Annotated in this window: 97 protein-coding genes, 2 tRNA genes and 1 riboswitch (1 of these 100 running past the window's edge); of the genes, 63 read left to right on the forward strand and 36 right to left on the reverse strand. The window is 64.8% G+C overall.

Annotation, left to right across the window (positions count from 1 at the left end; genetic code table 11):
- A protein-coding gene (locus tag POF53_RS06180) for an alpha/beta fold hydrolase (protein ID WP_498966836.1) crosses the window boundary here: on the reverse strand, window positions 1-730 show its 5' portion. Its footprint begins 110 nt before the window's first position; 730 of the gene's 840 nt are visible here — the first part of the coding sequence; its start codon is at window positions 728-730; its stop codon lies off the left edge, out of view.
- 181 nt (window positions 731-911) lie between these two features.
- Between POF53_RS06180 and POF53_RS06185 the strand changes: the two genes are divergently transcribed.
- Both POF53_RS06185 and POF53_RS06190 read left to right on the forward strand, forming a co-directional pair.
- A complete protein-coding gene (locus POF53_RS06185; protein WP_028690262.1) occupies window positions 912-1796 on the forward strand; it encodes a sugar nucleotide-binding protein in 885 nt (294 codons plus the stop codon).
- A complete protein-coding gene (locus tag POF53_RS06190; RefSeq protein WP_498966839.1) occupies window positions 1789-2721 on the forward strand; it encodes an NAD-dependent epimerase/dehydratase family protein in 933 nt (310 codons plus the stop codon). The genes POF53_RS06185 and POF53_RS06190 overlap by 8 nt, the downstream gene beginning before the upstream one ends.
- Window positions 2722-2877: 156 nt before the next feature.
- On the opposite strand, the gene POF53_RS06195 is transcribed toward POF53_RS06190, so the two are convergent.
- Entirely contained in the window at window positions 2878-3318 is a 441-nt protein-coding gene (locus POF53_RS06195) for a winged helix-turn-helix transcriptional regulator (protein WP_498966841.1), read from the reverse strand.
- A gap of 104 nt (window positions 3319-3422) precedes the next feature.
- On the opposite strand from POF53_RS06195, the gene POF53_RS06200 reads away from it, so the two are divergent.
- A complete protein-coding gene (locus POF53_RS06200) occupies window positions 3423-4643 on the forward strand; it encodes an MFS transporter (protein WP_203650047.1) in 1221 nt (406 codons plus the stop codon).
- Here POF53_RS06200 and POF53_RS06205 read toward each other — a convergent pair.
- The 5 genes from POF53_RS06205 to POF53_RS06225 form a co-directional block, all read right to left on the reverse strand.
- A complete protein-coding gene (locus tag POF53_RS06205) occupies window positions 4631-5314 on the reverse strand; it encodes an OmpW/AlkL family protein (protein ID WP_028690266.1) in 684 nt (227 codons plus the stop codon). The two genes, POF53_RS06200 and POF53_RS06205, sit on opposite strands and share 13 nt — an antisense overlap.
- 109 nt (window positions 5315-5423) lie before the next feature.
- The gene (locus POF53_RS06210; protein ID WP_498966844.1) at window positions 5424-5909 is read right to left on the reverse strand and encodes a DUF3299 domain-containing protein; all 486 of its coding nucleotides are present in this window, start codon (window positions 5907-5909) and stop codon (window positions 5424-5426) included.
- Window positions 5910-6053: 144 nt separating this feature from the next.
- The gene (locus tag POF53_RS06215) at window positions 6054-7319 is read right to left on the reverse strand and encodes an ABC transporter permease (RefSeq protein ID WP_498966846.1); all 1266 of its coding nucleotides are present in this window, start codon (window positions 7317-7319) and stop codon (window positions 6054-6056) included.
- Window positions 7319-8029 carry an ABC transporter ATP-binding protein gene (locus POF53_RS06220; protein ID WP_498966848.1) on the reverse strand — a complete coding sequence of 237 codons (711 nt, stop codon included), beginning with the start codon at window positions 8027-8029 and terminating at the stop codon, window positions 7319-7321. Before POF53_RS06220 ends, POF53_RS06215 begins: the two co-directional genes overlap by 1 nt.
- A complete protein-coding gene (locus POF53_RS06225; protein ID WP_498966850.1) occupies window positions 8030-8605 on the reverse strand; it encodes a DUF2796 domain-containing protein in 576 nt (191 codons plus the stop codon).
- A gap of 133 nt (window positions 8606-8738) precedes the next feature.
- On the opposite strand from POF53_RS06225, the gene POF53_RS06230 reads away from it, so the two are divergent.
- The gene (locus POF53_RS06230) at window positions 8739-9083 is read left to right on the forward strand and encodes a hypothetical protein (protein ID WP_498966852.1); all 345 of its coding nucleotides are present in this window, start codon (window positions 8739-8741) and stop codon (window positions 9081-9083) included.
- Window positions 9084-9194: 111 nt separating this feature from the next.
- Here POF53_RS06230 and trxA read toward each other — a convergent pair whose 3' ends face one another.
- Genes trxA through POF53_RS06245 form a run of 3 tightly spaced genes read right to left on the reverse strand, consistent with a single transcriptional unit; the run spans window position 9195 to window position 11226 of the window.
- On the reverse strand, window positions 9195-10082 hold the full coding sequence (gene trxA, locus POF53_RS06235; RefSeq protein WP_232856661.1) for a thioredoxin: 888 nt from the start codon (window positions 10080-10082) through the stop codon (window positions 9195-9197).
- Window positions 10083-10113: 31 nt separating this feature from the next.
- Window positions 10114-10773 carry a class I SAM-dependent methyltransferase gene (locus tag POF53_RS06240; RefSeq protein ID WP_062575341.1) on the reverse strand — a complete coding sequence of 220 codons (660 nt, stop codon included), beginning with the start codon at window positions 10771-10773 and terminating at the stop codon, window positions 10114-10116.
- The gene (locus POF53_RS06245; RefSeq protein ID WP_028690274.1) at window positions 10774-11226 is read right to left on the reverse strand and encodes a YbaY family lipoprotein; all 453 of its coding nucleotides are present in this window, start codon (window positions 11224-11226) and stop codon (window positions 10774-10776) included. It lies immediately after the preceding gene.
- A gap of 105 nt (window positions 11227-11331) precedes the next feature.
- On the opposite strand from POF53_RS06245, the gene nrdR reads away from it, so the two are divergent.
- From nrdR to POF53_RS06305, 12 genes are all read left to right on the forward strand, one after another.
- Entirely contained in the window at window positions 11332-11796 is a 465-nt protein-coding gene (nrdR, locus tag POF53_RS06250; RefSeq protein ID WP_009685710.1) for a transcriptional regulator NrdR, read from the forward strand.
- A 2-nt stretch (window positions 11797-11798) separates the two neighbouring features.
- A complete protein-coding gene (ribD, locus tag POF53_RS06255) occupies window positions 11799-12926 on the forward strand; it encodes a bifunctional diaminohydroxyphosphoribosylaminopyrimidine deaminase/5-amino-6-(5-phosphoribosylamino)uracil reductase RibD (protein ID WP_498966855.1) in 1128 nt (375 codons plus the stop codon).
- Between the two features lie 41 nt (window positions 12927-12967).
- Window positions 12968-13633 carry a riboflavin synthase gene (locus tag POF53_RS06260; protein WP_498966857.1) on the forward strand — a complete coding sequence of 222 codons (666 nt, stop codon included), beginning with the start codon at window positions 12968-12970 and terminating at the stop codon, window positions 13631-13633.
- Between the two features lie 18 nt (window positions 13634-13651).
- Window positions 13652-14743, forward strand: a complete 1092-nt coding sequence (gene ribBA, locus POF53_RS06265) for a bifunctional 3,4-dihydroxy-2-butanone-4-phosphate synthase/GTP cyclohydrolase II (protein ID WP_050703586.1) — start codon at window positions 13652-13654, stop codon at window positions 14741-14743.
- 91 nt (window positions 14744-14834) lie between these two features.
- Window positions 14835-15311 carry a 6,7-dimethyl-8-ribityllumazine synthase gene (ribH, locus tag POF53_RS06270; RefSeq protein WP_003255395.1) on the forward strand — a complete coding sequence of 159 codons (477 nt, stop codon included), beginning with the start codon at window positions 14835-14837 and terminating at the stop codon, window positions 15309-15311.
- Window positions 15308-15808, forward strand: a complete 501-nt coding sequence (nusB, locus tag POF53_RS06275; protein WP_203650064.1) for a transcription antitermination factor NusB — start codon at window positions 15308-15310, stop codon at window positions 15806-15808. Before ribH ends, nusB begins: the two co-directional genes overlap by 4 nt.
- Window positions 15809-15826: 18 nt before the next feature.
- A complete protein-coding gene (thiL, locus tag POF53_RS06280) occupies window positions 15827-16783 on the forward strand; it encodes a thiamine-phosphate kinase (RefSeq protein ID WP_498966860.1) in 957 nt (318 codons plus the stop codon).
- Window positions 16780-17283 (forward strand): phosphatidylglycerophosphatase A family protein, encoded by a 504-nt coding sequence (locus POF53_RS06285; protein ID WP_023632630.1) that lies wholly within the window; start codon window positions 16780-16782, stop codon window positions 17281-17283. The genes thiL and POF53_RS06285 overlap by 4 nt, the downstream gene beginning before the upstream one ends.
- A 16-nt stretch (window positions 17284-17299) precedes the next feature.
- The gene (locus POF53_RS06290) at window positions 17300-18037 is read left to right on the forward strand and encodes a substrate-binding periplasmic protein (RefSeq protein WP_203650068.1); all 738 of its coding nucleotides are present in this window, start codon (window positions 17300-17302) and stop codon (window positions 18035-18037) included.
- A gap of 259 nt (window positions 18038-18296) precedes the next feature.
- Window positions 18297-18914: a GTP cyclohydrolase II gene (ribA, locus tag POF53_RS06295; RefSeq protein ID WP_011531972.1), complete on the forward strand. Its 618-nt coding sequence runs from the start codon at window positions 18297-18299 to the stop codon at window positions 18912-18914.
- Window positions 18911-19330: an MFS transporter gene (locus POF53_RS06300; RefSeq protein WP_203650070.1), complete on the forward strand. Its 420-nt coding sequence runs from the start codon at window positions 18911-18913 to the stop codon at window positions 19328-19330. Before ribA ends, POF53_RS06300 begins: the two co-directional genes overlap by 4 nt.
- Window positions 19330-20142, forward strand: a complete 813-nt coding sequence (locus tag POF53_RS06305; RefSeq protein ID WP_203650072.1) for a cobalamin-binding protein — start codon at window positions 19330-19332, stop codon at window positions 20140-20142. The genes POF53_RS06300 and POF53_RS06305 overlap by 1 nt, the downstream gene beginning before the upstream one ends.
- On the opposite strand, the gene POF53_RS06310 is transcribed toward POF53_RS06305, so the two are convergent.
- The 4 genes from POF53_RS06310 to POF53_RS06325 all read right to left on the reverse strand — a co-directional run bounded on the left by POF53_RS06310 (window position 20120) and on the right by POF53_RS06325 (window position 25433).
- Entirely contained in the window at window positions 20120-21994 is a 1875-nt protein-coding gene (locus POF53_RS06310) for a TonB-dependent receptor plug domain-containing protein (RefSeq protein ID WP_498966864.1), read from the reverse strand. The two genes, POF53_RS06305 and POF53_RS06310, sit on opposite strands and share 23 nt — an antisense overlap.
- A gap of 190 nt (window positions 21995-22184) precedes the next feature.
- Window positions 22185-24080: a 1-deoxy-D-xylulose-5-phosphate synthase gene (gene dxs, locus POF53_RS06315; protein ID WP_232856655.1), complete on the reverse strand. Its 1896-nt coding sequence runs from the start codon at window positions 24078-24080 to the stop codon at window positions 22185-22187.
- A gap of 226 nt (window positions 24081-24306) precedes the next feature.
- Entirely contained in the window at window positions 24307-25194 is an 888-nt protein-coding gene (ispA, locus tag POF53_RS06320) for a (2E,6E)-farnesyl diphosphate synthase (protein ID WP_203650076.1), read from the reverse strand.
- Window positions 25191-25433: an exodeoxyribonuclease VII small subunit gene (locus tag POF53_RS06325; protein WP_028690287.1), complete on the reverse strand. Its 243-nt coding sequence runs from the start codon at window positions 25431-25433 to the stop codon at window positions 25191-25193. Before POF53_RS06325 ends, ispA begins: the two co-directional genes overlap by 4 nt.
- A gap of 220 nt (window positions 25434-25653) precedes the next feature.
- Here POF53_RS06325 and POF53_RS06330 point away from each other — a divergent pair, with 220 nt between their 5' ends.
- From POF53_RS06330 to POF53_RS06340, 3 genes are read left to right on the forward strand one after another with little or no spacing between them, the layout of a single operon-like run.
- Window positions 25654-27069, forward strand: coding sequence for an MBOAT family O-acyltransferase (locus POF53_RS06330; RefSeq protein ID WP_203650078.1), 1416 nt, complete (start codon window positions 25654-25656; stop codon window positions 27067-27069).
- The gene (locus POF53_RS06335) at window positions 27056-28192 is read left to right on the forward strand and encodes a DUF459 domain-containing protein (RefSeq protein WP_244670950.1); all 1137 of its coding nucleotides are present in this window, start codon (window positions 27056-27058) and stop codon (window positions 28190-28192) included. The genes POF53_RS06330 and POF53_RS06335 overlap by 14 nt, the downstream gene beginning before the upstream one ends.
- 1 nt (window position 28193) lies before the next feature.
- Entirely contained in the window at window positions 28194-29387 is a 1194-nt protein-coding gene (locus tag POF53_RS06340) for an SGNH/GDSL hydrolase family protein (protein WP_267813329.1), read from the forward strand.
- Between the two features lie 160 nt (window positions 29388-29547).
- Here POF53_RS06340 and ribB read toward each other — a convergent pair whose 3' ends face one another.
- Window positions 29548-30198, reverse strand: coding sequence for a 3,4-dihydroxy-2-butanone-4-phosphate synthase (ribB, locus tag POF53_RS06345; protein WP_203650081.1), 651 nt, complete (start codon window positions 30196-30198; stop codon window positions 29548-29550).
- Between the two features lie 80 nt (window positions 30199-30278).
- Window positions 30279-30420: riboswitch (FMN riboswitch) on the reverse strand.
- Window positions 30421-30456: 36 nt separating this feature from the next.
- Window positions 30457-32040, reverse strand: coding sequence for an RNA repair transcriptional activator RtcR (gene rtcR / locus POF53_RS06350; RefSeq protein WP_232856650.1), 1584 nt, complete (start codon window positions 32038-32040; stop codon window positions 30457-30459).
- Between the two features lie 605 nt (window positions 32041-32645).
- Between rtcR and POF53_RS06355 the strand changes: the two genes are divergently transcribed.
- From POF53_RS06355 to POF53_RS06365, 3 genes are read left to right on the forward strand one after another with little or no spacing between them, the layout of a single operon-like run.
- Window positions 32646-33770: a slipin family protein gene (locus tag POF53_RS06355; protein WP_498966919.1), complete on the forward strand. Its 1125-nt coding sequence runs from the start codon at window positions 32646-32648 to the stop codon at window positions 33768-33770.
- A gap of 39 nt (window positions 33771-33809) precedes the next feature.
- Window positions 33810-35015, forward strand: a complete 1206-nt coding sequence (locus tag POF53_RS06360) for an RtcB family protein (protein ID WP_498966868.1) — start codon at window positions 33810-33812, stop codon at window positions 35013-35015.
- A gap of 39 nt (window positions 35016-35054) precedes the next feature.
- Complete coding sequence (locus tag POF53_RS06365; RefSeq protein ID WP_498966870.1) at window positions 35055-35852, forward strand: nucleotidyltransferase domain-containing protein; 798 nt, start codon at window positions 35055-35057, stop codon at window positions 35850-35852.
- 311 nt (window positions 35853-36163) lie between these two features.
- Here the strand turns inward: POF53_RS06365 and POF53_RS06370 are convergent, their stop codons facing one another.
- The 6 genes from POF53_RS06370 to POF53_RS06395 form a co-directional block, all read right to left on the reverse strand.
- The gene (locus tag POF53_RS06370; RefSeq protein WP_498966872.1) at window positions 36164-37066 is read right to left on the reverse strand and encodes an alpha/beta hydrolase; all 903 of its coding nucleotides are present in this window, start codon (window positions 37064-37066) and stop codon (window positions 36164-36166) included.
- Window positions 37067-37134: 68 nt separating this feature from the next.
- Window positions 37135-39363 carry a TonB-dependent siderophore receptor gene (locus POF53_RS06375; RefSeq protein ID WP_498966874.1) on the reverse strand — a complete coding sequence of 743 codons (2229 nt, stop codon included), beginning with the start codon at window positions 39361-39363 and terminating at the stop codon, window positions 37135-37137.
- 83 nt (window positions 39364-39446) lie between these two features.
- Window positions 39447-40784, reverse strand: coding sequence for a HAMP domain-containing sensor histidine kinase (locus POF53_RS06380; RefSeq protein ID WP_232856644.1), 1338 nt, complete (start codon window positions 40782-40784; stop codon window positions 39447-39449).
- Entirely contained in the window at window positions 40784-41476 is a 693-nt protein-coding gene (locus tag POF53_RS06385) for a response regulator transcription factor (RefSeq protein WP_232856643.1), read from the reverse strand. The genes POF53_RS06380 and POF53_RS06385 overlap by 1 nt, the downstream gene beginning before the upstream one ends.
- Before the next feature lie 289 nt (window positions 41477-41765).
- Window positions 41766-42698, reverse strand: a complete 933-nt coding sequence (locus POF53_RS06390; protein ID WP_498966877.1) for a FecR family protein — start codon at window positions 42696-42698, stop codon at window positions 41766-41768.
- Window positions 42691-43230, reverse strand: a complete 540-nt coding sequence (locus tag POF53_RS06395; RefSeq protein ID WP_232856641.1) for a sigma-70 family RNA polymerase sigma factor — start codon at window positions 43228-43230, stop codon at window positions 42691-42693. The genes POF53_RS06390 and POF53_RS06395 overlap by 8 nt, the downstream gene beginning before the upstream one ends.
- A 170-nt stretch (window positions 43231-43400) precedes the next feature.
- On the opposite strand from POF53_RS06395, the gene POF53_RS06400 reads away from it, so the two are divergent.
- From POF53_RS06400 to POF53_RS06475, 16 genes are all read left to right on the forward strand, one after another.
- Complete coding sequence (locus POF53_RS06400) at window positions 43401-46331, forward strand: TonB-dependent receptor (RefSeq protein ID WP_269806775.1); 2931 nt, start codon at window positions 43401-43403, stop codon at window positions 46329-46331.
- 969 nt (window positions 46332-47300) lie between these two features.
- Window positions 47301-48107, forward strand: coding sequence for a ThiF family adenylyltransferase (locus POF53_RS06405; RefSeq protein WP_254465167.1), 807 nt, complete (start codon window positions 47301-47303; stop codon window positions 48105-48107).
- On the forward strand, window positions 48104-49357 hold the full coding sequence (locus POF53_RS06410) for a beta-eliminating lyase-related protein (protein WP_232856638.1): 1254 nt from the start codon (window positions 48104-48106) through the stop codon (window positions 49355-49357). The genes POF53_RS06405 and POF53_RS06410 overlap by 4 nt, the downstream gene beginning before the upstream one ends.
- Complete coding sequence (locus POF53_RS06415; RefSeq protein WP_203650124.1) at window positions 49354-50193, forward strand: outer membrane lipoprotein-sorting protein; 840 nt, start codon at window positions 49354-49356, stop codon at window positions 50191-50193. The genes POF53_RS06410 and POF53_RS06415 overlap by 4 nt, the downstream gene beginning before the upstream one ends.
- 56 nt (window positions 50194-50249) lie before the next feature.
- Window positions 50250-51521, forward strand: a complete 1272-nt coding sequence (locus tag POF53_RS06420; RefSeq protein ID WP_203650126.1) for a DUF1302 family protein — start codon at window positions 50250-50252, stop codon at window positions 51519-51521.
- 158 nt (window positions 51522-51679) lie between these two features.
- A complete protein-coding gene (locus POF53_RS06425) occupies window positions 51680-52456 on the forward strand; it encodes a hypothetical protein (RefSeq protein WP_203650128.1) in 777 nt (258 codons plus the stop codon).
- 53 nt (window positions 52457-52509) lie between these two features.
- Entirely contained in the window at window positions 52510-53619 is a 1110-nt protein-coding gene (locus POF53_RS06430) for an adenine nucleotide alpha hydrolase family protein (RefSeq protein ID WP_232856637.1), read from the forward strand.
- Window positions 53620-53734: 115 nt separating this feature from the next.
- A complete protein-coding gene (locus tag POF53_RS06435) occupies window positions 53735-54574 on the forward strand; it encodes a dienelactone hydrolase family protein (RefSeq protein WP_232856636.1) in 840 nt (279 codons plus the stop codon).
- Window positions 54562-55518, forward strand: a complete 957-nt coding sequence (locus tag POF53_RS06440) for a bile acid:sodium symporter family protein (RefSeq protein ID WP_203650135.1) — start codon at window positions 54562-54564, stop codon at window positions 55516-55518. The genes POF53_RS06435 and POF53_RS06440 overlap by 13 nt, the downstream gene beginning before the upstream one ends.
- Before the next feature lie 6 nt (window positions 55519-55524).
- Entirely contained in the window at window positions 55525-56808 is a 1284-nt protein-coding gene (locus tag POF53_RS06445) for a cation:proton antiporter (protein WP_232856635.1), read from the forward strand.
- 113 nt (window positions 56809-56921) lie between these two features.
- Window positions 56922-58052: an N-acyl amino acid synthase FeeM domain-containing protein gene (locus POF53_RS06450; RefSeq protein WP_498966883.1), complete on the forward strand. Its 1131-nt coding sequence runs from the start codon at window positions 56922-56924 to the stop codon at window positions 58050-58052.
- A 22-nt stretch (window positions 58053-58074) separates the two neighbouring features.
- Window positions 58075-59217: a cupin-like domain-containing protein gene (locus POF53_RS06455; RefSeq protein ID WP_139668245.1), complete on the forward strand. Its 1143-nt coding sequence runs from the start codon at window positions 58075-58077 to the stop codon at window positions 59215-59217.
- A 102-nt stretch (window positions 59218-59319) separates the two neighbouring features.
- On the forward strand, window positions 59320-59754 hold the full coding sequence (locus POF53_RS06460; protein WP_028690310.1) for an MAPEG family protein: 435 nt from the start codon (window positions 59320-59322) through the stop codon (window positions 59752-59754).
- Between the two features lie 51 nt (window positions 59755-59805).
- Window positions 59806-62097, forward strand: coding sequence for an efflux RND transporter permease subunit (locus tag POF53_RS06465; RefSeq protein WP_203650152.1), 2292 nt, complete (start codon window positions 59806-59808; stop codon window positions 62095-62097).
- Between the two features lie 33 nt (window positions 62098-62130).
- Window positions 62131-62823 (forward strand): glutathione S-transferase family protein, encoded by a 693-nt coding sequence (locus POF53_RS06470; RefSeq protein WP_203650154.1) that lies wholly within the window; start codon window positions 62131-62133, stop codon window positions 62821-62823.
- Window positions 62824-63004: 181 nt separating this feature from the next.
- Complete coding sequence (locus POF53_RS06475; RefSeq protein ID WP_498966887.1) at window positions 63005-63799, forward strand: TetR/AcrR family transcriptional regulator; 795 nt, start codon at window positions 63005-63007, stop codon at window positions 63797-63799.
- Between the two features lie 219 nt (window positions 63800-64018).
- On the opposite strand, the gene POF53_RS06480 is transcribed toward POF53_RS06475, so the two are convergent.
- The 5 genes from POF53_RS06480 to POF53_RS06500 form a co-directional block, all read right to left on the reverse strand.
- Entirely contained in the window at window positions 64019-64717 is a 699-nt protein-coding gene (locus tag POF53_RS06480; RefSeq protein WP_203650156.1) for a LexA family transcriptional regulator, read from the reverse strand.
- Between the two features lie 190 nt (window positions 64718-64907).
- Window positions 64908-66473: an ABC transporter permease gene (locus POF53_RS06485; protein WP_498966889.1), complete on the reverse strand. Its 1566-nt coding sequence runs from the start codon at window positions 66471-66473 to the stop codon at window positions 64908-64910.
- Complete coding sequence (locus POF53_RS06490) at window positions 66473-67486, reverse strand: extracellular solute-binding protein (protein WP_203650167.1); 1014 nt, start codon at window positions 67484-67486, stop codon at window positions 66473-66475. Before POF53_RS06490 ends, POF53_RS06485 begins: the two co-directional genes overlap by 1 nt.
- A gap of 282 nt (window positions 67487-67768) precedes the next feature.
- Window positions 67769-67855, reverse strand: a tRNA-Leu gene (locus POF53_RS06495).
- Window positions 67856-67943: 88 nt separating this feature from the next.
- Window positions 67944-68030, reverse strand: a tRNA-Leu gene (locus tag POF53_RS06500).
- Between the two features lie 271 nt (window positions 68031-68301).
- Between POF53_RS06500 and rnr the strand changes: the two genes are divergently transcribed.
- From rnr to POF53_RS06540, 8 genes are all read left to right on the forward strand, one after another.
- Window positions 68302-70878 carry a ribonuclease R gene (gene rnr / locus POF53_RS06505; RefSeq protein WP_498966892.1) on the forward strand — a complete coding sequence of 859 codons (2577 nt, stop codon included), beginning with the start codon at window positions 68302-68304 and terminating at the stop codon, window positions 70876-70878.
- Window positions 70875-71621 (forward strand): 23S rRNA (guanosine(2251)-2'-O)-methyltransferase RlmB, encoded by a 747-nt coding sequence (gene rlmB / locus POF53_RS06510; RefSeq protein WP_203650176.1) that lies wholly within the window; start codon window positions 70875-70877, stop codon window positions 71619-71621. The genes rnr and rlmB overlap by 4 nt, the downstream gene beginning before the upstream one ends.
- 292 nt (window positions 71622-71913) lie before the next feature.
- The gene (rpsF, locus tag POF53_RS06515) at window positions 71914-72339 is read left to right on the forward strand and encodes a 30S ribosomal protein S6 (protein ID WP_011535936.1); all 426 of its coding nucleotides are present in this window, start codon (window positions 71914-71916) and stop codon (window positions 72337-72339) included.
- Window positions 72340-72367: 28 nt separating this feature from the next.
- Window positions 72368-72598 (forward strand): 30S ribosomal protein S18, encoded by a 231-nt coding sequence (rpsR, locus tag POF53_RS06520; protein ID WP_003249563.1) that lies wholly within the window; start codon window positions 72368-72370, stop codon window positions 72596-72598.
- Between the two features lie 35 nt (window positions 72599-72633).
- Entirely contained in the window at window positions 72634-73500 is an 867-nt protein-coding gene (locus POF53_RS06525; protein WP_203650179.1) for a YybS family protein, read from the forward strand.
- Between the two features lie 20 nt (window positions 73501-73520).
- Entirely contained in the window at window positions 73521-73967 is a 447-nt protein-coding gene (rplI, locus tag POF53_RS06530; protein ID WP_011535934.1) for a 50S ribosomal protein L9, read from the forward strand.
- A gap of 113 nt (window positions 73968-74080) precedes the next feature.
- Window positions 74081-75478 (forward strand): replicative DNA helicase, encoded by a 1398-nt coding sequence (gene dnaB / locus POF53_RS06535; protein WP_110735182.1) that lies wholly within the window; start codon window positions 74081-74083, stop codon window positions 75476-75478.
- 252 nt (window positions 75479-75730) lie between these two features.
- Entirely contained in the window at window positions 75731-78028 is a 2298-nt protein-coding gene (locus POF53_RS06540) for a YgiQ family radical SAM protein (protein WP_498966895.1), read from the forward strand.
- Window positions 78029-78157: 129 nt separating this feature from the next.
- On the opposite strand, the gene POF53_RS06545 is transcribed toward POF53_RS06540, so the two are convergent.
- Complete coding sequence (locus tag POF53_RS06545) at window positions 78158-78745, reverse strand: cytokinin riboside 5'-monophosphate phosphoribohydrolase (protein ID WP_498966897.1); 588 nt, start codon at window positions 78743-78745, stop codon at window positions 78158-78160.
- Window positions 78746-79091: 346 nt separating this feature from the next.
- Between POF53_RS06545 and azu the strand changes: the two genes are divergently transcribed.
- Complete coding sequence (azu, locus tag POF53_RS06550; RefSeq protein ID WP_498966899.1) at window positions 79092-79541, forward strand: azurin; 450 nt, start codon at window positions 79092-79094, stop codon at window positions 79539-79541.
- A 128-nt stretch (window positions 79542-79669) separates the two neighbouring features.
- Here azu and nadE read toward each other — a convergent pair whose 3' ends face one another.
- On the reverse strand, window positions 79670-80497 hold the full coding sequence (nadE, locus tag POF53_RS06555) for an NAD(+) synthase (protein WP_232856632.1): 828 nt from the start codon (window positions 80495-80497) through the stop codon (window positions 79670-79672).
- Window positions 80498-80500: 3 nt separating this feature from the next.
- The gene (gene pncB, locus POF53_RS06560) at window positions 80501-81706 is read right to left on the reverse strand and encodes a nicotinate phosphoribosyltransferase (RefSeq protein ID WP_203650205.1); all 1206 of its coding nucleotides are present in this window, start codon (window positions 81704-81706) and stop codon (window positions 80501-80503) included.
- A gap of 575 nt (window positions 81707-82281) precedes the next feature.
- On the opposite strand from pncB, the gene POF53_RS06565 reads away from it, so the two are divergent.
- The 7 genes from POF53_RS06565 (at window position 82282) to POF53_RS06595 (ending at window position 89390) form a co-directional block, all read left to right on the forward strand.
- The gene (locus POF53_RS06565) at window positions 82282-83418 is read left to right on the forward strand and encodes a branched-chain amino acid ABC transporter substrate-binding protein (RefSeq protein ID WP_110734931.1); all 1137 of its coding nucleotides are present in this window, start codon (window positions 82282-82284) and stop codon (window positions 83416-83418) included.
- A gap of 156 nt (window positions 83419-83574) precedes the next feature.
- Window positions 83575-84489 carry an ABC transporter permease subunit gene (locus tag POF53_RS06570; RefSeq protein ID WP_102683954.1) on the forward strand — a complete coding sequence of 305 codons (915 nt, stop codon included), beginning with the start codon at window positions 83575-83577 and terminating at the stop codon, window positions 84487-84489.
- Window positions 84490-84491: 2 nt separating this feature from the next.
- A complete protein-coding gene (gene livM / locus POF53_RS06575; protein WP_203650209.1) occupies window positions 84492-85793 on the forward strand; it encodes a high-affinity branched-chain amino acid ABC transporter permease LivM in 1302 nt (433 codons plus the stop codon).
- The gene (locus POF53_RS06580; protein WP_050707124.1) at window positions 85790-86665 is read left to right on the forward strand and encodes an ATP-binding cassette domain-containing protein; all 876 of its coding nucleotides are present in this window, start codon (window positions 85790-85792) and stop codon (window positions 86663-86665) included. The genes livM and POF53_RS06580 overlap by 4 nt, the downstream gene beginning before the upstream one ends.
- Before the next feature lie 8 nt (window positions 86666-86673).
- Window positions 86674-87378, forward strand: coding sequence for an ABC transporter ATP-binding protein (locus POF53_RS06585; protein ID WP_498966920.1), 705 nt, complete (start codon window positions 86674-86676; stop codon window positions 87376-87378).
- Window positions 87379-88092: 714 nt separating this feature from the next.
- Window positions 88093-88860: an SDR family oxidoreductase gene (locus POF53_RS06590; RefSeq protein ID WP_203650211.1), complete on the forward strand. Its 768-nt coding sequence runs from the start codon at window positions 88093-88095 to the stop codon at window positions 88858-88860.
- Between the two features lie 50 nt (window positions 88861-88910).
- Window positions 88911-89390 carry an NYN domain-containing protein gene (locus POF53_RS06595; protein WP_186734492.1) on the forward strand — a complete coding sequence of 160 codons (480 nt, stop codon included), beginning with the start codon at window positions 88911-88913 and terminating at the stop codon, window positions 89388-89390.
- Between the two features lie 131 nt (window positions 89391-89521).
- Here the strand turns inward: POF53_RS06595 and POF53_RS06600 are convergent, their stop codons facing one another.
- The gene (locus POF53_RS06600) at window positions 89522-89980 is read right to left on the reverse strand and encodes an Lrp/AsnC family transcriptional regulator (RefSeq protein ID WP_110737865.1); all 459 of its coding nucleotides are present in this window, start codon (window positions 89978-89980) and stop codon (window positions 89522-89524) included.
- Window positions 89981-90133: 153 nt separating this feature from the next.
- On the opposite strand from POF53_RS06600, the gene yedA reads away from it, so the two are divergent.
- Both yedA and rhlE1 read left to right on the forward strand, forming a co-directional pair.
- A complete protein-coding gene (yedA, locus tag POF53_RS06605; RefSeq protein WP_232856630.1) occupies window positions 90134-91054 on the forward strand; it encodes a drug/metabolite exporter YedA in 921 nt (306 codons plus the stop codon).
- 150 nt (window positions 91055-91204) lie between these two features.
- A complete protein-coding gene (gene rhlE1, locus POF53_RS06610; RefSeq protein ID WP_498966905.1) occupies window positions 91205-92536 on the forward strand; it encodes an RNA helicase RhlE1 in 1332 nt (443 codons plus the stop codon).
- 133 nt (window positions 92537-92669) lie between these two features.
- On the opposite strand, the gene POF53_RS06615 is transcribed toward rhlE1, so the two are convergent.
- The 3 genes from POF53_RS06615 to pmrG form a co-directional block, all read right to left on the reverse strand.
- Window positions 92670-93914, reverse strand: a complete 1245-nt coding sequence (locus POF53_RS06615; protein WP_498966907.1) for a TIGR03862 family flavoprotein — start codon at window positions 93912-93914, stop codon at window positions 92670-92672.
- 149 nt (window positions 93915-94063) lie between these two features.
- Window positions 94064-94978, reverse strand: a complete 915-nt coding sequence (locus POF53_RS06620; protein WP_232856628.1) for a histone deacetylase family protein — start codon at window positions 94976-94978, stop codon at window positions 94064-94066.
- 162 nt (window positions 94979-95140) lie between these two features.
- Window positions 95141-95827, reverse strand: a complete 687-nt coding sequence (pmrG, locus tag POF53_RS06625) for a lipopolysaccharide core heptose(II)-phosphate phosphatase PmrG (RefSeq protein ID WP_234563007.1) — start codon at window positions 95825-95827, stop codon at window positions 95141-95143.
- A gap of 166 nt (window positions 95828-95993) precedes the next feature.
- Between pmrG and POF53_RS06630 the strand changes: the two genes are divergently transcribed.
- From POF53_RS06630 to POF53_RS06645, 4 genes are all read left to right on the forward strand, one after another.
- The gene (locus tag POF53_RS06630; RefSeq protein WP_234563008.1) at window positions 95994-96563 is read left to right on the forward strand and encodes a GNAT family N-acetyltransferase; all 570 of its coding nucleotides are present in this window, start codon (window positions 95994-95996) and stop codon (window positions 96561-96563) included.
- A gap of 91 nt (window positions 96564-96654) precedes the next feature.
- Window positions 96655-97524 (forward strand): acyl-CoA thioesterase II, encoded by an 870-nt coding sequence (tesB, locus tag POF53_RS06635; RefSeq protein ID WP_050707021.1) that lies wholly within the window; start codon window positions 96655-96657, stop codon window positions 97522-97524.
- Window positions 97521-98111 carry an HAD family hydrolase gene (locus POF53_RS06640; protein ID WP_232856625.1) on the forward strand — a complete coding sequence of 197 codons (591 nt, stop codon included), beginning with the start codon at window positions 97521-97523 and terminating at the stop codon, window positions 98109-98111. Before tesB ends, POF53_RS06640 begins: the two co-directional genes overlap by 4 nt.
- 232 nt (window positions 98112-98343) lie before the next feature.
- A complete protein-coding gene (locus POF53_RS06645; protein ID WP_203650232.1) occupies window positions 98344-99354 on the forward strand; it encodes a zinc-dependent alcohol dehydrogenase family protein in 1011 nt (336 codons plus the stop codon).
- 25 nt (window positions 99355-99379) lie between these two features.
- Here the strand turns inward: POF53_RS06645 and POF53_RS06650 are convergent, their stop codons facing one another.
- Both POF53_RS06650 and POF53_RS06655 read right to left on the reverse strand, forming a co-directional pair.
- Window positions 99380-100273 (reverse strand): GNAT family N-acetyltransferase, encoded by an 894-nt coding sequence (locus POF53_RS06650; protein WP_498966910.1) that lies wholly within the window; start codon window positions 100271-100273, stop codon window positions 99380-99382.
- Window positions 100274-100410: 137 nt separating this feature from the next.
- Complete coding sequence (locus tag POF53_RS06655) at window positions 100411-101517, reverse strand: peptidase C39 family protein (RefSeq protein WP_498966912.1); 1107 nt, start codon at window positions 101515-101517, stop codon at window positions 100411-100413.
- Window positions 101518-101726: 209 nt separating this feature from the next.
- Here POF53_RS06655 and POF53_RS06660 point away from each other — a divergent pair, with 209 nt between their 5' ends.
- The 3 genes from POF53_RS06660 to gabP all read left to right on the forward strand — a co-directional run bounded on the left by POF53_RS06660 (window position 101727) and on the right by gabP (window position 106011).
- The gene (locus POF53_RS06660) at window positions 101727-103196 is read left to right on the forward strand and encodes a RimK family ATP-grasp domain-containing protein (RefSeq protein ID WP_498966914.1); all 1470 of its coding nucleotides are present in this window, start codon (window positions 101727-101729) and stop codon (window positions 103194-103196) included.
- Between the two features lie 12 nt (window positions 103197-103208).
- Window positions 103209-104264, forward strand: a complete 1056-nt coding sequence (locus POF53_RS06665; protein WP_475859775.1) for a magnesium transporter CorA family protein — start codon at window positions 103209-103211, stop codon at window positions 104262-104264.
- A gap of 352 nt (window positions 104265-104616) precedes the next feature.
- Window positions 104617-106011 carry a GABA permease gene (gabP, locus tag POF53_RS06670; protein ID WP_234563014.1) on the forward strand — a complete coding sequence of 465 codons (1395 nt, stop codon included), beginning with the start codon at window positions 104617-104619 and terminating at the stop codon, window positions 106009-106011.
- The last annotated feature ends 537 nt before the right edge of the window (window positions 106012-106548 follow it).

A 106548-nucleotide genomic window follows, 5' to 3' on the forward strand; every position in this document is an offset into this window, starting at 1 on the left:
CCACATGGGGCGCCGGCACCGAGCGCAGCAAGGCGTGGGTGACCTCCTCGGGAATCGGGCTGTAGCGCTCGACGCCCGCCAGCCGCCGGGTACCGGCCGAGGTGCCGGGCCCCTGGCCGTGGACCCTGGAGTTGAGCCCGTCGTACTCGCCGATCACCAGCAGCACTCGGCCCTGGAACTGGCGCAGAAAGGCATAGCTGTCGCAGTCGAGGAAGGCAAAAGGCTTGCGGATGGCCTCGCTGAAGGCCGGCCCGAAGGGCGCGGCATGGGCCGCGTCGGGGTAGACCGCCGGGCAGATCAGCACCAGCTTGCGCACGCTGGGGCGCAGGGCGGCCAGCTTCAGGGCGATGGCGGCGCCCAGGCTATGGCCGACCAGGGTGTCGCTGCGCGCGTCCAGATGCCGGTGAAAGCGTAGGGCCTCCTGCAGGTTGCTGGCCAGCGAGGCGTCCTTCGCCCCGGGCTCGCTGGCCAGGCTATGGCCGGAGAGGTTGCCGGTCAGCGAGCCGATGCCCTGCTGCTGGAGACGGTAGAGCAACGGGTTGAGGCGGGTGAAGTCGGAGCGTGCGCCGCCGACCACGAAGACCGTGGGGGCACGTTCGGCGTCTGGCAGCAGCAGGCGCGCCTGCTGGCGATAGTCGGCAAAATTTTCGTCGATGAACCGCTCCGGGCCGGGCGCGGGCTCGTCGAATTGCCAGCTGGCGCGTTGTGCAGAGTTCAGTTCGGCATCCATGTTGATCTCCTTGAACAGGCCTGGCGCAGTATAAGTAGCTGTCGGCAAAGGCGGAATACCGCCCCGACCGGTGCCAATCGGTATGCGGCGCGCGCCAGGCCTTGCCTGGGTTGGACTTCCTCTGCCGGAAACAGCAAAATGAACCCTTTCCTCCATCGACCAGACCGGACCTGTTGACTCTATGCGTATGCGCCTGATGCTGTTGGGTGGTGGCAATGCCCTCGGGCAAGCGCTGATTCGTCTCGGGGCCGAGGAAGACATCGCCTTCCTGGCGCCTCGCCCGCCGGAAAACGGCTGGGATCCGGCCAGCCTGACCCTGCTGCTCGACGAGCAACGTCCGCACGCCGTGGTCAACCTGGCCTATTATTTCGACTGGTTCCAGGCCGAGTCCGTCAGCGAGCAACGCCTGGCCCAGCAGGAGCGGGCGGTGGAGCGACTCGCCGAGCTGTGCCAGCACCACGAGATGATCCTTGTGCAACCGTCCAGCTACCGTGTGTTTGACGGCTCGCGCGCCACTGCCTACAGCGAGAAGGACGAGCCGGTGCCGCTCGGCCTGCGCGGCCAGGCGCTCTGGCGCATCGAGCAGAGCGTGCGCGCCACCTGTCCACAGCATGTGCTGCTGCGCTTCGGTTGGCTGCTTGACGAAAGCATCGACGGCGCGCTCGGGCGCTTCCTGACCCGCGCCGAACAGCCCCAGGAACTGCTGCTGGCCGATGACCGGCGCGGCAACCCGACGCCGGTGGATGATGCCGCGCGGGTGATCCTCTCGGTGCTCAAGCAGCTCGATTGCCAGGCGCCGCTGTGGGGCACCTACCACTATGCTGGCAACGAGGCCACCACGCCGCTGGTGCTGGGCCAGGCGATCCTCACCGAGGCCACCCAGTGGCGCAAGCTGGCCGTGCAGGCGCCGACCGCCCAGGCCCACGCCGCCCGCCCGGATGCCAGCGAGGAGCCGCAGCACGCGGTGCTGGCCTGCAAGAAGATCCTTCACACCTTCGGCATCAAGCCCCGCGCCTGGCGCGCCGGCTTGCCGCCCCTACTGGACCGATTCTACCGACATGGCTGACGCCCCCATCCTGATCACCGGCGGTGCCGGCTTTATTGGCTCCCACCTGTGCGATGCGTTGCTGGAGAAAGGCTACGCGGTGCGTATCCTCGACGACCTGTCGACCGGCAAGCGCAGCAACCTGCAGCTCGGCCATCCGCGCCTGGAGCTGCTCGAAGGCGATGTCGCCGACGCCGCCCTGGTGGCCCGTGCCGCCAATGGTTGCCAGGCAGTGGTGCACCTGGCTGCGGTGGCCTCGGTGCAGGCCTCGGTGGAAAACCCGGTGAAGACCCACCAGAGCAATTTCATCGGCACGCTCAACGTCTGCGAGGCGATGCGCCTGAATGGCATCCGTCGCGTATTGTTCGCCTCCAGTGCGGCGGTGTACGGCAACAATGGCGAGGGCCAGTCGATTGCCGAGGACACGCCCAAGGCACCGTTGACCCCCTATGCGGTGGACAAGCTGGCCAGCGAGCAGTACCTGGACTTCTACCGCCGCCAGCATGGGCTGGAGCCGGTGGTGTTCCGCTTCTTCAATATCTTCGGGCCGCGCCAGGATCCTTCCTCGCCGTATTCGGGGGTGATCAGCATCTTCTGCGAGCGCGCCACCCGGGGTGCGCCGATCACCGTGTTCGGTGATGGCGAGCAGACCCGCGACTTCCTGTTCGTCGGCGATCTGGTTCAGGTGATGGTGCAGGCGCTTGAACAGCCGGTGGTGGAGGAGGGCGCGGTGAATATCGGCCTGAACCAGGCGACTTCGCTGAACCAGCTGCTCAGGGCGCTGGAGCAGGTGGTGGGCGGTTTGCCGGCGGTCAGCTACGCTCAGGCCCGCTCGGGCGATATCCGCCATTCGCGGGCGGACAATGCGCGCTTGCTGGCGCGTTTCGCGTTCCCTGAGCCGACGCCGTTCGTCGAGGGGCTGGCGCGGTTGCTCGGCAAGGCCTGAATCTCTATTGCATGTAGGAGCGGCCTTGTGCCGCGAAAGGGCTGCAAAGCAGCCCCCAGCGATATCGAATGATGCTGGGATCCCGAGGCCGCTACGCGCCCTTTCGCGGCACAAGGCCGCTCCTACAGGGATCGTGCATGGCAGGTGGAGCAGGCATCACGAATGCCGGACCACCTGCCGCCGGCAATCCTCCGGCGCCACCTCCCGCCCATCCCGGGCCCGTACCTGCAGCGTCTCCAGCCCTTGGCCACGATCATCGACCAGCTGCGAGCGTGACTCCCCCGCTGTGAACAGGTAGCGCTCCCCCCACTGGCGCAAGCCGATCACGATCGGAAACACCGAGCGCCCCCGTTCGGTCAGCACATATTCCTTGTAGGCGCTGCCATCCGAAGCCGGCTGCTGCACCAGCAGTTCCGCCTCCACCAGCAGCTTCAAGCGCGAAGCGAGGATGTTCTTCGCCAGCCCCAGGTTTTTCTGGAACTCGCTGAAACGGCGCAGGCCATCGAAGGCATCGCGCAGGATCATCAGCGCCCAGCGGTCGCCGAGCACCTCCAAGGCGCGGGCCACGGGGCATTGCTGGTTGTTCTCGTCGAGCATGGCGCGATCCTTGAGTGTCTGTCTGGTTGCAGAATAAAACCACATTTGCTAGAAATCCAGTCAGATGGTTTTAAATTGAAACCAGAATTGAAAGGGAGTCTTCGATGTCGACGCTCACCCGTGGATTGACGTTGTTGTTGGCCGCTGCCTGCGCCCTGGCCGTGGCCACGGTGTATCTCGCCCAGCCGCTGCTGGAGTCGATGGCGGCGAGCCTTGGGGTGAGCAGCGCCCGCTCCGGCCTGGTAGTGGGGATGACCCAGGCCGGCTATGCCTTGGGGCTGGTGCTGATCGTGCCACTCGGGGACCTGGTCGATCGCAAGCGGCTGATCCTCGGCCAGTTGCTGGTCTCGTCCGGCGCCTTGCTGGCCGTAGCCTTTACCGTGGACTGGGCCGTGCTGCTGGCCGCAATGGCCCTGGTCGGCCTAGCCGCGGTGGTGGTGCAGGTGATGGTGGCGCATGCCGCCACATTGGCCTCGCCCGCCGAACAAGGGCAGGCGGTGGGCACGGTGACCAGCGGCGTGGTGCTGGGCATCCTCTCGGCGCGTCTGATATCGGGCGCAGTGGCTGACCTGTTCGGCTGGCAGGGTGTCTATGCGGTGGCGGCGGGACTGGCGCTGGCAATGGCGGGGCTGCTCGCCTGGCGCTTGCCTGCCGCCAGGCCGCAGGGGCCAGGGCAGCGCTATGGGGCGTTACTGGCATCGGTGCTGCGGCTGTATCGACATGACCGCCTGCTGCGCCAGCGCGGCCTGTTCGCGGTGCTGGTGTTCGCGGCGTTCAGCGTGCTGTGGAGCGCGATGGTGCTACCCTTGAGCGCCGCGCCACTGGCGCTGGACCATACGCAGGTCGGGTTGTTCGGCCTGGCCGGTGTGGCGGGAGCGCTGGCGGCAGCACGTGCCGGACGCCTGGCCGATCAGGGGCATGCGCGGCGGGTGAGCGGCTGGGCACTGGGCCTGCTGACGCTGTCGTGGCTACCCATCGCCTACCTCGAGCAGTCATTGCTGGCATTGGTGATCGGGATACTGATGCTGGACCTGGCTGTGCAGGCGGTGCACGTGACCAACCAGAGTGTGCTGCTGGCGGGGCGCGGCGAGATGGCCAGCCGGCTGGTCGGCGCCTACATGTGCTGTTATTCGCTCGGCAGCGGGGTGGGAGCGGTCGTGGCGACCTGGGTGTACGGGCAGTGGGGCTGGGTGGCGGTGTGCGGCTTGGGGGCGGGGATAAGCGCGCTAGCCTGGGGCTATTGGGGGTATCTCTGGAGCATCGAGACGATGCGCGGCGCGCCCGCTCCAGTCGGAGCAGGCGCGCCTGCGGATCAGAACTTGTAGCCGATACCGACCATGTAGACCCACGGATCGACATCGACGTCGACCTTGGTCTTGCCCACGCCCAAGGCGCTCGGGCCGTCGATGCTGGCCTTGGTGTCGATGTCGACGTACCAGACCGCGGCGTTGAGCAGCAGGTTGTCGGTGAGCATGTAGTCCATGCCCAGCTGGCCGGCGATGCCGACCGAGTCCTTCAGCTTCATGTTGCTGAAGCCCTGGGCCTTGCGGTCGCTGGTCAGGTCTTCATCGAAGAACATCGTGTAGTTGATGCCCACGCCGGCGTACGGCTGGAACTTCGAGGACGGCGCCATCGGGTAGTACTGCAGCGACAGGGTCGGCGGCAGTTGCTTGATGTCGGCCAGCTTGCCGTCCAGGCCAGGGCCGAGGCCCTTGACGCCGACTTTGTGCTGGAACGGGGTGGCGGCCAGCAGCTCGAGACCAATGTGGTCGGTGAGCATGTAGGCGAAGGCCAGGCCCAGCTGGGTGTCGCTGTCCAGGGTCGCCTTGGTGCCCGAGACCTTGGCGCCGTCGAGCTTGATGTCGCCGCTGTTCTCGTTGGGCGCGGTGGTGATGGCGCCGGCGCGGAGGATGAAATCCCCCGCCTGGTGGGCGTGGGCGACAGGGGCTGCAAGCGCCAACGCGACGAGCGAGGCACCGAGCAAGGACTTGTTCATGGAAGCTCCCAGAGGACGTGAGTAATCGAGTAGTCCAATGGTACGAAGCTGACTAAACAGAAAGTTTGACCCAGCTCAAAGAAGCCGTGCTATCGGGGTGACGCAGTGCTCACTTGAGCTCATACGCGTAGATTTTCTCTGCTTCCATCTGGTAACCGGCATCCGCCAGCTCGCTGCTGCTGGCCTTGACCTGCATCGTCCCCTCGATCCAGTAGGGCTGGTACAGGTCTTCGATGCGCACGCCCATCTCGCTGACGATATGCACGATCTGGTTCGACGGCGGTGGCGGCACATGGATGCAGGCGCCGTAGTAGGGCACCAGGAGGAACTCGGTGGTGCGGCCTTCGTCGCTGACTTCCAGCGGCACGATGTAGCCGGGGATCTTCACCTGCTGGCCGTCCAGGGTTTTCACCACCGGTGCGTTGGGAGCCTGCTGGCGGGCGGCGGGGGCCGCCTCGGCGGACAGCGCGTCGCTGATCTGCGACAGGTCGTGCAGGGGCGTCAGTTGTGGCGGGATGACCGGCGCGCCCTCGGGGATCAGGGCGGGCCAGTCCAGTTCGCGCGGGTCGGCGGCCCACAGGGGCAGCGAAGTCATCAGCATGATCGTGAGCAGCAAGTACTGAATGATCGGTGTTGCCTTCTTCGCGGGTAAACCCGCTCCCACAGGAGGTGAGGCGATCCCTGTGGGAGCGGGTTTACCCGCGAAGAGGGCGGTGAAGTCTAGAGTCATGTCTGTCTCTTAAAGATGAATCGACAAACCATCGGCCAACGACTGCCGATAGGCGCGCCAGGCCGGCACGCTGCCCATCAGCAGCGCCGCGCCTAGGATGATGGCCAGCAACGTCCACTCGTGGGCGCTCGGCCAGGCCAGTGGCAGGTATAGCCCATAGTTGGCCTGTACATAGCCTTGAGCCAGGGCGATGCCCGCATACAGCAACCCCAGCCCGGCGGCGATGCCCGCCAGCGCCAGGGCCAGTGCCTCGAGCACCAGTAGCCCGGCGATGTGCCAGGGACGGGCACCCACCGAACGCAGGATGGCCATCTCCCGGCGGCGTTCGTTGAGGCTGGTGAGAATGGCCGTGAGCATGCCGATCAGGCCGGTGAGCACGACGAACAGCGACACCACGAACAAGGCCTGCTCCGCCGTGCCCATCAGGCTCCACAGCTCCTGCAGGGCCACGCCAGGCAGGATCGCCAGCAGCGGTTCGGCACGGTACTCGTTGATCTCGCGCTGCAGGCTGAAGGTGGCGATCTTGCTGTTCAGTCCGAGCATGAAGGCGGTGATGGCCGCAGGCTGCAGGTCCATGGTGCGGGCCTGCTCGGCACTGATGCGCCCGGCGCCACGGGCCGGCACGCCGTTGTGCCAGTCGATGTGGATCGCCTCCATGCCGGCCAGGCTGATGTGCAGGGTGCGGTCAACCGGGGTGCCGGTGCGCTCGAGCACGCCGACCACGGTGAACGGCTTGTCGTCGTGCTTGACCAGGCTGATGGCGGCTACACCATGCGCCAGCACCAGCTTGTCGCCGAGCTTGTAGTGCAATGCCTCGGCCACTTCGGCGCCAAGCACCACCTCGAACGGATCGTCGGCGAACGCCCGGCCCTGGTCGAGTGCCAGGTGCTGGCGGCGGCCGAATTGGTAATGGCTGAAGTAGTCGGCGCTGGTGCCCATCACCCGGTAGCCACGGTGCGAGTCGCCCAGGGAGATAGGGATCGCCCATTTCACCCGCGGGTCGCTGGCGTAGTGCTGGTAGCTGTCCCAGCGGATGTTGTTGGTGGCGTTGCCGATGCGGAACACCGAATACAGCAGCAGGTTCACCGACCCCGAGCGGGCGCCGACGATCAGGTCGGTGCCGCTGATGGTGCTGGCGAAGCTGGCGCGGGCCTCGGTGCGCACCCGCTCGACGGCCAGCAGCAGGCACACCGACAAGGCGATGGCGAACGCGGTGAGCAGGGCGGTGAAGCGGCGGTTGGCCAGGCTGGCCAAGGCAAGGCGAAGCAGGTACATCAGGCCTCCCGGGGCTTGGCGGCGCGGTTGAGCTCGGCCAGGGACAGGTGCCGGTCGAACAGCGGCGCCAGGCTCTGGTCATGGCTGACGAACAGCAGGCTGGCGCCGGCGTCGCGGCATTCGTCGAACAGCAGGCGGATGAAGGCCTCGCGGGTGTCGGCGTCGAGGGCCGAGGTGGGCTCGTCGGCGATCACCAATTCGGGCTGGCCGATCAGCGCCCGTGCCGCGGCGACCCGCTGCTGCTGGCCGATCGACAGGCTGTCGGCGCGGCGGGCGAGCAGGGCCGGGTCGTCCAGGCCCAGATGGGTGAGCAGTTGGGCAGCGGCCTGGTCGATGCTGCCATGGCGCTGGGCGGCGCGGGCCGCGCGGCTTTTCGAGAAGCGGCAGGGCAGCTCGACATTCTCCCGCACCGACAGGAACGGCAGCAGGTTGAACTGCTGAAAGATGTAGCCGGTGTGATCGACCCGGAAACGGTCGCGCGCGCCCTGGCCCAGGGTTGCGAGGTCTTGGCCAAGCAGACGGATGCTGCCTTGCCCGGGGCGGTTGACGCCACCCAGCAGGCCGAGCAGGGTGGTCTTGCCGCTGCCGCTGGGGCCCTTGAGGAACAGCGCCTCGCCGGGCTCCAGGCGAAATGCAGGGATTTCCAGCAGCGGCGCCTGGCCGGGCCAGGCGAACACCAGATCATGCAGTTCGATCAGCGGCTGGTTCATTCAGAACGCGACCACGGCCTTGGCGGGGGTGGCCTCGACGCCTTTCTGGCCGTTGGGGCCGATCAGTTGCACGTTGATTTTCTGGGTCTGCGGGAAGGTCTTGAACAGCGGGCCGAGGTCGATCTGGGTGAGTTTGCCCGGGGTGGCGCAGGTCAGCTGATAGTGGGCGTTGACGTCGGCGTGCGCGTGACCGTGCTCATGGCTGTCGCCATCCTCGTCGGCCTGGGCGGCGTCACCGAACAGCGGGCTTTCCAGCTCCTGGGCGTCTTCCTTGCAGTCGGCGGCCTGGGCAACGCCGAACAGTTTCAGGGGCTGTTCGAGCTGCTGGCGGGCGGCGGCGACCTTGGCCTTGTCGGCATCGCTGCTGGCCACGTGCTCGAAACCGACCAGGTTCATCGCCGGGCTGTCCAGTTCCAGTTCGAGGGTGTTGCCGTCGAGCACCGCGTTGAGCTTGGCCACGCCATGCTCGTGGGTGCCTAGGGTGCCATGGGCGTGGTCATGATCATGGTCGTCGTGGGCATGGGCCACGGCCAGGGGCAGCAGGGCGAAGGGCAGGGCGAGCAACAGACGACGCATGGACGGCTCCACAGGCGGCTTGGGATGATTTGTGATGTTATAACAATTGTTCTTTGCCCCGCCAGCCTGTCTGGCACAGGTTTCATGTTCGTGGGAGCATGACGGCATCGAGCCTGAAAGCAAGGAACCTATCGTGAGAATTCGTGGACAGATCGGTGACTGGCCGGTGGACCTGACCGTTGAGCTGGCGCCGGAGGAGTGGGCACAGTTGGGGCGTCGACTGGAGGTGCCGGCCTCTGTCGAGGCAGTACCGGTCACCACCAGCCCGGCACCTCGGCAGGATGACGGGCAGTGGGCGGCCGCGCGAGAAGTGCTGCGCCAGGCGGGCCAGATGGGTGGGCCGGAGCTGCTGGAGCGCCTGGAGGGGCTGGCCGGGAGCGTGGCGGCGGGCAAGCGCCTGCTGGTGCGCTTGCGCCACAGCAGTGAGGTGAAGGTGGAAAGCGGCGTGGATGCGCCGGTGTATCGCTGGGTAGGATGAGGGGTCGCTTTGCGACCCTTTCGCGGCACAAGGCCGCTCCTACAGGGGCGCGCGCTCGTCTGTAGGAGCGGCCTGGTGCCGCGAAAGGGCTGCAAAGCAGCCCCAACAAACTCAGAACAGCGCAGCGGACAGCTTGCGGCGATACACACTGACCAGCGGGTGAGCGTTGCCCAGCAATTCGAACACCTGCAACAGCGCCTTCTGCGGCAAGCCGTTCTCGTAGGCGCGGTTGCGCTGGAACAGCTTCAGCAGCCCGTCCATCGCCGCCTCGTACTGCTGGCGCGCCAACTGCTGGATGCACAGCTGATAGGCTGCTTCGTCGTCCTGCGGATTCTGCGCCAGGCGACTCTTCAGCTCGGCGGCTTCCGGCAGGCTGGCGGCCTGGCGCAGGAAGGTCAGCTGGGCCTTGGCGCCGGCCAGGGCGGCCTTGTGCTCGTCGGTCTTGACCGCGTCGAGCACCACCTGGGCCTCGCCCAGCTCGCCGCGCTCGGCCAGGCAGCGGGCGTAGAGGATCAGTGCCTCGGCATTGCTGTTGTCTTCACCCAGCAGTACCTGCAGCAGGGCCTCGGCTTCGCTGAAGCGGCTTTCGGCGAACAGCGTCTTGGCCTGCTCCAGCGGCGCGGCGGCGGGCGGCGCGGGCATCTGCACATGGGGTTCGAGCATGGCGCGGATGGCCGACTCGGGCTGGGCGCCGGCGAAACCGTCGACCGGCTGGCCGTCCTTGAACAGCACCACGGTCGGCAGGCTGCGGATGCCGAACTGGGCGACGACCTGCTGCTCGACGTCACAGTTGATCTTGGCCAGCAGCAGTTCGCCCTGATAACCCTCGGTGATCTTTGCCAGCAACGGCATCAGCGCCTTGCACGGCGCGCACCACTCGGCCCAGAAGTCGACCAGCACCGGCTTGTGGAAGGAGTTCTCGATGACCAGTTGCTGGAAGGTGGCATCGGTGGCATCGAAGATGTACGGCACATCTTTGTTATCAGGAGCTTGGCTCATCGCAACTCTCGCAAATCCGTGAATACCCCCACTATAAGGGCTCGCGGCTGGCATGGTACAGGCTGACCCGGCGGAATTCGTGCGGCTCGGCCAGATCCGGCAGGGTCAGCGCCTCGAGCACGCCGAGCGGGCGGTACAGCGGGTGGCTGAAGTCGCGCACCCGCGAATCGGCGACCAGCGCCTGGCGGCCACGGCTGAGGAACTCGTCCAGCAGCGGCAGGTTGGCGCGGTCGTAGAGCACATCGGCGACCAGGATCAGGTCGAAGCGGTCGGCTTCGGCGAAGAAGTCGCTGCTGTAGCTCAGCGTCACACCGTTCAGCGCGGCGTTGGCACGGCAGGCGTCCAGGGCCAGCGGATCGAGGTCGCAGGCCACCACCTCCAGGGCGCCGGCCCGGGCGGCGGCGATCCCGGCAATGCCGGAGCCGGCGCCGAAATCCAGCACGCGCTTGCCGCGCACCCACTGCGGGCGCTCGGCCAGGTAGCGCGCCATGGCCAGGCCGCTGGCCCAGCAGAAGCTCCAGTAGGGCGGCTCCTCGAGAATACGCCGGGTTTCCTCGCGGGTGAATTCGCGGTCCATGTTCTGGTCGTCGATCAACCAGAGTTTCAGGTCGCACCCGGGCAGTTCGCTGACGATCAGCCGCGCTTCGCCGATCAGGCCGCTCAGGGCCTGTTGCAGGATTGCCGGGGCCATCTAGGGTGCCTTTTCGAAACGCAGCGGGCCGGTGGCCTGGGTCTGGGCCTGGGCGATGCGTACCGGCGGCAGGTGCAGGATCAGCTGGCCGGAGCGGCTGGCGCGACCGCGCAGTTCGACGCGGGCTCCGGCGGGGAAGGCTTCGGGGTTGAAGCGCAGGCGGTAGGGCAGGGCCTGGCCAGTGCCGCTCAGGGTGCTGCTGGCCAGCAGTTGCTGTGGTCGGCCGCGCTCGTCGATCACCAGCAGGGCCAGCTCCACGTCGGCGCCCGCCGGGATTTCCAGCAGGGTGCCGCTCAGCTCGCGCTGGTAGGCCGGCAGCGGGCCCAGGGGTTCGGTTTTCTTGGCCACCTTGGCCGGCACAGGGGCAGGGGCCTGTTCCGGCTTGGGGCGGTCGCTGCCGCAGGCGGCGAGCAGGGCGGCGCAACACAGCACGACGAGCGCTCGAGGGTGCATGGGGTAGTCCTTCACGGGCAGATTTGCATGGATGGTAAACCCTTTGGCTTGTCTTGCCAGTGCAATGCGCTACCATGGCCCTCCCTTTTTTTGTTGCCTGCCACCATGCACTGTCCGTTTTGCGGTGCCAACGACACCAAGGTCATCGACTCGCGTCTGGTCGCCGAGGGCGAACAGGTGCGTCGTCGGCGCGAATGCGTCGCCTGCGGCGAGCGCTTCACCACCTTCGAAACCGCCGAGCTGGTCCTGCCCCGGCTGATCAAGCAGGACGGCACGCGCCAGCCCTTCGACGAAGACAAGCTGCGCGCCGGCATGCAGCGCGCGCTGGAGAAGCGCCCGGTCAGCGTCGAGCGTCTGGAAGCGGCGCTGGCGCATATCAAGAGCCGCCTGCGCGCCACTGGCGAGCGCGAAGTGAAGTCACTGGTGGTCGGCGAGATGGTGATGGCCGAGCTGCGCAAGCTCGACGAAGTGGCCTACATCCGTTTCGCCTCGGTCTACCGGCGTTTCCAGGACCTCGACGAATTCCGCGAAGAAATCGACCGCCTGGCCCGCGAGCCGGCTAAAGAGTAAGCATGTCCAGCCAAGCCATTCTCGACGCCCACTACATGGCCCGGGCCGTGGAACTGGCCCGCAAGGGCCTGTACAGCACCCACCCCAACCCCCGCGTGGGTTGCGTGATCGTGCGTGACGGCGAGGTGGTCGGCGAAGGCTGGCATGCGCGCGCCGGCGAGCCGCACGCCGAGGTCCATGCCCTGCGCCAGGCCGGTGAGCGCGCCCGCGGCGCCTGCGCCTATGTCACCCTCGAGCCCTGCAGCCACCATGGCCGCACGCCGCCGTGCGCCGAGGCGCTGGTCAAGGCCGGGGTGGCGCGGGTGGTGGCGGCCATGCAGGACCCCAATCCGCAAGTGGCCGGCAATGGCCTGCAGCGGCTGCGCGAGGCCAGCATCGAAGTCGCCAGCGGTGTGCTCGAGGCCGAGGCTCGCGCGCTCAACCCGGGCTTTCTCAAGCGCATGGAGCAGGGCCTGCCGTTCGTGCGCGCCAAGCTGGCCATGAGCCTGGACGGCCGCACCGCAATGGCCAGCGGCGAAAGCCAATGGATCACCGGCCCTGCGGCGCGTGCCGCGGTGCAGCGCTTGCGCGCCTGCTCCAGCGTGGTGCTGACCAGCGCCGAGAGCGTGCTGTTCGACAACGCCCGCATGACCGTGCGTGGCGAGGAGCTGGGCCTGGATGACGCGCTCACCGCCCTGGCCCTGTCGCGCCCGCCGTTGCGCGTGCTGATCGACGGGCGCCTGCGTCTGCCGCTGGACGCGCCGTTCTTCCAGGCCGGCCCGGCACTGGTGGTGACCGCCGCCGGTGAAGACCCACGCTATGCGGCCGCCGGCCATGAACTGATCAACCTGCCCGGCAGCGAGGGGCGTGTCGACCTGCCGGCACTGCTGCGCACCCTGGCTGGGCGCGGGGTCAACGAAATCCTGCTGGAGGCCGGCGCCGGCCTGGTCGGCGCTTTCGCCCGCCAGGGCCTGGTCGACGAGTACCAGCTGTTCGTCGCCGGCACCTTCCTCGGCTCCGAAGCGCGCCCGTTGCTGGACTGGCCGCTGTCGAAAATGAGCGAGGCGCCGCGGCTGAAGATCACCGAAATGCGCGCGGTCGGCGATGACTGGCGAGTCACTGCCATCCCCCTGCCGCCCCCCGGCGTATAATGCCAGGCTTGCCTCGCGCAGCCCGTATCTAGGAGAACACCATGTTCACCGGCATCATCGAATCCATCGGCACCATCCGCAGCCTCACCCCCAAGGGCGGTGACGTGCGCGTCTACGTAGAGACCGGCAAGCTCGACCTGGGCGACGTCAAGCTTGGCGACAGCATCGCGGTCAACGGCGTGTGCCTGACCGCCGTCGAGCTGCCCGGCGACGGCTTCTGGGCCGACGTCAGCGTCGAGACCCTCAAGCGCACTGCCATGGTCGATCTCAAGAGCGGCAGCCGGGTCAACCTGGAAAAGGCCCTGACCCCCACCACCCGCCTGGGCGGCCACCTGGTCAGTGGCCACGTCGACGGCGTCGGCGAGATCGTCTCGCGCGCCGATAGCGCCCGCGCCATCCAGTTCCGCGTGCGCGCGCCCAAGGAGCTGGCCAAGTACATCGCCCACAAGGGCTCGATCACCGTCGACGGCACCAGCCTGACGGTCAACGAAGTCGATGGCGCCGAGTTCGAGCTGACCATCGTCCCGCACACCCTGTCCGAAACCATCATGGCCGACTACCGCGCAGGGCGTCGGGTGAACCTTGAGGTCGACCTGCTGGCCCGTTACCTGGAGCGTCTGCTGCTGGGCGACAAGGCCGCCGAGCCGAGCAACGGCAGTGGCATCACCGAAAGCTTCCTGGCCGCCAACGGCTTCTTGAAATCCTGATTGAGAAGGGGGTGCCGCGTGGCGCTCAACAGCATCGAAGAACTGGTCGAAGACATCCGCCAGGGCAAAATGGTCATCCTCATGGATGACGAAGACCGCGAGAACGAAGGCGACATCATCATGGCGGCCGAGTGCTGCCTGCCCGAGCACATCAACTTCATGGCCAAGCACGCCCGCGGCCTGATCTGCATGCCGATGACCCGCGAGCGCTGCGAAACGCTCAAGCTGCCGCTGATGGCGCCGCGCAACGGCTCGGGCTTCGGCACCAAGTTCACCGTGTCGATCGAAGCCGCCGAAGGCGTCACCACCGGCATTTCCGCCGCCGACCGCGCCCGCACCGTGCAGGCCGCCGCCGCCAAGGACGCCAAGGCCGAGGACATCGTCAGCCCCGGTCATATCTTCCCGCTGATGGCCCAGCCCGGCGGCACCCTGGCCCGCGCCGGTCACACCGAGGCCGCCTGCGACCTGGCGCGTATGGCCGGCTTCGAGCCAAGCGGGGTGATCTGCGAAGTGATGAACGACGACGGCACCATGTCGCGCCGCGCCGAGCTGGAAGTGTTCGCCGCCGAGCACGGCCTGAAGATCGGCACCATCGCCGACCTGATCCACTACCGCATGATCCATGAGCGCACCGTGCAGCGCGTCTCCGAGCAACCGATCGAGAGCGAGCTGGGCCAGTTCAACCTGGTCACCTACCGCGACGCGGTGGAAGGCGATGTGCACATGGCCCTGACCCTCGGCAAGATCTGCGCCGAGGAGCCGACCCTGGTGCGCGTGCACAACATGGACCCGCTGCGCGACCTGCTGATGGTCAAGCAACCGGGCCGCTGGAGCCTGCGCGCGGCCATGAGCGCCGTGGCCGAGGCCGGCAGCGGCGTGGTGCTGCTGCTGGGCCACCCGCTGGACGGCGACGTGCTGCTGGCGCATATCCGCGAGAGCGCGGGCGATGCCCCGGCGAAAGCGCCGACCACCTACAGCACCGTCGGTGCCGGTTCGCAGATCCTGCGCGACCTCGGCGTGCGCAAGATGCGCCTGATGAGTTCGCCGATGAAGTTCAATGCGATATCCGGATTCGATCTGGAAGTTGTAGAATACGTGCCCTCCGAGTGACTTGAGGCGGCATTTTCGCCCCTGGACTCGAGTCCAAACCCTCCCGAGGCCGCCACAGCGCGGCCTCGCTCTTGAAGATGAGAACTCCGGAATGACCCTGAAGACCATCGAAGGTACCTTCATCGCCCCCAAAGGTCGCTATGCTTTGGTGGTTGGCCGCTTCAACAGCTTCGTCGTCGAAAGCCTGGTAAGCGGTGCAGTCGATGCCCTGGTACGCCACGGCGTCAGTGAAAGCGACATCACCATCATTCGTGCCCCGGGCGCGTTCGAAATCCCGCTGGTAGCGCAGAAAGTCGCCCAGCAGGGTGCTTATGACGCGATCATCGCCCTGGGCGCAGTAATCCGTGGCGGTACCCCGCACTTCGAATACGTGGCGGGCGAGTGCACCAAGGGCCTGGCCCAGGTGTCCATGGAGTTCGGTGTTCCGGTGGCCTTCGGCGTCCTGACCGTCGACTCCATCGAGCAGGCCATCGAGCGTTCCGGCACCAAGGCCGGCAACAAAGGTGCCGAAGCTGCCCTGTCGGCCCTGGAAATGGTCAGTCTGCTGGCGCAGTTGGAGGCCAAGTGATTAGCGACGAAAGCGATCGTTTCAACCCGCGCGATCCAAAACCTGCGGATGCCGGCAAGCCCTCGAAGAGCGCCAAGCGTCGCGAAGCCCGCAAGCTCGCCACGCAAGCGCTCTACCAGTGGCACATGGCCAAGCACTCGCTGAACGAAGTGGAAGCGCAGTTCCGGGTCGATAACGATTTCACCGATGTCGACGGCGCCTACTTCCGCGAGATCCTGCACGGGGTCCCGGCGAAGAAGGCCGAGATCGACGAGGCGCTCAAGCCTTGCCTGGACACGCCGCTGGAAGAGCTCGACCCGGTCGAGCTGGCCGTGCTGCGCCTGTCCACCTGGGAGTTCATGATGCGCGTCGACGTGCCGTACCGCGTCGTCATCAACGAAGGCGTGGAACTGGCGAAGGTCTTCGGCGCCACCGACGGCCACAAGTTCGTCAATGGCGTGCTGGACAAGCTGGCTCCGCGTCTGCGTGAGGCGGAAGTCAAGGCGAACAAGCGCTGATCGCGGCGCTGACCAGCCATGGGTGAGTTCGAGCTGATCCGTCACTACTTCGCCGCCGCGCCTTGTGCGCAGGGCGGCGAGGGCGTGGCCCTGGGGATCGGCGACGACTGCGCCCTGCTGGACCTGCCCGCCGGCGAGCAACTGGCGATCTCCACCGACACGCTGGTGGCCGCTGTGCATTTCCCCGCCGTCTGCGACCCGCTGCTGCTGGGCCAGCGCTCGCTCGCCGTGGCGGCCAGCGACCTGGCGGCCATGGGCGCCACGCCCATCGGCTTCACCCTCGCCCTGACCCTGCCCGAAGTCGGCCCGGACTGGCTTGAAGCCTTCGCCGATGGCCTCGGCCGCATGGCCCACCGTTGCCGCATGACCCTGATCGGCGGTGACACCACCCGTGGACCGCTGAGTATCACCGTGACCGTGTTCGGCCGGGTACCGGCGGGCCAGGCCCTGCGTCGCAGCGGCGCGCAGCCGGGCGACCTGCTGTGCGTCGGCGGTTTCCTGGGCAATGCGGCGGGGGCCTTGCCGGTGGTGCTGGGCGAGCGCGAGGCGGCTGCCGAGGTGGCCGGCCCGCTGCTGGAGCACTACTGGTCGCCCTTGCCCCAACTGCAACTGGGCGAGCGCCTGCGTGGCCTGGCCACGGCGGCACTGGATATCTCCGACGGCCTGCTGGCCGACTGCGGGCATATCGCCAAGGCGTCCGGCGTCGCGCTTGAGGTGAACCTGGCGCAGGTCCCCGTGTCTGCTCCTTTACAGGCTTTCCTGGGGCGCGAGGCGGCGGTGCAGGCGGCGCTCACTGGCGGCGACGACTACGTGCTGGCCTTCACCCTGCCGGAAAGCGCACTGACCTCCCTGGCCCGCGAGGTGCACGTCATCGGGCGTGTGCTGCAAGGCCAGGGTGTGACCCTGCGTGACCCGCAGGGCCAGGACATCACCCCCGTGCAGCGGGGCTATCAACATTTCAGGGAGACACCGTGACCGACCACCCCAACCAGGTGCCTGCGGAGTTCGTTCCGCCTTCGGTCTGGCGCAACCCGTGGCACTTCATCGCCTTCGGCTTCGGCTCCGGCACCCTGCCCAAGGCCCCCGGTACCTGGGGGTCGCTGGTGGCGCTGCCGTTCATCCCGCTGTGGCAGATGCTGCCCGACTGGGGCTACTGGCTGCTGCTGGGCATCAGCATGCTGTTCGGCGTGTGGCTGTGCGGCAAGGTGGCCAACGACTTGCGCGTGCACGACCACGAGGGCATTGTCTGGGACGAGATCGTCGGCATGTGGATCACCCTGTGGCTGGTGCCGGAAGGCTGGCAGTGGCTGCTGGCGGGGTTCCTGATGTTCCGCTTCTTCGACATCCTCAAGCCGTGGCCGATCCGCTGGGTCGACCGCCATGTGCATGGTGGGTTCGGGATCATGCTCGACGATATCCTGGCCGGCGTGTTCGCCTGGCTGGGCATGCAGGTTCTGGTGTGGGCGGTGGCCTGATACAGGGAGCGTTGCAATGGCCTTGAGGAGTGTGTTGCTGGCGTGGGTGCTGCTTTGCGCGGTGCCCGGCGTCATGGCGCAGGAACAGCAGGTGCGCCTGGTCAGCGAGGAGTGGCTCGACTACACCAACGCCGATGGCAGCGGGCTGGCCTGGGACGTGCTGCGCCAGGTGTTCGAGCCGGCCGGGGTCAAGGTCAAGGTGCTGAGCGCGCCGTACAGCCGTTCGGTCGGTTTGGTGAAACGGGGCGAGGCGGATGCCTGGGTCGGCTCGTACAAGGAAGAGAACGACGACAACCTCTATCCGCGCTGGCATTTCGACCTGGACCATATCTATGCCCTGGGCCTGGCCGGCAAGCCGCAGCCCACGCTGGACACCATCGGCCAGTACCGCCTGGCCTGGGTGCGTGGCTATGACTACGCCAGTTACCTGCCCAACGTCCACAATTTCCGCGAGGTACAGCGTCGCGAAGGGATCCTGCCCATGCTCGAGCATGACCGGGTGGATTTCTACATCGATGCACAGACCGAGGTCGAGTACGTACTCGGGCAGGCGCCCGAGCCCAAGCGCTTTCGCAGCACCCACGTCGCCGAGCTGCCGTTGTACCTGGCGTTCACCCGCAGTGCGCAGGGCGAGGCCTTGCGTGACCTGTTCGACCGGCGCATGGCGCAACTGGTGCGCAGCGGTGAGTTGAAGCCGATCTTCGAGCGCTGGAAGCAGCCGTATCCGTTCACTGCGGATAGCCAGCCGCATTAGGCTCATGTCGCTGTTCTTGTAGGAGCGGCCTTGTGTCGCGATGGGCTGCGTAGCGGCCCCAGCAATTTTGATGGTGGCTCGGAATCTGGGGCCGCTGCGCGCCCCTTTCGCGGCACAAGGCCGCTCCTACAGGATTTGGTCCTTGTTCCATAAGCATCGAACATTTCGATCTTAAGCCACCATATTCCTCCTGCGCACCTGCGCCGGGCTGCTGATACAATCGGCCGATCTGAAAAATCCTACTATCCAGGAGCACAACGTGCCCGTCGTCTTTGTTGCCGCCTCTAAACTCCCGACGCCCTTTGCGATCTTCACCATGCATGGCTTCCTCGACGAAGCTACTGGCCGCGAGCACGTGGTGCTCAGCCTGGGTGACATCGCGGACGGCGAGCCGGTGCTGGGGCGCCTGCACTCCGAGTGCCTGACTGGCGATGCCCTGTTCAGCCAGCGCTGCGACTGCGGCTCGCAACTTGAAGCCGCGCTGCAGGCCATCGCCCGTGAAGGCCGTGGCGTGCTGCTGTACCTGCGCCAGGAGGGCCGTGGCATTGGCCTGCTGAACAAGATCCGCGCCTACGAGCTGCAGGATGGCGGCGCCGACACTGTCGAGGCCAACGAGCGCCTGGGCTTCGCCGCCGACCAGCGTGACTACGCCATGTGCCTGCCGATGCTCGAACACCTGGGCGTGAAATCGCTGCGTCTGATGACCAACAACCCGCGCAAGGTCAAGGCCCTGACCGACATGAGCATCAAGGTTGCCGAGCGCGTGCCGCTGCACACCGGTCACAACCCGCACAACCGCCTGTACCTGGCCACCAAGGCCGACAAGCTTGGCCACATGATGGGCAACAAGCACCAGGGCGAGGTGCCACAGGCGTGACCCGCGGCGAGGTGAAGCGGCGGCTGGCCCTGGCCTGGTGGCAGTACCTGGCCATGGGGTTGTTGCCGTTGCCGATAATGGCCTGGGCGTTCGGCGGCGGTGAGCCGCTGATCCCGGTGCTGGCCATGCCCTTGTTCATCGCCGGGGCCGCGACCATGTTCCTCAGCCTGCCGCGCTTCGGCGCCTACAAGCGGGCATTGATCGCCACCGACAAGCAGCTGGGCACGCCGGACGAACCCGCTGCCTGGATCGAGTTGGCGCGGGTTCGACGCCTGGCCATGCTGTTCGCCTGCTTCCCGGCCTGGGTCGCTGCACTGTCGGTGTTGGTCGGGCTGGAGGCCGTGCCGCAGATCCTCCTCGCCCTGTCTACTGTGGTGCTGCTGTACCTCTACCGTATTCCGCGCCAGCTCGGCTGATGCGGGCGCTTCTCGCCTCCTTCGCATTGCTGTGCCTCGGTACCCTGGCCGAGGCCGGGCCACGGGTGGTCAGCCTGGCGCCGTCGATGACCGAGATCGTCCTCGAGCTGGATGCTGATGACCTGCTGGTGGGCCTGCTGGATGCAGGCGAGCGTCCGCCCGGCCTTCAGGCCCTGCCCTCGGTCGGGCGCCATGGCCAGCTGGATATGGAGCGCTTGCTCAGCCTCAAGCCTGACCTTCTGCTGCTCTGGCCCGGCAGTGTCGCGCCAGCCCAGCGTGACCAGCTCAAGCGCCTGGGTATCGCCACGTTCAGTGGCGAGCCCGGCGACCTCGACCAGTTGATCGAGCAGATCGAAGCCATCGCCCGGCGCCTCGGGCGGGACGAGCAGGGTCGCGCCTATGCCGCCGGCCTGCGTGATCGACTGCAGGCGCTGCGCGAGCGCTACCGGCGCGACACGCCGCTGCGGGTGTTCTATCAGGTCTGGGACAAGCCGCTGTACACCTTGGGTGGACGCCAGGTGGTCAGCGATGCCTTGCGCGTCTGCGGGGCGCGCAATGTGTTCGACGACCTGACCCAGCCTGCGCCGCAGGTCAGCGTGGAGTCGGTGCTGTTGCGCGATCCCGAGGTGATCCTGGCGGGTGACGCGGCGCAGCTGGCCAGCTGGCGTAGCTGGCCGCAGTTGAGCGCCGTGAAGGGGGAGCGCTTGCTGGTGGTGCCGGACAAGGGACTGGAGCGGCCCAGCGGGCAGATGATCGAGGCTACCGCCCGGTTGTGCGCGCTGCTGGAGGCTAGAGGGTCGGTGTCCAGGTAAGGCTCAGCAGCCAGGTGCGGCCTTCTTCGCGATAGCCGTACTGGCTGCCATCGAAGCTGTAAAGGGCACGGCTGTAGTGCTTGTCCAGCAAGTTGTCCAGCTTCAGCTCCAGCCTCACCTCGTCGGTCAGGGCCATGCCGCCGCGCAGACCGAGTAGTCCGTAGCCACCGATGCGATTGTTGTTGGATGGATCGTCGTAGCTGCCGCTGACGGCTTGCCAGCTCGCACCCACGTTGAAGCGTTCGAACTGTCGATCCAGGTCCAGGCTCAACGTGCGTCGAGCGCGCCGTTGCAGGGTATGGCCGCTTTCACGGTCGCGGGGATCGATCATGCTCAGGCCCAGCTGAGAGGTCCAGCCAGCCCACTCCTGCATTAGCGACAACTCCAGGCCGTTGATGCGTGCGTTGTCGACATTGCCGGGGCGCCTGCGCGTGGGGTCGTAGTTGATCGCGTCGCGCAGGTCGGTGCGATACAGCGAGGCTTCCAGGCGTGTATGGCTGGCCAGTTGGCTGCGCCATTGCAGCTCGTAACTCTTCGAGTGCTCGGGACGCAGGTCCGGATTGCCGTACTGCACGTCATACAGGTCGTTGAAGGTCGGGGCGCGGAATCCTTCGCTATAGGACACCAGCACATCATTGCGTGGATTCAAGGGGACGGTGAGGCTGGCGTTCCAGGTGGTCTGCTCGCCGTACTGCTGGTTGCGATCGTGACGCACGCCAAGCTCGCTGGAAAAGCGTTCCCCCGCGAAACGGTACTGGGCGAAGATCGCGCGGTTCCAGCGGCTGTCCTCGCTGAAGTTCGCCGTGCCGTGGAAGCGGTCCTGATACCAGTCGCCACCGAGCATCAGCTGGTTGCGCTCGTCCAGGGCAAGCTCGTTCTGCCAGGTGACCTGATCACGATAGGTGTTGTAGATGAAGCGCTGGTCGCTGAGCTTGTCGCGCTTGTCGTCGCGGTTTTCGCTGTGGCCCAACTCCAGCCTGGAGTGCCAGGTGTCATTAAGCTGGGCGTCGAACCATGAGCCCAGGCTGCTGACGCTGAAGTCAGTGTAGGGCTGCTGTGGATAACTCAGCCAGGTGACATCATCCAGCCGTCCGTACGGATTGTCGTATTCACTGCGCCCGCGGCTGTCGAGCAGGTTCAGCCCGGCTTCGAAACGCTCGTTGAAGGTGTGGCTCAGGTTCAGGTTGAGCGAGCGGTTGCGATAGGCGTCATGGTCGCCATCGCTGGCATACGACGGCCCGGTCGAATCGATGCCGGCGGTTTCGTCCAGGCTGGCGCCGAGGTTGAAGCGGGTCGCGCCATCACCGCCCGACAGCCCCAGGCTGCGTTGCCAGGTCTGATTGCTGCCGCCGGCCAGGTGCAGGCGCGGTTGCAGGCCCTGGCCGTCACCACGGCGGGTGAAGATCTGGATCACCCCGCCAATGGCGTCGCTGCCGTAGATCGCTGAGCGCGAGCCGCGCAGCACTTCCACACGTTCGATCTGGTCGATGCCGAGGAACTGCAGGGCGCTGTCGCCGGAGGTGGCATTGGCAATGCGCACGCCGTCGACCAGCACCAGGGTCTGGGCGGCCTTGGTACCGCGGATGAAGATGCCGGGCAGGCTGCCGCGACCGCCGGTGGGCGCCACCTGCACGCCGGGGACGCGGGCGAGCAGGTCGGTGACGCCGCTGGGTTGCAGGCGATCGATATCGGCACGGGTGAACACCGTGTTGGCGGCGCTGGTGGCGGTGCGTGACTCGACCTGGCGGCTGGCGCTGATCAGTACGTCGGGGAGTTTCAGGGCGTCATCGCGCTCGGCGGCCAGCAGGAATGTAGGGGCGCAGAGGAGTGCGGCACAGGCGGATTTTTTCATGGGCAGTTCCATCGCATTCGCGGGTAAACCCGCTCCCACAGGATCTCCACAGACCTTGAATACTGTGCAGTCCCGCTCCCACAGGATCTCCACAGACCTTGAATACTGTGCAGTCCTGCTCCCACAGGATCTCCACAGACCTTGAATACTGTGCAGTCCCTGTGGGAGCGGGTTTACCCGCGAAAGGGCCCTAGAGGCCGAGCTTGGCCATCCGGGCTTTGACGGAGGCTTCGATCCCCGCGACATCCAGCCCACATTCAGCCAACATCTGCGCAGGCTTGGCATGCTCGACATAGATGTCCGGCAGACCCAGGTGCAGCAGTGGCTTGACCACGCCCTCGCGGGCCAGGAACTCGCCGACGGCAGCGCCGGCGCCGCCCATGATGGCGTTTTCCTCGATGGTCACCAGCAGCTCATGGCTGGCGGCCATCTCCAGCACCAGGGCCTCGTCCAGCGGCTTGACGAAACGCATGTCGACCACGCTGGCGTCGATCTGCTCGGCCACCTGCAAGGCTTCGGTCAGTTGCACGCCGAACACCAGCAGGGCGACCTTGCCGCCCTGGCGGCGGATCACGCCCTTGCCGATCTCCAGTGGTTCCAGATCGCCGCTGATCGGCGCGTTGGGGCCGGTGCCGCGCGGGTAGCGCACGGCGGCCGGGCCCTTGTAGTGGTGGCCGGTGCTAAGCATCTTGCGCAGCTCGTTCTCGTCGCTGGGGGTCATCACCAGCATGCCGGGGATGCAGCGCAGGTACGAGAGGTCGTAGGCGCCGGCGTGGGTCGGGCCGTCCTCGCCGACCAGGCCGGCGCGGTCGATGGCGAACAGCACATCGAGGTCCTGCACCGCCACGTCGTGGATCAGCTGGTCATAGGCGCGCTGCAGGAAGGTCGAGTAGATCGCCACCACCGGCTTGGCGCCCTCGCAGGCCATGCCCGCGGCAAAGGTCACCGCGTGCTGTTCAGCGATGGCGACGTCGAAGTAGCGCTCGGGATAGCGTTCGCTGAAGTCGATCAGGTCCGAGCCTTCCTTCATTGCCGGGGTGATGCCCACCAGGCGGTTGTCGGCGGCGGCCATGTCGCACAGCCACTGGCCGAACACCGAGGCGTATTTTGGCCCGCTGGCTTTTTTCGGCGCGACCGGCTTGTCGGCCGGCTCCAGCTTGGTGATCGCGTGGTAGCCGATCGGATCGACCTCGGCCGGGGCGAAGCCCTTGCCCTTCTTGGTCACCACATGCAGGAACTGCGGGCCCTTGAGGTCGCGCATGTTGCGCAGGGTGGCGATCAGGGTCGGCAGGTCGTGGCCGTCGATCGGGCCGATGTAGTTCCAGCCCAGTTCCTCGAACAGGGTGCCGGGCACCAGCATGCCCTTGGCGTACTCTTCGGTGCGACGGGCGATCTCCCAGGCCCCGGGCAGGCGTGACAGCACTTTCTTGCTGCCCTCGCGCATGCTGGCGTAGGTGCGGCTGGAGAGGATCTTGGCCAGGTAGTTGGACAGGCCGCCGACGTTGCGCGAGATCGACATGTCGTTGTCGTTGAGGATGACCAGCATGTTGGCATCCACTTCCTGCGCGTGGTTCAGCGCCTCGAAGGCCATGCCGGCAGTCAGCGCGCCGTCGCCGATCACGGCGATCGACTTGCGCGGATCGTTCTGCAGGCGGGCGGCGATGGCCATGCCCAGCGCGGCGCTGATCGAGGTGCTGGAATGACCGACGCCGAAGGTGTCGTACTCGCTCTCGCTGCGGCGCGGGAAGGCGGCGATGCCGTCCTTCTGGCGCAGGCTGAGCATGCGCTCGCGGCGGCCGGTGAGGATCTTGTGCGGATAGGCCTGGTGGCCGACGTCCCACACCAGCCGGTCGTCCGGGGTGTCGAAGACGTAGTGCAGGGCGATCGTCAGTTCGATGACGCCCAGGCCCGCACCAAAATGCCCACCGGTCTGCCCCACGGTATAGAGCAGGTCCTGGCGCAGCTCGTCGGCCAGGGTCTCCAGGTCGGCTTCGGCCAGCCGGCGCAGGCCGGCGGGCGTGTCGGCGCGGTCCAGCAAAGGCGTGACCGGGCGTTCGCGGGGGATCTCTTGAAACGTCGTGGGCATCAGGCGTGTCGTTATAGGTGTGAAGACGCGGCAGTTTACCCCATTGTAGGAAAAGCTGCCCATTCGGACGGGTGTGCAGGAAGCTCAATGCAACACGGATCCTGTAGGAGCGGCCTTGTGCCGCGAAAGGGCTGCGTAGCGGCCCCAGGATTTCAGCGTTGACGCAAAGATTGCCGGGGCCGCTTTGCGGCCCTTTCGCGGCACGAGGCCGCTCCTACAGGGGGACTTAGTGACGGCGTTCGACGATGTAGCGGGCCAGCGCCCGCAACGGCTCGGCGTTGTCGCCAAAGCCTTGCAGCGCGGCCAGCGCCTGGTCGCGCAGCTCCACGGCATAGGCCTTGGCCGCCTCCAGCCCGAGCAGCGCCGGGTAGGTCGGCTTGTCGCGGGCGATGTCGGCGCCCTGGCGTTTGCCCAGGGTGGCGGTGTCGCTCTCCACGTCGAGGATGTCGTCCTGCACCTGGAACGCCAGGCCGATGGCCTGTGCATAAGTCTGCAGGGCATCGAGCTGGGCCTGATCGGCGCGGGCGCTGGCCAGGGCGCCGAGGCGCACGCTGGCTTCGATCAGCGCGCCGGTCTTGTGCCGGTGCATGTATTCCAGGGCTTGCTGGTCCAGCTTGACGCCCACCGAGCCGAGGTCGATGGCCTGGCCGCCGACCATGCCGGCGGGACCGGCGGCCTTGGCCAGGGTCTGGACCATCTGCAGGCGGATAGCGTCGGACTGCGGGCTCAGGCGTGGCTCGAGCAGAGCACTGAAGGCCAGGCTCTGCAGGCCGTCGCCGGCGAGGATCGCGCAGGCTTCGTCGAACGCCTTGTGGGTGGTGGGCTGGCCGCGACGCAGGTCATCGTCGTCCATCGCCGGCAGGTCGTCATGCACCAGCGAGTAGGCGTGGATCAGCTCCACCGCGCAGGCCGCGCCGTTGGCTTGCTCGGGCGGCACGCCGAAGGCTTCGCAGGCGGCATAGGCCAGCAATGGGCGCACGCGCTTGCCGCCGTTCATCACGCTGTAGCGCATCGCGGCATAGAGGCGTTCAAGCTCCTTCGACGGCGCCTGGAACAGCGGTTCGAGGGCGGCATCGACCCGTGCCTGGGCGCTTTGCTGGTACTGGGCGATCATGCCTCGGGCTCCGCGTCGAACGGCTGGGCAGCCAGCTCGCCGTCACGCTCCAGCAGGATCTGCACCTTCTGCTCGGCCTGGGCCAGGGCGCCCTGGCAATCGCGGGTCAGGGCGATGCCCTGTTCGAAGGCGGCCAGCGACTCTTCCAGCGACAGTTCGCCGTTCTCCAGGCGCTCGACCAGGGCTTGCAGGTCGGCGAGGGATTGTTCGAAATCGATGGAGGTTTTTTTGCGGGCCATGGCGACTGTCTCGGTGGCGTTCAGAACGGCGCGACACTAGCAGAGCGGGGCAGGGGGAGCAAATTGCGTGGGCCTATCGTTCGTCGCATTTTGTTGCACTTGTCTGGCGCAAGCCATCTTGCAATCCGTCATGCAATCGAATTGTGGGGGTGGCGGCCCTCTGCCATAATCCGCGCGCTCTGGCCTGCGGGTCAAAGACCTTCCTCCCCGACGTCATGTAATGGACTACGTTGTGAGCTTCCTCTCGATCGAATTCGGCCTCTGTTTCACGCTGTTCTTCCTGCTCTATTGGAGCCTGTGCTGGAGCGTGCGGTTGCAGAACCTGCTGCTCCTGACCGCCAGCTACGGCCTGGTGGCGAGCTTCAGCCTGCAGTCGCTGTACATCCTGCTGGGCTACAGCACGCTGGTGTACCTGCTCGGCCAGCTGGCGGGGCGCTATCCCGGGCGCTGGTTCAGCCGCGTGCTGCTGCTGACGCTGGTGCTGGGCTGCTTCTACCTGTTCAAGTACCAGGCGTTCTTCGTCGAAGGCGCGCAGGCCGCGCTGGCCACTGCCGGGTTCGACGTGGCGCTGCCGCTGCTGGAAGTGCTGGTGCCGATCGGGCTGTCGTTCTACACCTTCCATTCGGTCAGCTACCTGGTGTCGATCAACCGCCGCGAGCTGGCGCCGGTGCCGCCGCTGGACCTGGCCTTGTACCTGGCGTTCTTCCCCAGCCTGGTGGCCGGGCCGGTCAACCGTGCCCTGCACATGCTGCCGCAGATCCGCCCGCCGGCCATGCGCCAGGTGCTGGAACCGCAGCGGGCGCTGGGGCTGATCGCCATGGCGGTGGTCAAGCTGTTCTTCCTCAGCGCCTGGCTGGGCAGCGAGTGGGTCGACCCGGTGTTCGACACCCCGGGCAGCGCCAGCCCCGAGCAGGTGCTGCTGAGCGTGTACGGCTACAGCTTGCTGATCTACTTCAACTTCAGCGGCTACACCAACCTGGTCACCGGCATCGCCCTGTTGCTGGGCTTCCGTCTGCCGGACAACTTCGACGCGCCGTACGCCGCGCACAACCTCAAGGAATTCTGGGGGCGCTGGCACATCAGCCTGTCGCGCTTCATCCGCGACTATGTGTACATCCCGCTGGGCGGCAACCGCAAGGGCGTATGGCGCGGCAACCTGAACATGCTGCTGGCGATGCTGGTGTCCGGCCTGTGGCACGGGGCGAGCGTGAACTTCATCATCTGGGGCGCCCTGCATGGCGTCGGCCTGGCCATTTCCAAGCTGTTCAGCCAGTGGTTTCCGGGTTTCGCGCGGCTGCCGGGTTCGGGCCTGATGGCGCGGTTGATGACTTTCCACTACGTGGCCTTCGCCTGGATCTTCTTCCGCAGCCCGACGCTTGAGGGCGCGATGGAGATGCTCGGCAACATCGCCCAGCTGAGCCTGGCGGGCCTGAACAGCGCCACGGGCCTGATGCTGCTGGCCTGTGTGTTGTTCGTGGCCAGTTATCCCCAGTGGCTGGCGCTGTTGCGCCAGAGTGGCGCGCTGTTCCAGCGCCTGCCGTGGCAGTTGTACCCGATCCCGCTCGGGGTCGGTGTGTCGCTGGTGATTTTCGCTTCGCAGTCGGGCGTGCCGGGGTTCATCTATGCAAGCTTCTGATAGCAAACAGCTGTTCCAGGTGCAGATGGGCGCCGCCCGTGGCTTGTATGCGATCGTGGTCACCACCGCGTTGCTGTTCTGGCTGAACCAGGACTCGATCAAGCTCTATTGCCAGCAGAAATACCACCAGAGCTGCGAGATACCGCTGCTGGGCCAGCTGCCGGCCTGGCGCTTGGGTGCGCAGTTGACGGCGATGCTGGAGGCGCAGCGCGATGACCTGCTCGAGCAACTGCTGCCCGCGCCGCAACTGGCCGAGGGGCCGGCGATCGAGGTGATGCCTGCGCCGATGCCGGTGGTCACGGTCGATCTGCAAACCCCGGCGGTCCTGGCCAAACCGCTGCCACCGGTATCGACGCCCGCGCATGCACAGCCGACGCCTGCGCCGGTTCATGCGCCAGCCCCGGTCGCTGTCGCCCAGCCTGTGCCGCCTACACCTGCACCGGCATTGTTGCAGCCGGGGACTGTGGCCTCGCTGGTCGCTGGTGACGAAGTGTTCCTGGTCGGCGACTCGCTGATGCAGGGCGTGGCGCCGCACCTGGCCAACAGCCTGCGCAAGCGTTACCAGATCCGCACCGTCAACCTCAGCAAGCAGAGCACCGGCCTTGCCTATCCGGGCTTCTTCAACTGGCCGAAGACCGTGGCCGACACCCTCGATCACGAACCGAACGTGCGCTTGATGGTGGTGTTCCTAGGCCCCAACGACCCCTGGGACATGCCCCAGGGCAAGGGCAAGCCATTCCTGCGCTTCAAGTCGCCGGAGTGGGAGGTCGCCTACCGTGCCCGTATCGATTCGATCCTCGAACAGGCGCGCACGCACAACGTGCAGGTGATCTGGGTCGGGCCGCCGAACATGGAGAAGGCGCGACTGTCCACGGCCATGGGCTACCTCAGCGGGCTCTACCAGGAGCAGACCGCGCTGTTCGGCCAGCATTACATCTCGGCCAACCCGATCCTCGGCTACACCGACGCCAACTTCTCGTATACGGTGCAGACACCGCAGGGCAAGCGGGTCAAGGTGCGGGTCGACGACGGCATTCATTTCACCATCACAGGCCAGAAGATGATCGCCGAACAGGTTCTGTCGCTGATCAGCTTTCCGGGCCTGACCGTTACAGGACATTGAGATGCGCCAATGGCATCACCTGCTGGGCCTGGCCCTGCTGATCAGCGCCGCGCCGGGTTGCAGTACCGGCGCCAACAGCGTGAGCGCCCAGCCCACGGCCCGGCCCGCCGCCGCGCCTGCCGCCCGTCAGGACGGCAACCTCGCCTTGCTCGCCGGCAAGCTGCGCAATGCCGGCCGGGCGCCGGTTGCCATCGTCCAGCTGGGTGACTCGCACACCGCCGCCGACCTGTTCAGCGGCGAGCTGCGCAAGCTGTTGCAGACGCGCTACGGCGACGGCGGCATCGGCCTGGTGCCGGCTTCGCCGGTGCCGGGGATCCGCAACGACCGGGTGATCATCAAGAGCGAGAGGCGCCAGTGGGAGCTGGTGTCGGCGCGCAACCAGCAAAGCCCGCAGTTCCCGTTGGGGGGCTACCTGTCGCTGCCGTTGGCCAATCGCGCCAGTGTTGTGTTGCAGGCGCGTGATGAGGACCGCCAGCGCTACAAGGTCTCGGCGTTGTACCAGTCGACCACCAGTGCCAGCCTCTTCGTCAATGGTGGCCAGCGCCGCGTGCTGCCGGCGAGCAATGGCCAGTGGCGCTTCAGCCCGGCCTACGCCAATGTCGGCCTGCCGGTGCAATTGAGTGTCGAGGGTGGCCGGGGTGTCGCGCTGGGGGGCTGGTACATCCAGGGGCAGAAGAATGCCGGGGTGACCTACTCGGCGCTGGGCATCAACGGTGCGCGCCTGGACGTGGTGGACAAGTGGCAGCCGGGTTGGCGTGACAGCCTCAAGGCCGTGCGGCCTGACCTGGTGATCCTGGCCTACGGCACCAATGAAGCGTTTGACGACAAGCTCGACCTGGCGCTGTACCAGACGCAACTGGAGGCGACCCTCGTCGGCCTGCGCAAGGACCTGCCCCAGGCGGCAATCCTGCTGGTCGGGCCGCCGGACTCGATCAAGCAGCGCAAGGCGCGCAGCTGTGCGGCGCGCCAGCCTCAACCGTTGGCCTCGGTGATCCGTATCCAGAAGCAGATGGCGCAGAAGTACAAGGCGCTGTTCTGGGATTGGCAGGGGTTCATGGGCGGGCCGTGCTCGATTGCCGGCTGGCAGGCGGGCGGGCTGGCGCGGCCGGATCTGGTGCACCTGACGGCTGATGGCTATCGCAAGAGTGCGGCGGGGTTGTATGAGTTTTTGAAGGGGCCGTTGGGGTTGCGTTGACGGCAGCTTGATCGGCATTGGGCTTTAGATTGTTGGGGCTGCTTTGCAGCCCTTTCCGGCCGGTCCGACGCCTCGGCGAGGCCGCTCCTACAGGGGATCGTAATTTCCTGTAGGAGCGGCCTTGTGCCGCGAATGGGCCGCACAGCGGCCCCAAGATGATTCAGGCGATCTCTGCTTCCAGCTCGACCATCGCCTCGCGATAGCGCGCCAGTTCCTCGATGGTCAGCACCGGCAGGTTGTACTGGCGGGCATACACCGCCACCTGCTCGCCGCGGGCCATGCTGCCGTCGGGGTTCATCAGTTCGCACAGCACCGCCGCCGGGCGCAGGCCGGCCAGGCGGGCCAGGTCCACCGAGCCTTCGGTGTGGCCGCGACGGGTCAGCACGCCGCCATCGCGGGCGCGCAGCGGGAACACGTGGCCTGGGCTGACGATATGACGTTCCTGCGCGGTCGAGCGCAGCGCGGCTTCGATGGTGGTGATGCGGTCCTGTGCCGACACACCGGTGCTGACCCCTTCGGCGGCTTCGATGGTGACGGTGAAGCCGGTGCCATGGCGGGCCTGGTTATTCTGCACCATCGGCGCCAGCTGCAGGGCGTCGACGGTGGCTTCGTCAAGGCACAGGCAGACGATGCCGCTGCAGTCGCGGATCATCATGGCCATGGTCTGCAGCGAAAGGTTCTCGGCGGCGGCGACGATATCGGCTTCGTCCTCGCGGTCGTCGTCGTCGAGCAGCAGCACGGGTCGCCCGGCCTGGAAGGCGGCGATGGCGGCGCTGACATTGGGGAATTGCTTGTTGAGCATGGTGGACATGAAACGCTCCTCGTGAATGATCGATGAACGTCTCGGGGCGAACAAAATGCGCGCGCAGGGGTGCCCGGACGGCCCCTGCCAAACGCCTTCTTTCATCCGGACTATGACCGTCGGCCCTGGAATCTCACCAGGTCTGCTGACCCCCGGCATGGCCGGAGCGCTCGCGGGCTCATCTTTCGATTTACCGCCGGTGGGGACTTTCACCCCGCCCTGAAGACCGGCCAAGCATACCCCACTGTGCCAGCGGGCTGGCAAGCCCTACGACTTTAGTTGCTGCCAGTCCAGTCCGAAGCGCGCCAGGTACTTGCGCAGGCGGTCGGCATCGTTGGGGTTGGCCTTCTCCTGGCGCGATACCGCGAACAGCTGGCGTCCGGCTTCTGACAGGCTCGGCGCGCGGCGGCAGACGTCGATCACCGCCTGCAACTGCACCTGGTCGAACAGGTCCAGCTCGCGACCTGTGAGCAGTGGTTCGGTGTTCGGTTCCAGGCCCCAGGCGTAACGCAATCGACCGATCTCCTCCTCGACCAATGCCTCGTCGATACGCCCGCTGTCGGCCAGGGTCGCCATGCGCGTGATCGACGCCGACAGCTCGCGGAAGTTGCCGGCCCAGCGTGCCTCGCCGGAATGGGCGAAGGCCAGGTAGCGGCGCTTGGCCTCGAGGTTGAAGCGCACCTGGCGGCCTTGTTCGCGGGCATGGCGCTGCAACTCGAAATCAAGGTTCGGCTCGATGTCCTCGCGGCGTTCGGCCAGGCCCGGGAGGGCGAAGGTCCACAGGTTGATGCGGGCGAACAGGTCCTCGCGGAACGAGCCGTCGGCGACCTTGGCGCGCAGGTCGCGGTGGGTGCCGGCGATCAGCTGGAAGTCGCTTTCCACTTCGCGGTCGGCGCCCAGCGGGAAGAAGCGTTTTTCCTCGATGGCCTTGAGCAGCATGGCCTGTTCGTCAGCGCCCAGTTCACCGATCTCGTCGAGGAACAGCATGCCGCCGTCGGCGGCGCGCAGCAGACCGTCGCGGGCGTTCTGGGCGCCGGTGAAGGCGCCCTTGGCGTGACCGAACAGGGTCGACATGGCGCCGTCGCCGCGCAGGGTGGCGCAGTTCACCTCGATGAAACGCCCGCCCAGTTGGTGGCGGCCGCGCTTGAGTTCATGGACGCGGCGGGCCAGGAACGACTTGCCGGCGCCGGTCGGGCCGACCAGCAGCATGGGCGCCTTGGAGCGCAGGGCGACCCGCTCGATCTGCTCGATGGTGCGGTTGAAATCCGGGTTGCGCGTGGCGATGCCGGACTTGAGCAGCGACTGCCCCTCGACCTGCTCGCGGCGAAAGCGCGAGGCGATCGGGTCGTAGCGCGACAGGTCGAGGTCGATCAGCGTGGCGATGCCGGCCGGGTCGCTGTTTTCATCCTGCTTGCGCGAGGGCGAGGTCTGCACCAGGCGCGCCGGCAGGTAGCGGGCTTCGGTGAGCAGGAACCAGCAGATCTGCGCGACGTGGGTACCGGTGGTGATATGCACCAGGTAGTCCTCGCGCTCGGTGTCGAAGGTATAGCCGCTGGCGAAGTCGTGCAGGGCGCCGTAGACCTCCTCGAAGTCCCAAGGGTTGCGCAGCGCCAGCGGGTGCAGGCGCACTTCGGTGTCGGGCGAGACCAGCTGGATGTCGGCGCGAATCCGCTCGGCCAGGCCGAGGTCGCGGGCGCCGGGGCCGTGGATAAGTTCCAGGCGGTCCAGGGGCAGGTCGGCTTGCTGGCACAGGCCGATGGTTGGCCGCCAGCGGTTCCAGCGTGCGGCGCCCTTGCCGTTGCGGTCGAGGGTGGTGCCGAGGAAACCGATGGCGACGAGGGGCTTGGTCATCCGTGATTATCCAAAAAGATAAGTATGTATCTCAGGATATACGAAAAATGAAATCGGCATGACGCGTTGCAATACACAGGCTAACGCGCAACAAAAAATAAATACTTATAAATCAAATAGTTAAAAGATTTTTCAAGAGCGAATGAAAACCTGGCACGCCGCTCGCTATATCCCTCTCGACCGCATCGCCAGGCAGGCCCTCGGGTCAGGGGATCAACCCCCGCCGGTGCACGTACCCACCTTCAGGTGTCGGTGTCGTGCATGCCGCCGCCGCAACGACCGGTCATTGCGGCGCAAGCCTGTGAACAGGCTTGCGAGGCGCTCGCCGGGCCACGTCTCGGCAATACCCTCCACGGTAGCTACACCCGCAACACCCGCAGGTGGGGCACAGGCAACGCAACCAGGGCCAGGACGGCCCGCCACTGCGAAGGAAGCCTGAGCCACCGCTGGTTCACCCGGCCCGCCGGCCGGACCAGGCGCAACGATGGCGGCCGCCGGAGCAATCGCTCCCAGCCCCGGACTCCGCCAGGTTTCGCCCACGGCGCTCGGTGAGTCGGCGACCACCCGCAGCCAAGGACATTGATAAAAGGATGAGCAAGATGAAACTGTTGAAACGCTTTGTGGTGAAGAAAAACGAACGCGGCCTGTTGATGAGCGAAGGCGACTTCGTGTCGATCCTCGAGCCTGGCCAGTACCAGCGTTTCGACTGGCAAGACCGGCTGACAGTGACCACCTTCAGCCTCCAATCCCCGCTGTTTGACCACCCGCTGGCGCAATACCTGCGTGGGCATGAGTCGGCACTGGTCGAGCAGTATTTCGAAGCCATGGACCTGGCGCCGCACGAGGCCGGGCTGCGCTTCGAGGACGGCCGCCTGGTTGAGTTGCTGGCCCCCGACAGCCGCCGCCTGTACTGGAAAGGTCAGGTCGAACATGGCTTGCAGCGCATCGACCTTGATCAGGGACGGCGCCTGGACGACGAACTGGTGGTTCGCCTGAACCGCCCCGGCGTGGCCGGCACGGACCTGGTCCTGCTGGCGCTGGTGCCGGCCTTCCATGTCGGCGTGCTGAAGATTGATGGCGTGGTGGCCGGGTTGCTCGAGCCAGGCCGGCATGGCTACTGGCGCTGCGGCAGCCAGGTAGCGGTGGAGATGGTCGACACCCGCCTGCAGGCGTTGGAGGTCAACGGCCAGGAGATCCTCACCCGCGACAAGGTCAGCCTGCGCTTGAGCCTGGTGGCCAACTGGCGCTACACCGATGTGCTTGGCGCCCACGGACAGATGAGCAAGCCGGTGGAGCACCTGTACCGCGAGCTGCAGTTCGGCTTGCGTGCGGCAGTGGGTACCCGCACCCTCGACGAGCTGCTGGAAGACAAGCAGTCCATCGACGGTAGCGTCACCGAGCACCTGCTGGCGCACCTGCAAGGCAGTGGCCTGGAGGTGAGCAGCCTGGGGGTGCGCGACATCATCCTGCCGGGCGAAATGAAGACCCTGCTGGCACAGGTGGTGGAGGCGGAAAAGGCCGCCCAGGCCAACGTGATCCGGCGCCGCGAGGAAACCCAGGCGACCCGTTCGCTGCTCAACACCGCCAAGGTGATGGAAGGCAACCCGACGGCCCTGCGCCTGAAGGAGCTGGAAACCCTGGAGCGGGTGGCCGAGCGCATCGACCGGATTTCGGTGTTCGGTGGCCTGGATCAGGTATTGAATGGAATGGTCAGCCTCAAGGCGGGTTGACCCTTTGCGACACGACGTAGCGCAACAAGGAACAAGGCAATGAACATACTCGAAGTGGCGGGCGGCAAGCCGATCAAACTGTGGACCGACGGTGTACCGGTCGAGGACGACGCCCGCAAGCAACTGATGAACACGGCGAAGATGCCGTTCATCTTCAAGCACCTGGCGGTGATGCCGGATGTGCACCTGGGCAAGGGCTCGACCATCGGCAGCGTGATCCCCACCGTGGGCGCGATCATTCCGGCGGCGGTGGGGGTGGACATCGGCTGCGGCATGATCGCCGCGCGCACCTCGCTGCACGCCCGCGACCTGCCGGACAACCTGCACGGCCTGCGCACGGCCATCGAGAAGGCCGTGCCCCATGGCAAGACCTTCGGCCGTCGCGACCAGGGCGCCTGGGACACTGTGCCGGACCAGGCCGACCAGGTGTGGAGCGGCCTGGCCGGACGCTTCAAGGCGATCACCAACAAGCACCCGCGGCTGGAGAAGACCAACAACCGCCAGCACCTGGGGACACTGGGTGGCGGCAACCACTTCATCGAAGTCTGCCTGGACGAGGCCGACCGCGTCTGGTTCATGCTGCACAGCGGCTCGCGTGGTGTCGGTAACGCCATCGGCAACCTGTTCATCGAACTGGCCCAGGCCGACATGCGCCAGCACATGGTCAACCTGCCGGACCGGGACCTTGCGTATTTCGAGGAGGGCAGCCGGCACTTCGCCGACTATGTCGAGGCGGTCGAGTGGGCGCAGGACTTCGCCCGGCACAACCGCGAGCTGATGATGCAGGCGGTGGTTGCCGCCACCCGCAAGGTGCTGGGCAAACCGTTCGAGGCCAGCCTCGAGGCGGTCAACTGCCACCATAACTATGTGCAGAAGGAACAGCACTTCGGCCGTGAGGTGCTGGTGACCCGCAAGGGCGCGGTGTCGGCGCAGAAGGGCCAGCTGGGCATCATTCCCGGTTCCATGGGTGCCAAGAGCTTCATCGTCCGGGGCCTGGGTAACGAGGAATCGTTCTGCTCGTGCAGTCACGGCGCAGGCCGGGTGATGAGCCGCACCAAGGCCAAGAGCCGCTTCACCGTCGAGGACCAGCAGCGCGCCACCGCCCATGTGGAGTGCCGCAAGGACAAGGATGTGATCGACGAGATCCCGATGGCCTACAAGGACATCGATGCGGTGATGCAGGCCCAGCGGGAGTTGGTCGAGGTGGTGCACACCCTGCGCCAGGTGGTGTGCGTGAAAGGTTGAAACGGGCGCCGCGTGGCGCCCTGTACAAGGAACGAAGACATGTATCAGGACGACTCCCACCCATTGCCCGAGGCCATGCGCGCCCGGGTGCTCGATGAGCTGCAACGTATCGAGCGCGAGCACGAGGTGACCGTGCTTTATGCCTGCGAGTCCGGCAGCCGTGCCTGGGGTTTCGCTTCGCCGGACAGCGACTACGACGTACGCTTCGTCTACGTGCCGCGCAACGACTGGTACCTGCGGGTGGACGAGCCTCGCGATGTGATCGAGCGGCCGCTCTGCGACGAGCTGGACATCAGCGGCTGGGAGCTGCGCAAGACCCTGCGCCTGATGCGCGGCGCCAATCCGAGCCTGCTCGAGTGGCTGGGCTCGCCGCTGGTGTACCGCGCCGACGCCGAAGCCGCCGGTCGCCTGCGCGAGCTGGGCGAGGCGTTCTACTCGCCGCGCGCCGTGCGCCACCACTACCTGTCGATGGCACGCAAGAACCTGCGTGGCTACCTGATGGGCGAGACGGTGCGCTTCAAGAAGTACCTGTATGTGCTGCGGCCGTTGCTGGCGGTGCGCTGGATCGACCAGGGGCTGGGCATGCCGCCGACGGCGTTCGCCGCGTTGATGGCGCGTACTGTCGATGATCCGCGACTGCAGGCGGCGATCGACGCACTGCTGGCTGTGAAACGACGCAGCGGCGAGGCCGAGCACGGACCTCGGGACGAGGTGCTGCATGGGTTCATCGAGGCCGAGCTGGCGCGAGCCGATGAGGTGCGGGAGGTGCCGGTGACGCGTGGTGACAGCGGGTTACTGGATGAGTTTCTGCGGGACACCGTGCGCCAAGCTGGATAAGGGGGCACGGCATCTATAGGAGCGGCTTCAGCCGCGATTACCCGCGAAGCGGGTGCCAGACACCGCACAGCTTGCATCGCGGCTAAAGCCGCTCCTACAACAAGCCCTTTCAAGGTTTTTGCGATTTTTTGGGTATGACCGCTCAATTCGAGATTGCCGGGGCTGCTTTGCAGCCCTTTCGCGGCACAAGGCCGCTCCTACAGGCGACCGCGCGCCCTGTAGGAGCGGCCTTGTGCCGCGAAAGGGTCGCAAAGCGACCCCGGCAACGCCAAGCCGAGCGCCAATTCTCAACACCTTGAAAGGAATGGCTCTTACAACGGATTACGGCTCACTGAGCTGGACATCCTGTCCATCACGAACCGCAGCGAGGCCGGCAGCATTGGCCCGTGGTCCAGGCCATCGAATGGCTGGAAGGCTACTGACAATCCCTTCACCCCGGCCAGACTGGCCACCAGCTCCTGGGCCGCTCGTTGTACATCACCCGACACCGGCCCACGCGGATTGGCCGGTTCTTGCGTGCCGCGCATCAGCAGCAGGCTTGTTCGGTGGCTGCCCAGCCGCCCCTGCAACCCGTGCACCTCGGCCACGATGGCGCCGTCGTTCCACCACAACGATGGGCTGGCCGCCGCATAGTCGCTGAACAGCCATGGGCGGGTGAATAGCGTATGCAGCACCGCCAGCCCGCCATAGGAGTGACCCCAGAGCGTCTGCCGTTGCGGGTCGACGGGCGCGACAGCGGCGACCATCGGGCGCATGCGCTGTTCCAGCAGGTCGAGGAACTCATCGGCACCACCGCTGGCCTGGCCAGTCAGGGGGTCGCGTTGCTCGGCCAGCCCGGGCACTACGGGGGTGTAGTCGTAGGTGCGAGCCGCACGCTCGATGCGTTGGTCTGTCTGGTAGCCGATGGCGACCAGCAGCGGTGCCTGGCCGCCGGCGAGCGCCTGCAGTTGCGGTGGCTCAAGGGCGCTGATGGCGGCGTTGCCGTCGAGCATCCACAGCACCGGGTAACCGCTGGCGGGGGCCGGGCGTCGGGGCTGGCCGATCCACAGGCGGTAATGGCGCTGGCCGTCGCGCGAATCCAGGTCGAGGTGGCTGAAGCGATAGGCCAGGTCCTGGCGCTGCAGCAAGGTGTGGTCCATCTTCTGCTCGGGATGCGGCTGGGCCAGGGCCGAACTGCTCAGCAGCAGTGCCAGGACAAGGGAAAGGATCTTCATCGGGCGTTCTCGTGAGGTCTTCCATGACAAGCCGCCGCGGCATCGTCGAGTGCAGCGGCGGCACGGGTTCAGAAGGAGGCGGTCAGGCTGGTGTAGAGGGTGCGCCCGGGTTCGTTGTAGGTGGCTGCGCCCGCGCCCTCGATACCGTTCACTGCCTGGGCGTTGCCGGCCCGGTACAGGCGTTTGTCGAACAGGTTGTCGATGCCGGCGGTCACGCTCAGGTTTTTAGTGAGCGCATAGGTGCCGCTGGCGCCGACCAGCGCGTAAGGGGCCACCTGGTCGTTGGCGGTGCCGGTGACCCGCTTGCCCTGGTAGTCGTACTTCTTCGGCGTCTGCTTGCCGTACCAGGCCACGCTCAGCTGCAGTGACAGGTCGTCGGAGGCTTGCCAGTCGAGCATCGAATTGAGCGTGTAGGCCGGGGTCACCGACAGGGTCTCGCCGGTGGTCTTGTTCTTCGACTGCAGCATGTAGGTGAAGTTGTTGCTCCACTTCAGCTGTTCGCTCAGCGGGATGGTCAGGGTGCCCTCGAGTCCCTCTACCAGTGCCTTGGGGATGTTCTCCCACTGGTAGAGGGTGGCATTGGCGTTGAGGCCTGCGCCACCGGATGCCTGGCCGATGCCGCTCAGGCCCGAGTCGATCTTGTTCTTGTAGTCGTTGCGAAAGTACGTCAGGCCGGCGACCCAGCCGTTGTCCTGGAACTCGATGCCCAGTTCCTTGTTGACGCTGGTCTCGGCCTCCAGATGCGCGTTGCCCTGCAGGTAGCAGCTGGTGCTCTGCCCGTAGCAGCCCTGGCCACGGCTGTAGAGCAGGTAGTCGGGGTTGAGCTGGTACAGGTTCGGCGCCTTGTAGGCGCGGGCGATGCCGGCCTTGAGCGTCAGGGTGTCGGTCAGCGCGTGGGACAGGTTGAGCGACGGGCTCCAGTTGTCGCCGACGATGCTGTGGTGATCGAAGCGCAGCGCCGGAGTGAGCATGGTGCCGGGCAGCAGTTCGATGTTGTCCTCGGCGAACAGCGAGAAGATCTGCGCCTGGCTGCTGGTGCTGCGGCCGTTGCTGGCCAGGCCGGGCACGCTGCCGCCTTCGCTGGTGGTCTGGGTATTGGCGCTGGGGTCGTCCAGTTTCTGCTGGCTCCACTCGCTGCCCAGGGTCAGGGTCTGGTCGCGCCAGGCGTGCAGTGGCAGGTTGAGCTCACCGTGGGCGGTCAGGTCGCGCAGCGTCGAGGTGTAGAAGTCGGTGTTGCTGAAGATGCCTTCGGTGCCGCCGGCCAGGCCTTCGTTGATGCGCTGGTTGCGGGTCTTCTCGTATTGCAGGAAGGCCATGCTGCTGCCGAAGTCCCAATCGCCACGGTGGGTGATGGCGAAGTTCTCGCGGTAGAGAATGTTGGTCTCCTTGCCGAGCATGCTTTTGACGTTGGCATTGGAGTTGGTGTTCTGCGTATCGCCCGCGTACAGGTTGCCCTGGCGGCTGAAGCCGGCTTCGAGCTCCAGGGTCTGCTCCGGGGTCAGGCGCCAGCTCAGCAGGCCGTTGAGGTCCTTGTTGCGCACGCCTTCGCGGCCGGCGGGCAGGGTGCCGGCCTGGGTGCCGGTGCGCGCGGACTGGTGGCCAGCGTTGATGTCCCAGTCGTCCGCGTCGGTCTTGGCCACGTTGCCGTAGACCCGGTAGCTGAGGGTGTCGGTCAGTGGGCCGTTGAGGCCGAAGCTCACGCGCTTGGTGGCGCCTTCGTCACCGTGCTGCGGGAAGTTCTGGTACACGGTCATGTTGCCGTGGGTCTCTCCCGCCGGTTGCTTGGTGATGATGTTGATCACCCCGCCCATGGCCCCGGAACCGTAGCGCGCCGCCGCCGGGCCGCGGATCACCTCGATGCGCTCGACCTGGTCGGCCGGCACCCAGTTGGTGTCGCCGCGCGAGTCACGTTCGCCGCGCCAGCCGTAGCGCACCGAGCTGCGGCTGCTGACCGGCTTGCCGTCGACCAGGATCAGGGTGTTTTCCGGGCCCATGCCGCGGATGTCGATCTGCCGGTTGTTGCCGCGCTGGCCGCTGGTGGAGTTGCCGGTCAGGTTGACCCCCGGCATGGTGCGGATGATCTGCGACAGGTCATTGGCCGGTGGTCGTTTCTGGATGTCCTCGGCGGTGATGACCGACACCCCCGGCGCCTGCTTGGTCTCCTCCAGGGCGGTGGCCACCACGTTCTGGCTTTCCAGCACGATCGGTTCTGGCTGGTTGGCGGCCTGCACGGCGCTGCTCAGCAGGCAGCTGGACAGCAGCAGGAAGGGGGCGAAAGGAAGCGGGCGGGGCGACATGTGTGATCTCCGGCACGGCGGGCTGAATTCAAGAGATCACAAATAGTAATAACTCCTATTTGAGAGTAAAGCGCATTAACTTTCTAAACACTTTCGCTGGCCGGCAGCAGCAGGTGCAGGCATAGCCCGGGATGGCCATTGCTTGCCCACAGGCGTCCGCCCTGCAACTCAATGGCGCGCCGGGCAATGGCCAGGCCCAGGCCGAAGCCGGCGCCGCTGCCGGGCAGGCGGTGGTAGGGCTGGAAGATCTGCTCGAGTTCGTCCTCCGCTACCCCAGGTCCTTGGTCGCGCAGGCACAAGTGCCAGAAGGCACCCTCGCGCCAACCGTCCAGGCTGACCCGGCCGGTGGCGGGCGAGTGGCGGATGGCATTGCGCAGCAGGTTTTCCAGGGCCTGGGCCAGGCTGTCCAGGTGCGCCTGGACCTGGCAGTCGAGCCCGAGCAAGCAGGGCAGCCGTTCGACCGGCCAGCCGCTTTCGAAGCAGCTGTCCTGGACCAGCGCCTCCCAGACCGAGAGCACCAGTACCGGTTCGGTCGCCAGTTGCGGCCGCTCGGTGTCCAGCCAGGCCAGGTCGAGGGTGTTCTCCAGCAGTTTCTGCATGTCGTCCACTTCGCGGTCCAGGCGCTGGCGTAGCAGTTCCGCCGGTAGTTCGCTGTCGTGGGCGATGCGCAGGCGCGCCAGCGGGGTGCGCAGTTCGTGGGACAGGGTACGCAGCAGCAGGCGTTGCTGGTCGAGGCTTTTGCGCAGGCGCACGGCCATGTGCTCGAAGGCCTGGGCCAGCTCGCCCAGCTCGTCGCGACGTTCCTGCAGGGGCAGGCCGGGGCTGTCCAGATCGTCGGCGCGCAGGGCGTCGGCACGGTCACGCAGGCGGTTGAGCGGCACGACCAGGTGGCGGTAAAGCGCCAGGCCCAGCAGCAGGGCGAGCAGGGCGGGGGCCACGCCGTGGGTGATCACGTGGGTCCAGGGTGTCAGGCCGGTGGGCAGCAGGTGTTCGGGGAGCTGGATGACCAGGCGGCCGTCCTCGGGGTGTTCGGGGAAGGCGATGCTCACGTATGGCAGCTCGTCCTGCAGGCGCCGGCTCATCGGCCAGTCGAGCTTGCGCATGAAGGTAAGGCGGCTGGCTTCATCGGCGTTCAGCGGGGTAGTGCCGAGACTCTGCAGATGGGGGCCGATGATGGCGACCCAGGTGTCCTCCTCGGTTTCGAGCCGACGGCGCAGGCGTTCCACGCCATCGGCTCCCTCCGCGTGCCAGGCCTGCTCGGCCTGTTCGGCGAAGCCGGCGAGGAACACCCGGTCGGCGGGGGCGAGGAAGTAGGTGCTGCGTTCGACCGACAGGCCCCAGGTCCAGATCAGCCAGGTCAGCAGCAGGCAGAAGCACACCTGCAGCAGCGCCAGCTTCCACAGCAGCGGATGACGGCGCATCAGCTGCTGCCCGCATCGACCAGGATATAGCCCTGGCCGCGCACGGCCTGGATCTCCAGGTGTCCGGCGCCGATGGCGCCGAGCTTGCGGCGCAGGTTGCACACATGCACGTCCAGGCCACGGTCGAGGCGGGTGTAGGCCCGGTGCAGGACGCTCTGGTACAGGAAGGCCTTGCTCAGTGCCTCGCCGGGATGGGCCTGCAGGGTCAGCAGCAATCGGTATTCGGAACCGGTCAGCCCGGCACTCTGGCCATGCTGGGCGACATCATGGTTGGCGGTATCGAAGGTCAGCGTGCAGGCGTTGCGTGGCGTGGGCGGGCGTCGGTCCAGCGCCACCCGGCGCAGCAGGGCATCGACCCGGGCATCCAGCTCGGCCAGGCTGAAGGGCTTGGGCAGGTAGTCGTCGGCGCCGCGGGTGAAGCCGCTGATGCGGTCCTGCTCGGCGCCCAGGGCCGACATCAGCATCACCGGTACCGCCTGGTGCCGGCGCAGTTCGTCGAGCAGGCTGAGGCCATCGATGCCGGGGAGCATGATGTCCAGCAGCAGCAGGTCGAAGGGCGCCTGGTGCATCGCGTTCAATGCCTGGGTGCCGTTCTCGCAGGCCTGGACGCTGAAGCCGCGACGCAGGAAGTGCTGTTCCAGGTCCTGGCGCAATCGGGGGTCGTCTTCGGCGAGGAGGAGTTTGGGGGGCACGGGGTGACCTTGATGAGAATTCATTGCAAATACGAATCATCCCATTGGCGATGGTGCCGGGGCAATGGCCGGATGCTGGCATTGCGTCGAGTGGTTCGTCACATAGCTCCCGTGGGCGCGGGCTTCACATGAATTATCGACCTGGAAGGGACCTGTGGGAGCGGCTTCAGCCGCGAACACCGGCGAAGCCGGTGCCATCCATCGAGTTGCTTGCTTCGCGGCTAAAGCCGCTCCCACAGGGTACGCGTTGGCCGCATAGTCGTAGGTTCCCTGCATGACAGCTGGGGGATCAGCGACTTATGAACATCCCACCAGCTTCGCTCCGCACTCGCAGGCCATGGCTCTCGCTCAGCATGGCCAGGGCCAGTGGCAGGTCATCGACCGGGAAGCTGCCGGAGACCCGCAGCTCGGCCACGGCCGGGTCGCAGACCAGGCGCTGGTCGGCGTAGCGCATCAGCTCCTGGGCCCACTGCAATAGCGGCATGTCGTCGACCACCAGCAAACCCCTGCGCCAGGCCAGCTGGGTGTCGCGGGCGGTTTCCACCAGGCCGAGCCGGTCGCGGTCGAAGCGTACCTGCGAGCCTGCGTGGATGACGCTGCCACGGCCAGCTTCGGGGGTGACGCGCACGGCGCCTTCATAAACCGCGAGCTGGGTCTCGTGAAGGAGCTGGCGCACGCTGAAGCGGGTGCCCAGCGCCTGCATCAGGCCGTGATCGGAGCGCACCCGCAACGGCCGCGACGGGTCCGTCGCGGTGACGATGTACACCTCGCCACGGCGCAGGTACAGCAGGCGCTCCTCGGCCGAATACAGCACACGCAGCTCGCTGTGACTGTTGAGCGTGACCTGGGTGCCATCGCTCAGCAGCAACTCGCGCCGTTCGCCCACTGCGGTCTGGTAGTCGACACCCTCCCGGGCCTGACGCCATGCCCACCAGCCCAGCGGGGCCGCGCCGATCAGCCCCAGCAGGCCACGCAGTACGGTGCGCCGGCTGCTGTCCTTCGGGCGAGCGAGGGTTTGCCGGGCGAGGGTCGGCGGCAGGGTGCCGAGGCGGGTCAGCAGGCGCTGGGCACGCTTCCAGGCGCGTTCGTGGTCCGGGTCGCGGCGCCGCCAACACTCCAGTTCGAGCTGCTGCGCCGGGGTCAGCGGGCCTTCCTGCATCAGCAGCAACCAGGCGGCGGCCTCGGCGAGCACGGCCTGGGCAATGGCGGGCTGGTTAGTCATCGGGCATCTGGCTCAGACAGGCCATGTAGCCCTCGTGGATGTACTTCTTCACCGTCGGCAGGGCGATGTTCAGCGCCTGCGCGATGTCTTTCTGCTTCATGCCGTCCAGGGTGGCCATCAGGAATGCCTGCCTGACCCGTGGGCGCAGGCCGTCGAGCACTGCGTCGATCTCGTGCAGGGTCTCGAGGATGACGCTCTGCTGCTCGGGCGACGGCTGCAGCGCTTCGGGCACCAGCGCCAGCGCTTCGAGCCAGGCCTGCTCCAGCGAATGACGGCGGCGCCAGCTGACCAGCACGCAGTTGGCGATACGGGTCAGGTAGGCGCGTGGCTGGCGCAGGGTATCGGGCTGGTTACTGTCGCGGCTGGCGAGCACGCGCACGAAGATGTCCTGGGCCAGGTCGTCGGCCACGCCACGCCCCCAGGAGCGCAGTCGATACGCCAGCCAGCCGCGCAACCAGGCGTGGTGCTCGATGTACAGCGTGGTCACGGCGCAGCGCTCGGCGGGCTGGGGCGGAGTATTGAAAAGGGTCATGGCGGGGAGGTGTCAGAGTGTAAATGCAAACAATTATCACTAGATTTGGCTAAATCACAAGATCAAGTGAAAATGCGAATCGCACGCATATACCTTTTTCGCCGTCATGCGACAGAAGGGGTGCAAGCCCGCATCGAGTGCCGGGCACTGACCTCACGAGCGAGAAAAGCATGCCCGCAATCCGTCGGCTTTCCCCTGTTTCGCGTCCTTCGCAACGCTTGTCCCCGATCAGCTTCGCCGTGCGTTGTGCGATGCTCGGCTGCCTGATGGGCACGGCTTCGAGCCTGGCTCAGGCCGCCGATGCCCCGGCCATGGCTTCTACCCGGCCCGACGATGCCACGCTGCGCGACTACGACATCGCCAAGGGCCCGCTGGGCACCGCGTTAAGCGTGTTCGCCAGCCAGTCGGGGCTGCTGCTGTCCTATGATCCCGAGCTGACCCGCGGCCGCGCCGCGCCGGCACTCAAGGGCCGCTACACCGTGCAGGAGGGGGCCCGGCGCCTGCTGGCCAACAGCGGCCTGCAACTGCTGTCGAACTCCCGGGGGGCCTATATCCTCATCCCGCAGGCCCAGGCATCGGCGATGGCGACGGAACTGACGCCGACCATGGTCGCGGCCAGCGAGTTGCTGGACCCACAGCGCGACACCTATCGCGCGCCACGCTCGACGGTGCACCTGTCGCGTGAGGACCTCGACCGCTTCAGCACCGTCTCGGTGGGCGACATGCTCAAGGGCGTGGCCGGCGTGCAGGTCGGCGACAGCCGCAACGGCGGAGCGCTGGACGTCAACATCCGCGGCATCCAGGGGCAGAGCCGGGTGGCGGTCAGGGTCGATGGCTCGGAGCAGGCGGTGGATGTCTACCGGGGCTACGGCGGCACCCAGCAGCGCAGCTACATCGACCCCGACCTGATCAGCAGTGTCACCGTGAACAAAGGCCCCAGCACTCGCTCGGGAGCGATCGGTGGCTCGGTGGAGATGAAGACCATCGGTGTCGATGACATCCTGGTCGATGGCAAGGATGTCGGCGTGCGCCTGACCGGCAACCTGTGGAACAACGGCGTGGAGCCCGAGCACCGCAACCGTAACTCCAGGGACGAGGACCTGAGCGCGGTGCCGCGTGACGAACGCGGTAGCCTGTTCGGCTCCAAGGCCGAGTCCGGCAGCGCCGCCTTCGGCTACTCCCACGAACGCTTCGACCTGGTGGCGGCCTATGCGCACCGTAACCAGGGCAACTACTTTTCCGGCAAGAAGGGCCAGGACCGCTACCGGCTCTACGACCGCGACGGTGACGAACAGCCGAGCGTCGCCAACACCTACAACGCCGGCGAGGAGGTGCTCAACTCGTCGTTCGAGACCGACTCCTACCTGCTCAAGACCACCTGGCGGCTGGCCGACGACCATACCCTGGACCTGAGCTACCGCCGCTTCGACGGGCACATGGGCGAGATCATGCCCTCGGACATCTTCCGCTACGGCACCGCCGGCATCTACCAGTACCCCACCAGCGAAATCCAGATCGACACCTACACTGCCCGCTACCACTACCTGCCCGAGGGCAATCCGTGGGTGGACCTCACCAGCAGGCTGTGGATGACCGACTCGAAGACCAGCACCCTCAGCGCGGCCTGGATGGCGCCCAAGTCGCAGCTGTACCGTACCGACCGCGCCTGGTCCCGCCAGGACAACCGCCGCATCGGCGGCGACCTGAACAACGTGTCGCGCTTCACCACAGCCCATGGTGATTTCAAACTCGACCTGGGCGGCGCCTTCCAGCTCGAGGACCTCCAGCCGCAAAGCAACGTGGTCTCCACCCAGCACGACATCAACGCCAACCGCATGTTGCGCGATGCCTCGCGTCAGGAGTTCAGCTTCAACGGCAACCTGGAATACAAACCCACTGAAACACTGACGCTGTGGGGCGGCGGCCGCTATGCCCACTACCAGACCAAGGACAACACCGTGCTGGCCGAGGCGCGCCGCGAAGAGCGGGAAATGCGCTGGATCACCGCCAGCAGCCCGGGGCACTGGGGCAGCATGACGTGGTTCCCCGACCAGAACGGCCAGTACACCGACGCCACCGACCCACGCCTGAACAACGGCATCGTCTTCGAGAACAGCAACGAGCCGTTCAATGGCGTGCCGTTCAACGAGTCCGGCGCGACCAACGTAGTGGTCCATCCCGAAAGTGTCAGCAACGTGGTCACCGGCTACGACTACACCCCGCAGGGCAAGAGCCGCGGCGGTGGCTTCGCGCCGGCCTTCGGTATCAATTTCGAGTTCCTGCCGGATACCTTCGTCTATGCCTCCTATACCGAGGGACTGCGCCTGCCGTCGCTGTTCGAGACCAGCCAGGGCACCCAGCAGGTCACCCCGGGCAAGCACCTCAAGCCCGAGCGCTCGCGCAGTTGGGAAGTGGGCGTGAGTGCCTTGCGCAGCGACCTGCTGACCGCCGGCGACGAGGCGTCGGCCAAGCTGGCCTGGTTCGACAACGACATCAAGAACTACATCACCCGCTACTACGACCCGAGCCCGGGCCTGTGGGGGCAGATGACCTTCAGCAACACCGACAGCTTCCACACCCGTGGGCTGGAACTGCAGTCGCACTACGATGCCGGGCGCGTGTTCGCCGACCTTTCGGCCACCTACTACCTGATGACCGAGACCTGCGACGCGGCCTTCGCCGCCAAGCTGCGCGCCAGCGCCAATCGCTACCAGCGCACCCAGGACACCCCGGACTGCACGTCGGGCAGCTACATGGGCTCGTACACCAACACCCAGAACCCGCCACGCTTCTCGGCCAACCTGCTCGGCGGGATGCGCTTCTTCGACGAGGCACTGACCGTGGGCGGGCGCATGACCTACAGCTCGGGACCCACCGCGCAGATGGACAAACCCTGGCAGACCGGCGCGACCACGCCGCAGATCGACTACCGCTCGGTGGCGTTGTTCGACCTGTTCCTCAAGTACAAGCTGCTGGAGCACACCGAGCTGAATGTGTCGGTGCAGAACCTGACCGACCGCTACTACCTGGACCCGCTGGCGCAGAGCTTCATGCCGGCGCCGGGACGTACCTGGCGGGTGGGGATGGTGGCGCGCTTCTGAGAGCGCCTGCCTTGTCCAGCGCCTTGGCCCGATAGTCGGGGTGGCTGGAGCCCGCCGCAACCCTTGCAGCCGAGCGCCGCCCGCGCGGCGTTCGATCTCAAGTGCGCTGCAACGCTAACCCCTGATACCCCGCATCGCCGCTAGCCAATTGCAATGCCGAGCAGGTCCCGACTGCTGCTCGGGCAATGGCCAGGGTGCGAGCGTTGCCCCCCCTGATATCGAGCAGCGCTGCCATATGTTTCGGCGGGCCTGCTGAATACAGGCGTGCCGGATAATAGATTGTGCTTTATCTCGCGCATCTGCTGCGTGCGATAGTCGCCTCGTTGCGCAGGGCTATCGATAATGGCTAAAGAGTGGCTTGTATTGTCTTGGCGCTCCGTTTAGTATCCGCGAATATTCTAAGTTAATAACTATTTCTTCTGTTGGCGTTCGTCCGGATTGGCCACGCCAAAACGCTTGGCGAGTACTGTGCACGCGGCTGCAATTCTCGGGTGTTATTGTGCGCTGCAGCGTCTATCCAGCCTGAGTTGGCATTTTCAAGTCATTGATTTTAAGTGTTTTTATGCTTGTTTTTGAGCCGGGCTTGTTGGTTCTGCTTTCAAGGTTGCTTTGGCTTGCTGCGCTCGGTTGCCTGGCAATTAAACTTACGAGTTTAGTTTGTTCGCGCCAGCGACTGACAAATTAAACTTTGCGGTTTAAAAGTGCCAATAGTGTACTGAGGGTTTTATTAATTGGCGGTGTTGCGCAACTACTGCGTGGTGTCTCGTTGTGCCTGCGATTTGCCGTTGTTTATTTACTCGTCGGTTTAATTAGTTGGCCGGTGCGATAGGGCCGGCTTGAAATTGTTTGTGACATTTTGCCGAAGGAAGTATTGGCAACGTGTCCTTCCTGCGCCTCGCAGGAGGCATGGCGGCCTCTGGCAGCATTGCCAAGGCAAGGATCCACACACGTGAGAAAAGGAGTTTCAGGATGAGCAACGACGATATGCTGAACCGCTCGCTACCTCTGTTGACCGAGGCGGGCATCGACAAGCTTGCGTCCAGCCGGGTGGTGATCGCCGGTTGTGGCGGCGTGGGTGGCGCCATGGCACTCACCCTGTGCCGGATGGGCGTACAGTCATTCAAGCTGGCTGACCCGGGCGCTTTCGATCCGCCCGACATGAACCGCCAATGGGCCGCGACGGGTGCTTCGCTGGGCCGAAACAAGGCCCTGGTGTATCGCGAGCTGATTCTCGACCTCAATCCCCGGGCCAAGGTCGAGATCTTTGTCGAAGGTATCACCGACCACAACCAGGACGAGTTTCTGTCGGGCGCTGACATCCTGGTCGACTGCCTGGATGCCAACGTGCCCCACTCGCTGCGTGAGTCCATCCACCGCAAGGCACACGAGCGTGGGGTGTTCAGCGTTGTCGGGCCGATCATGGGCTTCGGCTGCTTTGCCTTGTGCTCCTCACCGCAAGGGTTGGGAATGGAGTACTGGACGCAGACGCTCAAGGTGGCCAAGGAGCAGGGCTCCCTGCCGCGGATCTTCGACGAAATCTTCGTGCCCCAGCACATGCAGGCGATCGTCCGCAGCCTCGAGGTTGGCAAGGTGCCAACGGTAGCTGTGGGGCCTCTGATCGCGACATCGCTGTTGGCCACTGAGTGTGTGAACCACCTGCTGCATGACCTGGTGCCGGGTTTCCGTGAACCGATCGTGCTGCCAAAGGTGATGTTCTTCGACCTCAATCGCATGAACCACAGGATCATCGACGTGTCCGAGGGAGCCTTGGCATGACGTTGCTGGCCGACACCGTCGAGGCCCGCGCGCGGGTCCTGGCTCAACATGGGTTCAACCTCGACCTGATACCGTCGCGGCTGGTCCTGGACGACTACCAGACCGACAGCCTGATGCACCGCGACTACCCGAGCGTTCCTCTATTGCGCCAGGACGGCGACGGTGAGCTGGACGAGCGACTGGCTGCGGCGTTCCAGGCCTTGTTCGGCCTGCCCCAGGTGCTGGCGTTGGCCCAGGGGCGGCTGGCGGAGGCGTTGCTGGTCAACGCCCTGGTCACGGCGGGCGACTGCGTGCTTGGCAGCGCGCCATTTCCCACGCTGCAGGCGCACCTGCAGCTCAGGGGCGCCACATACTGCACGGTGTCGACGGCAGATGCCGGTGGCCAATTTCGCGCTGACCTGGACTGCGTGGCCCTGGAGCAGGCGATCAAGCGTGTGGGCCGCCAGCGCATACCTTTCCTGCTGGTCGAAGCCTGCACCAATGCCATTGGCGGCGTGCCCGTTTCGCTGGACAACCTGCGTGCAGTGAAGGCAGTGGCTGATCGTTACGGCATCCCGCTGCTACTCGACGCGACGCGGATCCTCAGCAATGCCTGTCTGATCCGCGAGTACGCCTGCGACTGGCGTGACCATGACGAACTGAGCATCGTTCAGGCCCTGTGCGCACTGGCAGACGGTGTGTTGCTGAGCGCGACGAAGGAGATGCCGACGACCATCGGTGGTTTCCTCGCGCTACGTGACCGCACCCTGTTCGAGCGTTGTCGCGACCAGGCGCTGATCTTCGGCACGGGCCTTGACCTGCTGGGCAAGCGTCGTTTGCTGGCGGCAATGCGCGAGCCGCATGGGTTGGTGAAGCAAGTTCGTTCGCGCATTGACCAGGTACGCCGTTTCCACGGCCTGTTGCAGTTGGGCGACGAGTCACAGGTGGGTGTCCATGGCGTGTTCCTCATGGCTGGCGCGCAGTTCACGGCCATGCATGCTCGCGCCTTCCTCAATCATCTGTATGTGGGCTACGGTGTGCGTGGCGCGCTCAATCCAGGGGGCTCGGCCGGCCCTGGCGATGCCCTGGTGCGTTTCGCTCTTGGCGTTCCAGGCAAGGACGAGCGTGTCCTGGACACGGCTGCGATCTGCATCCGCGAGGCGCTGCGCGAAACCGACCAGCACCTCGCCCTGGAGGAGGTCCACCGCCCTGCAGGCCTCGCCGGCGGCATGCTCGCCACTTATCGCCAGGCCGGGAGCGTGCAGCCATGAAGCGTTTGCTGATGATCATCGGCGTGCTCTGTCCGCTGCTGGCCTTCGCTGGCATGCCGGCGGGCAACCTGGTGCCAAGGGATATCATCGAGCGTTCCGAGGACCGCCCAACCGGCAAGGATTCGGTCTCGATGTTGTTGGTCACCCTGACCGACAAGGCTGGAACCAAGCGGCAGCGCGGGTTGCTTTGGTATCACCTGGCAGGCGAGCAGGGTGACCTCGACCTGCAGAAGTTCTTCTATCCCCGCAGCATTCGCAACATCGCCACCTTCAACGAGGAGGTGCGTGGCGCCGAGGACCTGCAATACCTGTACCTGCCGGCCGCCAGCCGGGTTCGGCGGGTATCTTCCAAGCACCAGACCTGGGTCGGGTCCGACTTGATCTACGAGGATCTGCAGAAGATCAACCTCGAGGACTGGACATTCAGCTATGTGGAGCAGGCCAGCGAGGAAGGTTTCGCAGTGCATGTGGTGGATTGCCAGGCCAAGCCGTCGTCGAACTCGGCGTATGCCAAGCGCCGCTACTACATCCGCGCCGACGGCAGTTACTTCCCCAGTCGGATCGACTTTTTCGATGCTGCCGGCCAGTTGATCAAGCAGGTTCGGCGCACCGAAGTGCAGGCATACGGCTCTGCCCTGTACGAGCGTTTCGTGCAGGTGAATGATCTGCGCAACGGGCATCAGACGCTGATGGAGCGACGTTGGGTTCGCGTCGATACCGGGCTGCCTGCGTCGCTGGTGACGGTGCGGCAGATGGAGAAGGGCATCGAGCACTTTGCCGAACCTGCGGACGTGCAACGCCTGGTCAGTGACGAAACCAGCAGGATGGTGGAGTGATGGTCGGGATTGTCCGAACACTTGCAGCCGTCTTGTCGCTGGCTGGCGCGCCTTGCGTGAGCGCCCAGGCGCTGGCGGCCCTGGGTGGCCAGAACACGGTGACGGGGTTTCTCGACCTGCGCTCGGCGGTTGGCCTGGGCAGCGGTGGCGAGGTGGGCTCGAGCGCCTTGAAGTCGAGCCTGGACAATGGCCTGCGAGGTCGCGGCCGGGTCGAGCTGGATCACCAGGCCGACGGCCTGCGCACGCTGGTTTCGGCGGACCTGGAGCTGGAGCACAAGCGCATGCGTTCGGCAGCCGACGAAAACGAAAGCACTGCCAGGTTGTGGGAAGGGTACGTCGAATGGGAAGGCGAGACGACCAGCTGGCGCATCGGGCGGCAGGTGATCCAGTGGGGGGTGGCGGACGAGGTCAGTGTGATCGACAGCTTCACACCCCAGGATTTTCGCAGCTTCCTGATCCATACCCGCTTCGAACGCAAGTGGCCGGTGACCGCGGTGAGCGGTCGCTACTTTCTTGATGGCGGCGATTTCTTCGAGGTGCTTTGGCAGCCGCAGTTCCGTCAGGACCTGCTGGCCCAGCCAGGCGAGGAATGGAGCCTGTTCGTGGAGAACAACTACGTGCGCGGACTGGGGTTAAGCGAGCGCTCGACCAAGGTTGAAGGTGGTCCGCTGGGCGACAGCGTGTTTGCCGCTCGGCGAGTGCTGCGGCGCGACAATTATGACCTGTCGTTCAACTATGCCTACCAGTTCGAGCAGATGGCGGCATTTCGCGCCGATATCCAGGGCTTCGACGCCAGCGGCAGGGCAGTCGGTACCGTGCAGCCTTATCACGCCCGCCAGCACACCACGTCGATGGCGTTCGAGTCGGGGCGTGACGGGATCGGTGTGCGTGGCGAACTGGCTTACGTCACCGATGCCGGTTATGTCAGCTACGACATGGCTGTGCCGGGTCTGGTCGAGCGCCGTGACACGCTCAGGGGAGTGGCCGGCATGGACTACACCTTCGCCTCGCGGACCTACATCAACCTGCAGTACACCCTCGACTACATCCGTAACCACAACGGCAACATGCAGCCGGACAAGTACCGGCCAAGCGTGACATGGCGGGTGAACGTGCCGCTCAAGGGCGAGGACCTGTGGCTGGAGTTCCAGGGGCGCGAGTTCATGAACATGACCGACCGTTTCTGGCGCCTGCAATTGCGCTGGCGGGTCACCGACGACTGGGAACTGCGCACTGGCGGAATGCATTTTGCCGGGCATGACGAAGGTATCTTCGGCCAGTTCAGGGATAACGATCAATTGTACGCAGGGGTTCACTATTACTTCTGATTGACAGGGCAATGTAGTTGCGCGCGCATGTTCATGCGGGCCATTTGCAGTAAATGCGATCGTTTGAAACGGGAGGATATGACTGTCCGTCCCTTGGCCGCGATCGCCTGTTTCATGGACTTTAAAGGTTTTATTCATCCTACAAAGGAGCGTGAAAAATGAATGTTGGCAATGATCCGATCATGATGAACGAGTACCAGATTCGTATCGCGGCGGCACGTGAGAAGTTTGCCGCCCGTGACGATGTCCAGGCGTTGTTCAACGCGCCGATGGACGCGCCGTTGGTGAACCTCTTCATGATCTACTGGAGCGCCATGAGCGCGGCACTGACTACGCCTATTCCGGAGTACCTGGCCACGGCCGGCGTGCGCTGCGAGGCCCTGGGCCTGAACAGGCTGGCCGAGTTCTTCAAGGAGCACACCGAAGAAGAAGACGGTCACCACGAGTGGGCGGCGGCGGATGTCCACAAGTTGGTGAACCTGTGGAATGCGAAGTATCCGGGAATGCCGATCAATACCGACGACTTGCTGGTTTCCAATCTGACGCCTTCGGTGCGCCGTTATCACCAGTTGCACAAGGACGTGGTGGCCGGAGATGCACCGTGGGCCGAACTTGCCATTGATGTGGAGATTGAACTGATCACCACCCAATACGGCCCAGCACTGTTGAAAGCCTGTGCCGCAGCGCTGTGTGAAGAAGGCCAGCAAAGTATTTCCTTCCTGGCCGAGCATGTGAGATTCGACTTTGGCCATACCGATACCAACTTCCGCGTGGTCGCCGAGTTGCTCGAAGCCAAGCCTGAATACACCCAGCACCTGGTCGCCATCGGCGAGCAGGCACTGACCGCCTATGGCGATTTCCTTGGGGAGGCCCTGCAACTGGCCCGGCAAGCATACGCCCGCCTGCCACACGCCCAGGTCGCCGTGAACGCGTGACCTGACACGGACCGTTATCGGAGCACGACAAGGATAGAAAGGAGCTGGTCGGTATGTTCAAGAAAGTATGTGTCAGCTGCCTGCTGACCGACGACGTCGAAGGCGTGGCGCTGGATTCGGACGGCACCTGCAACCTGTGCCGCATCTCGCAGGCGGGGGGGCGGTTGCGCCAGGACGCGCAGCGCATGCGCTTCCAGCAGGACCTGGAGGCGACTTTGCGCGCCGCCAAGGGCAGTGGCAGGAAGTACGACTGCATTGTCTCCTTCAGTGGTGGCAAGGACAGTTGCTACCTGCTGCACCGGCTGGTGGTGGACTACGGCCTGAAGGTGCTGGCGTATACCAGCGATTTCGACATACCGGCCAGGACCTGGGACAACATCCGGCGGACGGTCAAGGCACTCGGGGTGGACCATCACGTGCACCGTCCGGTCCAGAGCGTCTACCGGCGTTTCATCCGCCATCTGCTGATGAACCAGGGCCCGAAGGGGGCAGTGCACACGGTTTGCTATTTCTGGCTGGACATCCGCGAAGGGGACCTGCTGCGTTTTGCCGTGGAGAAGGACATCCCGTTGATCTTCACCGGCTATTCACCCGGCCAGCCGGAGCCCGAGCGCATGCTCTACGAGATGCCGGCGGAGCGTATCGCCCAGGATTGGACGCCCCATGAACTGTTTGCCAACGGCGTGTTCAAGGAACACGAGCGGGCGCTGTTCTGGAACCCGCAACGCCATGGCGAGGGCATCAAGCTGCCGCGCATCCTCGCGCCGTTCCATGCCTGGGACTACGACCAGGCGCGCGTCACCAACACAGTCATCGAACTGGGCCTGGTGCAGAACAAAGTGCATGCCAACCCGGTGTTGAGCAACTTCACCCTGAATTGGCTGCTGATGTATTCGGATCTCAAGCTGCTTGGCTACAACCCGTACAAGCCCGAGTTCGCCAAGCTGGTTCGCGAAGGCAAGGCGGGGCGGCGCAAGTGGCTGCTGATCTTCGCACTCATGGACTTCATGGTCCGTCGGCGGATCTTCATGGGGCGGCACATCGACCGCTCGCTGCGCGAGCTTGACCTGCGTCTGGAGGATCTGAAGATGGCGCCGCTCGAAGCGCCACCCCCGTCCAGGGCGGTGAGGCGCGTTGCTGACCAGGCACGAGACTGCGCCTGAAGGCTTGACCGACGCCGCCACGCGCCTTGGTCAGCAAGGCGCGGGCGGCATGCACGAGCGGGTGGCCGGCTGTTGGCCGAGCACCTGCCGCGGATGGCTTACCACGGATGGTTGAATGAACGATCTAGCGCTCGCTGGCGACCTTTTCGCAGGTTGCTCGGATTTCCAGTTTTCCCATGAGGGCGTGACTCGCCAGGTCTTTCGCCTGGGCGAGGGGCCCGCGGTGGTGCTCATGCACGAAGTCCCCGGACTGCACGATGGCGTGGTGCGCCTGGCCCGGCGGCTTGCCGATGCGGGCCTTGGCGTGTGGATGCCGGTGTTGTTCGGCAAGCCAGGGGTGCGGGTCTCGGCGTTGTCGGTGGCCGGTTGCATGGGCCAGGTCTGCATCTCGCGGGAGTTCCGGGTCCTGGCCAGCCGGCGCAGCAGCCCGATTACCGACTGGCTGCGGGCCTTGGCCCGAGCGGCGCACGCGGCCAGTCCAGGCCCAGGAGTGGGGGTGATCGGCATGTGCCTGACCGGTGGCTTTGGCTTGGCCATGATGGCGGACCCTGCAGTCATCGCCCCTGTGTTGGCAAACCCCTCGCTGCCCTTCGCCCTGTCCGCTGCCAAGGCCGGTGCGCTGGGTATCGAGCAGGACACGCTGGACGCTGTCGTACGGCGCTCGACCGAACAGGCCATTCCTGTACTCGGCCTGCGCTTCACCGGTGACCCGGCGGTCCCAGACGCCCGTTTCGAAAGCCTGAAGCAGGCTTTCGGCGAGCGTTTCGTCGCTTGCGAAATCGACTCGTCGGCGGACAACCCCCATGGCATCGGGCGTTGGGCCCATTCGGTGCTGGGCGTGAGTTATGTCGACGAACAGGACCACCCCACTTACCTGGCCCAAGAGGCGGTGGTGGCATTTCTCCAGGCCCAGTTGGGCCTGGGCCAGCCAGGAGAACACGTATGCAAACCATAGAACTGGCCAGGCTGATCGCCCCGGTGCTGTTGTTCGTGATGATGATCGGCATGGGGCTGGGCCTGCGCCGCAAGGACTTCGTCGACCTGCTGCAGGCGCCAACCGGGGTCGCCATCGGCACCTTGGGGCAGGTGCTGCTGCTGCCATTGATGGGGCTCTGGGTGAACTGGGTGTTTGCGCTCGACGGCACCCTGGCCCTGGGGGTGATCGTGCTGTGCCTGTGTCCGGGCGGGGTGGCCTCAAACACCATCACCTACCTGCTCAAGGGCGACGTGGCGCTGTCGATCTCGCTGACCGTGATTTCCAGTTGTATCGCCTTCATCAGCGTGCCGCTGCTGGTGGCGCTGGCGCTGGCCCACTACGGCGTTCTCGGCCAGACCGTGCAACTGCCGATGGCCGACACCGTCGTGCGCCTGTTCCTCCTCACCTTGTTGCCCTTGGCCTTGGGCATGGGGCTGGCGCGGCTCTGGCCGACTGCTTGCAAACGTCTGGAACCGCTGCTGCGGATACTCGGCTTCGCGTTCCTCATGCTGATGATCCTGGTGGTGGTGGTGAAGGAATTCCCGCTGCTGCAGGCCTATGCCGCGCGCCTGGGCTTCAGCCTGGTGGCGCTGTTCGGCAGCACCATGGGCCTTGCCTGGCTGGCAGCCAGGATGGCGGGGCTCGGCAGTGCCCAGACCCGTTCGATCACCGTCGAGATCGGCATCCAGAACAGTGCCCTGGCGCTGGTCATCGCCAGCTTGCTGGGCAGTGTCGACATGGCGATCCCGGCGATTCTCTACAGCGTCCTCGTCTGCCTGGCCGCGTTGCTGGTGGTCACGTTGCACGCCGTTGCTGCTCGCTGGCGCGTGCACCCGACCAACCCCGGGCAGCGGCCGGTCGAACCCTTCGGCGATGGACGACTCATCGGACAGCACTCAGGCGCCGCGGCGCGCAAGGATTGATCGACCATGAACTCGGCAAACATCTTCATGCAATTGCTGGTGATCCTCGGGGTCTCCCACTGTCTGGGCCGCGTCAGTTTCTGGTTGGGTCAGCCCGCAGTCATCGGGTATCTGTTGACCGGCGTGATCGTCGGGCCGATGGTACTGGGCGCGATCGATCCCGGCCTGACCGGCGCGTTGTTCGCCAACGTCACCGGCCTGATGGCGCTGGGCAAGATCGGCCTGATCTTCATCATGTTTGGCCTGGGGCTGGAAACCGGCTCGGGGAGCCATGGTGGATCGCAGGCCAAGGCTGGTGGGGCGTTGCCGATCGCGGTGTTCGGTTTCATCGGCGCGGGACTGGCTGGGGTGCTGCTTGGCTATGCCAGCCACGGCGTGTTCTCCGGCCATGTCGATCGGCTGCCCTACATGCTGTTCTTTGGCGTCGCGATGGCGGCCACCGCTGTCCCGGTGCTGGCCGGCATCCTCGCCGATCCGCGTTTTCTCCACCACCGGCTGGCGCCGCTGGTGATGAACGCAGCGGTGATCACCGACATCCTCGCCTGGTTCGCCCTGTCCCTGGTGCTGGTGCTGCTATCGAGCACGGGCTCGGCGAGCATTCTGTATTCCGGCATCACCCTGATCGTGCTGGTGGCGGTGGCCGAGTTCGTGGTCAGCCGCCGCCTGGTCGCGCCTTCGTCCGCGACCGCCGGCAGTGATCCGTCACGGCCACTGGTCGCGGCGCTGATCGTGCTGTTCACCTTCTGTGTCATCACCGACCTGGCCAACGCCCACGTGACCATCGGCGCCTTCATCGCCGGGATCGCCTTCCGCCGTCACCAGGGCCTTCGCGAGTTCTGGGAAAAGGGACCGCAGGCCTTGGTCAACCTGTTCTTCGCACCCCTGTTCTTTGGCACGGCGGCGATGAACGTGAACATCGAGGCAGGTAGCTGGTCGGGCCTGCTGGCATGGGGCGGTTTGTTCCTGCTGGTCGGCGCGCTGGGCAAGGCTGGGGTTTCGTACCTGGTGGCGCGCTGCACGGGGCTTTGCCGTCCCGACGCATTCGTCGTGGCGACGCTGATGCACACCAAGGGGGTGATGGAAATCATCCTGCTGACGGTCGGGCTGGAGATCGGCGTCATCACGACCGACCTCTACGCGATTCTCATGGTTGTCGCACTCGCGGCGACGGTCATCACCTTGCCGATCGTCCGGCTGATCCGGCCGCGCGAGCCTGCGCCCACCGCCTCAAGCGCACGGGTCGTGGCAACGCGCGAAGGTCGAGAGCGGCCAGTGCTGGAAAACCCTTGAGCAATGACGCAACTGGCAGGGAGGAGCACGACACGCATGGATCTGGGCTTCGAAAGGTAGCGATAGGGATGTTCTCGTTCAATCGATAGGAAGTGAAGCTGATGAGACCTTTGTTGAGTACAGACGTAGAAAAACGATGTGTTGACGAGGCAGGGGGGACCTGGATCCTGAGCGTCGACGATGTCCGGGGCACGGCGCGGCTATGTTCGCTGAGCGAGTCGGCACTGGTGCTGGAGACGACCCTGGCAGTACGCGTGGGCCAGGTGCTGACACTGCAGGGCCGCGACGACATCGCTCGGCGCGACCTGACCTTCGAGGCGCAGGTCGTGCAGGTGGAGGCCATCGGCGCGGTCGTGCGTTTGCATTGCCTGCCTTGCGAAACCTGCAATGGCGGGCAATGGCCGCGCGAGGTGAAGCACCTGTGCCAGCGCCTGAGGGTTGACCAGGCGATCGCCGAGGCTGGCGAACAGCCGGATCACCAACCGCGTTGCCCGGCCAGCGAACTGCACTCCAGCGCACCGGTGTTGCTGGGGCAGGCCAAATCGATCGACGACCGCGAGGCCGCCTATCGCCTGGTCTATGGCGCCTACTTCCGCAAGGGCCTGGCAGCGCCCGCGCAGAATGGGCTGTACACCAACAGCTTCCTGCTCAACCCGCAGACCGTGACCTTCGTCGGCAAGGTGGAGGGGGAGGTGGCGATGACCCTGACCTCGATTCCCGACTCGGTGGCAGCCTTGCCGATGGACGCGGTGTTCGAGGATTGCCTGGCGCCCTTGCGCAAACAAGGTCGCCGTCTGGTCGAGTTCGGCATGCTGGCGGTGAGCACCGAGCACTTCGGGGCGATGAACTACAGCATCCATGACCCCGAGCGCATGTTGTGCGTGTACTCGCTGTTCCGCATCGCCCTGCAACACGCCAAGTTCACCCGCGGCTGTACCGACGTGGTGTTCGCCGTACCGCCCAAGCACCAGGCCTTGTACCGCTTCATGGGGGTGAGCGCGATCTCCGAGGTGCGCTACTACAGCAACTACAACACCCCGGCCGTGGCGATTCGCATCGACCTGCTGTCGCTCGAACTGCGCCCGCATGTGCGCCAGTTCCTGTTCGGCAACCCCATGGCGCAGCTCCAGGATATCGGCTTGACCGAGTGGTCCGTCCAGGCCCTGGCTCGGCTGTTCGGCAGCGGTGCGGTGCAAGGTGCGCCGCAGGACGTCGCAGCGCATTTCAACAGTGAAACCCAATAAGACAACAGGGAGAGTGATAGCAATGGACAAAGTGATGAATTCCGGCAGTTTCGCCCACGTGGATTTCCCGACCATCGACCTGACCCACGACCCGAAGATCGACTGGCTGACCCGTAGCCAGTACTGGGCGGATTTCCTCCGCCGCTACTATTTCGTCGGGCGCAAGGAACATGGCCCCTATGGCTCGCAGGCATGCATCGAGCGCACCCGGCGCATCGAGGCGCGCATCCAGGAGCAGTCCCGGGCCTACGGCGACGCTCCGACGCTGCCGGTGCCGGAGGTCGAGCTCAAGGACCTGTCGCCGGAAAACTTCCACAAGATCTACCTGGAACCCAACACCCCGGTGGTGTTCCGCGGCGCTGCCAAGGACTGGGAGTCAGTGCGCAAATGGACCCCGCAATACCTTGCCGAGCACTACGGCGATGTCAAGGTGGCGACCCGCGTGCGGGGCAACGAACTGAACGAGAAGGCGCTGCAGTACATCGACCTGCCGATCTCCGAAGTGGTGGAGAACATCCTTGGCGGAGGTACCTACTACCCGGGCCACACCGAGGACCTGTTCAACAAGCACCCCGAGCTGCGCCAGGAACTCGACCTGCCGACCCTGGGGCGCTACCTGAGCACCCGCGACAAGCGGATCATGTCGACGCAGATGTTCCTGTCTGCCGGCGGGGTGATTTCGGGCTGGCACTGCACCGGGGGACCGAACCTTTTCACCATGATCAGCGGCGTCAAGAAGTGGACCTTCGTGCATCCCAAGCACTCGATGTGGATGCACCCGATTACCCGCAAGGACATGTTTTACGCCGCAACCATGCTCGACTGGCGCAAGAGCCACGACGAGATCGAGGCCGACGGCTATCCGCTGTATCGCTACATTCCCAAGTACACCACCACCCTGGAGGCGGGTGACGTGCTGTTCTCGCCACACTGGTGGTGGCACTGCGTCGAGACCCCGGTGCCTTCGCTGGCCATTGCCTCGCGGGCGATCAACAAGATGATCATGGGCAACAAGATGTTCTCGCTGATGTGGGTGACCTCGCCACGCTTCCGCCAGACCGTGATGACCGTGCTCAAGGAAGGCTGGGGCTCGGACAAGGCGACCGGCGCAAAGCTTGCGTTCGAGTTCGACACCGAGGAATTCGTGCGGCGCGTATCGCTTTAAGCTCCGGTTGAAAAGAGCCCGGCTGTTACACTGGAGTTGCCCCGGAGGCCTGAACCGCCGGGGCATCGACCAAAACACCGGAAGTTATCTAAAGGAGTAGATATGAGCGTTGTTCTGTACAGCTACACCCTGTGTGTCCTGGTGCTGTTCGCCAAGATGTTCGCGATCTCGCTCTACCAGGGCGCATACCGGATTGGCCGCCTGACCTTCAAGAATGCCGAAGATGCCGGGTTCGTCGGCCGCCCCGCCAGTGCCGAGGAATTGCCGCAGGTCTCCCGCGCCTCCCAGGCGTGGATGAACGACCTGGAGAACATTCCATTGTTCTTCGTGCTCGGTGGCATCTACGTGCTGCTCGAGGGACCGGCAGGGCCTGCGGTATGGCTGTTCTCGCTGTTCACCGCTGCACGCATCGTGCACACCGTGACCTACCTGGCGCGCTGGCAGCCATGGCGGACCCTGGCCTATGCCGTGGGTGTCGTCTGCCTGTTTGGTATTGCCGGGTTAATCATCGCTCAGCTGGCCGCCAGGGCCGGCTGATGCACCGACGACAATGAAAGGATCGCCATCGCGCGAGGTACACCCATGGGCATGGATGCAATCATTCGATTTCTGATCAACTGGCGCAGGTTGAATGCGCTGTGGGTATTGATTGCCGTGCTGGCAATCGCGCCCGGTGCGCTGGGACTGCGGTTCGATGCGTCAATCGACTCCTTCCTGCCTGAAGGCAACACCGAGCGCCAGCAGTACGAAGCGTTCAAGCAGCGCTTCGGTGAAGACCGCATGGTGGTGATTGCCCTGCCACCCCAGGCGTTGTTCAGCGACCAGGCGATGGCCAGGCTCGAGGCGGTCACCGAGCGCTTCAAGCAGTTGCCCGACGTGGCCAAGGCGACCAGCATCGCCTCGGTCAACATCATTCATGGCCAGGAGCAGGCGCTGGATATCCTGCCGGTGGCCGAGGCGCTGGCCCAGCCGACGCAGTACGATCGCCAACGGGTGCTCGACAAGCTGCGCGCCAGCCCCTTGTACCAGCGTGACCTGATCTCGCCGGACGGGCAGGTGGCGGCGATCCTCATCGAGGTCCGCTCGGCGGCTGGCGAAGGCAAGTTCGAGCGGATCCTGGCGAGCGTGGCGCCGATCATGCAAGGCAGCGGCTTCACCCTGTACCACGTCGCCGGCGAGCCGGTGGTCGAGCAACAGGTGACCAGCGACATGTGGAAGGATCTCAAGGTCTTCATTCCTCTGACTTCGCTGGTGCTGCTGGTGTTGCTGCTGGCGTTCCTGCGCAACCTGGGCGATGTCTGGGTGGTGATGGCCGTCGTGACCCTGTGCACGGCGCTGCTGCTGGGCAGCATGGGACGCCTGGGGTTGCCGATGAACGCGGTCACGGTCGGCCTGCCGTCGATCATGATGTGCGTCGCCGTGCTGGATTGCCTGCACCTGCTGGATACCCACCGGCAGGGCCTCAACGACGGCCTGCCGGTGCTCGAGGCCGCACGTCGCTCGCTGCGGCAGAACTTCGTGCCGTGTTTCCTCACCTCCTTCACCACGGCCATCGGCTTTCTCACCCTGGCGGTCAGCGAGGTGGCGCCCATCCGCTCGTTCGGCGTGATCGCCGCGCTGGCGGCAATCCTTGCCTATGTGCTGTCCTACCTGGTGATGCCGTTCCTGCTTGAGTGCGCGCCGGCCAGGCGCGTGCGACGGTCCGAGCACAAGCACCATGCCAGGTGGGTGGAGCGCCTCGCGCCGTTGTATCGTTCGCCGCGCACGCTGCCGTTGCTGACGGTCGCGGTGGTGGCCCTGGCGCTGCTGCCGATCGGTCGCCTGCATGTGGAAGCCTCGTTCCTCAACTTCATCGATCGGTCAGCACCGGTGAAGGTGTCCACGGACTTCGTCGAGCGTGAGCTCGGTGGCGTGTCCAACCTTGAGGTCAGCCTGCGGACCCAGGACAAGGGCGGGGTACTCGAACCCGCTGCGTTGCGCGAGATCGCCGCGCTGCAGGATTACCTCGGGCGAATCCCTGGGGTGGACAAGACCTTGTCGGTGGTCGACTTCCTGCGCGATATCCATCGCGAGATGAATGGAGGCGACCCGCGCTTCCAGGTATTGCCTGACAGTCGGGAGGCGGCCGAGCAATACGTCTTCACCTACTCGCTGGCGGGGCCGGACCACGAACTGACGCGTTTCATCGACTACGACAACCAGTCCACCCGAGTGCGCGTGCGCCTGCAGCAAATGCCTCACGCCCAGCTGCAGCAGGTGCTTGACCAGGTGAACGATTACCTCGACCGGCAGCCGAGTGTGTTCGAGCACAGCCTGACATCGTACTCGGTGATGCAGTCGGCGATGGTCAAGTTGCTGCTCGACGGCATGCTGTGGAGCATCCTGTTCGCGGTCGCCTGCATGCTGGTCGCGTTTTACCTGCTCATTCGTTCGTGGAAGATCGCCGCCGTCGCAGTAGTCGTCAACATCATGCCGCTGGTGGCGGTGTTCGGTGTGATGGGGGCCTTGGGCCTGTCGATCAATGTGGGTACCTCGATGATCGGCTGCATCATGTTCGGCCTGGTGGTGGACGCAACCCTGCATTGCTTCTACCACGCGCGGCACGCCCCGGCGCACCTGTCGGCCCAGCAACTGGTGGTGATGATCTTCGAGGACATTGGCGAGGCGCTGTGGACCGGCGCGCTGGTGCTGTGTGCGGGGTTCCTCGTGCTCGGACTGGGCGAATCCTATTTCACCCGCCTGTTCGGGGTGTTCTGCGCCTTGGCGATCTTCGTCTCGCTGTTCTGCAACGCCGTGGGCATACCCTACCTCATCCACCATTTCGCCAGGCGCACCGAACCCAGCGCTGATGTGTCCGGCATTGCGCTTTCCGAACGCTGATTCAGTCAGACGATCTGTTCGAGGAATTAACCGATGATTGACTTGTATACCTATGCTACGCCAAACGGTTGGAAGGTCTCGGTGATGCTGGAAGAGCTCGCCACGCCCTACCGGGCCATTCTGGTGGACCTTGCCGCGCGGGAGCAGGAAAGCGAAGCCTTCAGGGCGTTGAACCCCAACAGCCGCATTCCAGTGATCGTCGATCGTGATTCAGAGGACTTTTGCGTCTTCGAGTCCGGCGCCATCCTGGTCTATCTGGCCCAGAAGCACGGCGCACTTCTGCCCGAGGAGACCAAGGCGCGTTCGACGGTGATGCAGTGGCTGATGTTCCAGATGGGCGGTGTCGGCCCGATGATGGGCCAGGCCAACGTCTTCAACCGTTACTTTCCAGAACGCATTCCAAGTGTGATCGCTCGCTATCAGGCCGAAAGCAAGCGCCTGTTGGCTGTGCTCGACAGGCGTCTGGCCGAGCATGAGTTCCTGGCCGGGGACTACAGCATCGCCGATATCGCCAACTGGTGCTGGGCCCGCGGCCACGAGTGGTCGGGTGTCGATGTGCAGGACCTGCCGAACCTGCGGCGCTGGCTGGCGGTTATCGAGCAGCGCCCCGCAGCGCAACGTGGCGTGAAGGTGCCGTTCGATATCAGTGATGTCTTCGGTGCCGGCCGCACGGCCGAGGCTAGCGAAACCTATGCACAGCAAGGGCAGCGATTGTTCGTGCCCTAGGGTCTGTACGAACGCAGTATGGGCGAGTGCAGATACATTTCGTACGGAGCCTGAGCCTTGCCGGCTGCCTGGTCGCCGACCGGGCCGTCTTAGCCTGCAACACTTGACTGGCCGGCTCGCAGCAATGCGGGCTGGAGGGGTCAGTCATCTAAAAATTAAACAAGAATGGTATGGAAATCAGATGTCCAAACAACCGGTGATGGTGAGTAGATCGGGTCGTCCCAAGGATCAAGCGAAGCGCAAGGCAGTCCTTGAAGCGGCTAAGAGCCTCTTTCTGAGCAAAGGCTACGAGGGGAGCAGCATGGATGCGATCGCCGCCGAGGCGGGGGTCTCGAAGCTGACTGTGTACAACCACTACAGTGACAAGGCGACGTTGTTCTCGGCAGCCATCACAGCCAAGTGCGACGAGCAGCTGCCAGAGCGGCTGTTCGAGTTTTCGCCGCATGCCAGTATCGAGTCGGTTCTGCTCAAGATCGGTGGCAAGTACCTGGACCTGATCTGCAGCAGCGAGGCGGTCGCGCTGCAACGCATCATCGTGGCGATGGCCCGTCAGGAGCCGAAGCTGGCCTGCATGTTCTACGAGGCGGGTGCACAGCACATGCTCAAGGAGATGACCAAGTTGCTGATGCGTGCTTCGCTTGCAGGTCGTCTGCGCGTCGAGGATGCGCAGACGTCGGCGAAACGCTTCTTCTGCCTGCTCAAGGGTGATGACTATTTTCGCGTACTGATCGGCCTGTGTGCACCGCTGCAGGGGGAGCACGCCGAAGCGCACGTGCGTGAGGTCGTGTCGATGTTCATGGCTTTGCATGGCGGCGCGGTGCCGAGTGCCGAAGGCATGGTCGAACGCAGTCTGGGGGGCGGGTACCGATCGCGCATGCTGTTCAGGCCGGTGTTGAGCAGCCTGCCGCAGCAGATAGCCGGCGTCGGCAGGAGCGACGTCGGGGCAGGCCATCTTGGAGAAATCGACAGGAATTAAAAAGCCGGCTTGTGGCCGGCTTCTCGGGGACGGTCTTGGCTCATTTTTGATAAGCCGCAACCGCCTTAAACGGTTGGCAACATGGCCTGAAAAAGATGGCGGACGGCTGTGTGAGACGTCGCCAGGCCCTCTGGAATGCGGCTTGCACCATCAGGGGGCATGATGTGCGGCGTAGCATACCCGTGTGTGTGGCACATGCCCAGCAAAAAGTGAGGTGCTTCAGCCGGGGCGTGCCGGGCGCAGGCTCGACCACCAGAACACCCAGCCGAGGATTTCCACGTTCTGCACCCGGCGCTGATAGGCCGTATAGCGTTCACTGGGATGGTTGAGGCGGTCATGGCTGTGCAGGCACAGCGTGCCATTGTGGCCAAGGGTGAGGTGTTGCACCCGCAGGCGACCGTTGTGCAGCAGGGCGTAGCATTCGCCTTCGACCACCCGGGTGCAGCCGCGCTCGATGGCCAGCAGGGCGCCCTGGGGCAGCAGCGGGGCCATGTTGTTACCTGGCATGCCGAGGCAGATGGCCTTTTCTGCGTTGACCTGCAGGCACTCCAGGGCTCGCCGGGGTATCGGCTGATAATGCCCTGGTAGCGCCTGCAGGCTGCCATCGCGCACCTGGTGCAGTGGCAGGTGGATCAGGTCCGTGTCCAGGGCCTGCAGCGGCGGCGGCAACGCCAGGGCCGGTGCCGTTGGTGTCGCGGGAGCCAGAGGCGTCGGATGCTTCGGTCCCTCGCCACTGCGCAGCCAGCGCCTGCGTACGCAGAACAGGTCGGCGATTTCATCGAGCCGGGCCTGGGGCACGCCGCGCTTGAACCAGTTGTTGACGTGCTGCGACGAGACCTTGCGCTGGGCGGCAAAGTCGGAAGGGGTCAGGTGGCACTCCAGCAGGAGGGCTTTGAGACGGTCACCGGATGTTTTCATGGTGTCGAGTCTATAGGCCCTCGTACGGTGTGGAAATCAACCCGATGTAGAGGAATTTTGTAGGAAATGTGCTGGTTTGTAGGTATGCGCGTAGGAGTGGGTAGGAAGTTTCGTTTTGCGCGTTATCGCAGGGCAAGCCCGCCACGTGTCCGGTACACGAATACGTGCGGGCCTGTCTCGCGATGACGTCTCAGGCTTTGTTCAGATACATCCGCGTGGTCAGCAGATACACCGGCAATCCCGACACGACGATCAGCAATGCCGCATAAGGTGCCGCCGCCGCAAACTCGACGTTGGCAGTGTGCGCCCATACCTCGGTGGCCAGTGTGGTCATGCCGGTCGGGCTGAGCAGCAGGGTCGCGGTCAACTCCTTCATCGCATCCAGGAATACCAGGGCGAACGCCGCCGCCATCGCCGGGAAGATGATCGGCAGGGTGACCCGGCAGAACGCCGCGAAACTGCTAGCACCCAGGGTGCGCGCGGCTTCTTCCAGCGTCGGCGAGGCCTTGTTCAGCGCGGTGCGCACCGGCGACTGCGCCAAGGGCAGGAACAGCAAGGCATAGGCCAGGATCAGCAGCGCGGTGGTCTGGTACAGCGCCGGCACATAGTGCAGGGCGAAGAACACCAGGGTCAGGGCGATCACCAGCCCGGGCAGGGCGTGCAGCAGGTACGGCAGGCGCTCGGCCCAGATCGCCAGGCGCCCCTTGTAGCGCACCACCAGGAAGCTGATCGGCAGCGCCAGCAGCACGCAGAAACCGGCGCCGCCCAGGGATACCGACAGCGAGGTGGCCAGGGCCTTGCCGATGGCCGCGACCGGGAAGGCCGCCGACGAACCGACGCTGAGCCAGTAGCCGAGCATCGCCAGCGGAATGCCGCTGCCCAACACTGCCAGGGCCAGGCAGAACAATTGCCCCAGTGGCATCCAGCCGCGCAGGCGCAGCGGCTGCGCGCGACGAGCGACACCCTGGCCAATGCGCACATGGCGGGCCTTGCCGCGTACCCGCAGTTCCAGCCACAGCATCGCCAGGCACAGCACCAACAGCACCGCCGAGAGCATGGCCGCGTTGGCGTTGCTGAATTCCAGCTCGAACTGCTGGTAGATCGCCGTGGTGAAGGTCTGCAGGCCGAGGATCGACAGGGCGCCGAACTCCACCAGCATGTGCAGGGCGATCAGCAGCGCGCCGCCCAGCATCGATGGCCACAGCAGCGGCAGGGTGATCTTGTGGAAAACGCCCCAGCGGCCGCAGCCCAGCGTGCGCGCCGATTCCTCCAGCGAGGTGTCGAGGTTGCGCAGGGTGGCGGCCACCGGCAGGAACACCAACGGGTATTTCGACAGCGCCATCACCAGAATGGCCCCACCCAAGCCCTCGAAGTCCGAACTCAGCGACACCCAGGTGAAGCTGCTGACAAACGACGGCACGGCGAACGGCAGGCACAGCACCACGCCCCACAGGCGCCGCCCCGGCAGGTCGCTGCGCTCCAGCAGCCAGGCCAGGGCCACGCCAACCAGCAGACACAGCACGGTGACGCCGACCATCAGCATCAGGGTGTTGCGCAGCAGACCCCAGACAAACGGGCGCCAGAGCAGGCGCAGGGCTTCGTGCCAGCCGGCTTCCCAGGCCTTGAGCCCGACATAAAGCAATGGCAACAGGCTCATCGTCACCAGGAACAACACGGGCAACACCACCCAGACGGAGGGTCGCTTGCGCTTCGGTACGAAGCGCGACAAGGCGGGCGAGGGCAGGGTGGCGGTCATCAGAGCAGGCCAACCTCACGTTCAAGCTCGATCGCTTCCTCGGCATTGCCAAGGTCGGCCGGCGAGATCTTCGGCGGGCGCAGCTCATCGAACGGCTTCAGGCCACGGTCCGAGACCATGCCTTTGTGCAGCGGGTATTCGGCGGTGGTCTGGGTGATCACCCGCTGGCCTTCTTCACTGGCCATCCAGTTGAGCAGGGCCTGGGCTTCCTTGGGGTGCTTGCTGGCCTTGACCACCGCGGCGCCGGAAATGGTCACCAGGTTGCCAGCATCGCCATCGGCCAGGTAGTAAAGCTTGGAGTCCAGCTTGCCGCGCTCGCGCTCGAGGGCATACCAGTAGTAGTTGTTCACCAGTACCGCGGCCACTTCGCCTTTTTCCACGGCCTTGAGGGCCACCATGTTGTTGGTGTAGGTCTTGCCGAAGGCTTTCAGGCCGGTCAGCCATTCTTCGGTGGCTTCGCGGCCATGCATCTTCAGGATGGCCACGGCCTGTTCCTGGAAGGCGCCGCTGGTGGGGACGTAGCCGACACGCCCTTCCCATTCGGGATTGGCGAAGTCCATGACCGTGGTCGGCAGGTCTTTCTCGTCGATCTTCTTCGGGTTGAACACCACGATACGGGTGCGCGCGGTGATGCCCATCCAGGTGCCGTTGGCGCCCACATATTCCTTGGGCATCATGTTCGCGGTGACGTCGTCGATCTTCGCCAGCAGGCCCAGTTCGCCCAGGTTGTTCAGGGGCGGGGATTCCTCGGTGTAGATGATGTCGGCCGGCGAGCGTGCGCCTTCCTCGATGATCTGGCTGGCCAGCTGGTTGCTGCTGCCCTTGCGGATATTGATGTGGATGCCGGTCTTGGCCTCGTAGGCCTTGGCGATGGCGTCACCGATTTCCTTGTGCTGGCCGTTGTACATCGTCAGCGTGACCGGTTCGTCTGCCAGGGCGGCCGGAGCGCCGATCACCAGGCTCAGAACTGCGGCGGCCAGGGTGCGCATCAGCGGTTGCGGGCGGATCGTCATGCGGGTATTTCCTCGCTTACGGCTACATATTTGGAAACAATGGTAAACGAAATTGTTTCTCAAATGGGCGCATGACGGGAAATTCATGGGATCTGTGTAGGAGCGGCCTTGTGCCGCGAAAGGGTCGCGCAGCGGCCCTAGGTTTCAGCGTTCACGTCAAGATCGCCGGGGTCGCTGTGCGACCCTTTCGCGGCACAAGGCCGCTCCTACAGGGGGCGCGTCGGGTGGCTGCAAAAATCGCAGGCAAGAAAAAACCCACTAGCAAGCTAGTGGGTTTTTGTATGGTGCCCAGGAGAAGACTCGAACTTCCACGACCGTTAAGTCACTGATACCTGAAACCAGCGCGTCTACCAATTCCGCCACCTGGGCAAAGCTTTGCATCATCTGATGAAGGCGACTATCGTTCGCTTTCACACAGTAGTAACAGATCCTTGGTCATCTGTTACTTGAAAAATTTTGGTGCCCAGGAGAAGACTCGAACTTCCACGACCGTTAAGTCACTGATACCTGAAACCAGCGCGTCTACCAATTCCGCCACCTGGGCACACATTCGAGATTACAAGATGCTTTACAGCGTCGTTCATCTCTACTACAACTTCGGGGTTGTCCGTCGTTGTGGTGCGCACTATACGGACGCTCCTGATGCCTGTAAACCCCTCGAACGAAAAAAAATTCAAAAAATTCAACTTGTTGATTCCGCAGGCCTATTGCTGCACGACGGACGCACTGCCGGGGCTGTCCAAGGCTGACATTTCCGGTTTCAATACGCCTATGCCAGAATTCATATCTATATACCCCAAGGTGAACCCCTTCTGATGGCCGATTGGCAATCCCTCGATCCCGAGGCCGCTCGCGAAGCGGAAAAATACGACAACCCCATCCCCAGCCGTGAGCTGATCCTGCAGCGCCTGGCCGACCGTGGCGAACCGGCTGCCCGTGAACAGCTGGCTGAAGAGTTCGGTCTTTACGAAGAAGACCAGATCGAAGCCCTGCGTCGCCGCTTGCGTGCCATGGAACGCGATGGCCAGCTTATCTATACCCGGCGCGGCACTTATGCCCCGGTAGACAAGCTCGACCTGATCTGCGGCCGTGTTTCCGGCCACCGTGACGGCTTCGGTTTCCTGATCCCCGACGACGGCAGCGAGGACCTGTTCCTCAGCCCGGCACAGATGCGCCTGGTGTTCGACGGCGACCGCGGCCTGGCCCGGGTGTCCGGTGTCGACCGCCGTGGCCGCCGCGAAGGCGTGCTGGTCGAAGTCATCTCCCGCGCCCATGAAAGCGTGGTCGGCCGCTACTTCGAAGAGGGCGGCATCGGCTACGTGACCCCGGACAACCCGAAGATCCAGCAGGAAGTGCTGGTCACCGCCGGGCGTAACGGCGGCGCCAAGATCGGCCAGTTCGTGTCGATCAAGATCACCCACTGGCCAACCCCGCGCTTCCAGCCCCAGGGCGACGTGATCGAAGTGATCGGCAACTACATGGCGCCGGGCATGGAGATCGACATCGCCCTGCGCAGCTATGACATCCCGCATGTCTGGCCGCAGGACGTGATCAAGGAAGCGCGCAAGTTCCGCTCCGAAGTCGAGGAGAAGGACAAGGAGAAGCGCATCGACCTGCGCCATCTGCCGTTCGTCACCATCGACGGCGAGGATGCCCGCGACTTCGACGACGCCGTCTATTGCGAACCCCTGGGCAAGCTGCGCCTGTTCTCCGGCGGCTGGCGCCTGTATGTGGCGATCGCCGACGTGTCCAGCTACGTGCGCCTGGGCTCGGCCCTGGACGTCGAAGCCCAGCAGCGTGGCAACTCGGTGTACTTCCCCGAGCGCGTGATCCCCATGCTGCCCGAGGAACTGTCCAACGGCCTGTGCTCGCTGAACCCGCACGTCGATCGCCTGGCCATGGTCTGCGAAATGACCATGAACAAGGCCGGCCAGATGGTCGACTACCAGTTCTACGAAGGGGTGATCCACTCCCACGCCCGCCTGACCTACAACAAGGTCAGCAGCATGCTCGAGCATGCCCGTACCCGTGAAGGCAAGGCGCTGCGTGAGGAATACAAGGAAGTCCTGCCGGACCTGAAGAACCTGTACAACCTGTACAAGGTGCTGGTCGACGCCCGTCACACCCGTGGCGCGATCGATTTCGAAACCCAGGAAACCCGCATCATCTTCGGCGAAGACCGCAAGATCGACGAAATTCGTCCGACCGTGCGCAACGACGCCCACAAGCTGATCGAGGAGTGCATGCTGGCGGCCAACGTCGCCACCGCCGAATTCCTGCAGAAGCACAACGTGCCTTCGCTGTACCGCGTGCACGACGGTCCGCCACCAGAGCGCCTGGAAAAACTGCGCGCCTTCCTCGGTGAACTGGGCCTGAGCCTGCACAAGGGCAAGGACCCGTCGCCGAAGGACTACCAGGCACTATTGGCGAGCATCGCCGGGCGCCCGGACTTCCACCTGATCCAGACCGTCATGCTGCGCTCGCTGAGCCAGGCGGTGTACAGCGTCGAGAACAACGGCCACTTCGGCCTGAACTACGAGGCCTACACCCACTTCACCTCGCCGATCCGCCGCTACCCGGACCTGCTGGTGCACCGTGCCATCCGCAGCGTGATCCGCTCCAAGGTCGATACCCCGCACGTCAAGCGGGCCGGCGCCATGAGCATCCCCAAGGCGCGCATCTATCCGTACGACGAGAACAGCCTCGAGCAGATGGGCGAGCAGTGCTCGATGACCGAGCGCCGCGCCGACGAGGCCACCCGCGATGTGGTCAACTGGCTCAAGTGCGAGTACATGCGTGATCGCGTGGGCGAGACCTTCCCGGGCGTGATCACTGCGGTGACCGGTTTCGGCCTGTTCATCGAGTTGACCGACATCTATGTCGAAGGCCTGGTGCATGTCAGTGCCCTGCCGGGCGACTACTACCACTTCGACCCGGTGCACCACCGCCTGTCGGGCGAGCGCAGCGGTCGCAGCTTCCGCCTGGGCGATACGGTGGAAGTCAAGGTCATGCGCGTCGACCTCGAACAGCGCAAGATCGACTTCGAGATGTCCGAGAAGACCGTTACCGCACCGGTTGGCCGCAAGCCGCGCAGTGCCGCAGCGCAGCCTGAAACCGAAAAGGCTCCCGCCGCCGAAGCGAAGATTTCGCCCAAGCCGCGTAGCCGCAAGAGCGAAAGCGTCGACGCCTACTTCCCGAAGGACGCCGTGCAGCGCAACGCCGAGGTGCGCAAGAGTCGCGAGATGAAGAAGGCGCTGATGGGCGAGGCGCGCGCCAGCGGCCATGCCGGCAGCAAGTCGGAGAAGGGTGGCAAGTCTTCCGGCAAGCCGACCAAGCATCGCAAGGGGCCGCCCAAGTCCGGCGCGCCACGTAAAGGCAAGAACAAGTCATGAGTCAGCTGGAAAAGATCTACGGTGTACATGCGGTGCAGGCACTGCTGCAGCACCACCCCAAGCGCGTCAAGCAGATCTGGCTGTCCGAAGGGCGCAGCGAACCGCGCATCCAGGCCTTGCTGGCCCTGGCCGCGGAAAACCGCGTCCAGGTCGGCCAGGCCGAGCGCCGTGAGCTCGACACCTGGGTCGAGGGCGTGCACCAGGGCGTGGTCGCTGAGGTGAGTCCGAGCCAGGTGTGGGGCGAGTTGATGCTCGAGGAGTTGCTCGAGCGCACCGAAACGCCGCCGCTGATCCTGGTGCTCGATGGTGTCACCGATCCGCACAATCTCGGTGCCTGCCTGCGCACCGCCGATGCTGCCGGCGCCACCGCCGTGGTGATCCCCAAGGACAAGTCCGCGAGCCTGACCGCCGTGGTGCGCAAGGTGGCCTGCGGCGCCGCGGAAGTGATTCCGCTGGTGGCCGTGACCAACCTGTCCCGCACCCTGGAAAAACTCCAGCAGCGTGGCCTGTGGGTGGTCGGCACTGCCGGCGAGGCCGAGCAGGAGATCTACCAGCAGGACCTGACCGGCCCACTGGTGATGATCATGGGCGCCGAAGGCAAGGGCATGCGCCGCCTGACCCGCGAGCACTGCGATTTCCTGGTCAAGCTGCCGATGGCGGGCAGCGTCAGCAGCCTCAACGTCTCGGTGGCGACCGGGGTGTGCCTGTTCGAGGCCGTGCGTCAGCGCCAGATCAAACGCTGATGGCTTGATATCGGGCGGCGTGGGAGCGGCCTTGCCCCGCGATGGTGGTGGACTCGACATCGCATCGCGGGGCAAGCCCGCTCCCACGCTCCATGATTGCCCGCGAAATATGTTTCCGGCTGTTCAAATATTCGCCAATCACCTTGCTTGTCCCCCCGGCCTTCTCTACAATTGCGCCCCTTGCCAGCTGGCCGGTGCGCATGCGCCTACACGCCGGGGCAAGACTTACAGTGTCATTCACTCCTTGTCTGACCAGATTCGCTGGCAGACTACTAACCCGTAAGGAGCATTCATGCGTCATTACGAAATCATCTTCCTGGTTCACCCGGACCAGAGCGAGCAAGTCGGCGGCATGGTTGAGCGTTACACCAAGCTGATCGAAGAAGACGGCGGCAAGATCCACCGTCTGGAAGACTGGGGCCGTCGTCAACTGGCCTATGCAATCAACAATGTTCACAAGGCTCACTACGTGATGCTGAACGTTGAGTGCACCGGCAAGGCCCTGGCCGAGCTGGAAGACAACTTCCGCTACAACGATGCCGTGATCCGTAACCTGGTCATCCGTCGTGACGAAGCCGTTACCGGCCCGTCCGAGATGCTCAAGGCAGAAGAGAACCGCAGCGAGCGCCGTGAGCGTCGCGAACGTCCTGAGCATGCTGATGGCGCCGAAGGCGACGACAGCAATGACAGCGACAACAGCGATAACGCTGACGAGTAATCCACGGACCTTTTGAGGAGCCTATTACATGGCACGTTTCTTCCGTCGTCGTAAATTCTGCCGCTTCACTGCTGAAGACGTGAAAGAGATCGACTTCAAAGATCTCAACACCCTGAAAGCTTACGTATCCGAAACCGGCAAGATCGTTCCAAGCCGCATCACCGGTACCAAAGCTCGTTATCAGCGTCAGCTGGCTACCGCTATCAAGCGCGCCCGCTTCCTGGCCCTGCTGCCCTACACCGACAGCCACGGCCGCTGAGACCGGGTCGTCGACTTAAGTAGCAAGGGATAAGCATGCGAGCGTTAGCTGGTTTCATCATGCGCGGTCGTGTGCAGGCCACCCTCGTGGTGGTCATCAGCGCGGTACTGCCGCTGCTGTTCTGGTTGAGTGCCGCCGCCGGGAGCCTGGTGCTCCTGCGGCGCGGGTTCAAGGACGCGTCATCGGTCATCGCCTGGGGCCTTTTGCCAGCGTTGATCATCGCGTTCTTCGGCGAACCAAGCACCTTGCTGGTGCTGTTGGGAACGCTGGGTCTGGCCGCCTTGTTGCGGGCCGGGCATTCCTGGACCCGGGTGCTGCTGTCCAGTGTCGCATTAGGCTTGCTGTACAGCCTGATCCTGGACGCGGTGATGCGCGAGACCTTCGAGGTGCTGGCCAAGGCGCTTGAAAAAGCCCTGCCGCAGATCGAGGGCCAGCCGGTACTACCTGGTGAGCTGATCGGCCCTTTGCTGGTCGCTTCCAGTGCGGTAATGCTGCAGCTGTTCAGCCTGCTGGCTTTGATGCTGGCGCGCTATTGGCAGGCGGCGTTGTACAACCCTGGTGGTTTCGCCCGCGAGTTTCGCGAGCTGAGGCTGCCGCTGGTACCAATGCTGGTGCTGGTGTCATTGATGGTGCTGGGCCCGTTCCTCGGGTCGTCGTTCATCGTCCTGGCCTCCGCCTCCAGCCTGGTGCTGCTGCTTGCTGGCATCGCCCTGGTTCATGGGCTGGTGGCACAGCGGCGACTGGCCGGTTTCTGGCTGGTGGGGATGTACGTGACGCTGCCGCTGCTCATGCAGCTGATGTATCCGTTGCTCGTGGTTTTGGCCATTGTCGACAGCCTGATTGATTTTCGCGGTCGCAAGTCCCCTTCACAGGGTGACGACTCCGCGAACGGTGAAGGTTAAAAGTTAAGAGGTTTTACCAAATGGAACTGATCCTGCTGGAAAAAGTCGCCAACCTGGGCAACCTGGGCGACAAAGTAAACGTTAAGGCTGGTTACGGCCGTAACTTCCTGCTGCCATTCGGCAAGGCCACCGTTGCCAACGCCGCCAACCTGGCCGCGTTCGAAGAACGCCGCGCCGAGCTGGAAAAAGCCGCAGCAGACAAGAAAGCTTCGGCTGAAAGCCGCGCTGCCCAACTGGCCGAGCTGGAAGTGACCATCACTGCCACCGCTGGCGACGAAGGCAAGCTGTTCGGTTCGATCGGCACCCACGACATCGCTGACGCCCTGACCGCCTCCGGCGTTGAAGTGGCCAAGGCTGAAGTTCGTCTGCCGAACGGCACCATCCGTCAGGTTGGCGAATACGACGTAGCCGTGCACCTGCACAGCGACGTTGAAGCCACCGTACGCGTGGTTGTCGTAGCTGCCTAAGCTGCCTTAATCGACTGGCTCCTCGTGGGTCAGGCGGTTAACATCGGGCACGGTCCTGTTTTGTGCAGGCCGTGCCCTTTGTCTTTTTCATCTTCCAGAATTCTTTCGTGGCCATGAACGAGATCACCACCCCCGAACAACTCGACCTGCAAACCGCTGCCCTGAAGGTGCCGCCGCATTCCATCGAGGCCGAACAGGCCGTGCTCGGTGGCCTGATGCTGGACAACAACGCCTGGGAGCGGGTGCTCGACCAAGTTTCGGACGGCGACTTCTACCGGCATGACCACCGCCTGATCTTCCGTGCCATCCACAAGCTGGTGGATGCTAACCAGCCGTTCGACGTGGTGACCCTGCACGAGCAGTTGGACAAGGAAGGCGTGTCCACCCAGGTCGGTGGCCTGGCCTATCTGGCCGAGCTGGCCAAGAACACCCCGTCGGTGGCCAACATCAAGGCCTACGCCGCGATCATCCGCGAGCGGGCCACGTTGCGTCAGCTGATCAGCATCAGCACCGACATCGCCGACAACGCCTTCAACCCCCAGGGGCGCAACGCCGAAGAGATCCTCGACGACGCCGAGCGGCAGATCTTCCAGATCGCCGAGGCGCGACCGAAGACCGGTGGCCCGGTGGGGGTCAACGAGCTGTTGACCATGGCCATCGACCGCATCGACACGCTGTTCAACTCCGACAGCGACATCACCGGCGTGTCCACCGGTTACACCGACCTGGACGAGAAAACCAGTGGCCTGCAGGCGGCCGACCTGATCATCGTCGCCGGCCGTCCCTCGATGGGCAAGACCACCTTCGCCATGAACCTGGTGGAAAACGCTGTGTTGCGCAGCGAGAAGGTAGTGCTGGTGTTCTCCCTCGAGATGCCCGGTGAGTCGCTGATCATGCGTATGCTTTCGTCCCTGGGCCGGATCGACCAGACCAAGGTGCGTTCCGGTCAGCTGGACGACGACGATTGGCCACGGCTCACTTCGGCGGTCAACCTGCTCAACGACCGCAAACTGTTCATCGACGACACTGCCGGCATCAGCCCTTCGGAGATGCGCGCACGGACCCGCCGACTGGCGCGTGAGCATGGCGAGATCGGCATGATCATGGTCGACTACCTGCAGTTGATGCAGATCCCGGGTTCGGCCGGCGACAACCGCACCAACGAGATTTCCGAGATCTCCCGCTCGCTCAAGGCGCTGGCCAAGGAATTCAACTGCCCGGTGATCGCCCTGTCGCAGCTCAACCGCTCCCTGGAGCAGCGCCCCAACAAGCGCCCGGTCAACTCCGACCTTCGTGAATCGGGTGCGATCGAGCAGGACGCCGACGTGATCATGTTCGTCTACCGCGACGAGGTGTATCACCCCGAGACCGAGCACAAGGGCGTGGCCGAGATCATCATCGGCAAGCAGCGTAACGGCCCCATCGGCTTCGTGCGCCTGGCGTTCATCGGCAAATACACCCGCTTCGAGAACCTCGCGCCGGGCATGTACAATTTCGACGACGACGAATAAAGGCTGCCCAGGAACCCTGTAGGAGCGGCCTTGTGCCGCGAAAGGGCCGCAAGGCCCCAGCATTTTGCACTACTGCTGAATTGCTGGGGCCGCCATGCGGCCCTTTCGCGGCGCAAGGCCGCTCCTACAAAGACCGTGCCCACCACGTTATTCGTCTGCCCCATGAATCCGACCACTACCGTCGGATTTGGTCAAAATTTGTGCTATATTCCGCGCCCGCGATTTTCCTGCACATTAGAACCGGTCACTGACATGCAAGCAGCCAAACCACTCTACGACTATCCCAAGTACTGGGCCGAATGCTTCGGGCCAGCGCCTTTCCTGCCGATGAGCAGGGAGGAGATGGATCAGCTCGGCTGGGATTCCTGCGACATCATCATCGTGACCGGTGACGCCTACGTCGACCATGCGTCGTTCGGCATGGCCATCATTGGCCGCCTGTTGGAAGCCCAGGGTTTCCGCGTGGGCATCATCGCCCAGCCGAACTGGCAGTCGAAAGACGACTTCATGAAGCTCGGCGAGCCGAACCTGTTCTTCGGTGTGGCTGCGGGCAACATGGACTCGATGATCAACCGCTACACCGCGGACAAGAAGATCCGTTCCGATGACGCCTACACTCCCGGCGGCATGGCCGGCAAGCGTCCGGACCGCGCCAGCCTGGTGTACAGCCAGCGCTGCAAGGAAGCCTACAAGCACGTGCCGATCGTGCTCGGCGGCATCGAGGCCTCGCTGCGCCGCATCGCCCACTACGATTACTGGCAGGACAAGGTCCGCCACTCGATCCTGGTCGACGCCAGCGCCGACATCCTGCTGTACGGCAACGCCGAGCGGGCGATCGTCGAGGTCGCCCAGCGCCTGTCCCAGGGTGAAAGCATCGAGCACATCACCGACGTGCGCGGCACCGCGTTCATTCGCCGCGACACGCCGCAGGGCTGGTTCGAGATCGACTCCACCCGCATCGACCGTCCGGGCCGGGTCGACAAGATCATCAACCCGTACGTGAACACCCAGGACACCCAGGCCTGCGCCATCGAGCAGGCCAAGGGCGAGCAGGAAGACCCGAACGAAGCCAAGGTCGTGCAGATCCTCGACAGCCCGAGCGTCACCCGCGAGAAGTCGGTGATCCGCCTGCCGTCGTTCGAGAAGGTACGCAACGACCCGGTGCTCTATGCCCACGCCAACCGCGTGCTGCACCTGGAGACCAACCCGGGCAACGCCCGCGCCCTGGTGCAGAAGCATGGCGACGTGGATGTGTGGTTCAACCCGCCACCCATCCCCATGACCACCGAGGAAATGGACTACGTGTTCGGCATGCCCTACGCGCGTATCCCGCACCCGGCCTATGGCAAGGAGCGCATCCCGGCCTACGAGATGATCCGCTTCTCGGTGAACATCATGCGTGGCTGCTTCGGTGGCTGCACCTTCTGCTCGATCACCGAGCACGAAGGCCGGATCATCCAGAACCGCTCCCACGAGTCGATCCTGCACGAGATCGAGGAGATGCGCGACAAGGTGCCGGGCTTCACCGGCGTGGTCTCCGACCTCGGCGGCCCGACCGCCAACATGTACCGCATCGCCTGCAAGAGCCACGACATCGAGAAGCATTGCCGCAAGCCGTCGTGCGTGTTCCCGGGCATCTGCGAGAACCTCAACACCGACCACAGCTCGCTGATCGAGCTGTACCGCAAGGCCCGTGCCTTGCCGGGGGTGAAGAAGATCCTGATCGCCTCGGGCCTGCGCTACGACCTGGCGGTCGAGTCGCCGGAATACGTGCGCGAGCTGGTCACCCACCACGTCGGCGGCTACCTGAAGATTGCCCCGGAGCACACCGAGCGTGGCCCGCTGGACAAGATGATGAAGCCGGGCATCGGCACCTACGACCGCTTCAAGCGCATGTTCGAGAAGTTCTCGAAAGAGGCGGGCAAGGAGCAGTACCTGATCCCGTACTTCATCGCCGCGCACCCGGGCACCACCGACGAAGACATGATGAACCTGGCCTTGTGGCTCAAGGGCAACGGTTTCCGCGCCGACCAGGTGCAGGCGTTCTACCCCTCGCCGATGGCCTCGGCCACGGCCATGTACCACTCGGGCAAGAACCCGCTGCGCAAGGTCACCTACAAGAGCGAAGGGGTGGAGATCGTCAAGAGCGAGGAGCAGCGCCGGTTGCACAAGGCGTTCCTGCGCTACCACGATCCGAAGGGCTGGCCGATGCTGCGTGAAGCGCTGCAGCGCATGGGCCGCGCCGACCTGATCGGGCCGGGCAAGCACCAGCTGATCCCGCTGCACCAGCCAGCCACTGATACCTACCAGAGCGCCCGGCGCAAGAACTCGACGCCGGCCGGCAGCCACAAGGTGGGCAAGGACCAGAAGATTCTCACCCAGCACACCGGCCTGCCACCGCGCGCCAGTGACGGCAGCAATCCGTGGGACAAGCGCGAGAAGGCCAAGGCCGAGGCGTTCGCCCGCAACCAGCAGGCGGCCAAGGAACGCAAAGAGGCAGCCAAGGGCGGCAAGGGCAAGAAGCCGCGTCAGCCGGTTATTCCGCGCTAACTGGTCCATTTTTGGGCTGCTGCGCAGCCCATTCGCGGCACAAGGCCGCTCCTACAGGGAATCGCATTCACCTGTAGGAGCGGCCTTGTGCCGCGAAAGGACCGCAAAGCGGTCCCAGGATTTCAGCCTTCAATCCGGCTGTTTGTCGACCCACTTCGGCAACACCGGCGACTCGAACCGCTCCATCCCCTCCAGCAGCTCATCCGGCAGCTGCCCCAGCAACAGCATCGCCCGGTGCTGCGGCCGCACGAAGCCCTCTTCGACGATTTGGTCGAGGAACCCGCCCAGCTTTTCATAGAACCCGTTCACATCCAGCAGCCCCAACGGCTTGGCGTGATAGCCCAACTGCCCCCAGGTCCACACCTCGAACAGTTCCTCCAGCGTGCCCAGACCACCCGGCAGGGCGATGAAGGCATCGCTGAGCTCGGCCATGCGCGCCTTGCGCGCATGCATGCCATCCACCACTTCCAGGCGAGTCAGGCCCTTGTGGCCGATCTCGGCGTTCATCAGGCTCTGGGGAATGATGCCGATGACTTCGCCACCGGCGGCCAGGGCGGCATCGGCGACGGTGCCCATCAGGCCGACCGCGCCACCGCCGTAGACCAGGGTCAGACCACGGCGGGCGATGGCCTGGCCAAGGGCGATGGCAGCTTCGCGATAGGCGGGGTTGGCACCGATGCTGGCGCCACAGAAGACACAAACGGAACGTACAGGCATTGCTTATCTCCCTTTACATGCGCGCACAGGGTAAGGCGCATGCCTGTCGCTTCCAAGGGGGGAGATCACTCGGGGCGGGCGAATTCGCAGATGGCGCCACTGGCTCCGTGGGCGTAGGCGGCGAGCAGACTGTTCATGAAGCTGGAAAGGGACATTTCATTCAACTCCTAAATGAGAGGTTGTCCCATCGTCTATCAAGAGGGCATGATGTGCACTTTGATTGGTTGTATACAATCCATTGAACAAATCTACTGCCTGGCCACTTGACACCCCTTGACCCACATCAGGTACGGGCGTCCTGTTTTCAGGCAATCTCGCAATTGATAAAACCCTGCCAAGGAGATTCATGATGTTTGCGAAAGCTGTAGCGGTATCCCTGCTGACCCTCGCCAGCGCCTCTGTCTTTGCCGCCGACTGCAAGGTGACTGTCGACTCGACCGACCAGATGTCGTTCAACACCAAGGAATTCACCATCGACAAGAGCTGCAAGACCGTCGAGATCGAACTGACCCACGGTGGCAGCCTGCCGAAGAACGTCATGGGCCATAACCTGGTCATCAGCAAGACCGCCGACATGCAGGCCATCGCCACCGAAGGCATGTCGCAAGGCCTGGACAAGGACTACATCAAAGCCGACAACGCCGCGATCATCGGCCACACCAAGATGATCGGTGCCGGCGAGAAAGACACCATCAAGCTCGACACCTCGAAGCTGGAAGCCGGTGGCGACTACAGCTTCTTCTGCACCTTCCCGGGCCACATCTCGATGATGAAGGGCAAGGTTGTCGTCAAGTAATGACGATTTGAAACTTGGGAGGGCTTTGCCCTCCTTTCGCGGCACAAGGCCGCTCCTACAGGAGAGTGCGTATCCTCTGTAGGAGCGGCCTTGTGCCGCGATGGGCCGCAAAGCGGCCCCGCCAGGCCTCACGGCGCGAACGGCAGCTCGCGCTTGTGCTGGGTCTTGCGGTAGGTGGCGACGATGATGTCGAACGCTGCCTGGTCGACCGGCTGCCCATGCAGGAACGCATCGATCTGCTGGTAGGTCACGCCGTGTGACGCCTCGTCCGGCTTGCCCGGTTCGAGGTCTTCCAGGTCCGCGGTCGGCACTTTCTCCACCAGCGACTCTGGCGCGCCGAAGCTGCGGGCGATGGCCCGCACCTGGTTCTTCACCAGCCCGCTCAGCGGCGCCAGGTCGCACGCCCCGTCACCGAACTTGGTAAAGAATCCCATCACCGCCTCGGCGGCGTGATCGGTGCCGATCACCAAACCCGCGCGGGCACCGGCGACGGTGTACTGGGCGACCATGCGGGTACGCGCCTTGACGTTGCCGACAACGAAGTCCACCAGGGTCGGCGAGCCGTTCTTCAGCTCCTGAACTTCCGCCGCCAGGGCTTTCACCGCCGGGGCGATGTCGATGGTGTGCACCTCGTTGGCCTTGATCACGTCCAGGCAAGCCTGGGCGTCGTGCTCGTCGTGCTGCACCTGGTACGGCAGGCGCACGGCGATGAAGGTGTAGGCCTGGTCGCCGGTCTCGCTGCGCAGCTCGTTGATGGCGCGCTGGGCGAGCAGGGCGGCGGTCAGCGAGTCGACGCCGCCGCTGATGCCCAGTACCAGGGTCTTGAGCCGGGCATTGGCCAGGCAGTCCTTGATGAAGGCCACGCGCCGGGCGACTTCCCGCTCGAGGGCGGCGGCGTCTGCGAACGGCGGCTGCACCTTGAGCGCCCGGGCAATCTCTTGCTGAACGGCTTGCATGGGTTACTCCTTGCTGGGGACTTTGAATACGTGACGCAGGTAAGTGACGAAGTTCTCGTCGCGGCACTGGGTCTTGGCGGCTTCGTCGGAGATCTTCGCCACTGGCGAGCCGTTGCAGTCGGTCATTTTAAGCACGATGTTCATTGGCGCCACGCCGGGGATGTCGCAGGTCAGGTTGGTGCCGATACCGAAGCTGACATTGATGCGCCCGCGCAGGGCGCGGAAGATCTCCAGCGAGCGGGTCAGGTTCAGGCCGTCGGAGAACACCAGGGTCTTGGTCATCGGGTCGATCCCCAGTTTCTGGTAGTGGGCGATGGCCTTCTCGGCCCAGGCCACCGGCTCGCCCGAGTCGTGGCGCAGGCCGTCGAACAGCTTGGCGAAGTACAGGTCGAAGTCCTGGAGGAAGGCATCCATGGTGATGCAGTCGGTCAGGGCGATGCCGAGCAATCCACGGTATTCGCGGACCCAGCAGTCCAGCGCGGCGATCTGGCTGTCGATCAGCCGCGGGCCGAGCTGCTGGTGGGCCATGATCCACTCGTGGGCCATGGTGCCCAGGGGCTTGATATCCAGTTTCCATGCCAGGTCGACGTTGCTGGTGCCGACGAAGCGGCCCGGGAACTCATCGCGCAGCACCCGCACCACTTCCTCCTGCACACGGCTGGAGAAACGCCGGCGGGTGCCGAAGTCGGCCACCTGCAGGTGGGCCAGTTCGTCGTCGCTGGCGTGGGCGCGCAGCCAGTCGAACTTGCGGTGCAGCTGGTCGCGGGCTTCGGCCAGGCGCATGCGCGGGTGCAGGTGGCGGTTGCGCACCTCGCTGATGATGGCCAGCAACGGCACCTCGAAGAGGATCACATGCAGCCAGGGGCCGCGCAGGCGCAGGAACAGCTGATCGTTTTCGATACCGATGCGCACATAGCGCAGGTTGAAGCGGAACAGGCGCAGGAAGCGCAGGAAGTCCGGCTTGAGGAAGCTGATGCGCTCGAGGAAGGCCAGTTGGTCATCGTCCAGGGTCAGCTCGCTGAGCAGTTCGAGCTGGTTGCGGATCTCGCCCAGGTAGGGCCGCAGGTCTTCGCCATTGCGGCAGCGGAATTCCCATTCGACGTCGGCGTCCGGGTAGTTGTGCAGGACGGCCTGCATCATCGTCAGTTTGTAGAAGTCGGTGTCGAGCAGGTTGTGCACGATGCGCTCGGCGAATGCGCTCTCGCTCATCAGGGGGAAGCTCCAAGGCGGGCAATGGCGGCTATTGTGCCAGCCTTTGGGGTGATATTGCGCCTGTACCGGCCTCTTCGCGGGTAAACCCGCTCCCACAGGTAGAGTGCCATCCTGTGACAGCAACTGTCTTTTGTGGAAGCTGACTCCTCCATGTGAGGCTCAGGCGTCGCGCGGTCCATGTGGGAGCGGGTTTACCCGCGAAGAGGCCAGCTCAGTCAAAGCAGGTGTTTTTCCGTGCACCGACTAGCCTTCTAACGGTGCCGCCTGTAGCAGTCACGCACCAGTGGTGTGCAGTTCGGTGACGTCCGCTGTTACAGGTCGGTTGCACGTTAACACTCGCAAGGGTTGCAATGATGGCGCTCGAAGGTTGCTCCTTGTCTAGGCATGTCGGTAGCGCTCGCTCCGCAATAGACGGTTGCACGCTCAATAAAGAAAAGGCCGCCGGTCGCCACTGTTCACCCCCTGTCGTGTGTTTTCCCGGAAGACAAAACCACTGGCACGGCCCTTGCTCGGAGCACAGGGCTGAGAAGTTGTAGTGCCAACCAAAAAAAATATTCTAGGAGCACCACCTCATGTCGCAGACGTTTTACAAGAAAGGTTTCCTGGCACTGGCCGTAGCCACGGCACTGGGTGTTTCTTCGTATGTTCAGGCCGACATCAAGATCGGCGTCGCGGGTCCCATGACCGGGGCCAACGCAGCGTTTGGCGAGCAGTACATGAAAGGTGCGCAGGCAGCGGCCGATGTGATCAACAAGGCCGGTGGCGTGAACGGCGAGAAGATCGTCCTGGTCAAGGGCGATGACGCCTGCGAGCCGAAGCAGGCCGTGGCCGTGGCCAACCGCCTGGTCGACCAGGACAAGGTGGCGGGCGTGGTCGGTCACTTCTGCTCCTCCAACACCATCCCCGCTTCCGAGGTCTACGACGAGGCCGGCGTGATCGCCATCACCCCAGGCTCGACCAACCCGCAGGTCACTGAACGCGGCCTGTCCGCGATGTTCCGCATGTGCGGCCGTGACGACCAGCAGGGCATCGTCGCCGGCAACTACATCGTCGATGTGCTCAAGGGCAAGAAGGTCGTCGTGCTGCACGACAAGGACACCTACGGCCAGGGCCTGGCCGACGCGACCAAGGCGCAGTTGATCAAGCGCGGCGTCACGCCGGTGCTGTACGAAGGCCTGACCCGTGGCGAGAAGGACTTCAGCGCCGTGGTCACCAAGATCCGCGCCGCCGGTGCCGATGTCGTCTACTTCGGCGGCCTGCACCCCGAGGCCGGCCCGCTGGTACGCCAGTTGCGCGAGCAGGGCCTGAAGGATGTGGCGTTCATGTCCGACGACGGCATCGTCACCGACGAACTGGTGGCCACCGCCGGCGGCGCCCAGTACACCAACGGTGTGTACATGACCTTCGGCGCCGACCCGCGCCTGCTGCCCGACAGCAAGACCGTGGTCGAGGAGTTCCGCAAGAACGGCACCGAGCCAGAGGGCTACACCCTGTACGCCTACGCTTCGGTTCAGGCCCTGGCCGCCGCCTTCAACGGCGCCAAGTCGAACAAGGGCGAGGACGCCGCCAAGTGGCTGAAGGCCAACCCGGTCAAGACCGTCATGGGCGAGAAGAAGTGGGACAGCAAGGGCGACCTGACCGTCTCCGACTACGTGGTCTACCAGTGGGATGCCAACGGCAAGTACCACCAGCTGGAAAAACAAAAATAAAAATGGCCAACGGCCCGCGTGCGTTTCGCACCGGGCCGTAGCCCCGCGGTACCTGTCATTGTCAGTAGATCTGCACAGTTCTGCGCTGCGAGGGCCGTTGCATCCGGATCCTGCGTGGTCGGCGCTCGTGCAATCTCAATCAGGTGAGATTGCGTTATGGATGGTATTTTCCTGCAGCAACTGGTCAACGGCCTGACCCTCGGGTCGGTCTACGGCCTGATCGCCATCGGCTACACAATGGTCTATGGCATCATCGGCATGATCAACTTCGCGCACGGCGAGGTGTACATGATCTCCGCGTACCTCGCGGCGATCAGCCTGGCATTGCTGGCCTACTTCGGTATCGAGTCGTTTCCGCTGCTGATGCTGGGCACCCTGTTGTTCACCATCGTCGTCACCGGCGTCTATGGCTTCACCATCGAACGCATCGCCTACAAACCCCTGCGCAACTCCACCCGCCTGGCCCCGCTGATCAGCGCCATCGGCATCTCGCTGATCCTGCAGAACTACGCGCAGATCAGCCAGGGCGCCCGCCAGCAAGGCGTGCCGACCCTGCTCGAAGGCGCCATGCGCGTCGAGGTGGGTACAGGCTTCGTGCAACTGACCTACACCAAGATCTTCATCCTGGTGGCCGCCTTCGTCGGCATGGCGCTGCTCACCTATGTCATCAAGTACACCAAGCTCGGGCGCATGTGCCGGGCCACGCAGCAGGATCGCAAGATGGCCTCGATCCTGGGCATCAACACCGACCGGGTGATCTCCTACGTGTTCGTCATCGGTGCGGTGATGGCCGCGCTGGCCGGTGTGCTGATCACCATGAACTACGGCACCTTCGACTTCTACGCCGGCTTCATCATCGGCATCAAGGCGTTCACCGCCGCGGTGCTCGGCGGCATCGGCTCGCTGCCGGGGGCGATGCTCGGTGGCATCATCCTGGGGATCTCCGAATCGTTGTTCTCCGGCCTGATCAACTCCGACTACAAGGACGTGTTCAGCTTCTCGCTGCTGGTGATGATCCTCATCTTCCGTCCCCAAGGCCTGCTGGGTCGCCCGCTCGTGGCTAAGGTGTGAACATGTCCGCTGCCAATTCTGCCTCTGTTGCCCAATCCAAGGGTTTCGACCTCAAACGCAGCCTGCTGGAGACGATCGTCGCCGGCCTGCTGGCGCTCATCGTCTTCGGTCCGGTCGTCGGCGTGGTGCTCGACGGCTACAGCTTCAACGCCGAGCCGGCCCGCGTGGCCTGGCTGGTCGGCGGTGTGATGATCGGGCGTTTCATCCTCAGTGTGTTCCTGCAGACACCGACCGGCCAGCGCATGCTCCAGGGCTTCGACAGCGGTGGTTCGGGCGTGCATGTACTGGCGCCGGACTACAAGTCGCGGCTGCGCTACATCATCCCGGCGCTGATCGTCATCGCCATCGTGTTCCCGGTGTTCGCCAACAAGTACCTGCTGACCGTGGTCATCCTCGGCCTGATCTACGTGCTGCTGGGCCTTGGCCTGAACATCGTGGTGGGCCTGGCGGGCCTGCTCGACCTGGGTTACGTGGCGTTCTACGCCATCGGCGCCTACGGCCTGGCCCTCGGCTACCAGTACCTGGGCCTGGGCTTCTGGAGCGTGCTGCCACTGGCGGCGATCGCTGCGGCGCTGGCCGGGTGCATCCTTGGCTTCCCGGTGTTGCGGATGCACGGCGACTACCTGGCCATCGTCACCCTGGGCTTCGGCGAGATCATTCGGCTGGTGCTGAACAACTGGCTGTCGTTCACCGGCGGCCCGAACGGCATGCCGGCGCCGTCGCCGACCTTCCTGGGGCTGGAGTTCGGCCGTCGGGCGAAGGACGGCGGAGTGCCGATCCATGAGTTCTTCGGCTTCGATTACAACCCTAACCTTAAGTTCGTGTTCATCTATGCCGTGCTGTTCCTGGTGGTACTGGCGGTGCTGTACATCAAGCACCGGTTGACCCGCATGCCGGTCGGGCGCGCCTGGGAGGCCCTGCGCGAGGACGAGATCGCCTGCCGCTCCATGGGCCTGAACCATGTACTGGTCAAGCTCTCGGCGTTCACCCTGGGCGCTTCCACCGCCGGCCTGGCCGGGGTGTTCTTCGCCACCTACCAGGGCTTCGTCAACCCGTCGTCGTTCACCTTCTTCGAGTCGGCGCTGATCCTGGCCATCGTCGTGCTTGGCGGCATGGGCTCGACCGTGGGCGTGGTGATCGCGGCGTTCGTGCTGACCGTGGCCCCGGAGCTGCTGCGCAGCTTCTCCGAGTACCGGGTGCTGCTGTTCGGCGTGTTGATGGTGCTGATGATGATCTGGCGACCGCGGGGGCTGATCCGCATCAGCCGCACCGGTGTGGTCCCGCGTAAAGGAGTGGCGCCATGAGCGACGAAATCATTCTGTCGGTCGACAACCTGATGATGCAGTTCGGCGGGATCAAGGCGCTCAGCGATGTCAGCCTGAAGGTCAAGCGTAACCAGATCTTCGCCCTGATCGGTCCCAACGGCGCCGGCAAGACCACTGTGTTCAACTGCCTCACCGGCTTCTACAAGGCCAGCGGCGGGCGTATCGAGCTGAACGTGCGAGGCAGCCACACCAACGTCATCCAGCTGCTCGGCGAGCGCTTCCAGGCGGCGGACTTCGTCTCGCCGGCGCGCTTCGCCAACCGCCTGTACTACAAGATGTTCGGCGGGACCCACCTGGTCAACCGCGCAGGTCTTGCGCGCACCTTCCAGAACATTCGCCTGTTCAAGGAAATGTCGGTGGTGGAGAACCTGCTGGTGGCCCAGCACATGTGGGTCAACCGCAACCTGCTGGCCGGCGTGCTCAACACCCCGGGTTACCGCAAGGCCGAGAGCGACGCGCTGGACCATGCGTTCTATTGGCTGGAGGTGGTCGACCTGGTCGATTGCGCCAACCGCCTGGCTGGCGAGCTGTCGTACGGCCAGCAGCGCCGTCTGGAAATCGCCCGGGCCATGTGCACGCGGCCGAAGATCATCTGCCTGGACGAGCCGGCCGCCGGCCTCAACCCGCAGGAGACCGAGGCCCTCAGCCGCATGATCCGCGTGCTGCGTGACGAGCACGACATCACCGTGGTGCTGATCGAGCACGACATGGGCATGGTCATGAGCATCTCCGATCATATTGTCGTGCTCGACCACGGCAACGTGATCGCCGAGGGCACGCCGCAGGACATCCGCCACAACCCGACGGTGATCGCCGCCTACCTGGGCGCAGACGAAGAGGAGCTGATATGAGCGCGCCCATTCTCGAGTTGAAGGACCTGGATGTGTTCTACGGGCCGATCCAGGCCCTGAAGAAAGTCTCGATGCACATCAACGAAGGCGAGACGGTGAGCCTGATCGGCGCCAACGGCGCGGGCAAGTCGACGTTGCTGATGTCGATCTTCGGCCAGCCGCGGGCGGCCTCCGGGCAGATCGTCTATCGCGGCACCGACATCACCCGCAAGTCGTCGCACTACATTGCCTCCAACGGCATCGCCCAGTCTCCGGAAGGGCGCCGGGTGTTCCCCGACATGACCGTCGAGGAGAACCTGATGATGGGCACCATTCCGATTGGCGACAAACATGCCGGTGAGGACATGCAGCGCATGTTCGAGCTGTTCCCGAGGCTCAAGGAGCGGCGCAACCAGCGCGCCATGACCATGTCCGGCGGCGAGCAGCAGATGCTCGCCATCGCCCGCGCGCTGATGAGCCGACCCAAGCTGTTGCTGCTCGACGAGCCCTCGCTGGGGCTGGCGCCGATCGTGGTCAAGCAGATCTTCTCCACCTTGCGCGAGTTGGCGCAGACCGGCATGACCATCTTCCTCGTGGAGCAGAACGCCAACCACGCGCTGAAGCTGTCTGATCGAGCCTATGTGATGGTCAACGGGCAGATTCGCATGACCGGGACGGGCCAGGAACTGTTGGTCAACGAGGAGGTGCGTAACGCCTATCTGGGCGGGCACTGAGGATTTAGCACGCTCTTTGTAGGAGCGGCCTTGTGCCGCGAAAGGGCCGCGAAGCGGCCCCAAGATCTCAGCATCATGTGAAATCGCCGGGGCCGCTTCGCGGCCCTTTCGCGGCACAAGGCCGCTCCTACAGGGGATCGCAGCGCTTGGCGATGCTTTCACCGCATGTGGACAACTTGTCGCATATCTTTCTTGAAACACTCCACAACCCCACTGCAAACCCTTGTTTCCACAAGTGGAAAACTTTCCACGGATTGTGTGGAACCGCCTGTGGAAAACATGGTGGCACCTCGCTCCAGCCCAGATAAACCAGCGCCTCCAAGTATTTGATCGTTTTTTGATCAAGTGCTGCTTGTGCATGATTTTGCATGGGTTTTGCGCAGCAGATCGGTTTGCCCAGAGTACGTTATTTTCTGTGGATAACTCTGTGAAAAAACCTTGGACAGACCGCCACAGGCAGCATGGTTGAAAGCGTTGCGCCATCATGCAGCGATGTCCACAACCTACAGAGGTTCCCTTGACCCGACGAGTTGCCCCCAATCCGTGGGGAAAGCCTTGTGGATAAGATGCGCATAGCCCGGCGCAGCCCTTCTATCACGGGCATCAGCGGGGTTAGTACGTTTTTTGACCAGTGGCGATGACGGTTGTGGTCGGGCCCTGCGCCGGGCATGCTGCGAGGCCAGTCGACGACAATCCCACGCTGAGGAGAAGAGCATGACATCCACCGTATTCATCACTGGCGCGACGTCCGGTTTTGGCGAGGCCACCGCCCGCCGTTTCGCCGACGCCGGCTGGAAGCTGGTGCTCACTGGTCGGCGCAAGGAGCGCCTGGATGCGTTGTGCCAGGAACTGTCGGCCAAGACCGAGGTGCACAGCCTGGTGGTCGACGTGCGTGACCGCAAGGCGATGGAGGCAGCCATCGCCAGCCTGCCGCCGACCTTCGACAAGCTCCAGGGCCTGGTCAACAACGCCGGCCTGGCGTTGGGTGTCGACGCCGCGCAGAACTGCAGCCTGGACGACTGGGAAACCATGGTCGACACCAACATCAAGGGGCTGATGTACACCACTCGCTTGCTGTTGCCTCGGTTGATTGCCCATGGCCGCGGCGCGTCGATCCTCAACGTCGGTTCGGTGGCGGGCAACTACCCGTACCCGGGCGCGAACGTGTATGGCGGCACCAAGGCCTTCGTCGGCCAGTTCTCGCTGAGCCTGCGCTGCGACCTGCGAGGGACCGGCGTGCGGGTGAGCAATATCGAGCCGGGGCTGTGCGAGAGCGAATTCTCGCTGGTGCGTTTCGGTGGGGACCAGGCGAAGTATGATGCGACCTACGCCGGTGCCGATCCGATCCAGCCCCAGGATATCGCCGAGACCATCTTCTGGATCCTCAACCAGCCGGCGCATATCAACATCAACAGCCTGGAGCTGATGCCGGTGAGCCAGGACTGGGCTGGCTTCTCGATCGACCGATCGGCCAAGGGTTGAATCATGGTGCGGGGTTGCCAGGCAGCCCCGCAGACACGAGGTGTCCACGCTTGAAGAAAATCGCCCTGTTCGCCGATGTGCAGAACCTCTACTACACGGTTCGCCAAGGCCATGGCTGCCATTTCAACTACGCCGCGCTGTGGGCCGAGGTCAGCCGCGAAGGGCAGATCGTCGAGGCGGTGGCCTATGCCATCGACCGTGGCGACAGCAAGCAGCAGCAATTCCAGCAGATCCTGCGCAACCTCGGGTTCGAGGTGCGCCTCAAACCCTTCATCCAGCGCGCCGATGGTTCCGCCAAGGGCGATTGGGACGTGGGCATTACCCTCGATGTCATCGAGGCGGCGGCGCGGGTCGACCAGGTGGTGCTGGCCTCGGGCGACGGTGATTTCGACCTGTTGCTGGAGCGTGCTATGCAACGCCATGGCGTCGAAACGGTGGTCTACGGTGTACCCGGGTTGACAGCCCTGGCACTGATCCGCGCGGCCAGCCGTTATGTGCCCATCGAAGGCAAGTTACTGTTGCGCCACTGACCTGTACACAGGTTCCGGGCTGGAGTGGTGCGTGGGAGCCGTGCGTGGGAGCGGGCTTGCCGCGCGATCGCAATGCCGGCTCTATCGCGGGCCAAGTCGCAACGGCGAACCGCCGCTTCCGCGCTGCTGTTTCAGCTCTTTTTGCCGTTGCCCTCCAGGTGCCCCAGCGGCACCCGTCGCGCCACTGCGCTCGACAGGATGATCGAGGTCTTGGTGAAGCCCAGCTGCGATACGCGGTTGATCAGCGCCTCCAACTCGCCCATCGACGTGACGGCCGCCTGCATGATCACGCACGGGTCGCCGGTCACCCGGTGGCATTCGGTGAGTTCGGGGATTTTCTCCAGGGCCTCGTAGGCCTGCTGGTTGCCATGGCTGGCCAGGCGCAGTTCCATCACGCACTGGATCGGCAGGCCGATCTTCTCCAGATCGACCTTGGCCGTGTAGCCGCTGATTACCCCGCTGGCTTCCAGCTTGGCCACCCGTTCGGCCACCGCCGGGGCCGACAGATTGACCTGGCGCGCCAGCTGCGCGTAGGTGGCCCGGCCATTTTCCAGCAGGGCGGCGAGGAGCATGCGGTCATACTTGTCCATGGTGATTCCTGTTGGCTTTGCAATCGACGGCAAGGTGGCCGAACAACCATCCATTACAAAGTGTTTTGGTGTTTTAAACGTGTTTTATAACTTAAGTTTGCGCCTGGGCCTTTCTAAACTAATCCACCCGTAAACGGATTTCGAGCCCTTGCCATGTCCTCCTCCCGTCGCTTCCCGTTGTTGCTTGTTGGCGCCTTTCTTGCCCTGTACCTGGTCTGGGGCTCGACCTACCTGTTTATCCGCATCGGCGTGGAGTCCTGGCCGCCGATGCTGATGGCCGGGGTGCGTTTCGTGATTGCCGGCAGCCTGCTCTATGGCTTCCTGCGCTGGCGTGGTGTGCCGGCGCCGACCTGGCCCCAGTGGCGCGCGGCCGGGGCGATCGGTTTCCTGTTGCTTAGTTGCGGCAACGGCGGGGTGACCCTGGCCGAGCATGCCGGGGTCGCCTCGGGCGTGGCGGCGTTGGCGGTGGCCACGGTGCCGCTGTTCACCTTGGTGTTCGGCCTGTTCTTCGGCCATCGCAACTCGCGCCTGGAGTGGGCGGGGATCGCTCTCGGGCTGGTCGGCATCGGCATGCTCAACATGGGCTCGAACCTGCAGGCCAGCCCCATGGGCGCGGCGCTGATCCTGTTCGCCGCGGCAGCCTGGGCCTTCGGTTCGGTGTGGAGCAAGAGCCTGCCGCTGCCCCAGGGCGCGATGGCCAGTGCCGCAGAAATGCTGGTGGGCGGCGCCGCGTTGCTGATCGGCAGTGCCGTCAGCGGCGAGCGCCTGACCCAGATGCCCACCGCCGCCGGTTGGGGCGCGTTGGCCTACCTGGTGTTCTTCGGCTCGATCCTGGCATTCAGTTCCTACATGTACCTGCTCAAGCACGTGCGCCCGGCGGCGGCCACCAGCTATGCCTACGTCAACCCGGCGGTGGCGGTGTTGCTGGGGATCGTCTTCGCCGGCGAGCAGATCGGCGCCGAGGAGTGCGTGGCCATGGCGGTGATCATCGGCGCGGTGGTGCTGATCGGCCTGCCGCAGTGGCGCAAGGCGCCGGAGTCGCCAGTGCCGCTCAAAGAAGGGGTGTGCAAATAAGGTAGCGGACTTCTGACCCTGTGGGAGCAACTGTCTTGCTCAATTTCTAGAATCTGGCGCGATCCGTGTGGGAGCGGGCCCTTTGTTCTTTGGGCCACCGTGGTGCTGGGGTAAACTTGCCGCCTTCGCTGAACCCCTGACGGTATTGCCATGAATTTCGCCCAACTCGGCCTGATCGAACCGCTGCTGCGCACCCTGCAGACGCTGGACTACACCACGCCCACCCCGGTCCAGGCCAAGGCCATCCCCGCCGTGCTCGCCGGCCGCGACCTGATGGCCGCCGCCCAGACCGGCACCGGCAAGACCGCCGGCTTCGCCCTGCCGGTACTGCAACGCCTGGCGCTGGAAGGGGAGAAGGTCGCCAGCAACTCGGTGCGCGCGCTGGTGCTGGTGCCGACCCGCGAACTGGCCGAGCAGGTCCACGCCAATGTGCGTGAGTATGCCGAGAACCTGCCGCTGTCCACCTACGCGGTGTACGGCGGCGTCAGCATCAACCCGCAGATGATGCGTCTGCGCCGTGGCGTCGACCTGCTGGTGGCCACCCCGGGCCGTCTGCTCGACCTGTTCCGCCAGAACGCCATCAAGTTCGGCCAGGTGCAGACCCTGGTGCTCGACGAAGCCGACCGCATGCTCGACCTGGGCTTTGCCGAAGAGCTGCAGGCGGTGTATGCGGCGTTGCCGCGCAAGCGCCAGACGCTGCTGTTCTCCGCGACCTTCTCCGACCAGATCCGTATGCTCGCGGGCCTGGCGCTGAACGACCCGCTGAGCATCGAAGTCAGCCCGCGAAATGCCGCTGCCAACACGGTCAAGCAATGGCTGGTACCGGTGGACAAGAAGCGCAAGGCCGACCTGTTCTGCCACCTGCTGCGCAAGCAGCGCTGGAAGCAGGTGCTGGTGTTCGCCAAGACCCGCAATGGCGTGGACCAACTGGTCGAGCGTCTGCTGGCCGAGGGCGTGAACGCCGACGGTATCCACGGCGACCGCCCGCAGGCCACCCGCCAGCGCGCCCTGGACACCTTCAAGGCGCGTGAAGTCCAGGTGCTGGTGGCCACCGATGTGGCTGCCCGCGGCCTGGATATCGACGACCTGCCGCTGGTGGTCAACCTCGACCTGCCGATCGTCGCCGAGGACTATGTGCACCGTATCGGTCGGACCGGCCGCGCGGGCAACAAGGGTGAGGCGATCTCGCTGGTGTGCGCCGACGAGGTGCAACTGCTGGCGTCGATCGAGACGCTGATCCGCCAGGTGCTGCCGCGCCATGAGGAGCCGGACTTCATCCCCGAGCACCGGGTGCCGGTGACCGATGCCAGTGGCCAGGTGCTGAAAAAGCCGAAGAAGCCCAAGAAACCGAAAGAGAACAGTGCCAAGCGTGGTCTGGGGCGCTGGATGGACAGCGAGGAGGCGGGGGCTTCGGCGCCGGCGGTCAAGGCGGTGCGCAAGGTGCCGAGCTTTGGTGGCAAACCGGGCAAGCGTAAGCCTTGAGATTTTGGGGGCCGCTTTGCCGCCCTTTCCGGCCGGTCCGACGCCTCGGCAAGGCCGCTCCTACAGAGGACCGCGCATCACCCTGTAGGAGCGGCCTTGTGCCGCGAAAGGGCTGCGTAGCAGCCCCGGCAATCTACCTGACCTGACGCATTAACCAATCCGCCGCAGCATTTCCTGCCCGCAAACCACTGGCAAAACACGCCGTCAGCAGGTACCCCCCAGTCGGCGCCTCCCAATCCAGCATCTCCCCCGCGCAGAACACCCCGGGCAGGTTGCGCGCCATCAGCCCCTCATCCAATCCTTCGAACCTTACGCCACCAGCACTGCTGATCGCCTCGTCCAGCGGCCGGGTCCGCACCAGCGTGATCGGCAATGCCTTGATCGCCGCCGCCAGGCGCTCGGGGTCGGCAAAGGTCGCCTGGTCGGTCAACTCGCGCAACAAGGCCGCCTTCACCCCGTCGATCCCGAGCTGGCCGTGCAGGTGCTTGGCCATCGAGCGCGATCCCCTGGGCTTGGCCAGGGCCTGGGCAATCTTGTCCACAGGCCGGTCCGGCAGCAGGTCGAGCAGCAGCGTCGCCCGTCCGTCGCAGTCGATCGCCTCCCGCAGCGCCGCCGACCAGGCATACACCAGGCTGCCCTCCACCCCTTGGGCGGTGAGGATGAATTCGCCCTTGCGCGACGCGGCGCCGGGCATGGCAAGGGCGATGTTCTTCAGCGGGGCGCCGGCGAACTTGTCCTTGAGCAGATCACTCCAGCCCTCGACCTCGAAACCGCAGTTGCTCGCCCGCAGCGCAGAGATATCCACACCGCGTTCGGCCAGCAGCGGCACCCAGGCACCGTCCGAGCCCAGGCGTGCCCAGCTGCCGCCACCCAGGGCCAGCACCACGGCGTCGGCCCGTACCTGCAGCTCGCCTTGTGGATAACTGATCCGCAGGGCACCTTCGGCTGTCCAGCCCAACCAGCGGTGCCGGGTGTGGATAACCACGCCGGACTCGCGCAGGCGCTTGAGCCAGGCGCGCAGCAGCGGCGCGGCCTTCATGTCGCGAGGGAACACGCGGCCCGAGGTACCGACGAAGGTTTCGATGCCCAGGCCGTGAATCCACTGGCGCAGGGCCTCGCCATCGAAGTCGCGCAGCAGCGTGTCGATCTCGCCCTGGCGTGCGCCGTAACGGCCGACGAAGGCGGGGTAGGGCTCGGAATGGGTGATGTTCATGCCGCCGACGCCGGCCAGCAGAAACTTGCGGCCCACCGAGGGCATGGCGTCGAACACTTCTACCGCCATCCCGCGCCGGGCCAGGGTCTCGGCGGCCATCAGGCCGGCGGGGCCGCCGCCGATCACGGCGACTAGGGGGCGGGAGGCGGGGCGGGGATCGTTCATGGCGGGCGACAGGCTGTGGAAAAGACCGCGCATTCTACCTCAGCGGGGCCTGTCACGACACTGCTCAAAAAACGATCAATTCTTTGCAGCTCAGGCAGTTAAAGGGCTGGAGCGGCTTTCCCGCAGGTTATCCACAAGCGGTTCCACAGTCATTGTGAACAACCGAGCACCCGCGCTGCGCTGTGGTGGAGGATGCCGTGGCGCCGGGCCAGGGCTTCGCGGTCCTTGCTGTAGCCGCCGCCGATCACGCCCATCACCGGGATGTCGCGGCCCAGGCACTGGCGCAACACATGCTCGTCGCGGGCGGCCAGGCCTGCGTCGGTCAGTTGCAGGTAACCCAGGGCGTCGTCCTTGTGCACATCGACGCCGGCGTCGTACAGCACCAGGTCGGGCTGGTACAGCGGCAGCAGGTAGTTCAGCGCATCTTCGACCACCTTGAGGTAGGCGCTGTCGTGCATGCCGCGGGGCAGGGGGATGTCCCAGTCGCTCTGGGCCTTGCGCGCCGGGAAGTTCTGCTCGCAGTGCAGCGACACGGTGATCGCCTCCGGCGTGTCCTGGAGCATGCGCGCGGTGCCATCACCCTGGTGCACGTCGCAGTCGAAGATCAGCACCCGGTGCACACGGCCGGCCTCCAGCAGGTAACGGCTGATCACCGCCAGGTCGTTGAAGATGCAGAAGCCGGCCGGGTGGTCGTAGTGGGCGTGATGGGTGCCGCCGGCCAGGTGGCAGGCGATGCCATGTTGCAGCGCCTGCTCGGCGGTCAACAGCGAGCCACCCACGGCGCGCACGGTGCGCCGGGCCAGGGCCTCGCTCCAGGGCAGGCCGAGGCGGCGCTGGTCCTCGCGGGACAGTTCGCCGTTCATATAGCGCTCGATGTAGTCGCGGTCATGGGCCAGGGCGAGGATGTCGTTGGGACAGATCTCCGGGCGCAGCAGGGCGGCGTCGGTGGTCAGGCCACTGTCCACCAGGTGATCGCGCAACAAGCGGAACTTGTCCATCGGGAAGCGATGGTCCGGCGGGAACTCGGGGCTGTAGTCGTCGTGGTAGATCAGCGGCAGGGGCATGGTGTCGGTGCGGTGGGGGCGAGCACCGATCTTGCCAGCTTTGCTGGCTTCTGTGGGAGCGGGTTCACCCGCGATCACCCGCATAGCGGGTGCCAGAGACCGCGCTGGCTGCTTCGCGGGTAAACCCGCTCCCACAGGGGATGGCGAATTGCTGGTAGCCGATCACTTGTCGGCCGACGCCAGCACCCTTTGCCAGTCCGGCTCGTTCATCCGCCCAAGAATCCGCGCCTTGCCGTTGCCATCCACCGACACGAACAGCGCGCTGGCATAACCGCTCTCGCGTTCACCGCCCGGCACATGCTGCTGGCGCGCGAAGTGATCGATGCAACCGTTGTGGGTCACCAGCACCAGGTTGTGCCCGGGCCGCTTGCGGGCCATGGCCTCGGCCGGGAACGGGCGGTCGCAGCGCTCCAGCCAGTCTTCGCTGGTCACGGCCTGGCCGAGGATGAAGTGCGCGGTCTGGCGGGTGCGCAGCTTCGGGCTGCTGAGCAGGTCGGCGCCGGCCAGCCCCAGTTGCTGCAAGCCCTGGCCTACCCGTTGCGCCGCCTGGCTGCCGGACAGGGTGATGCCGGTTGGATCGTCCAGGCACGGCCCCGGGGCACTGTCGCAGCGTTCGGCATGGCGAATCATCACGATCACCGCGCCTTCCTTCCAGTCCTGCAGCAGGCCGCTGTCGCTCAACTGTTGCTCATTGCCAAGGTTCACGATGTGCGTCCTCGTCGCTAGCCAGGTGCTGGCCCCGGCCAGTGTCAGGAGCAGGCCGATGACGGCGCCGACCACGGTGCGCGAGCGGCGGCGTTTGCGGGGGGCCAGCAGGGCCGGGTTGTGCAGGGTGTTGCTGGGGTGCATGCGTCACTCCGATGGCAGTGCGGCGTCGACGAAGGCCGCGATAGTGGCGGCATTGTGCGAAGCGGCCTGTCGGGGGGCGGTGAAGCCGATGTGAAAAAAGCATCGGCTGGCTGATGCGCGCGGCCTACGCTGTACACTGCCAGACCGTGATTTCGGAGCCGTGCCGATGACCCCCATTCTCGAACTGGAAAGCCCGCGCCTGGTGTTGCGCCAATGGCAGGACGACGACCTGCGCGAGTTCGCCGCCCTGTGCGCCGACCCGCAGGTTATGCGCTATTTCCCCGCGCCGATGACCCGGGTCGAGGCGGCGGCGCTGATCGGCCGGATCCGTGGTCATTTCAACGAGTACGGCTTCGGCCTCTGGGCCCTGGAGCGCAAGGACAGCGGCGCCTTCATCGGCATGACCGGCCTGCTCAACGTCAACTTCGCCGCCCCGTTCGGCCCGGCGGTGGAGATCGGCTGGCGCCTGGCCCGCCGCCACTGGGGGCTGGGCTTCGCCAGCGAGGCGGCCTGGGCCTGCCTGCGTTGTGCCTTCGCCCAGTTGCACCTGGACGAGGTGGTGTCGTTCACCACCGAGGCCAACCTGCCATCGCAGAAGGTGATGCAGGCCATCGGCATGGTCCAGGACCTGGCGGGCAGCTTCGAGCACCCGCGGCTGCCCGTCGGCGATCCGCTACGCCCCCATGTGCTGTACCGCATCGACCGCGACCGCTGGCAACAGAACCTGCGCGGCTGAATAGGTCGCCATTCGTACGACGGGACGAACGGCAAAACCCTGTATCATTCGCCGGTATAACCGCGCCGTATTGCCTTGCCAGGAGAACCCCATGAGCCACGTACTCGACGATCTGGTCGACTTGCTGAGCCTCGAGTCGATCGAGGAGAACCTGTTCCGCGGACGCAGCCAGGACCTGGGCTTCCGCCAGCTGTACGGTGGCCAGGTGCTCGGCCAGTCGCTGTCGGCGGCCAGCCAGACGGTCGAGGACGCCCGCCACGTGCATTCGCTGCACGGTTACTTCCTGCGCCCGGGCGATGCCAGCATGCCGGTGGTCTATTCGGTGGACCGCGTGCGCGACGGCGGCAGCTTCAGCACCCGGCGGGTCACGGCGATCCAGAAGGGCCAGCCGATCTTCACCTGCAGCGCATCGTTCCAGTACGACGAGGACGGTTTCGAGCACCAGGCGCAGATGCCGGACGTGGTCGGCCCGGAAAACCTGCCCAGTGAAGTCGAGCTGGCCAGTGCCATGGCCGACAAGCTGCCCGAGCGTATCCGCGAGAAGGTGCTGTGCGCCAAGCCCATCGAGATCCGCCCGATCACCGAGCGTGATCCGTTCGACCCCAAGCCGGGCGAACCAATCAAGTACGCCTGGTTCCGCGCCGACGGCAACCTCCCGGACATCCCGGCGCTGCACAAGTACCTGCTGGCCTACGCCTCGGACTTCGGCCTGCTGACCACTTCCTTGCTGCCCCATGGCAAGTCGGTGTGGCGCAAGGACATGCAGATCGCCAGTCTCGACCATTCGCTGTGGTTCCACCGTGACCTGCGCGCCGATGAGTGGCTGCTATACGCCACCGACAGCCCCTGGGCCGGCAACGCCCGCGGTTTCTGCCGTGGCAGCATCTTCAACCGCGCCGGGCAACTGGTGGCCTCGTCCACCCAGGAAGGCCTGATCCGCCATCGCAAGGACTGGGCATGAGCCTCGGGGATATTCGCCACTGGGTGTTCGACATGGATGGCACCCTGACGGTCGCCGTGCATGACTTCGCGGCCATCCGCGAGGCGCTCGACATCCCGTCCGACCACGACATCCTCACCCACCTGGCCGCCTTGCCGGCGGCGGAAGCGGCGGCCAAGCATGCCTGGCTGCTGGAGCACGAGCGCGACCTGGCAATCGCCTCCAAGGCCGCTGACGGCGCAGTGGAGCTGGTGCGTGAACTGGCCGGGCGTGATTGCCGGCTGGCCATCCTCACCCGCAATGCCCGCGAACTGGCCCATGTCACCCTCGAGGCCATCGGCCTGGCCGACTGCTTCCCGGTCGAGCACATCCTCGGGCGCGACGAGGCGGCGCCCAAGCCCAGCCCTGACGGGCTGCTGCAGATCGCCCGCGCCTGGGACGTGAGCCCCGGTGAGATGGTGATGGTCGGCGACTACCGCTTCGACCTCGACTGCGGCCGGGCCGCGGGCACCCGCACCGTGCTGGTCAACCTGCCGGACAACCCATGGCCGCAGCTGGCCGACTGGCATGCGGCCGATTGCCGGGCGCTGAGGGCGTTGCTCGGCTGATGCCTCTCATGCCCTGCACAATCCCTCTGTAGGAGCGGCCTTGCGCCGCGAAAGGGCTGCAAAGCAGCCCCAGGATCATCAGAGCCAAAATGGCTGGGGCCGCTGCGCAGCCCTTTCGCGGCACAAGGCCGCTCCTACAGGGGAATGGTGTCACCTTGGCGATGGCATGCCCCGCGATCGTCCAGACCTGTCTAAGCTGCACTGCATCTTTTCCCTTGATGGAGACCCACCCATGAGCACCAAGGCCCTCTACGTCCTGCCCGGCGGCGGCTACGACAAGGTCCAGGTCGGCACCTGCGAAACCGCCGCGCCCAAGGCCGGCGAGATCACCGTGCGCCTGCACGCCAGCTCCCTCAACTATCACGATTTCGCCGTGGTCAGCGGCATGTGGGGTCCGAGCGAGCGGCGCATCCCCATGGCCGATGGTGCCGGCGAAGTGATTGCGGTGGGCGCCGGGGTCAGCGAGTTCCAGGTTGGTGATGCGGTGGTCAGCACCTTTTTCCCCGACTGGCTCGATGGCCAGGCTCAGGTCGAGGGCTTTGCCAGCGTGCCGGGTGACGGCATCGACGGCTATGCCCGTGAACAGGTGACTGCCCGGGCCAGCTCCTTCACCCTCGCGCCCAAGGGCTACAGCCATGCCGAGTCGGCGACCCTTACCACCGCCGGCGTCACTGCCTGGCGCGCCCTGATGAGCGATGACCACCTCAAGCCCGGCGACAGCGTATTGGTGCAGGGCACCGGTGGCGTTTCGATCTTCGCCCTGCAATTCGCCAAGCTGGCCGGCGCCACGGTGATCGCCACCTCGTCCAGCGATGCCAAGCTGGAGCGTCTCAAGGCGCTCGGCGCGGATCACCTGATCAACTACAAGACCACGCCCGCCTGGGGCGAAAAGGTTCGTGCGCTGACCGGCGGACGCGGCGTGGACCATGTGATCGAGGTTGGTGGCCCGGCCACGCTGGAGCAGTCGATGATCGCCGCGCGTATCGGCGGGCATGTGTCGCTGATCGGCATCCTCACTGGCGTGGCCGGACAGCTGCCGCTGGTGCAGGCGCTGGTACGGCAGATCCGTCTGCAGGGCGTGCTGGTGGGCAGTCGCGCCCAGCAGCAGGCGATGGTCCGCGCCATCGACGCCAATGGCCTGCGGCCGGTGGTGGACAAGCACTTCGAGCTGGAGCAGATGGTCGAGGCCTTCAAGTACCAGGAGAGCAACAAGCATTTTGGCAAGATCTGCCTGACCTGGTGACATGGGAGCAGGCTTGCCCCGCGATTCAGGTATGCGAGAGCAATGGAAACATCAGCACCTGCCCATCGACACGGGTAGGTGCCGCTCCCCAGACGAACAACGCATCATCGTTATCCACAACCCGTGTCGCGAAGCCTTCGCAGTTCAGCGGCGCGAACCCCAGCACCACCTCCCGCGTGGTTGCCGTGACCAGTTCAGCCAGCACATCGGCCAGCGCCAGTTCGCGTTCGCAGAACACGTCCACCAGCACCATCCGCTCGCCATCCTGTTCCATCACCACATACGCGTCATGCTGTGGGGAATGGAACAAGGCCTCCCGGTATGGCCCATCGCAATAGAACATCGTCAGCGGCACATTCGGCACCAGGCTCAATCGCGCCTGTGGACAACTCTTTTCCACCGCATCGATGAAACGTTGACGTTGTTCGCCATCATCCAGGTTCACCGGGTGGAAGGTTGTGGCCCGTGGTTGCGTCGACCAGGGCTGGTAGTACTCGTGTTCGACCACTCGGCGAAAACCGAACCTGGGATAGAGATCGAGTACGGTGCTGTTGGCGAACAGGTACAGCAGGTCGCAGTTACCTGCCCAGCGCTCCACCAGCACCTCCATCAAGTATCGGCTATAGCCACGGCCCTGTGCCTGCGGCGCGGTCATTACCGTACCGATCTGGACGCAGCGCAGGTGCTGGCCATCCAGGGTGAAATCGAGCAGGTTGGCCGAGGCGTTAGCCAGCATCTTCCCGTCGCGAACCAGTGAGCACGGCTGGTTGTCGGCTTGCCAGAAGCCGGCCTGGTACCAGGCTTCGAAGTCGAAGCCATAGGTCTGGCGGGTGAGGGCGTTGAGTTCGGCGCGCAGGTGCGAGTCGTCGCGGTAGTGCTCGACCTGCGCGAGTGCGGGGTCGTCGAGGAGGAGTGCCATGGCGTCCATACCGGTCCGTGAAGTGAGGGTGAACGTTAACCGCAGCGTGGATGAAAAGTTGTAAGGGTTTGTGCTAACGCGGTGAGGGCAGACGTAGAAGATGGCCGCCCGCACCGCAGTCAGCCGGCGGTCTCTGTTTACGCCGCAGTTTCACTCCCTGCATACACCACCACCGCCGCCCGCAACTTGCGCCCGCCGAACAGGCTCATGCGCTGGAACTCCTGGTGGCTGACCGGCAGGTGCTGGCAGTCCAGGGCCTGCCGGTGGCGAGCGTGGTCGGTGTCGGGGTCGTGCAGGTAGACGAAGTCGTCGTCGCAGGCGGTGACCAGCACCCAGTGCGGCGCCTTGCTGCCGGTCAGCCGGTAGTTGCTGATCAGCACCAGCGCCAGGCCGCCTTCGGCCAGCACCCGGGGCAGATTCGGCGCCTGCCGCGCGATGACCACGTCGCTTTCCTGCAGCTCGGCGCAGAAGTCCTCATGGACCAGGCGCATGACCTCCTTCTTGCCGGGCTGGCGCACGCCATCGAGAAACAGCGGCCCCTCGGTATTGAGCAGCAGCCTTACGCGAAAGCCCCGACGCCGGGCGGCCAGCGCCAGCCCATGAGGGCTGCAGCCGCCGTGACCGGAGGTCATGAACACAGTGGTCGCCTCGCGCCACAGGCGCAGTTCCTCGCGACGGCTTGGCGTTCGTTGCGGTTGCAGCGCGGCCATGGCCATCAGCAGGCAGGCCGGGCCGCAGGTGAAGTCGGTGGTCTGGGCGTAGTAGGGGACCGGTCGCGTCTCGCCCGTCGGGTGCTGGAGGATGCGCTTCTCGTAGCGCAGGGCGCTGGTGTGGTCCTCGTAGTAGTCGTCGACCTGGGCGAAGCGCCGGTAGCCGTGGCGTTCGTACAGGGCAATGGCCTTGGGATTGTCGGTGCGTACCTCAAGCCGCAGGTAGGCGCGCTCGTGCTCCAGGGCGCAGCGTTCGGCCTGTTCCAGCAGGCGGGCGCCAAGGCCATGGCCACGGGCCTGCTCGGCAATGGCGATGGAATACAGGCGGGCCAGCGAGGTGCCGCGGTGGAACAGCAGCAATGCATAGCCCATCAGCTGGCCGTCGCGTTGCGCCACCAGCAGGCTGGCATTGGCGTGGGACAGCATCCAGCGAAAGCTGCGCGGGGTCAGCCGGTCGAGGGCGAAGCACTGGTTCTCCAGTGCCAGCAGGGCCGGCAGGTCGTCAACAGTTGCCAGGCGAAATTCGATGTGCATAGGGCCGCCGTAAAAGTTGCGTAATGAAACGGGACATTCGAAAAACTTCGTGCTTAATAGAAACCGTGTCTACCCAACACAGGGCTTCAAACATGTCTTCGTTTCAGGAACCCTTACCTGGCTGGCCCGGGGAAAGTTCACACTCAAGTACAACTGGTGTTATTTATCCACTGACCCTGGATAACAAGTCAAGTCAGCTGGTGATCATCGTGGAGCGGCGTGAAGACTGGGCTTCTTACCTGCCCAGCGAGGATGTCGTGACGGCCCAGGAGTACCTGGAAGAGCCACGCGAGGCCGATAACGGCAAGCGTGTCCAGGTCATAAATCTATGTCGTAATTATAAATATCTAGGTCACGGTTATTATTGTTCGTTATTGGCCGAGGCGCGCGGGCATAAAGTCATTCCCTCGGTCAGAAGTATCAGTGAGTTGACCCGCAAGTCGTTATACGGATTGGCCCTCGACGACATGGCGCGCAGCCTCGAGAGTGCCCTGGCCAATCACCCCTACGGCGAAACCGAAGGTTTCACCCTGACCCTGTATTTCGGCCGTACCGATCTGGAACCGCTGCAGGACATCGCCCGCCAGCTGTTCGAAAGTTTCCCGTGCCCGATCCTGCTGGTGGAGTTCCGCAAGACCAGCGCCTGGCATATCGCCGGGGTCAAGGCCGGCGCGCTGCACAAGTTGCGTGAAGACCAGCAGGACCCCTTCGCCAACGCCCTCGATGGCTTCAGCCGCCGGATCTGGCGCCAGCCTCGCTCGCGGCGGGTGGCGCGTTACGACCTGGCGATCCTCCACGACCCCGATGAGGCGTTGCCGCCATCCAACCCCAAGGCGCTGGAGCACTTCATTCGTGCCGGTCGCCAACTGGGGGTCGACGTCGAGCTGATCGGCAAGAAGGACTACGCCCGCCTGGCCGAATACGACGCGCTGTTGATCCGCGAGACCACCAGCGTCGACAACCACACCTATCGCTTCGCCAAGAAGGCCGAGAGCGAAGGGCTGGTGGTGATGGACGACCCGGCTTCGATCCTGCGCTGCACCAACAAGGTCTACCTGACCGACCTGCTGCGCAGCCATCGCCTGGCCATGCCGGCCAGCGAGATCCTCTACCGCGACAACCCCCAGGCGCTGGAAGGCATCGGCGAGCGGCTGGGCTTTCCGTTGGTGCTGAAGATTCCCGACGGCTGTTTCTCCCGGGGCGTGATCAAGGTCAAGGACCCCGCCGAACTCCAGGCCGCCACTGCCGAACTGTTCGAGCACTCGGTGCTGCTGCTGGCCCAGGAATACCTCTACACCGAATACGACTGGCGTATCGGCGTGCTCAACCGCAAGCCGATCTTCGCCTGCCAGTACTTCATGTCCAAGGGCCACTGGCAGATCTTCAACCACCAGGCCCAGCGCGACGAGGTCAACGGCGAGTGCCGCACCCTGGCCGTGCACGAGGCGCCGCGTGCGGTGGTGGAGCTGGCGGTGAAGGCCGCCAACCTGATCGGCGATGGCCTGTACGGCGTCGACCTCAAGCAGGTCGGTGATCGGGTGGTGGTGATCGAGGTCAACGACAACCCCAACCTCGATGCCGGCATCGAAGACGCCTACCTGCACGACGACCTCTACACCCTGGTGCTGGAGGAATTCATCCGCCGCCTGGAGCAGAAGCGCCGGGGGCAAGCCTGGTAACGAGGTGCTGGCATGATCGAAAGCTACAGCCTGGCCCATGGTCAGTTGCGCAAGCGCGAGGGGCTCGATTGCGAGGTGCTGCTGTTCGTCGAACCGGACAGTGCCGAGCGTGAACTGTTGCAGGCGTGGTTCCACCTGGATGCCCATGCCCTGGCTTCGGCACTCGACCCGGACGAGGTGTCGCGCATCGAACTGCACCGCGATGGCCTGTTCCTGATCTGGAAGCGCCCGGAGAGCTACACCGGGGGAGACAGTTTCGCCTTCCAGGTGTCTTCCTTCGGCATGCTGATGGTCGACGGCCACCTGGTGTTGATCGCCCCGGACGCGTCCCTGCTCGACGGCCTCGGACAGCGCCATGCACTGCACGATCCGATGGATGTGTTGTTGGCCATCCTGCTCGACAACCTGCACCACTACCTGGGGCACCTGAAGGTGATCAAGATGGTCGCCCGCGAACTGCAGCAACGTTTCGAGCAGTCGCTGGAGAACCACCACCTGATGCAGATGTTCAACCTCAGCGAGAGCCTGATCCACTACATCAACGCCATCCACAGCAATGGCGCGGTGCTCTCGCGCCTTCGAGCCCATGGCGAGAAACGCCATTTCAACCCCGAGGTGCTGGCGCTGATCGACGACCTGGTGATCGAGAACAACCAGTGCCACAAGCAGGCCGAGATCTACTCGACGGTGTTCGCCGGCTTGATGGATGCCCGCGGCAACCTGGCCAACAACGCGATGAACGAGACCCTGCGCAAGCTCACCCTGATCAACGTGGTGTTCCTGCCGCTGAACCTGATCGCCAGCATTGGCGGCATGTCCGAGTTCAGCATGATGACCACGGGCGTGCCATGGTGGCTGGCCTATGCCGTGCTGGTGCTGGCGATGATGCTGCTGGGCGTGCTCATGGTGCTGGCGCTCAAGCGCCTGGCCCGTTCGGGCAGACATCGCAGCACTGTAGGAGCGGGCTTGTCCCGCGACAGCGCCGGGCCGCACAACGATGTCGTCCCCCATGATCGCAATCGCGGGACAAGCCCGCTCCTACAGATGACTCAACGGGAGGCCCCATGAGCAACCTGCAGATCGGCCTGATGATCGTCACGGTGATCGTGGTGTTCGCGGTGGTGAACTTCTACTGGGACTATCTACGCGACCGCGAATGACGCAAACAGGCATGCCCAGGGGCTTGACTGACGTGCATGGGCACGCGGTGTCGTGATCGAACAGTTGTCTGACGTTTTCGAGCATTTTGCTGGCGCCGCGCCCGGCTTAAAGTGAAGCCCGCATCCCCACGGTGCGTTGCCCGGGCGCTTGAGAAGGCCGTAACAGAGCGTGCGCAACGTACTCCGCCCTTAGCCGAGGAGACCGTTTCGCCCGCGCCTGCCCGTCCCTTCCTTGTGTCAGCAAAAAGAGAACAAGACCAATGAACACCGTGGGAACTGATGGCAACCTTGCTCAAGGTTTCAAGCCACGTCACGTAACGATGCTGTCCATCGCCGGCATCATCGGCGCGGGGCTCTTCGTCGGCTCCGGGCACGCCATCGCGGCGGCCGGCCCGGCGACCATTCTCTCTTATTTCGTGGCCGGCACCCTGGTGGTGCTGGTCATGCGCATGCTCGGCGAAATGGCCGTGGCCCACCCCGACACCGGCTCGTTTTCCACCTACGCCGACCAGGCCATCGGCCGCTGGGCCGGCTACACCATCGGCTGGCTGTACTGGTGGTTCTGGGTGCTGGTGATCCCCATCGAGGCGCTGGCTGCCGGGCATGTGCTCAACGCCTGGTTCCCCCAGGTGGACAGCTGGATCTTCGCCCTGGCCTCGGTGCTGCTACTGGCCTGCACCAACCTGTTCAGCGTGGCCAAGTACGGTGAGTTCGAGTTCTGGTTCGCCATTCTCAAGGTCACCGCCATTCTCGGTTTCATCGGCCTGGGCTTCGCCGCGCTGGCGGGCTGGTTGCCGGAACGCGAGGTCAGTGGGCTGAGCACGCTGGTGGATGAGCACGGCGGCTTCGCGCCCAAGGGCTGGTCCGCGGTGGTCGGCGCCTTCATCACCGTAATGTTCAGCTTCATCGGCACCGAGGCGGTGACCATTGCCGCCTCCGAGTCCAGCGACCCGGCGCGCAATATCGCCAAGGCCACCCGTTCGGTGATCTGGCGCATCAGCACCTTCTATATATTGTCGATCTTCGTGATCATCTCGGTGGTGCCGTGGAATGACCCGCAGCTGGCGGTGGTGGGTTCCTACCAGCGCGCGCTGGAAATCATGAACATCCCCAACGCGGCGCTGATGGTCGACTTCGTGGTGCTGATCGCGGTAACCAGCTGCATGAACTCTTCTATCTATATTGCCTCGCGGATGATGTACTCGCTGGCCAAGCGGGGTGATGCGCCGGCCTTGCTGAAGAACACCTCCAAGGTGGGTGTCCCTCGCGCCGCGGTGTTCGGCAGCACCCTGATCGGCGCGGCCATCGCCATCCTCAACTACTTCGCGCCCAAGGGCGTGTTCGAGTTCCTGCTCGCCAGCTCCGGCGCCATCGCGCTGCTGGTGTACCTGGTGATCGCCATTTCGCAACTGCGCATGCGTGGGCGGCTGGAGCGCGAGAACGCCAACCTCAAGTTCCGCATGTGGCTGTTCCCCTGGCTGACCTGGGCGGTGATCCTGTTCATCAGTGGCGCCCTGGCCGTGATGATGTTCACCGAGGAGCACCGCGCCGAGGTAACCGCCACCCTGAGCCTGGCGATCGTGATCTCGTTCCTGGGTATCGTCACCACGCGCGGCCATTCCCGCAGCGCAGTGGGGGTGCGTTCGGCAGGATAACCAGTGGTGCCCACGCCGAAACCGCGTCGGGCCAACAAGGCGTACAGCGATAACCTTATTACAGGACAGACTGGCCCAAAACAGATGTGGGAGGTGCCTGTCTTGGGATTGGGTTGTGTGTGCGAGGTGTTCGCCGTGGGATTGCTGTGTGTCTCAGAAGTGTTCGCCGAAGATTCTCTGGCGCCTATGAGATCGAGCGCCGCCCGCGCGGCGCATCGCGGGGCGAGCCCGCTCCCACATTTGTTTCGGGCCAATCGCTCCTGGGCCATTACCTGGTCCGCCTTGTTGGCCCGACGCGGTTTCAGCGTGGTCACCACTGTCGCTGCGCACGACTCGAGGCATGCACCAAGGCAGGCGCCGATACTTTCACAGGCATAATTGGCCCGAAACAGATGTAGCGGCCTTGTGCCGCGATGCGCCGCGCGGGCGGCGCTCGGTCTCATAGGCGCTGCAAGGCTTTCGGCGAGCACCTTGCAGCCCTGACGCGGTCTTTTCCCCCGATATTCCACTTTATTGAAATTAACGGTTGACGCCCTG

It is taken from the genome of Mitsuaria sp. RG (genome assembly GCF_028369275.1).
Lineage (GTDB): Bacteria > Pseudomonadota > Gammaproteobacteria > Pseudomonadales > Pseudomonadaceae > Aquipseudomonas > Aquipseudomonas peradeniyensis.

Excerpts from the sequence above, each read along its gene's own strand:
- POF53_RS06185 (WP_028690262.1), top strand. The coding sequence starts at position 912 with ATGCGTATGCGCCTGATGCTGTTGGGTGGTGGCAATGCCCTCGGGCAA.
- POF53_RS06190 (WP_498966839.1), top strand. The coding sequence starts at position 1,789 with ATGGCTGACGCCCCCATCCTGATCACCGGCGGTGCCGGCTTTATTGGC.
- POF53_RS06195 (WP_498966841.1), bottom strand. The coding sequence starts at position 3,318 with ATGCTCGACGAGAACAACCAGCAATGCCCCGTGGCCCGCGCCTTGGAG.
- POF53_RS06200 (WP_203650047.1), top strand. The coding sequence starts at position 3,423 with ATGTCGACGCTCACCCGTGGATTGACGTTGTTGTTGGCCGCTGCCTGC.
- POF53_RS06205 (WP_028690266.1), bottom strand. The coding sequence starts at position 5,314 with ATGAACAAGTCCTTGCTCGGTGCCTCGCTCGTCGCGTTGGCGCTTGCA.
- POF53_RS06210 (WP_498966844.1), bottom strand. The coding sequence starts at position 5,909 with ATGACTTCGCTGCCCCTGTGGGCCGCCGACCCGCGCGAACTGGACTGG.
- POF53_RS06215 (WP_498966846.1), bottom strand. The coding sequence starts at position 7,319 with ATGTACCTGCTTCGCCTTGCCTTGGCCAGCCTGGCCAACCGCCGCTTC.
- POF53_RS06220 (WP_498966848.1), bottom strand. The coding sequence starts at position 8,029 with ATGAACCAGCCGCTGATCGAACTGCATGATCTGGTGTTCGCCTGGCCC.
- POF53_RS06225 (WP_498966850.1), bottom strand. The coding sequence starts at position 8,605 with ATGCGTCGTCTGTTGCTCGCCCTGCCCTTCGCCCTGCTGCCCCTGGCC.
- trxA (WP_232856661.1), bottom strand. The coding sequence starts at position 10,082 with ATGAGCCAAGCTCCTGATAACAAAGATGTGCCGTACATCTTCGATGCC.
- POF53_RS06240 (WP_062575341.1), bottom strand. The coding sequence starts at position 10,773 with ATGGCCCCGGCAATCCTGCAACAGGCCCTGAGCGGCCTGATCGGCGAA.
- POF53_RS06245 (WP_028690274.1), bottom strand. The coding sequence starts at position 11,226 with ATGCACCCTCGAGCGCTCGTCGTGCTGTGTTGCGCCGCCCTGCTCGCC.
- nrdR (WP_009685710.1), top strand. The coding sequence starts at position 11,332 with ATGCACTGTCCGTTTTGCGGTGCCAACGACACCAAGGTCATCGACTCG.
- ribD (WP_498966855.1), top strand. The coding sequence starts at position 11,799 with ATGTCCAGCCAAGCCATTCTCGACGCCCACTACATGGCCCGGGCCGTG.
- POF53_RS06260 (WP_498966857.1), top strand. The coding sequence starts at position 12,968 with ATGTTCACCGGCATCATCGAATCCATCGGCACCATCCGCAGCCTCACC.
- ribH (WP_003255395.1), top strand. The coding sequence starts at position 14,835 with ATGACCCTGAAGACCATCGAAGGTACCTTCATCGCCCCCAAAGGTCGC.
- thiL (WP_498966860.1), top strand. The coding sequence starts at position 15,827 with ATGGGTGAGTTCGAGCTGATCCGTCACTACTTCGCCGCCGCGCCTTGT.
- POF53_RS06290 (WP_203650068.1), top strand. The coding sequence starts at position 17,300 with ATGGCCTTGAGGAGTGTGTTGCTGGCGTGGGTGCTGCTTTGCGCGGTG.
- POF53_RS06305 (WP_203650072.1), top strand. The coding sequence starts at position 19,330 with ATGCGGGCGCTTCTCGCCTCCTTCGCATTGCTGTGCCTCGGTACCCTG.
- POF53_RS06310 (WP_498966864.1), bottom strand. The coding sequence starts at position 21,994 with ATGAAAAAATCCGCCTGTGCCGCACTCCTCTGCGCCCCTACATTCCTG.
- dxs (WP_232856655.1), bottom strand. The coding sequence starts at position 24,080 with ATGCCCACGACGTTTCAAGAGATCCCCCGCGAACGCCCGGTCACGCCT.
- ispA (WP_203650076.1), bottom strand. The coding sequence starts at position 25,194 with ATGATCGCCCAGTACCAGCAAAGCGCCCAGGCACGGGTCGATGCCGCC.
- POF53_RS06325 (WP_028690287.1), bottom strand. The coding sequence starts at position 25,433 with ATGGCCCGCAAAAAAACCTCCATCGATTTCGAACAATCCCTCGCCGAC.
- POF53_RS06330 (WP_203650078.1), top strand. The coding sequence starts at position 25,654 with ATGGACTACGTTGTGAGCTTCCTCTCGATCGAATTCGGCCTCTGTTTC.
- POF53_RS06335 (WP_244670950.1), top strand. The coding sequence starts at position 27,056 with ATGCAAGCTTCTGATAGCAAACAGCTGTTCCAGGTGCAGATGGGCGCC.
- POF53_RS06340 (WP_267813329.1), top strand. The coding sequence starts at position 28,194 with ATGCGCCAATGGCATCACCTGCTGGGCCTGGCCCTGCTGATCAGCGCC.
- ribB (WP_203650081.1), bottom strand. The coding sequence starts at position 30,198 with ATGTCCACCATGCTCAACAAGCAATTCCCCAATGTCAGCGCCGCCATC.
- rtcR (WP_232856650.1), bottom strand. The coding sequence starts at position 32,040 with ATGACCAAGCCCCTCGTCGCCATCGGTTTCCTCGGCACCACCCTCGAC.
- POF53_RS06360 (WP_498966868.1), top strand. The coding sequence starts at position 33,810 with ATGAACATACTCGAAGTGGCGGGCGGCAAGCCGATCAAACTGTGGACC.
- POF53_RS06365 (WP_498966870.1), top strand. The coding sequence starts at position 35,055 with ATGTATCAGGACGACTCCCACCCATTGCCCGAGGCCATGCGCGCCCGG.
- POF53_RS06370 (WP_498966872.1), bottom strand. The coding sequence starts at position 37,066 with ATGAAGATCCTTTCCCTTGTCCTGGCACTGCTGCTGAGCAGTTCGGCC.
- POF53_RS06375 (WP_498966874.1), bottom strand. The coding sequence starts at position 39,363 with ATGTCGCCCCGCCCGCTTCCTTTCGCCCCCTTCCTGCTGCTGTCCAGC.
- POF53_RS06380 (WP_232856644.1), bottom strand. The coding sequence starts at position 40,784 with ATGCGCCGTCATCCGCTGCTGTGGAAGCTGGCGCTGCTGCAGGTGTGC.
- POF53_RS06390 (WP_498966877.1), bottom strand. The coding sequence starts at position 42,698 with ATGACTAACCAGCCCGCCATTGCCCAGGCCGTGCTCGCCGAGGCCGCC.
- POF53_RS06395 (WP_232856641.1), bottom strand. The coding sequence starts at position 43,230 with ATGACCCTTTTCAATACTCCGCCCCAGCCCGCCGAGCGCTGCGCCGTG.
- POF53_RS06400 (WP_269806775.1), top strand. The coding sequence starts at position 43,401 with ATGCCCGCAATCCGTCGGCTTTCCCCTGTTTCGCGTCCTTCGCAACGC.
- POF53_RS06405 (WP_254465167.1), top strand. The coding sequence starts at position 47,301 with ATGAGCAACGACGATATGCTGAACCGCTCGCTACCTCTGTTGACCGAG.
- POF53_RS06410 (WP_232856638.1), top strand. The coding sequence starts at position 48,104 with ATGACGTTGCTGGCCGACACCGTCGAGGCCCGCGCGCGGGTCCTGGCT.
- POF53_RS06415 (WP_203650124.1), top strand. The coding sequence starts at position 49,354 with ATGAAGCGTTTGCTGATGATCATCGGCGTGCTCTGTCCGCTGCTGGCC.
- POF53_RS06425 (WP_203650128.1), top strand. The coding sequence starts at position 51,680 with ATGAATGTTGGCAATGATCCGATCATGATGAACGAGTACCAGATTCGT.
- POF53_RS06430 (WP_232856637.1), top strand. The coding sequence starts at position 52,510 with ATGTTCAAGAAAGTATGTGTCAGCTGCCTGCTGACCGACGACGTCGAA.
- POF53_RS06435 (WP_232856636.1), top strand. The coding sequence starts at position 53,735 with ATGAACGATCTAGCGCTCGCTGGCGACCTTTTCGCAGGTTGCTCGGAT.
- POF53_RS06440 (WP_203650135.1), top strand. The coding sequence starts at position 54,562 with ATGCAAACCATAGAACTGGCCAGGCTGATCGCCCCGGTGCTGTTGTTC.
- POF53_RS06445 (WP_232856635.1), top strand. The coding sequence starts at position 55,525 with ATGAACTCGGCAAACATCTTCATGCAATTGCTGGTGATCCTCGGGGTC.
- POF53_RS06455 (WP_139668245.1), top strand. The coding sequence starts at position 58,075 with ATGGACAAAGTGATGAATTCCGGCAGTTTCGCCCACGTGGATTTCCCG.
- POF53_RS06460 (WP_028690310.1), top strand. The coding sequence starts at position 59,320 with ATGAGCGTTGTTCTGTACAGCTACACCCTGTGTGTCCTGGTGCTGTTC.
- POF53_RS06465 (WP_203650152.1), top strand. The coding sequence starts at position 59,806 with ATGGATGCAATCATTCGATTTCTGATCAACTGGCGCAGGTTGAATGCG.
- POF53_RS06470 (WP_203650154.1), top strand. The coding sequence starts at position 62,131 with ATGATTGACTTGTATACCTATGCTACGCCAAACGGTTGGAAGGTCTCG.
- POF53_RS06475 (WP_498966887.1), top strand. The coding sequence starts at position 63,005 with ATGTCCAAACAACCGGTGATGGTGAGTAGATCGGGTCGTCCCAAGGAT.
- POF53_RS06480 (WP_203650156.1), bottom strand. The coding sequence starts at position 64,717 with ATGAAAACATCCGGTGACCGTCTCAAAGCCCTCCTGCTGGAGTGCCAC.
- POF53_RS06485 (WP_498966889.1), bottom strand. The coding sequence starts at position 66,473 with ATGACCGCCACCCTGCCCTCGCCCGCCTTGTCGCGCTTCGTACCGAAG.
- POF53_RS06490 (WP_203650167.1), bottom strand. The coding sequence starts at position 67,486 with ATGACGATCCGCCCGCAACCGCTGATGCGCACCCTGGCCGCCGCAGTT.
- rnr (WP_498966892.1), top strand. The coding sequence starts at position 68,302 with ATGGCCGATTGGCAATCCCTCGATCCCGAGGCCGCTCGCGAAGCGGAA.
- rlmB (WP_203650176.1), top strand. The coding sequence starts at position 70,875 with ATGAGTCAGCTGGAAAAGATCTACGGTGTACATGCGGTGCAGGCACTG.
- rpsF (WP_011535936.1), top strand. The coding sequence starts at position 71,914 with ATGCGTCATTACGAAATCATCTTCCTGGTTCACCCGGACCAGAGCGAG.
- rpsR (WP_003249563.1), top strand. The coding sequence starts at position 72,368 with ATGGCACGTTTCTTCCGTCGTCGTAAATTCTGCCGCTTCACTGCTGAA.
- POF53_RS06525 (WP_203650179.1), top strand. The coding sequence starts at position 72,634 with ATGCGAGCGTTAGCTGGTTTCATCATGCGCGGTCGTGTGCAGGCCACC.
- rplI (WP_011535934.1), top strand. The coding sequence starts at position 73,521 with ATGGAACTGATCCTGCTGGAAAAAGTCGCCAACCTGGGCAACCTGGGC.
- dnaB (WP_110735182.1), top strand. The coding sequence starts at position 74,081 with ATGAACGAGATCACCACCCCCGAACAACTCGACCTGCAAACCGCTGCC.
- POF53_RS06540 (WP_498966895.1), top strand. The coding sequence starts at position 75,731 with ATGCAAGCAGCCAAACCACTCTACGACTATCCCAAGTACTGGGCCGAA.
- POF53_RS06545 (WP_498966897.1), bottom strand. The coding sequence starts at position 78,745 with ATGCCTGTACGTTCCGTTTGTGTCTTCTGTGGCGCCAGCATCGGTGCC.
- azu (WP_498966899.1), top strand. The coding sequence starts at position 79,092 with ATGATGTTTGCGAAAGCTGTAGCGGTATCCCTGCTGACCCTCGCCAGC.
- nadE (WP_232856632.1), bottom strand. The coding sequence starts at position 80,497 with ATGCAAGCCGTTCAGCAAGAGATTGCCCGGGCGCTCAAGGTGCAGCCG.
- pncB (WP_203650205.1), bottom strand. The coding sequence starts at position 81,706 with ATGAGCGAGAGCGCATTCGCCGAGCGCATCGTGCACAACCTGCTCGAC.
- POF53_RS06565 (WP_110734931.1), top strand. The coding sequence starts at position 82,282 with ATGTCGCAGACGTTTTACAAGAAAGGTTTCCTGGCACTGGCCGTAGCC.
- POF53_RS06570 (WP_102683954.1), top strand. The coding sequence starts at position 83,575 with ATGGATGGTATTTTCCTGCAGCAACTGGTCAACGGCCTGACCCTCGGG.
- livM (WP_203650209.1), top strand. The coding sequence starts at position 84,492 with ATGTCCGCTGCCAATTCTGCCTCTGTTGCCCAATCCAAGGGTTTCGAC.
- POF53_RS06580 (WP_050707124.1), top strand. The coding sequence starts at position 85,790 with ATGAGCGACGAAATCATTCTGTCGGTCGACAACCTGATGATGCAGTTC.
- POF53_RS06590 (WP_203650211.1), top strand. The coding sequence starts at position 88,093 with ATGACATCCACCGTATTCATCACTGGCGCGACGTCCGGTTTTGGCGAG.
- POF53_RS06600 (WP_110737865.1), bottom strand. The coding sequence starts at position 89,980 with ATGGACAAGTATGACCGCATGCTCCTCGCCGCCCTGCTGGAAAATGGC.
- yedA (WP_232856630.1), top strand. The coding sequence starts at position 90,134 with ATGTCCTCCTCCCGTCGCTTCCCGTTGTTGCTTGTTGGCGCCTTTCTT.
- rhlE1 (WP_498966905.1), top strand. The coding sequence starts at position 91,205 with ATGAATTTCGCCCAACTCGGCCTGATCGAACCGCTGCTGCGCACCCTG.
- POF53_RS06615 (WP_498966907.1), bottom strand. The coding sequence starts at position 93,914 with ATGAACGATCCCCGCCCCGCCTCCCGCCCCCTAGTCGCCGTGATCGGC.
- POF53_RS06620 (WP_232856628.1), bottom strand. The coding sequence starts at position 94,978 with ATGCCCCTGCCGCTGATCTACCACGACGACTACAGCCCCGAGTTCCCG.
- pmrG (WP_234563007.1), bottom strand. The coding sequence starts at position 95,827 with ATGCACCCCAGCAACACCCTGCACAACCCGGCCCTGCTGGCCCCCCGC.
- POF53_RS06630 (WP_234563008.1), top strand. The coding sequence starts at position 95,994 with ATGACCCCCATTCTCGAACTGGAAAGCCCGCGCCTGGTGTTGCGCCAA.
- tesB (WP_050707021.1), top strand. The coding sequence starts at position 96,655 with ATGAGCCACGTACTCGACGATCTGGTCGACTTGCTGAGCCTCGAGTCG.
- POF53_RS06640 (WP_232856625.1), top strand. The coding sequence starts at position 97,521 with ATGAGCCTCGGGGATATTCGCCACTGGGTGTTCGACATGGATGGCACC.
- POF53_RS06645 (WP_203650232.1), top strand. The coding sequence starts at position 98,344 with ATGAGCACCAAGGCCCTCTACGTCCTGCCCGGCGGCGGCTACGACAAG.
- POF53_RS06650 (WP_498966910.1), bottom strand. The coding sequence starts at position 100,273 with ATGGCACTCCTCCTCGACGACCCCGCACTCGCGCAGGTCGAGCACTAC.
- POF53_RS06655 (WP_498966912.1), bottom strand. The coding sequence starts at position 101,517 with ATGCACATCGAATTTCGCCTGGCAACTGTTGACGACCTGCCGGCCCTG.
- POF53_RS06665 (WP_475859775.1), top strand. The coding sequence starts at position 103,209 with ATGATCGAAAGCTACAGCCTGGCCCATGGTCAGTTGCGCAAGCGCGAG.
- gabP (WP_234563014.1), top strand. The coding sequence starts at position 104,617 with ATGAACACCGTGGGAACTGATGGCAACCTTGCTCAAGGTTTCAAGCCA.